107 protein-coding genes, 1 tRNA gene and 2 pseudogenes (2 of these 110 running past the window's edge) are annotated in these 113,769 nt (G+C 63.6%); 60 read left to right on the top strand and 50 right to left on the bottom strand.

Annotated elements, in window-relative coordinates:
• Positions 1-545, top strand: partial view of an ABC transporter substrate-binding protein gene (locus EN818_RS04300; protein WP_095809083.1) — the end only. 1,105 nt of this gene lie to the left of the window's left edge; the window shows 545 of its 1,650 coding nt (coding positions 1,106-1,650); its start codon lies off the left edge, out of view; it ends in the stop codon at positions 543-545.
• Between the two features lie 114 nt (positions 546-659).
• A pseudogene (locus EN818_RS33500) lies at positions 660-728 on the top strand (cobalamin-binding protein); the annotation flags it as partial.
• Between the two features lie 220 nt (positions 729-948).
• Here EN818_RS33500 and EN818_RS04290 read toward each other — a convergent pair.
• Positions 949-1,578: a TetR/AcrR family transcriptional regulator gene (locus EN818_RS04290; protein WP_095809082.1), complete on the bottom strand. Its 630-nt coding sequence runs from the start codon at positions 1,576-1,578 to the stop codon at positions 949-951.
• 149 nt (positions 1,579-1,727) lie between these two features.
• Here EN818_RS04290 and EN818_RS04285 point away from each other — a divergent pair, with 149 nt between their 5' ends.
• The 4 genes from EN818_RS04285 (at position 1,728) to EN818_RS04270 (ending at position 5,851) form a co-directional block, all read left to right on the top strand.
• A complete protein-coding gene (locus EN818_RS04285; protein ID WP_095809081.1) occupies positions 1,728-3,764 on the top strand; it encodes an NADH:flavin oxidoreductase in 2,037 nt (678 codons plus the stop codon).
• Positions 3,765-3,869: 105 nt separating this feature from the next.
• Positions 3,870-4,349: a DUF3828 domain-containing protein gene (locus EN818_RS04280; protein WP_095809080.1), complete on the top strand. Its 480-nt coding sequence runs from the start codon at positions 3,870-3,872 to the stop codon at positions 4,347-4,349.
• 5 nt (positions 4,350-4,354) lie between these two features.
• Positions 4,355-4,945: a hypothetical protein gene (locus EN818_RS04275; RefSeq protein WP_135904071.1), complete on the top strand. Its 591-nt coding sequence runs from the start codon at positions 4,355-4,357 to the stop codon at positions 4,943-4,945.
• A gap of 165 nt (positions 4,946-5,110) precedes the next feature.
• Positions 5,111-5,851 (top strand): alpha/beta fold hydrolase, encoded by a 741-nt coding sequence (locus EN818_RS04270; RefSeq protein ID WP_165349847.1) that lies wholly within the window; start codon positions 5,111-5,113, stop codon positions 5,849-5,851.
• A 15-nt stretch (positions 5,852-5,866) separates the two neighbouring features.
• On the opposite strand, the gene queF is transcribed toward EN818_RS04270, so the two are convergent.
• Both queF and EN818_RS04260 read right to left on the bottom strand, forming a co-directional pair.
• Complete coding sequence (gene queF / locus EN818_RS04265; RefSeq protein WP_095809138.1) at positions 5,867-6,328, bottom strand: preQ(1) synthase; 462 nt, start codon at positions 6,326-6,328, stop codon at positions 5,867-5,869.
• A 378-nt stretch (positions 6,329-6,706) separates the two neighbouring features.
• Positions 6,707-8,776 (bottom strand): EAL domain-containing protein, encoded by a 2,070-nt coding sequence (locus EN818_RS04260; protein WP_095809078.1) that lies wholly within the window; start codon positions 8,774-8,776, stop codon positions 6,707-6,709.
• Between the two features lie 302 nt (positions 8,777-9,078).
• Between EN818_RS04260 and EN818_RS04255 the strand changes: the two genes are divergently transcribed.
• Both EN818_RS04255 and tdh read left to right on the top strand, forming a co-directional pair.
• On the top strand, positions 9,079-10,266 hold the full coding sequence (locus EN818_RS04255) for a glycine C-acetyltransferase (protein ID WP_095809137.1): 1,188 nt from the start codon (positions 9,079-9,081) through the stop codon (positions 10,264-10,266).
• A 218-nt stretch (positions 10,267-10,484) separates the two neighbouring features.
• On the top strand, positions 10,485-11,519 hold the full coding sequence (tdh, locus tag EN818_RS04250; RefSeq protein ID WP_095809077.1) for an L-threonine 3-dehydrogenase: 1,035 nt from the start codon (positions 10,485-10,487) through the stop codon (positions 11,517-11,519).
• 192 nt (positions 11,520-11,711) lie between these two features.
• Here the strand turns inward: tdh and EN818_RS04240 are convergent, their stop codons facing one another.
• Complete coding sequence (locus EN818_RS04240; RefSeq protein WP_095809076.1) at positions 11,712-12,155, bottom strand: MarR family transcriptional regulator; 444 nt, start codon at positions 12,153-12,155, stop codon at positions 11,712-11,714.
• A gap of 126 nt (positions 12,156-12,281) precedes the next feature.
• Between EN818_RS04240 and hmgA the strand changes: the two genes are divergently transcribed.
• The 4 genes from hmgA to EN818_RS04220 are packed head-to-tail and all read left to right on the top strand — an operon-like array spanning position 12,282 to position 16,051.
• The gene (hmgA, locus tag EN818_RS04235) at positions 12,282-13,595 is read left to right on the top strand and encodes a homogentisate 1,2-dioxygenase (protein ID WP_095809135.1); all 1,314 of its coding nucleotides are present in this window, start codon (positions 12,282-12,284) and stop codon (positions 13,593-13,595) included.
• A complete protein-coding gene (locus EN818_RS04230; protein WP_245420663.1) occupies positions 13,592-14,488 on the top strand; it encodes an MBL fold metallo-hydrolase in 897 nt (298 codons plus the stop codon). Before hmgA ends, EN818_RS04230 begins: the two co-directional genes overlap by 4 nt.
• Positions 14,485-15,498 carry a fumarylacetoacetate hydrolase family protein gene (locus EN818_RS04225; RefSeq protein WP_095809075.1) on the top strand — a complete coding sequence of 338 codons (1,014 nt, stop codon included), beginning with the start codon at positions 14,485-14,487 and terminating at the stop codon, positions 15,496-15,498. The genes EN818_RS04230 and EN818_RS04225 overlap by 4 nt, the downstream gene beginning before the upstream one ends.
• A gap of 16 nt (positions 15,499-15,514) precedes the next feature.
• On the top strand, positions 15,515-16,051 hold the full coding sequence (locus tag EN818_RS04220; protein WP_095809074.1) for a DinB family protein: 537 nt from the start codon (positions 15,515-15,517) through the stop codon (positions 16,049-16,051).
• A 22-nt stretch (positions 16,052-16,073) separates the two neighbouring features.
• On the opposite strand, the gene hppD is transcribed toward EN818_RS04220, so the two are convergent.
• Positions 16,074-17,189 carry a 4-hydroxyphenylpyruvate dioxygenase gene (hppD, locus tag EN818_RS04215; RefSeq protein ID WP_095809134.1) on the bottom strand — a complete coding sequence of 372 codons (1,116 nt, stop codon included), beginning with the start codon at positions 17,187-17,189 and terminating at the stop codon, positions 16,074-16,076.
• Positions 17,190-17,326: 137 nt separating this feature from the next.
• On the opposite strand from hppD, the gene EN818_RS04210 reads away from it, so the two are divergent.
• Positions 17,327-17,794: an Lrp/AsnC family transcriptional regulator gene (locus tag EN818_RS04210; RefSeq protein WP_095809133.1), complete on the top strand. Its 468-nt coding sequence runs from the start codon at positions 17,327-17,329 to the stop codon at positions 17,792-17,794.
• 251 nt (positions 17,795-18,045) lie between these two features.
• Here EN818_RS04210 and EN818_RS04205 read toward each other — a convergent pair whose 3' ends face one another.
• The 4 genes from EN818_RS04205 to aztA all read right to left on the bottom strand — a co-directional run bounded on the left by EN818_RS04205 (position 18,046) and on the right by aztA (position 21,204).
• On the bottom strand, positions 18,046-18,384 hold the full coding sequence (locus tag EN818_RS04205; RefSeq protein WP_095808400.1) for a TIGR01244 family sulfur transferase: 339 nt from the start codon (positions 18,382-18,384) through the stop codon (positions 18,046-18,048).
• 148 nt (positions 18,385-18,532) lie between these two features.
• A complete protein-coding gene (gene aztC, locus EN818_RS04200) occupies positions 18,533-19,474 on the bottom strand; it encodes a zinc ABC transporter substrate-binding protein AztC (RefSeq protein WP_135904069.1) in 942 nt (313 codons plus the stop codon).
• A 30-nt stretch (positions 19,475-19,504) separates the two neighbouring features.
• Complete coding sequence (gene aztB / locus EN818_RS04195; protein ID WP_095808398.1) at positions 19,505-20,380, bottom strand: zinc ABC transporter permease AztB; 876 nt, start codon at positions 20,378-20,380, stop codon at positions 19,505-19,507.
• On the bottom strand, positions 20,380-21,204 hold the full coding sequence (gene aztA, locus EN818_RS04190; protein ID WP_095808397.1) for a zinc ABC transporter ATP-binding protein AztA: 825 nt from the start codon (positions 21,202-21,204) through the stop codon (positions 20,380-20,382). The genes aztB and aztA overlap by 1 nt, the downstream gene beginning before the upstream one ends.
• Before the next feature lie 232 nt (positions 21,205-21,436).
• Here aztA and EN818_RS04185 point away from each other — a divergent pair, with 232 nt between their 5' ends.
• Positions 21,437-21,781: a RidA family protein gene (locus tag EN818_RS04185; RefSeq protein WP_095808396.1), complete on the top strand. Its 345-nt coding sequence runs from the start codon at positions 21,437-21,439 to the stop codon at positions 21,779-21,781.
• 44 nt (positions 21,782-21,825) lie between these two features.
• Here EN818_RS04185 and hutC read toward each other — a convergent pair whose 3' ends face one another.
• Positions 21,826-22,572, bottom strand: a complete 747-nt coding sequence (gene hutC, locus EN818_RS04180; RefSeq protein WP_165350043.1) for a histidine utilization repressor — start codon at positions 22,570-22,572, stop codon at positions 21,826-21,828.
• 5 nt (positions 22,573-22,577) lie between these two features.
• On the bottom strand, positions 22,578-23,933 hold the full coding sequence (locus EN818_RS04175) for a formimidoylglutamate deiminase (RefSeq protein WP_095808421.1): 1,356 nt from the start codon (positions 23,931-23,933) through the stop codon (positions 22,578-22,580).
• 96 nt (positions 23,934-24,029) lie between these two features.
• Between EN818_RS04175 and hutI the strand changes: the two genes are divergently transcribed.
• The 8 genes from hutI (at position 24,030) to EN818_RS04130 (ending at position 42,086) form a co-directional block, all read left to right on the top strand.
• Positions 24,030-25,259, top strand: coding sequence for an imidazolonepropionase (gene hutI, locus EN818_RS04170; protein ID WP_165350042.1), 1,230 nt, complete (start codon positions 24,030-24,032; stop codon positions 25,257-25,259).
• The gene (hutH, locus tag EN818_RS04165; RefSeq protein WP_095808395.1) at positions 25,256-26,791 is read left to right on the top strand and encodes a histidine ammonia-lyase; all 1,536 of its coding nucleotides are present in this window, start codon (positions 25,256-25,258) and stop codon (positions 26,789-26,791) included. The genes hutI and hutH overlap by 4 nt, the downstream gene beginning before the upstream one ends.
• 220 nt (positions 26,792-27,011) lie before the next feature.
• Complete coding sequence (gene hutG / locus EN818_RS04155) at positions 27,012-27,827, top strand: N-formylglutamate deformylase (protein WP_095808394.1); 816 nt, start codon at positions 27,012-27,014, stop codon at positions 27,825-27,827.
• 34 nt (positions 27,828-27,861) lie between these two features.
• Positions 27,862-29,532, top strand: a complete 1,671-nt coding sequence (gene hutU, locus EN818_RS04150; RefSeq protein WP_095808393.1) for a urocanate hydratase — start codon at positions 27,862-27,864, stop codon at positions 29,530-29,532.
• Between the two features lie 3 nt (positions 29,533-29,535).
• Positions 29,536-30,117 carry a HutD family protein gene (locus tag EN818_RS04145; RefSeq protein WP_135904067.1) on the top strand — a complete coding sequence of 194 codons (582 nt, stop codon included), beginning with the start codon at positions 29,536-29,538 and terminating at the stop codon, positions 30,115-30,117.
• A gap of 269 nt (positions 30,118-30,386) precedes the next feature.
• Positions 30,387-38,969 carry a glucoamylase family protein gene (locus EN818_RS04140; protein ID WP_135904066.1) on the top strand — a complete coding sequence of 2,861 codons (8,583 nt, stop codon included), beginning with the start codon at positions 30,387-30,389 and terminating at the stop codon, positions 38,967-38,969.
• A gap of 356 nt (positions 38,970-39,325) precedes the next feature.
• Positions 39,326-41,095, top strand: coding sequence for a glucan ABC transporter ATP-binding protein/ permease (locus EN818_RS04135; RefSeq protein ID WP_095808390.1), 1,770 nt, complete (start codon positions 39,326-39,328; stop codon positions 41,093-41,095).
• A gap of 232 nt (positions 41,096-41,327) precedes the next feature.
• Positions 41,328-42,086, top strand: a complete 759-nt coding sequence (locus EN818_RS04130; protein WP_095808389.1) for a heme ABC transporter permease — start codon at positions 41,328-41,330, stop codon at positions 42,084-42,086.
• Positions 42,087-42,089: 3 nt separating this feature from the next.
• Here the strand turns inward: EN818_RS04130 and EN818_RS04125 are convergent, their stop codons facing one another.
• The gene (locus EN818_RS04125; RefSeq protein WP_095808388.1) at positions 42,090-43,148 is read right to left on the bottom strand and encodes a D-TA family PLP-dependent enzyme; all 1,059 of its coding nucleotides are present in this window, start codon (positions 43,146-43,148) and stop codon (positions 42,090-42,092) included.
• 205 nt (positions 43,149-43,353) lie between these two features.
• On the opposite strand from EN818_RS04125, the gene EN818_RS04120 reads away from it, so the two are divergent.
• Entirely contained in the window at positions 43,354-44,040 is a 687-nt protein-coding gene (locus tag EN818_RS04120; protein ID WP_095808387.1) for a D-lyxose/D-mannose family sugar isomerase, read from the top strand.
• Between the two features lie 376 nt (positions 44,041-44,416).
• On the opposite strand, the gene EN818_RS04115 is transcribed toward EN818_RS04120, so the two are convergent.
• From EN818_RS04115 to EN818_RS04090, 6 genes are read right to left on the bottom strand one after another with little or no spacing between them, the layout of a single operon-like run.
• Positions 44,417-45,280, bottom strand: a complete 864-nt coding sequence (locus EN818_RS04115; protein WP_095808386.1) for an RDD family protein — start codon at positions 45,278-45,280, stop codon at positions 44,417-44,419.
• Positions 45,267-46,283, bottom strand: a complete 1,017-nt coding sequence (locus EN818_RS04110) for a stage II sporulation protein M (RefSeq protein WP_095808385.1) — start codon at positions 46,281-46,283, stop codon at positions 45,267-45,269. The genes EN818_RS04115 and EN818_RS04110 overlap by 14 nt, the downstream gene beginning before the upstream one ends.
• Positions 46,280-47,584, bottom strand: coding sequence for a DUF58 domain-containing protein (locus tag EN818_RS04105; RefSeq protein WP_095808384.1), 1,305 nt, complete (start codon positions 47,582-47,584; stop codon positions 46,280-46,282). Before EN818_RS04105 ends, EN818_RS04110 begins: the two co-directional genes overlap by 4 nt.
• Positions 47,581-48,537 carry a MoxR family ATPase gene (locus EN818_RS04100; protein ID WP_095808383.1) on the bottom strand — a complete coding sequence of 319 codons (957 nt, stop codon included), beginning with the start codon at positions 48,535-48,537 and terminating at the stop codon, positions 47,581-47,583. Before EN818_RS04100 ends, EN818_RS04105 begins: the two co-directional genes overlap by 4 nt.
• Complete coding sequence (locus EN818_RS04095) at positions 48,524-49,726, bottom strand: DUF4350 domain-containing protein (protein ID WP_245420550.1); 1,203 nt, start codon at positions 49,724-49,726, stop codon at positions 48,524-48,526. The genes EN818_RS04100 and EN818_RS04095 overlap by 14 nt, the downstream gene beginning before the upstream one ends.
• An 8-nt stretch (positions 49,727-49,734) precedes the next feature.
• Entirely contained in the window at positions 49,735-50,367 is a 633-nt protein-coding gene (locus EN818_RS04090; RefSeq protein WP_095808381.1) for a DUF4129 domain-containing protein, read from the bottom strand.
• Positions 50,368-50,517: 150 nt separating this feature from the next.
• Here EN818_RS04090 and EN818_RS04085 point away from each other — a divergent pair, with 150 nt between their 5' ends.
• The 3 genes from EN818_RS04085 (at position 50,518) to EN818_RS04075 (ending at position 53,074) form a co-directional block, all read left to right on the top strand.
• Complete coding sequence (locus EN818_RS04085) at positions 50,518-51,303, top strand: hypothetical protein (protein WP_095808380.1); 786 nt, start codon at positions 50,518-50,520, stop codon at positions 51,301-51,303.
• Between the two features lie 128 nt (positions 51,304-51,431).
• Complete coding sequence (locus EN818_RS04080; protein ID WP_095808379.1) at positions 51,432-52,193, top strand: glycerophosphoryl diester phosphodiesterase membrane domain-containing protein; 762 nt, start codon at positions 51,432-51,434, stop codon at positions 52,191-52,193.
• A gap of 266 nt (positions 52,194-52,459) precedes the next feature.
• Positions 52,460-53,074 carry a hypothetical protein gene (locus EN818_RS04075; protein ID WP_129552789.1) on the top strand — a complete coding sequence of 205 codons (615 nt, stop codon included), beginning with the start codon at positions 52,460-52,462 and terminating at the stop codon, positions 53,072-53,074.
• 66 nt (positions 53,075-53,140) lie between these two features.
• Here EN818_RS04075 and EN818_RS04070 read toward each other — a convergent pair.
• Positions 53,141-53,817 (bottom strand): annotated as a pseudogene (locus tag EN818_RS04070) (isochorismatase family protein).
• Between the two features lie 166 nt (positions 53,818-53,983).
• Between EN818_RS04070 and EN818_RS04065 the strand changes: the two are divergent.
• From EN818_RS04065 to EN818_RS04015, 11 genes are all read left to right on the top strand, one after another.
• Positions 53,984-54,481, top strand: a complete 498-nt coding sequence (locus EN818_RS04065; RefSeq protein ID WP_095808419.1) for a GAF domain-containing protein — start codon at positions 53,984-53,986, stop codon at positions 54,479-54,481.
• A gap of 423 nt (positions 54,482-54,904) precedes the next feature.
• Positions 54,905-56,338: an aldehyde dehydrogenase family protein gene (locus EN818_RS04055; RefSeq protein WP_095808376.1), complete on the top strand. Its 1,434-nt coding sequence runs from the start codon at positions 54,905-54,907 to the stop codon at positions 56,336-56,338.
• A 332-nt stretch (positions 56,339-56,670) separates the two neighbouring features.
• A complete protein-coding gene (locus tag EN818_RS04050) occupies positions 56,671-58,644 on the top strand; it encodes an AAA family ATPase (RefSeq protein WP_135904064.1) in 1,974 nt (657 codons plus the stop codon).
• 30 nt (positions 58,645-58,674) lie between these two features.
• Positions 58,675-59,499, top strand: a complete 825-nt coding sequence (locus EN818_RS04045) for a hypothetical protein (protein WP_095808374.1) — start codon at positions 58,675-58,677, stop codon at positions 59,497-59,499.
• A gap of 195 nt (positions 59,500-59,694) precedes the next feature.
• Positions 59,695-60,297 (top strand): ANTAR domain-containing response regulator, encoded by a 603-nt coding sequence (locus EN818_RS04040; protein ID WP_095808373.1) that lies wholly within the window; start codon positions 59,695-59,697, stop codon positions 60,295-60,297.
• Position 60,298: 1 nt separating this feature from the next.
• Positions 60,299-61,525 (top strand): CmpA/NrtA family ABC transporter substrate-binding protein, encoded by a 1,227-nt coding sequence (locus EN818_RS04035; protein ID WP_095808372.1) that lies wholly within the window; start codon positions 60,299-60,301, stop codon positions 61,523-61,525.
• Positions 61,526-62,267: 742 nt separating this feature from the next.
• Positions 62,268-62,441, top strand: coding sequence for a hypothetical protein (locus EN818_RS32560; RefSeq protein ID WP_189523764.1), 174 nt, complete (start codon positions 62,268-62,270; stop codon positions 62,439-62,441).
• A 62-nt stretch (positions 62,442-62,503) separates the two neighbouring features.
• Entirely contained in the window at positions 62,504-63,799 is a 1,296-nt protein-coding gene (locus EN818_RS04030; protein WP_095808371.1) for a nitrate/nitrite transporter, read from the top strand.
• Between the two features lie 20 nt (positions 63,800-63,819).
• Positions 63,820-66,270 (top strand): nitrite reductase large subunit NirB, encoded by a 2,451-nt coding sequence (gene nirB / locus EN818_RS04025; RefSeq protein ID WP_095808418.1) that lies wholly within the window; start codon positions 63,820-63,822, stop codon positions 66,268-66,270.
• A 220-nt stretch (positions 66,271-66,490) separates the two neighbouring features.
• On the top strand, positions 66,491-66,820 hold the full coding sequence (nirD, locus tag EN818_RS04020; protein ID WP_095808370.1) for a nitrite reductase small subunit NirD: 330 nt from the start codon (positions 66,491-66,493) through the stop codon (positions 66,818-66,820).
• A gap of 4 nt (positions 66,821-66,824) precedes the next feature.
• Positions 66,825-69,713 (top strand): nitrate reductase, encoded by a 2,889-nt coding sequence (locus EN818_RS04015; protein ID WP_095808417.1) that lies wholly within the window; start codon positions 66,825-66,827, stop codon positions 69,711-69,713.
• Positions 69,714-69,779: 66 nt separating this feature from the next.
• Here EN818_RS04015 and EN818_RS04010 read toward each other — a convergent pair whose 3' ends face one another.
• On the bottom strand, positions 69,780-70,013 hold the full coding sequence (locus EN818_RS04010) for a hypothetical protein (protein ID WP_095808369.1): 234 nt from the start codon (positions 70,011-70,013) through the stop codon (positions 69,780-69,782).
• Between the two features lie 247 nt (positions 70,014-70,260).
• Between EN818_RS04010 and EN818_RS04005 the strand changes: the two genes are divergently transcribed.
• The 4 genes from EN818_RS04005 to EN818_RS03990 all read left to right on the top strand — a co-directional run bounded on the left by EN818_RS04005 (position 70,261) and on the right by EN818_RS03990 (position 74,116).
• Positions 70,261-70,980 carry a LuxR family transcriptional regulator gene (locus EN818_RS04005; protein WP_095808368.1) on the top strand — a complete coding sequence of 240 codons (720 nt, stop codon included), beginning with the start codon at positions 70,261-70,263 and terminating at the stop codon, positions 70,978-70,980.
• 83 nt (positions 70,981-71,063) lie between these two features.
• Positions 71,064-71,729 (top strand): acyl-homoserine-lactone synthase, encoded by a 666-nt coding sequence (locus EN818_RS04000; protein ID WP_095808367.1) that lies wholly within the window; start codon positions 71,064-71,066, stop codon positions 71,727-71,729.
• A 305-nt stretch (positions 71,730-72,034) separates the two neighbouring features.
• A complete protein-coding gene (locus EN818_RS03995) occupies positions 72,035-73,297 on the top strand; it encodes an Nramp family divalent metal transporter (RefSeq protein ID WP_245518794.1) in 1,263 nt (420 codons plus the stop codon).
• Between the two features lie 252 nt (positions 73,298-73,549).
• On the top strand, positions 73,550-74,116 hold the full coding sequence (locus EN818_RS03990) for a sigma-70 family RNA polymerase sigma factor (protein WP_280952470.1): 567 nt from the start codon (positions 73,550-73,552) through the stop codon (positions 74,114-74,116).
• A 21-nt stretch (positions 74,117-74,137) separates the two neighbouring features.
• Here the strand turns inward: EN818_RS03990 and EN818_RS32555 are convergent, their stop codons facing one another.
• The 11 genes from EN818_RS32555 to EN818_RS03940 all read right to left on the bottom strand — a co-directional run bounded on the left by EN818_RS32555 (position 74,138) and on the right by EN818_RS03940 (position 83,100).
• Positions 74,138-74,314 (bottom strand): hypothetical protein, encoded by a 177-nt coding sequence (locus EN818_RS32555; RefSeq protein WP_095808365.1) that lies wholly within the window; start codon positions 74,312-74,314, stop codon positions 74,138-74,140.
• A gap of 201 nt (positions 74,315-74,515) precedes the next feature.
• Positions 74,516-74,734: a hypothetical protein gene (locus EN818_RS03985; RefSeq protein ID WP_095808364.1), complete on the bottom strand. Its 219-nt coding sequence runs from the start codon at positions 74,732-74,734 to the stop codon at positions 74,516-74,518.
• Between the two features lie 65 nt (positions 74,735-74,799).
• Positions 74,800-75,714 carry a class I SAM-dependent methyltransferase gene (locus EN818_RS03980; RefSeq protein ID WP_165349845.1) on the bottom strand — a complete coding sequence of 305 codons (915 nt, stop codon included), beginning with the start codon at positions 75,712-75,714 and terminating at the stop codon, positions 74,800-74,802.
• Positions 75,711-76,706 carry a GNAT family N-acetyltransferase gene (locus EN818_RS03975; RefSeq protein ID WP_095808363.1) on the bottom strand — a complete coding sequence of 332 codons (996 nt, stop codon included), beginning with the start codon at positions 76,704-76,706 and terminating at the stop codon, positions 75,711-75,713. The genes EN818_RS03980 and EN818_RS03975 overlap by 4 nt, the downstream gene beginning before the upstream one ends.
• A complete protein-coding gene (locus EN818_RS03970) occupies positions 76,703-77,767 on the bottom strand; it encodes a glycosyltransferase (RefSeq protein ID WP_095808362.1) in 1,065 nt (354 codons plus the stop codon). The genes EN818_RS03975 and EN818_RS03970 overlap by 4 nt, the downstream gene beginning before the upstream one ends.
• 31 nt (positions 77,768-77,798) lie before the next feature.
• Entirely contained in the window at positions 77,799-78,731 is a 933-nt protein-coding gene (locus tag EN818_RS03965) for a beta-xylosidase (RefSeq protein WP_095808361.1), read from the bottom strand.
• Entirely contained in the window at positions 78,724-79,485 is a 762-nt protein-coding gene (locus EN818_RS03960) for a TIGR04290 family methyltransferase (RefSeq protein WP_129552787.1), read from the bottom strand. Before EN818_RS03960 ends, EN818_RS03965 begins: the two co-directional genes overlap by 8 nt.
• Before the next feature lie 2 nt (positions 79,486-79,487).
• Positions 79,488-80,291: a sugar phosphate nucleotidyltransferase gene (locus EN818_RS03955; RefSeq protein ID WP_095808359.1), complete on the bottom strand. Its 804-nt coding sequence runs from the start codon at positions 80,289-80,291 to the stop codon at positions 79,488-79,490.
• Entirely contained in the window at positions 80,291-81,391 is a 1,101-nt protein-coding gene (locus EN818_RS03950; protein WP_095808358.1) for a glycosyltransferase, read from the bottom strand. The genes EN818_RS03955 and EN818_RS03950 overlap by 1 nt, the downstream gene beginning before the upstream one ends.
• 12 nt (positions 81,392-81,403) lie before the next feature.
• Positions 81,404-82,000, bottom strand: a complete 597-nt coding sequence (locus EN818_RS03945) for a histidine phosphatase family protein (protein ID WP_095808357.1) — start codon at positions 81,998-82,000, stop codon at positions 81,404-81,406.
• Complete coding sequence (locus EN818_RS03940; protein ID WP_095808414.1) at positions 81,997-83,100, bottom strand: inositol-3-phosphate synthase; 1,104 nt, start codon at positions 83,098-83,100, stop codon at positions 81,997-81,999. Before EN818_RS03940 ends, EN818_RS03945 begins: the two co-directional genes overlap by 4 nt.
• A gap of 107 nt (positions 83,101-83,207) precedes the next feature.
• Here EN818_RS03940 and EN818_RS03935 point away from each other — a divergent pair, with 107 nt between their 5' ends.
• Positions 83,208-84,995, top strand: coding sequence for a hypothetical protein (locus EN818_RS03935; protein WP_245454791.1), 1,788 nt, complete (start codon positions 83,208-83,210; stop codon positions 84,993-84,995).
• Between the two features lie 15 nt (positions 84,996-85,010).
• Here the strand turns inward: EN818_RS03935 and EN818_RS03930 are convergent, their stop codons facing one another.
• The 9 genes from EN818_RS03930 to EN818_RS03890 are packed head-to-tail and all read right to left on the bottom strand — an operon-like array spanning position 85,011 to position 94,228.
• Complete coding sequence (locus EN818_RS03930; RefSeq protein WP_245420543.1) at positions 85,011-85,229, bottom strand: hypothetical protein; 219 nt, start codon at positions 85,227-85,229, stop codon at positions 85,011-85,013.
• Between the two features lie 60 nt (positions 85,230-85,289).
• Positions 85,290-86,324 carry a UDP-glucuronic acid decarboxylase family protein gene (locus tag EN818_RS03925; RefSeq protein ID WP_095808412.1) on the bottom strand — a complete coding sequence of 345 codons (1,035 nt, stop codon included), beginning with the start codon at positions 86,322-86,324 and terminating at the stop codon, positions 85,290-85,292.
• A 23-nt stretch (positions 86,325-86,347) separates the two neighbouring features.
• A complete protein-coding gene (locus EN818_RS03920) occupies positions 86,348-87,457 on the bottom strand; it encodes a glycosyltransferase (protein ID WP_095808355.1) in 1,110 nt (369 codons plus the stop codon).
• Entirely contained in the window at positions 87,454-88,548 is a 1,095-nt protein-coding gene (locus EN818_RS03915) for a glycosyltransferase (protein WP_095808354.1), read from the bottom strand. The genes EN818_RS03920 and EN818_RS03915 overlap by 4 nt, the downstream gene beginning before the upstream one ends.
• Positions 88,545-89,675 (bottom strand): glycosyltransferase, encoded by a 1,131-nt coding sequence (locus EN818_RS03910; protein ID WP_095808353.1) that lies wholly within the window; start codon positions 89,673-89,675, stop codon positions 88,545-88,547. The genes EN818_RS03915 and EN818_RS03910 overlap by 4 nt, the downstream gene beginning before the upstream one ends.
• Before the next feature lie 2 nt (positions 89,676-89,677).
• Positions 89,678-90,778, bottom strand: a complete 1,101-nt coding sequence (locus EN818_RS03905) for a glycosyltransferase family 4 protein (protein WP_135904060.1) — start codon at positions 90,776-90,778, stop codon at positions 89,678-89,680.
• Complete coding sequence (locus EN818_RS03900; RefSeq protein WP_095808351.1) at positions 90,763-92,055, bottom strand: TIGR04295 family B12-binding domain-containing radical SAM protein; 1,293 nt, start codon at positions 92,053-92,055, stop codon at positions 90,763-90,765. Before EN818_RS03900 ends, EN818_RS03905 begins: the two co-directional genes overlap by 16 nt.
• Positions 92,052-93,125 (bottom strand): NAD-dependent epimerase/dehydratase family protein, encoded by a 1,074-nt coding sequence (locus tag EN818_RS03895; protein ID WP_095808350.1) that lies wholly within the window; start codon positions 93,123-93,125, stop codon positions 92,052-92,054. The genes EN818_RS03900 and EN818_RS03895 overlap by 4 nt, the downstream gene beginning before the upstream one ends.
• Positions 93,122-94,228, bottom strand: coding sequence for an SDR family NAD(P)-dependent oxidoreductase (locus EN818_RS03890; protein ID WP_095808349.1), 1,107 nt, complete (start codon positions 94,226-94,228; stop codon positions 93,122-93,124). The genes EN818_RS03895 and EN818_RS03890 overlap by 4 nt, the downstream gene beginning before the upstream one ends.
• A gap of 184 nt (positions 94,229-94,412) precedes the next feature.
• Between EN818_RS03890 and EN818_RS03885 the strand changes: the two genes are divergently transcribed.
• A complete protein-coding gene (locus tag EN818_RS03885; protein ID WP_095808348.1) occupies positions 94,413-94,685 on the top strand; it encodes a hypothetical protein in 273 nt (90 codons plus the stop codon).
• Between the two features lie 44 nt (positions 94,686-94,729).
• On the opposite strand, the gene EN818_RS03880 is transcribed toward EN818_RS03885, so the two are convergent.
• Positions 94,730-95,908 carry a zinc-dependent alcohol dehydrogenase gene (locus EN818_RS03880; protein WP_129552785.1) on the bottom strand — a complete coding sequence of 393 codons (1,179 nt, stop codon included), beginning with the start codon at positions 95,906-95,908 and terminating at the stop codon, positions 94,730-94,732.
• A gap of 170 nt (positions 95,909-96,078) precedes the next feature.
• Between EN818_RS03880 and EN818_RS03875 the strand changes: the two genes are divergently transcribed.
• Together EN818_RS03875 and EN818_RS03870 are read left to right on the top strand one after the other, a co-directional pair.
• Entirely contained in the window at positions 96,079-96,318 is a 240-nt protein-coding gene (locus tag EN818_RS03875) for a hypothetical protein (RefSeq protein ID WP_095808346.1), read from the top strand.
• Between the two features lie 13 nt (positions 96,319-96,331).
• On the top strand, positions 96,332-96,739 hold the full coding sequence (locus EN818_RS03870; protein ID WP_095808411.1) for a VOC family protein: 408 nt from the start codon (positions 96,332-96,334) through the stop codon (positions 96,737-96,739).
• Here EN818_RS03870 and EN818_RS03865 read toward each other — a convergent pair.
• From EN818_RS03865 to EN818_RS03845, 5 genes are all read right to left on the bottom strand, one after another.
• Positions 96,732-96,962: a hypothetical protein gene (locus tag EN818_RS03865; RefSeq protein WP_129552784.1), complete on the bottom strand. Its 231-nt coding sequence runs from the start codon at positions 96,960-96,962 to the stop codon at positions 96,732-96,734. The genes EN818_RS03870 and EN818_RS03865 overlap by 8 nt on opposite strands.
• Before the next feature lie 37 nt (positions 96,963-96,999).
• On the bottom strand, positions 97,000-97,443 hold the full coding sequence (locus EN818_RS03860; RefSeq protein ID WP_095808410.1) for a DUF983 domain-containing protein: 444 nt from the start codon (positions 97,441-97,443) through the stop codon (positions 97,000-97,002).
• A 254-nt stretch (positions 97,444-97,697) separates the two neighbouring features.
• A complete protein-coding gene (locus EN818_RS03855; protein WP_095808344.1) occupies positions 97,698-98,018 on the bottom strand; it encodes a hypothetical protein in 321 nt (106 codons plus the stop codon).
• A 208-nt stretch (positions 98,019-98,226) separates the two neighbouring features.
• Positions 98,227-99,369: a site-specific integrase gene (locus EN818_RS03850; protein ID WP_135904058.1), complete on the bottom strand. Its 1,143-nt coding sequence runs from the start codon at positions 99,367-99,369 to the stop codon at positions 98,227-98,229.
• Positions 99,362-100,021 (bottom strand): hypothetical protein, encoded by a 660-nt coding sequence (locus EN818_RS03845; RefSeq protein WP_135904056.1) that lies wholly within the window; start codon positions 100,019-100,021, stop codon positions 99,362-99,364. The genes EN818_RS03850 and EN818_RS03845 overlap by 8 nt, the downstream gene beginning before the upstream one ends.
• A gap of 134 nt (positions 100,022-100,155) precedes the next feature.
• On the opposite strand from EN818_RS03845, the gene EN818_RS03840 reads away from it, so the two are divergent.
• The 12 genes from EN818_RS03840 to EN818_RS03785 all read left to right on the top strand — a co-directional run bounded on the left by EN818_RS03840 (position 100,156) and on the right by EN818_RS03785 (position 109,585).
• On the top strand, positions 100,156-100,338 hold the full coding sequence (locus EN818_RS03840; RefSeq protein WP_135904054.1) for a DNA-binding protein: 183 nt from the start codon (positions 100,156-100,158) through the stop codon (positions 100,336-100,338).
• A gap of 1 nt (position 100,339) precedes the next feature.
• Positions 100,340-100,531, top strand: coding sequence for a hypothetical protein (locus tag EN818_RS03835; protein WP_135904052.1), 192 nt, complete (start codon positions 100,340-100,342; stop codon positions 100,529-100,531).
• The gene (locus EN818_RS03830; RefSeq protein ID WP_135904050.1) at positions 100,531-100,869 is read left to right on the top strand and encodes a hypothetical protein; all 339 of its coding nucleotides are present in this window, start codon (positions 100,531-100,533) and stop codon (positions 100,867-100,869) included. The genes EN818_RS03835 and EN818_RS03830 overlap by 1 nt, the downstream gene beginning before the upstream one ends.
• The gene (locus EN818_RS03825) at positions 100,866-101,741 is read left to right on the top strand and encodes a hypothetical protein (protein WP_135904048.1); all 876 of its coding nucleotides are present in this window, start codon (positions 100,866-100,868) and stop codon (positions 101,739-101,741) included. The genes EN818_RS03830 and EN818_RS03825 overlap by 4 nt, the downstream gene beginning before the upstream one ends.
• Positions 101,738-102,397, top strand: coding sequence for a hypothetical protein (locus EN818_RS03820; protein WP_135904046.1), 660 nt, complete (start codon positions 101,738-101,740; stop codon positions 102,395-102,397). Before EN818_RS03825 ends, EN818_RS03820 begins: the two co-directional genes overlap by 4 nt.
• Complete coding sequence (locus EN818_RS03815; protein ID WP_135904044.1) at positions 102,394-102,696, top strand: hypothetical protein; 303 nt, start codon at positions 102,394-102,396, stop codon at positions 102,694-102,696. The genes EN818_RS03820 and EN818_RS03815 overlap by 4 nt, the downstream gene beginning before the upstream one ends.
• Before the next feature lie 93 nt (positions 102,697-102,789).
• Positions 102,790-103,887: a hypothetical protein gene (locus EN818_RS03810; protein WP_135904042.1), complete on the top strand. Its 1,098-nt coding sequence runs from the start codon at positions 102,790-102,792 to the stop codon at positions 103,885-103,887.
• 376 nt (positions 103,888-104,263) lie between these two features.
• Positions 104,264-104,866 (top strand): hypothetical protein, encoded by a 603-nt coding sequence (locus EN818_RS03805; protein ID WP_135904040.1) that lies wholly within the window; start codon positions 104,264-104,266, stop codon positions 104,864-104,866.
• Complete coding sequence (locus tag EN818_RS03800; RefSeq protein ID WP_135904038.1) at positions 104,863-105,057, top strand: hypothetical protein; 195 nt, start codon at positions 104,863-104,865, stop codon at positions 105,055-105,057. Before EN818_RS03805 ends, EN818_RS03800 begins: the two co-directional genes overlap by 4 nt.
• 5 nt (positions 105,058-105,062) lie before the next feature.
• Complete coding sequence (locus tag EN818_RS03795) at positions 105,063-107,855, top strand: phage tail tape measure protein (RefSeq protein WP_135904036.1); 2,793 nt, start codon at positions 105,063-105,065, stop codon at positions 107,853-107,855.
• Positions 107,856-107,866: 11 nt separating this feature from the next.
• Positions 107,867-108,163 (top strand): hypothetical protein, encoded by a 297-nt coding sequence (locus EN818_RS03790; RefSeq protein WP_135906513.1) that lies wholly within the window; start codon positions 107,867-107,869, stop codon positions 108,161-108,163.
• A gap of 75 nt (positions 108,164-108,238) precedes the next feature.
• Entirely contained in the window at positions 108,239-109,585 is a 1,347-nt protein-coding gene (locus EN818_RS03785) for a LamG domain-containing protein (RefSeq protein ID WP_135904028.1), read from the top strand.
• Here the strand turns inward: EN818_RS03785 and EN818_RS03780 are convergent.
• Together EN818_RS03780 and EN818_RS03775 are read right to left on the bottom strand one after the other, a co-directional pair.
• Positions 109,582-109,842: a hypothetical protein gene (locus tag EN818_RS03780; protein WP_135904026.1), complete on the bottom strand. Its 261-nt coding sequence runs from the start codon at positions 109,840-109,842 to the stop codon at positions 109,582-109,584. The two genes, EN818_RS03785 and EN818_RS03780, sit on opposite strands and share 4 nt — an antisense overlap.
• Before the next feature lie 261 nt (positions 109,843-110,103).
• A complete protein-coding gene (locus EN818_RS03775) occupies positions 110,104-110,337 on the bottom strand; it encodes a helix-turn-helix transcriptional regulator (RefSeq protein WP_245518793.1) in 234 nt (77 codons plus the stop codon).
• A 332-nt stretch (positions 110,338-110,669) separates the two neighbouring features.
• Here EN818_RS03775 and EN818_RS03770 point away from each other — a divergent pair, with 332 nt between their 5' ends.
• Together EN818_RS03770 and EN818_RS03765 are read left to right on the top strand one after the other, a co-directional pair.
• On the top strand, positions 110,670-110,996 hold the full coding sequence (locus tag EN818_RS03770) for a hypothetical protein (RefSeq protein ID WP_135904024.1): 327 nt from the start codon (positions 110,670-110,672) through the stop codon (positions 110,994-110,996).
• Entirely contained in the window at positions 110,993-111,196 is a 204-nt protein-coding gene (locus EN818_RS03765; RefSeq protein WP_135904022.1) for a hypothetical protein, read from the top strand. The genes EN818_RS03770 and EN818_RS03765 overlap by 4 nt, the downstream gene beginning before the upstream one ends.
• 350 nt (positions 111,197-111,546) lie before the next feature.
• Here EN818_RS03765 and EN818_RS03760 read toward each other — a convergent pair.
• Positions 111,547-111,620 (bottom strand) — tRNA-Gln (locus EN818_RS03760).
• A gap of 130 nt (positions 111,621-111,750) precedes the next feature.
• Positions 111,751-112,686, bottom strand: coding sequence for a lysylphosphatidylglycerol synthase domain-containing protein (locus EN818_RS03755; protein WP_095808343.1), 936 nt, complete (start codon positions 112,684-112,686; stop codon positions 111,751-111,753).
• 247 nt (positions 112,687-112,933) lie between these two features.
• Between EN818_RS03755 and EN818_RS03750 the strand changes: the two genes are divergently transcribed.
• Positions 112,934-113,769 carry the 5' portion of a Ppx/GppA phosphatase family protein gene (locus EN818_RS03750; protein ID WP_095808342.1) on the top strand. Its footprint extends 475 nt past the window's final position, so 836 of the gene's 1,311 nt are visible here — the first part of the coding sequence; its start codon is at positions 112,934-112,936; its stop codon lies off the right edge, out of view.

Below are 113,769 nucleotides of genomic sequence, written 5' to 3'. Positions count from 1 at the left end.
CCGAATACTACCCTCTGCCCAAGAAGACGCGGGACGCTGCCGCCGCCAAGAAGCTGATGGCGGATGCCGGACAGGCCGACTTCGAGCATGAACTTATCACGGTCGAGGACGAATGGCAGAAGAACACCGGCGATGCGATCGCCGGCCAATTGCGCGAGGCCGGTATCAAGGTGAAGCGTACCGTGCTTCCGGGCTCGACCTTCTGGAACGATTGGACGAAATATCCTTATTCGATGACGATCTGGTACATGCGTCCGCTCGGCGTTCAGGTGCTTGCGCTCGGCTATCGCTCGGGAGAGGCCTGGAACGAGACGGCCTTTGCCAATCCGGATTTCGACGCCAAGCTCAAGCAAGCACTTTCGCTCGCCGATCCCGACAAGCGCAAGGAAGTCATGAAGGACGTCGAGCAGATCCTGCAGGATTCCGGCGTCATCATCCAGCCGTTCTGGCAGAAGCTCTACTGCCACATGAACAAGAAGGTGAAGAACTACGGAATGCACCAGACCTACGAAATGGACTTTCAGAACGTCTGGCTGGATGCCTGAGCCCACTCCCAGGGCTGATCTGGGCCGGCACCTGTTCGTTCAGATGCCGGCCGACTTTTCGATATCGAACCTACAGCAAGGTCAGAGCTTTCCGACGAGGAACTTGTGCAGCGGATGCATGACTGCCTCTATGACGGACTGAAGGAAGAAATCGAGCAAGGCACCCACATTCTTCTCTACAGGCGAAAACAGACGCGGAAAGAGTTTTGACATCTCAGGTTCACCTGCAAATTGGTTGGCTGAACATGCAGAATTCGCTTACCTGCCTCAACCGAGGCGCCTGTTTCGGGCTGTGAAGGCCATCGCAAATATCGGCGTCGAGAGCGGCTGCGCGCATCCCGGCTTGGCAAATGCGCGGGCTCGGCGCTCGACCGGGTCCGCAATTGCAATTCTCGACGTTGCTTCAATTCCCCGAATAGCTATGCCTGGCGAAGAAACGGTCCAGTTCGCGCTGCTGGGGAGACTTCCCGGTGAAGATCTCCACATATTTGGGAATTCGCTTCATGCGGGCCGCGAGATCTTCCTTGGTCTGCATTGAGATGTAGCCGATCTGCACGAGGTAGACGGTGCGCGCTCGGGCGTCGGCTGAGCTCTGCTCGTAGCCGAAGCGGATGAACATTTGGCTCATCGCGTCGAGCCGCATCTGGTCGGCTTTCTGCACCTCCGCCAGAATGTCGGGAGACTGAAGCGCCCAGCTTCTGACCGCGAACTCGAACGGAGAATCGAACAAGGACTTGTCGAGCCAGCAGTCGAAGACGTTCAGCATCGCTTCGGCGACCGTCTCGGCATATGCCTCGGCCTGCTTGACGAGGTTGCCGGTGTTCTTGTCCCGCCAACGGGTCACCAGCGCTGCAAGCAGTTCTTCCCGATCCTTGAAGAACCAATAGAAGCTGGTGCGCGACAGGCCCAGCGTCTTGGCAAGGGGCGAAATTCTGACGGTATCGACTCCGGATTCGAGAAGCAGGTCGTAGGCGGCTTCGAGCCACCCCTCCGCAGATCCGCGCCATCGGCTATCGTTCGAAATTTGCTCCATGAGCTTGCTTCCTAACAAAATGTCGAAGTCAGAACCAGCAAAATGTACGCCTACGTCGATTAAGCTGACATCTTAGAACATGAACTTGACACAGATGTACATTTTCGAATAGCGTTCACGCTTGCCTGTCTCAGCCCGGAGTCCGTCGGATGTCGAACGATCCCCTTCTGCAGCCTTACAAGCTCAAGCATTTGACCCTGCGCAATCGCATCATCGTGACGTCGCACGAGCCGGCCTATCCGGAGGATGGGATGCCGAAGGAGCGTTATCGTGCTTACACGCTGGAAAGGGCCAAGGGCGGTGTGGCGATGACGATGACAGCCGGGTCTGCGGCGGTTTCGAAGGACAGCCCTCCTGTTTTCAACAACCTGCTCGCCTACAAGGACGAGATCGTGCCGTGGATCAAGCAGATGACCGATGCGGTCCACGAAGAGGGCGCCGCCATCATGATCCAGCTCACCCATCTCGGGCGGCGCACACGCTGGGACAAGGGCGATTGGCTTCCGGTCGTGGCTCCGTCCCATCACCGTGAGGCCTCACATCGCGCGTTTCCCAAGAAGATCGAAGATTGGGATATCGAGCGCATCATCAAAGACTTCGCAGACGCCGCCGAGCGAATGAAGGCGGGCGGGATGGATGGCGTCGAACTCGAGGCCTACGGCCACCTGCTCGATCAGTTCACGTCACCGCTCACCAACGAGCTTGACGGTCCCTATGGCGGATCCCTCGACAATCGCCTGCGCTTCTGCCTGGATGTCTTGAAGGCGATCCGGTCACGGGTGGGCGAGGACTTCATCCTGGGCCTGCGATACACTGCGGATGAATGTCTCCCCGGCGGCACCGGCAAGTCGGAGGGCCTTGAAATCTCCAAGCGCCTCAAGGAAAGCGGACTTGTCGACTACCTCAACGTGATCCGCGGCCACATCGACACCGATGCGGGCTTGACGGACGTTATTCCCATCCAGGGAATGACCAACTCGCCGCACCTCGATTTTGCGGGCGAGATTCGCGCTGCGACGAACTTCCCAACCTTCCATGCAGCGAAGATACCGGACGTGGCGACTGCGCGCCACGCGATCGCGTCGGGCAAGGTGGACATGATCGGCATGACGCGCGCTCACATGACCGATCCGCACATCGTGCGCAAGATCATCGAGAAGCGCGAAGAGGAAATCAGGCCCTGTGTGGGCGCCAACTATTGCCTTGACCGTATCTACCAGGGTGGAGCGGCATACTGCATCCACAATGCCGCGACAGGTCGCGAGCTGACCATGCCGCACGTCGTCGCCAAGGCCGAGACCCGCAAGAAAGTTGTCGTCGTGGGTGCCGGTCCGGCAGGCCTGGAGGCGGCCCGCGTGGCGGGTGAGCGCGGACATGAGGTGGTGGTCTTCGAGGCCGCAAGCCATCCCGGAGGGCAGATACGCCTGACGGCGCAGAGCCCGCGTCGCAGGGAGATGATGAGCATCATCGATTGGCGCATGGCCCAGTGCGAAAAGCACGGAGTGTCCATCCAGTTCAACACCTGGGCGGAAGCCGAAACCATCGAGGCCGAGAATCCGGACGTCGTCATCATTGCCACGGGCGGGGTGGCGCACACCGAGGTGCTTTCCAAGGGCAACGAGTTGGTGGTGTCCTCATGGGATATCATCTCGGGAGACGTGAAGCCGGGGACCAATGTTCTCATCTTCGACGACGCCGGTGACCACGCAGCGCTGCAAGCTGCCGAATTCATCGCGGGTGCCGGCGGAAAGGTCGAGATCATGACACCGGACCGGTCCTTCTCACCCGAGGTCATGGCCATGAATCTCGTGCCCTATATGAGATCTCTTCAGAAGCTCGATGTGACCTTCACGGTGACCTATCGGCTCGAGTTTGTCGAAAAGAGCGGCAACCAGCTCATTGCACATGTCGGCAGCGACTACGGCGGCGTGTCCAAGCAGCGTGTCGTGGACCAGATTGTCGTCAATCACGGCACCATACCGCTCGACGACATCTATTTCGAACTGAAACCCAAATCGACCAACCAAGGCGAGATCTCGCACGATGAGCTCATCGCCGGGCAACCGCAATCGGTCGCACGCAATCCGCAGGGCCGATTTCAGCTCTTCCGCATCGGAGACGCTGTCTCGGCTCGCAACACCCACGCCGCGATCTACGATGCGTTGCGTCTGGCGAAGGATATCTGATGGCCGGCAGCGGGCTCCGCTCACCCACAACACAGGTTCAGCCCTAACCAGCCCCAGGATTCGTGGTATTGAATGGTTCCCGCCACGAAGCCTGGAGCTTATCGGATGAGACTGACTGTGCTTGCCGCCGCCCTCTCGATCGCAGCGCCTGCGGCCGCCCTGGCCGGGCCGGCATCCAATGCGGTGAAGTTCTTCTACAGGCCCGAAGTCAAATTCGAGGCCGACCTGAGATACCGCGATCGTTTCACCGAGCCGGTGACCAAGCTTTTCGAGCTCAATGATCAGGTGCAGAAGAACAAGCCGGACGAGGTGCCGTGCATCGACTTCGCCCCCGGTCTCGACGCTCAGGACTATGACGAGAAGACCGTCGCCAAGACGCTGAAGCTTTCGGAACAGGTGGACGGCGATAGCGCCAGCGTCACCGTGACCTTCAATCTCTTTCCGGAAGGCGATGATTCCAAACGCGAAATGATCTGGTCTCTGAAGAAGATCGACGGCAAATGGAAGATCGCCGATATCGCTTCCAAATCCAGCGGCTGGACGCTGAGCGCTCTCGAATGCATGTCTGGTTCGACGGCGGAGTGATTCAGTTGCTTCGTCGCCTTGTCCTGGCGTTTCCAATGGTCTCGATGCTGACTGCTGGGCTGAGCGACGCCGCCTCGGCGCAAGGCCTGTTCGGCACGCCGCCGCAAAAGCCGCCATCCGACTCCAGCAATGCGCCTGCGGACGATACGTTGCCCGCCAATCCGCCGGCCGCATCGCCGCCTGCGGAAAACGCCCCGGTCGCACCCGTCCTGCCGGGCTCGCCGACGGCGCTGGTCAAGCCCTTCTACGAGCATCTCGGGTTGGAGCTCGATCCAACTGAGCGTAAGAACTTCATCGATCCGGCCAAGACCGTGCTCGACAAAAGCGATGCGCTTCGGCAATCGGGGCAGGGCGAATGTCTCGATCCCAACATGGCGCTCGACAATGCCAATTATGACAAAGCGGCCATAGACGGCAGCCTGAAGACCATCGAGGCGGTCAAGGGCGACGAAGCCAAGGTCGTCGTCGCCTTCGTCGTCGCCGGCAACCAGCACCGCCTCGAGTGGAAGTTGAAGAAGATTGGCGGCGACTGGAAGATATCCGACCTTCTGTCGGTCACCGGAGAATGGGCGCTGAGCCACTACCAGTGCGAGTGAGCCGCCGATGAAATCGCCGCCAGGCAATCGCCGATGAGATTTCGTGCTCTTCTCATGACTGCCGGCGTCGGACTGTGCGTCGCCGCTTGTGTCGATTGGGCTGTCGGAACGACGCTGATCGCCCGCAAGCCACGCGAGAGCCTGACAGCGGCAAGCGATCTGCCTGTGGATCGCGTCGAACTCGAGCAGGCTGGCGCGCCAGAACTCGCCGGCTGGGTGGCGCAGCGAGAAGGCAGTTGCGGCGCCATCGTCCTTTTGCATGGGCGCGGCGCCAATAGGCTTGCCATGGTGCAAAGAGCAAAACTGCTGTTCGACGCCGGCTACTCCGTCGTACTGTTCGATCTGTCGGGACATGGCGAGAGCGGTGGCACGGTTCAGGGCTTTGGCTACAGCGAAGGAAAGGACGCGGCTCGCATCCTAGCCTATGCGAGACAGCGCTTTACCGGCCAGAAGCTTGGCGCTGTCGGCTCATCGCTGGGTGCTGCATCACTTGTCTTTGCCGCGCCAGAGGCCCGAGCCGACGCTTATGTACTGGAGCAACTCTACGCGAGCCTGAGGGAGACGACAGCTTGGCGCATGCCCTTTCACGTCGCGCGACGCTTCCAGGTGGATGTCCTTTTGGCCCAAATGCCGCTGCGTCTCGGTTTCGGCGCCGATGATGTCAGGCCCGTCGATCGTCTCGGCAAGCTCGGCAAACCGCTCATGCTGCTTGCCGGCGGCATCGATCCCTTCATCGATCAAGGGCAGGTCATGGCCTTGCAAAACGCCGCGCGCGGATCAGAGTTGGTCTGGTTCGACCGGGCTGGCCACGTTGATCTGCTGCGCCACGACGAGCAGCGCTACAGCGACGCGGTTCTGCCGTTCCTTTCAAAAAACCTCTGCCGACCCGGTGTCAATCCTCCCTGACGGGTGTCCAGCGGCTCAACCTCTCCCGCGATAGGGCGCGACGCCCGTGTCGGGCAGCCACGCACCTTCCGGCGGTGCGCCCGTCTGCCAGAACACGTCGATCGGGATTCCGCCGCGCGGGAACCAGTAGCCGCCGACACGCAGCCAGAGCGGCTTGGTCGCCTCGACGATGCGTCGGCCGATCATGACTGTGCATTCCTCATGGAAGGCGCCGTGATTGCGGAACGAAGTCATGAACAGCTTCAACGATTTCGATTCCACCAGCGTCTTGTCCGGTGCGTAGTCGATGACGATGTGGGCGAAGTCTGGCTGGCCGGTGACCGGGCACAGCGAGGTGAACTCCGGGCAGGTAAAACGCACGATCGCCGGCGGCCCATCACCGCGCGAGAATGGCACGGTTTCCAGAACCGCCTGTTCTGGACGCGGTGGCGTCTCGACGTGCTTGCCGAGTTGGGTGAGGTTCTTTGCATCGGTCATGGGCGGCTCCTTGCTGCCGCCTGAAAACGTCGACGGCGGCAGCCGCAATCAAAGCTGGAAAATGCGCCGCGATCCGATGGGAGCGGCGCGATTGGGCGCTCATTTAGCACCTGAGTGAAAGGGGCGCAGCGGTTTTCATATGAATGCGATGCGTGAAATGGAAGCGGGAGCAGCAGGATTCTGGCGCGCGAATTAAACGGCAGGAACACGACAACCAGCGACGACCGCGCTGGCGGGCTGGACTTGGTCTGCCAGTTTTGCAATTTTCTGGCGCCGATCCGAGGCTTGCACAACCTCTGCATTGGCGCCACGCCGCGCGATTGTTGGAGCTAGAACAGGAGACAGGATCAGTAGCGGCTAACCAGTTGCTCGGCCGGCCTAAGCGAGGTTGCCCTGCAGCACCTTCAGCTTCGCTCTCTTCGGGCTGCGCGCCAGCAGCCATTCGCGCGCCTTGTCCTGCGGCATCGGGAAGGCGATGGAATAGCCCTGCACCTGGTCGCAGCCGATGGCCATCAGCGAGTCCAGTTCGGCTTCGGTCTCGGCGCCCTCGGCGACGATCGAGATGCCGAGCCCGCGGGCAAGCTCGGTGATGGCGCGCACGATCTTGGTGTTGTCGCCATTCTCGTTGATGTTCTGGACGAAGCGGCGGTCGATCTTGAGCCGGTCGATCTCGTTCGGATTGACATGGCTGAGCGAAGCATAGCCGGTGCCGAAATCGTCGAGCTCGAGATGCACGCCGGCGGCGCGGATATGCCTGAGCTTGGCGGCGATGCCCGTCTTCTCGTCGTCGAGGATGACGGATTCGACGATTTCCAGCGACAGCTTCTGCGGCGCTAGTCCGGCCCGTTCCAGGGTCCCGAACAGGAAGGTGTCGAAATCCGGTTCGCGCAGCTCGGTGCCCGAGACGTTGACGGCGATGCGTCCGAAATCGATGCCGGCGCGGTCCCATTCGGCCGCTTCGTTGATGGCTTTGGTGATGACGATGCGGCCGATATCCGGCATGAAGCCGCATTTTTCCGCGACCGGGATGAACTCGCCCGGCGAGATCATGCCGCGCGACGCATGCTTCCAGCGCACCAGCGCCTCGATGCCGCTGATCTTGCCGCTGGTGAGCGATACCTGCGGCTGGAAATAGACCTCGAAAGTCTTTTCCGCGATGGCGGTGCGAATGTCCTGCTCGAGTTGCTTGCGGTAGTCGAGCTCGCGCCGCAGCTCCTCGGAGAAGAAGGAGAAGCTGCCGCCGCCCATCTTCTTGGCGGAATAGAGCGCGAGATCGGCATGGACGAGCAGGTCCTGGGCGTTTTCGGCATCGACCGGGTAGACCGCAATGCCGGCGCTGGCACCGGGCAGGATGGTCGTGCCCTGGAAGGTGATCGGTTCGTTGATCTGGCCGATGATCCGCTTGGCCAGCATATGGATGTCCTCGGTGGTGCCGGCACCGTTGAGGATCATCACGAATTCGTCGCCGCCGAGCCGCACGCACAGATCCGATGCGCGGCAGGAATCGCGCATGCGCTGGGCGGTGACGACAAGAACATAGTCGCCCGCCGCGTGCCCCAGAGAATCGTTGATCTGCTTGAAGCGGTCGAGGTCGAGCTGGATCACTGCCAGGCGCTCGCGGCGGCGGTGCGCGCCCTTGATCAGCGTGTCGAAATGGTCAGTGAGGAAGGTGCGGTTGTGCAGGCCGGTCAGCCCGTCATGCACGGCGATGAAGGCCATCGAATTGCGCGCGTCGACCAGCTCGTGCGTCTTGCGCAGGATGGCCTTGGACATCGGCCGGAAGATGAACAGCGCAACCAGCAAGATGACGCCAAGGGTGGCGAAGAACAAGGTCCGATGCAGATCCAGCAACTGGCTGGAGCGCTCTTGGCCAAACGCGCTGATGCGCTGGCCGAGTGCTGCATAGCCGGCCAGCGTCGCATTCGCCACTGAAGCGTCGAGATCGACGCGCTCGGCACCTCCCTTGTAACCGTCGCTGCCAGTCGCAAGCCGGGATTCGAACGATGAGATCAGGCGTTTGCCGTTGGCGATCAGGCCGACGGAGAAATAGTCGAGATGGAACGGCTTGCCGAACAGCACATTCTCGATCGACTTGGGATCGAAACGCGCCCGCGAGATCGGATCGGCGCCGGTCTTGTCCAGCAGCAGATCGTAATTCGTTTCGAATTCCTGCGTGGCCTGCTTCAGCGCGGCGACCAGGGCCGGCTGCTTGTCCTGCCCGGCAGCGCCCGTTGCGCCGGAGAGAAAGACGATCCGTTGCGAAAGCGCCTTTTGCGTGCTGACGATGTTGAGCAGCGCGTCGTTGTGCTGCTGCGCCGCCATCATCTGCTGCAGCAGGATGAAAGCGGCCATCACCATGGCGGCGATGATCGTCAGGGCCAGCCAGTAGCCGCTCTTGATCAGCAGAACCAGCTTGCGCGAAACGCTGTGCACTGGCTGCTGCGACATAGCTGGTTGATCCCTCCCGCCCTTCAGAATCCTGGCCATGGCTTCGATGGCGGGAAGACCTTTGACCTGAAAGGGTTAATAGCTAGGCATACAGGCTGCGCGCTCATCGCGGCTGCAGAACAAAGCTGCCGGAATGGTTATTATGGCGTTTCCCGGCCCGCGCATTTTGAATGCATCTCCCATCGCGCTGGCACGATGAACTGCGGCCCGGCTTTCGCGAAGTCGCCGAAGCGGTCGCTTTTGCGATGGATTTTTCTCATCCACGGCGCGACAGTCCGCCTCGAAGCGAACAGGGCCGGATCATGAGCGCAGCCTTCCTATCCCACATCGACAAAGAACTCGCAGGGCTGAGATCGGCGGGGCTCTATAAATCCGAACGGGTCATATCCTCCATGCAATCGGCCGAAATCGAGGTCGGTGGCCAGAGGGTGCTGAATTTCTGCGCCAACAACTATCTCGGCCTCGCCGACAGCCCTGACCTGCGCGAGGCGGCCAAACAGGCGCTCGACCGCTACGGCTACGGCATGGCGTCGGTGCGCTTCATCTGCGGCACGCAGGAGGAGCACAAGGCGCTCGAAGCCACCATCTCGTCCTTTCTCGGCATGGAGGACACGATCCTCTACGGCTCCTGCTTCGACGCCAATGGCGGCCTGTTCGAGACCCTGCTCGGCGAGGACGATGCCGTCATCTCGGATGCGCTGAACCACGCCTCGATCATCGACGGCGTCAGGCTCTGCAAGGCCAAGCGCTTCCGCTACGCCAATAATGACATGACCGATCTGGAGGCCCGGCTGAAGGAGGCGAAGGACTGCCGCTTCCGGCTGATCGCCACCGATGGCGTGTTCTCGATGGACGGCATCATAGCCAACCTGCAAGGGGTCTGCGATCTGGCGGAAAAATACGATGCCATGGTGATGGTCGACGACAGCCATGCGGTCGGCTTCGTCGGCAGGAACGGCCGCGGCTCGGCCGAGCATTGCGGTGTCGAGGGCAGGGTGGACATCATCACCGGCACGCTCGGCAAGGCCCTGGGCGGCGCGTCCGGCGGCTATACGTCGGGCAAACGCCAGGTGGTCGACTGGCTGCGCCAGCGCTCGCGGCCCTATCTCTTCTCCAACACGCTGATGCCGGCGATCGCCGGTGCCTCGCTGAAAGTGTTCGAACTGATCCGCAACGGCGATGCGCTGCGCCAGCGCCTCTATGCCAACGCGCAACATTTCCGGTCTCAGATGGGCAAGCTCGGCTTTACGCTGGCGGGCGCCGAGCACCCGATCATTCCGGTGATGCTTGGCGATGCGGCTTTGGCGCAGGAGATGGCGCAGCGTATGCTGAAGCGCGGCATCTATGTCATCGGCTTCTCATTCCCGGTGGTGCCGAAGGGCCAGGCGCGTATCCGCACCCAGATGTCGGCCGCCCATTCCAGCGCCGATATCGACCGCGCGGTCGAGGCCTTTGGCGAAGTCGGCAAGGAACTCGGAATAGTCGGATAATAGCGAATGCTTGCTTTCTACGGCGTCCCCCTCTGTCCTGCCGGACATCTCCCCCACGAGGGGGGAGATCGGCAGCTTTGGCGCCAGCGCCTTTCTTCCACGTTTGAGATTGGCGAAGGTCTTCGTGACATCCAATCTCCCCCCAAGTGGGAGAGATGTCCGGCAGGACAGAGGGGGGCGCGAGGGAACGCGAGCGTTTGCAGCCTTTGGAGAGTCTCATGTCCAACATGATGAAGGCGCTGGTGAAGGCCAAGGCCGAGCCGGGCATCTGGATGGAAGAGGTGCCGGTGCCGGAGATCGGCCCCAACGACGTTCTCATCAAGGTCAAGAAGACGGCGATCTGCGGCACCGATGTCCACATCTACAATTGGGACCAGTGGGCACAGAAGACGGTGCCGGTACCGATGGTGACGGGTCATGAGTTTGTCGGCACCGTTGCCGACTACGGCGCGGAGGTCACCGAATACAAGGTCGGCCAGCGCGTCTCCGGCGAGGGACATATCGTCTGCGGCCATTGCCGCAACTGCCGCGCGGGCAGGGGGCATCTGTGCCGTAATACGCTGGGCGTCGGCGTCAACCGCCCCGGCGCCTTCGGCGAGTACCTGGTGATCCCGCAGCACAATGTCGTGCCGATCCCCGATGACGTGCCGGATGAGATCGCCGCCATTTTCGATCCGCTGGGCAATGCGGTTCATACGGCCCTGTCCTTCGATCTGGTCGGCGAGGACGTGCTGGTCACCGGCGCTGGGCCTATCGGCATCATGGGCGCGCTGGTGGCGCAATGCGTCGGCGCCCGGAAAGTCGTCATCACCGACATCAATCCGGTGCGGCTGGAGCTGGCGAGGAAGCTCGGCGTCCAGCATGTCGTCGATGCCTCGAAAGAGAAGCTGCGCGACGTCATGCCGGCGCTCGGCATGACCGAAGGTTTTGACGTCGGGCTGGAGATGTCGGGCGCCGCCCCTGCCTTCCGCGACATGATCGACACCATGAACAATGGCGGCAAGATCGCCATCCTCGGCATCGCGCCGACCGGCTTCGAGATCGACTGGAACAAGGTCATCTTCAAGATGCTGCATCTCAAAGGCATCTACGGCCGCGAGATGTTCGAGACCTGGTACAAGATGATTGCCCTGGTGCAGGGTCCGCTTGATGTTTCCGGGTTGATCACGCACCGCATCGGCATCGACGATTTTCAGGTCGGGTTCGATGCGATGCGGAGCGGCAGTTCGGGCAAGGTGGTGATGGATTGGTAGCTCATTAGAAACGCCGGCGGGACAGCACCCCCCTCTGGCCTGCCGGCCATCTCCCCCGCAAGGAGGGAGATCAACTGTCGCGCGGCTTTCGCCAATCTCCGACGTTGCAGGAGCGGCGCTGTCAGGGAAGCTGCCAATCTCCCCCCGTGCGGGGGAGATGTCCGGCAGGACAGAGGGGGGTGTGAAGGATCGCTACGAAGCAGACAAAGCCCTCTCCAGCGCCGCCACCCCACTTATAATCGCCGCCCGCTCTTCCGCGCTCACCCTCGCCAGCAACTCCCTTTCAAACGCTTTCGCCAGCGGCACCATCTCGCGATAGACGGCGAGCCCTGCTTTGGTCAGCGTCAGATGCTCGACGCGTCGGTCGGTCTCGTCAGGTGTGCGCGTCAGCCACCGCCGCCGCTCCAACTCCGCCACTGCCCGCGAAACCTTGGTCTTGTGCATGGCCGATTGCTCGCCGAGTTCCGTCGCCGTCATCGTGCCGCGCTGGCCCAACCCTGATAGCGTGCGCCATTCCGGCCGAGTCAGCCCGTGGCGCTCCTTATAGATGCGCGAGAACTCGCGGCTGACGGCATCGGCGAGTCGGTAGAGCCTGTAGGGCAGGAAGCTTTCGAGTTCGAGGATTTCCGGTTCCATCAAAACCACCGAGGGCGGCGTTCGCCGTTGATAGTTACATTTTCAATGGTTACAAATGAAACCAGTTTGGTCAACGTCCCGGAAGGCCACGCTGGAAAGCGGCAGTCCGGGATCAGGGAGGATCGGATGGGCTTTTCCTACATGCCGGGCTTCGGCAACGATTTCGAGACCGAGACGCTGCCCGGCTCGCTGCCGCAGGGGCGCAACTCGCCGCAGCGGCCGGCCTACGGCCTCTATGCCGAGCAGCTTTCCGGCTCGCCCTTCACCGCGCCGCGCGGCACCAACGAGCGCTCCTGGCTTTACCGCATTCGGCCGAGCGTCAGGCACACCGGCCGCTTCAAGGCGGCGAACTATCCTCTATGGAAGACCGCGCCGAATGTCGGCGACCACGAGCTCGCGCTCGGTCAGTACCGCTGGAGCCCGGCGCCGATGCCCAGCGAGCCGACCGACTTCGTTTCCGGCATGCGCACCATGACCACCGCCGGCGACGCGCTCGGCCAATCCGGCATGGCGGCACATGTCTACGTCGCCAACCGCTCGATGGTCGATGATCATTTCTTCAACGCCGACGGCGAACTGATGGTCGTGCCGCAAGTGGGGGCGCTGCGCTTCGTCACCGAGATGGGCATCATCGAGCTAAGGCCCGGCGAGATCGCCGTGCTGCCGCGCGGCCTGGTCTTCAAGGTCGAGCTCACCGACCAGGAGGCGCGCGGCTATGTCTGCGAGAACTATGGCGCGAAGTTCACCATGCCGGACCGCGGCCCGATCGGCGCCAACTGCCTCGCCAACCCGCGCGACTTCAAGACGCCCTGCGCCTGGTTTGAGGAGAAGGAGACGCCGTGCCGGCTGATCGTCAAATGGTGCGGCCAGTTCCATGTCACCGAGATCGGCCATTCGCCGCTGGATGTCGTCGCGTGGCATGGCAACTACGCACCGTTTAAGTATGATCTTGCTACATTTTCGCCGGTCGGCGCCATTCTGTTCGACCATCCGGACCCGTCGATTTTCACGGTCCTGACGGCGCCGAGCGGCGAGGAGGGCACGGCCAATGTCGACTTCGTCATTTTCCCGCCGCGCTGGCTGGTGGCGGAAAACACCTTCCGCCCGCCTTGGTACCACCGCAACATCATGAGCGAGTTCATGGGCCTGATCCACGGCCAGTACGATGCCAAGGAGGAAGGTTTTATCCCTGGCGGTATCAGCCTGCACAATCTGATGCTGGCGCACGGGCCGGATGCGCCAGGTTTCGAGAAAGCCAGCCGAGCGGACTTGAAACCGGTCAAGCTCGACAACACCATGGCCTTCATGTTCGAGACCCGATTCCCGCAGATGCTGACCCGCTATGCCGCCGAGCTCGATACGCGGCAGGACAATTACATCGACTGCTGGGCCGAACTGAAGAAGCGCTTCAACGGCACGCCCGAGGGCGACTGGTCTTGAGCGAGACGGCGGAGCGCCTCGTCCTTCTCGGCTGCAAGGGCGGGCCGGCGGTTCGTCCTGGCGGCCCTTGGCCGAGTTCGTCGCTGCTGGAGATCGGCGGGCGCGTGATCGTCCTCGATTGCGGGTTGGGTGTCACGCGCACCCTGACCGATGCCGGGGTGAGCCTCAAGGCGCTCGACCTGATCTTCATCACGCATCTCCATTCCGACCATGTGCTGGAACTCGGCCCATTGATCCACACCGCCTGGACGGCGGGTCTGGCGACCCCGGTGACCGTCTACGGGCCGCCGGGCACCGGACATTGCTGGCAGCACTTCTGCCAGGCGATGGAATTCGACATCGAAATCCGCATCGTCGACGAGGGCCGGCCGGATATCCGCGGACTGGTTTCGGTCGAGGAGTTCGGCGAAGGCACGGTGCTTGAGGAGCGCGGCCTCACGGTAGCGGCGCTGCGCGTCGACCATCCGCCGGTGACCGACTGCTTCGCGCTGCGCTTCGATCATGGCGGCAGGAGCGTGGTATTCTCCGCCGACACCGCATTCTTCCCGCCCCTGGGCGATTTTGCCCGCGGCGCCGACATTCTCGTCCACGAAGCCATGCTGGAAGCGGGCGTCGAACGGCTGGTCGCCAGGACCGGCAACGGCGCGCGGCTACGCGAGCATCTCTTCGCCAGCCATAGCCTGGCCGAAGAAGCAGGCCGCGTCGCCAGCGATGCCGGCGTGAAGCGGCTGGTGCTCAATCACCTCATTCCGGCCGACGATCCCGCGATCGGCGAGGCCGACTGGATCGCCGCCGTCAGGAAAACATGGCCGGGCGACTTGACGATCGCCCGCGACGGCCTTGTTGTACGATTAAGCGGCGACCAGGCCGCGTCAGGAGAGGAAACCGCATGAAGCTTGCCACATTGAAGAACGGGACGCGCGACGGGAAGCTGGTCGTGGTCTCGCGCGATCTGACGCGGTTCACCGACGCCTCCTTCCTGGTGCCGACGCTGCAGGCCGCGCTCGATGATTGGCGGCGGATCTCGCCGCATCTGGCGGCCATGGCGGAATCGCTCGAGGCCAACGCCGTGCCTTCGGCGCGTTTCCACGAGCATGACGCGCATTCGCCGCTGCCGCGCGCTTATCAATGGGCGGACGGCTCGGCCTATGTGAACCATGTCGAGCTGGTGCGGAAGGCGCGCGGCGTCGAGATGCCGGCGAGCTTCTGGACCGACCCGCTGATCTATCAGGGCGGCTCGGACTCCTTCATTCCGCCACGCGATCCGATCCGCATGGCCGACGAGGCCTTCGGCATCGACATGGAGGCCGAGGTCGCCGTCATTGTCGACGACGTGCCGATGGGCGCCGGGCAGGACGAGGCAAGGGATGCGATTCGCCTGATCATGCTGGTCAACGACGTGACGCTGCGCGCCGTCACCGGGCCGGAACTGGCAAAAGGCTTCGGCTTTTTCCAGTCGAAACCCTCATCCGCCTTCTCGCCCGTCGCGGTGACGCCGGACGAGCTGGGCGACGCCTGGGATGGCGGCAAGGTCAACCTGCCGCTGCTTGCCGACCTCAACGGCAAGCCTTTCGGCCGCGCCAATGCCGGCATCGACATGACCTTCGATTTTCCGGCACTGATCGTGCATGCCGCCAAGACCCGGCCGCTCACCGCCGGCACCATCATCGGTTCCGGCACCGTCTCCAACAAGCTCGACGGCGGACCCGGCAAGCCGGTCTCGGCCGGCGACGCCGGCTATTCTTGCATCGCCGAACTGCGCATGATCGAGACCATCGAGAGCGGCGAACCGAAGACGCCCTTCCTGCGCTTCGGCGACACGGTGCGCATCGAGATGAAGGACAAGGCCGGCCATTCGATCTTCGGCGCCATCGAGCAGAAGGTCGAGAAATACGAGAGGTGAGGGAGAGTCCGGGCGGATGACCCTGCTCGACCACCTGCGCCGCATGGCGCGCAACAATCTCTGGTCGAACGACCGGCTCTACCGTGCCGTCCTGGCGCTTCGACCGGGCGAGTTCGAGGCCAAGCGCACCAGCTTCTTTCCCTCGATCAGGGAAACGCTCAACCACATTCTGGCGGTCGATCATCTCTATCTCGATTTCCTGACGGGTGGCGGGCTCGGCGCCGCGGCCTACGACGACTTCGTGCCCTTCGACGAAGCGGCAAGCCTGGCGGCGGCACAGGTCGATTTCGACCGCAGGCTTGTCGCCTTCTGCGACGGACTGTTGGAGGCGGATCTCGACCGCCGCGTCATCACCGACCGCCGCGAGGACGGCATGATCCCCGAACGGATCGGCGATATCCTCGCTCACGTCTTCCTGCACGACATCCATCATCGCGGCCAAGTCCACGCGATGCTCTCCGGCACCTCGGTTGCGCCGCCGCAATTGGATGAGTTTTTGCTCGATTACGATCTGAAACTCAGGAAGGACGAGGTCGAGCGGCTGGGGTTGTGAGCCGCTCGACGTCTTGCGGGACCTACGCTGCCTTGCCGTCCACCTTCAGCACGCCGCGCTTGATCTGGTCCTGTTCGATCGACTCGAACAGTGCGCGGAAATTGCCCTCGCCAAAGCCTTCGTCGCCCTTCCGCTGGATGAACTCGAAGAAGATCGGACCGATCACGGTCTTGGAGAAGATCTGCAGCAGGATCTTGGTCGTGCCGCCGTCGACGACGCCTTCGCCGTCGATCAGGATGCCGTGCTTCTTCATCCGCTCGATCGGCTCGTCATGGTCGTGCACGCGGGTGTGCGACATCTCATAGTAGGTGTCGGGCGGACCGGGCATGAACTTCAGCCCGTTGGCGGCGAGCTTGTCGGTGGCGTCGTAGATCGCGTCGGTGCCGACGGCGATGTGCTGGATGCCCTCGCCATTGTACTTCTTCAGATACTCGGCGATCTGGCTGGTCTCGTCCTTGGACTCGTTCAGCGGAATGCGGATCTTGCCGCAGGGCGAGGTGATGGCGCGACTGACCAGACCGGTGATCCTGCCGTCTATGTCGAAGAAATGGATCTGCTTGAAGCCGAACAGGTCGCGATAAAAGTCCCACCACTTGTCCATGCTGCCGCGATAGACATTGTGGGTGAGGTGGTCGAGGTAGTAGAAGCCGACCCCTTCGGGCTTGGGATTGCGCTCGCCCAGCCACTCGAACTCGGCGTCATAGGCCGAGCCCTTCTCGCCATAGGTCTCGATGAAATAGAGCAGCGAGCCGCCAATGCCGACGATCGCCGGCACGTCGAGCGCCTTGTCCTTGCCTTCATAGGGGGTAGCGCCCTTCGATACGGCATGGTCGAAAGCATGCTTGGCGTCGACCACGCGCCAGGCCATCGATGCGGCACAGGGGCCGTGCTTGTCGACGAACTTCATGGCATGCGAGCCGGGTTCGGCGTTGACGACATAGTTGATGTCGCCCTGGCGCCAGACGGTGATGTCCTTACTGCGGTGCTTCGCCACCGCGACATAGCCCATGCGCGTGAAGAGATCGGCGAGTTTCGCCGGCTCCGGATGCGCGAACTCGACGAACTCGAAGCCATCGGTGCCGGCGGGATTCGCCTTGCTGATCCTGGCGGGCGGGGCGTCGTGCGGGAAGGGGCCCATGGCAGTCCTCCAATGCTGTTGCGGCCGATCGAGGCCATCTTCGCCTATGATAGCGCCGCAGGGCCGCACGGTGCTTGCATTCAGCTGCTTGAAATGCTGCAGATATGCGCGAAACATGCATGGATGGAGGAAAATCCGTGGATGATGCGCGACTTGACCAATTCGATCGCAAGATACTGGCGCTGTTGCAAGGCGATGCGCGGCTCACCAACAACGATCTCTCGGAACGTGTGAACCTCTCGGCCTCGCAATGCTCGCGCCGCCGCCAACGGCTGGAGGAAGACGGCTACATCAAAGGCTATCGCGCCGTGCTCGACCGCGATCGGCTCGGCTTTTCGCTGGTCAATGTCATCTCGGTGACCTTGGCCACCCACAACCGTGACAATGCCCGCCGCTTCGGCGAACTGGTGGCGCGCCTGCCCGAGGTGCAGGAAGCGCACGCGCTGACCGGCGAGATGGACTATATCCTTAAGGTGGTGACGCTCGATCTCAAATCACTGTCGGAGTTCGTCAACGGGGTGCTTTTGCCGCATGAGTCTGTGCAGCATGTGAAGACGGCGATCGTGCTCGAAACGCTGAAGGAAACCGGCGCGCTGCCGATTTAGTTTGCGGAGATCTTTGTTGGATGTGACGGCGGGACAGCGCCCCCCTCTGTCCTGCCGGACATCTCCCCGTGAACGGACCCACGAGGGGGGAGATCGAAGTCACGCCGGCTTTCGCCAATCGCCAACGTCAGGGAATGGCGCCGTCGCCAACGCTGCCAATCTCTCCACCCGTGGGGGAGATGTCCGACAGGACAGAGGGGGCGCGAAGGATCGCCAACTGCGGAATTGGCTCTCGCCAATGCGCCAAGCTTTCACCCCCGCTGCTGCTGGATCAGCCCATAAAGATTGGTGCAGCGCGCCCCCGAGCGGCAGTAGGCGAAGACCGGCCCTTCGAGCTCCTCGAGCGCGGCGGCCTGGTCCTCGACATTCTCCATGGTGAGCTGGCCGCTGATCACCGGGATAAAGCGGAACGCCAGCCCCGCGGCCTCGGCTGCGGCCTTGACGCTGCCGGCCGACGGCTGGCCCGGCTGCTCGTTGTCCGGCCGGTTGCAGATCACGCTCTTGAAGCCGGCGTCCTTGATGGCGGCGATGTCGTCGGGCTGGATCTGCCCGGCGACCGAGTAATCCTCGCTGATCTGGCGGTATTCCATGATAATCGTCCTCGCGATCTCTTTGGCGGCAGTTTTGCCACTCCCGGGCAGGGGCGGCAATGCATGCCGGAAGATTTCTCTGCCAAATAGCGATCCCGGACCCGAAAATCCAACCGGGCCAACATGGGCCCGGTTGACGCGATGCCGCTCAGCTGCCGAGGATCGCGCCTTTAATCTGCGTAATGTTGTTGTGCATCATGTCGATATAGGTCGAGGCCGGGCCGTCGGGTCCGGACAGCGCATCCGAATAGAGCGTGCCGCCGACCTTGATGCCGGTCTCGCCGGCGATCTGCTCGATCAGCCGCGGATTGGTGATGTTCTCGATGAAGATCGCCGCGGCCTTGTCCTGTTTGACCTGCTCGACCAGCTTGGCGACGTCGGCGGCAGACGGCTCGGAATCGGTCGAGATGCCTTGCGGTGCCAGGAAGGTCAGCCCGTATTCGTGCTCGAAATAGCCGAAGGCGTCGTGCGAGGTGATGACCACGCGCTTCGCTTCAGGGATCGACTGGATCGCCGCCTTCACTTCGCCTTCCAGCGCATCGAGCTTGGTGGCGTAGGTGGCGGCGTTGGCCTTGTAGCTGTCGCAGCCCTCGCTGTCGGCGGCGCAGAAGGCGTCGGCTATATTCTTCACATAGATCCTGGCGTTTGCGATCGACTGGAAGGCGTGCGGATCTGTGACGGTCTTGCCCCTGCTGGTGCCGGCACCTTCGGCAGCATCCGCATCGGCGAATTCCGGCTTGAAGTCGATCGGCGTGACGCCCTTGGTCAGGGTGACGATCACGGCTTTGGTGGCGCTGGCGTCGACCAGGCGCTGCAGAAAGCCTTCGAAATGCAGGCCGTTGACCAGCACAACGTCGGCGCCCGCCATCGCCACTGCGTCCGCCGGGCTCGGCTGATAGACATGCGCGTCACCATCCGGGCCGACGATGGTGGTGATGTTGACGCGATCACCGCCGACATTTTTCGCCAAGTCTGCAATCACCGTGAAACTCGCCACCACCTTGAGCGGCGCTGCGACGGCCGAGGAGGCTGCGAAAGCGCTTAATGTTATAACGCTCACCGCCAGCGCGGCACGGATGGATTTCAGCATTGGTAAGTCTCCTTGCTTGGGTAGGCGGGATCAGGCGGTCCGGTGGCGGTGATGCACAATGCGGGCGCGCAGCGCGCCGCGCGAGCCGAACAGGATCGAGAAGAAATAGACGACGCCGGCCGACAGGATGATCGCCGGGCCGGACGGCAGTGACGCATGATAGGACAAAAGCAGCCCGGCGATGCAGGAGGCAAAGCCGATCAGCACCGCCAGCACGCACATCGGCTCGACCCGCACCGTCCAGAAGCGGGCAGAAGCCGCCGGCAGCATCATCAGCCCGACCGACAGCAGCGTGCCGAGCGCCTGGAAACCGCCGACCAGATTGAGCACGACCAGCCCGAGGAAGATGAAATGCACCGGGCTGCCCATGCGGCTCACCGAACGCAGGAACAGCGGATCGAGGCATTCGGCCACCAGCGCCCGCCAGAAGACGGCGAGGCTGGCGAGCGTCACCGCCACGATGCCGCCGATCAGCGCCAGCGCCTCATTGTTGAGCGCCAGCACCGTGCCGAACAGCACATGCATGAGGTCGACGCTTGAGCCGCGGATCGATACCATCAGCACGCCGACGGCGAGCGAGATGAGATAGAAGGCGGCCATCGAGGCGTCCTCGCGCTGGATGGTGAAGCGCGAAACGGCACCGGCGCCGAGCGCCACGATAATGCCGGCGATCAGTCCGCCGATGGTCATCGGCAGGATTTCAAGGCCGTAGAGCAGGAAGCCGGCTGCGGCCCCGGGCAGGATGGCGTGCGCCATGGCGTCGCCCGACAGGCTCATGCGCCGCAGCATCAGAAAGACGCCGACGGGGCAGGCGCCGAGCGACAGCATCAGCGAGCCGAACAACGCCCGCTGCATGAAGGCGAAGTCGGCAAAAGGCGCGATGAACAGGCCGTAGAGGAATTCCATTACGCCGCCCTCGGTCCCGAGCCATGGCCGTGATGATGATTATGCGTGTGCACGTGGTCATGATGTTCGTGGTCATGGCCATGATCGTGCTCGCTGGGCTCGCACCAGGGAGCGTTCTCTTCCCAGGCCTCGTGGAAGCGTCGTGCCTTGAGCAGGTTCTCCGGCCGCAGTGTCTCTTTCGTCTCGCCCCAGGCAACGGGCTGACGGGCAAGCAGCAAGGTCTCGGGAAAATTCTGCCGCACCAGATCGAGGTCGTGGACGACGACCATGATGGTGCGTTCCTCGCCATGCCAGTGCTTGATAAGCTGGATGAGGTCGCCGACGGTCTTGGCGTCGACCGCGTTGAAGGGTTCGTCGAGCAGGATGAGGTCCGCGTCCTGCAGAAGCACGCGGGCAAACAGCGTGCGCTGCAGCTGGCCCCCGGATAGCGTGTCGATCGGGCGCGTTTCGAAGCCGCCGAGACCGACCGCCATCAGCGCCTTTCCGACGGATTCCCGATCCTCTTTGGTGTAGCGTCCGAGCATGCCGCGCTTCGGCCACAGGCCAAGCGAAACCAGGTCGACGACCCGCGCCGGGAAGCTGCGGTCGAGCTCCGATTGCTGCGGCAGATAGGCCGTGCGCACGCCGGGCGCGCGTACGACCGCGCCTTCCATCGGCTTGAGCACGCCGACGATGCCTTTCATCAGCGTCGACTTGCCCGAACCATTGGCGCCGACCACGGCGGTCAGCGAGCCTTTGCGGACAATGCCGTTGAGGTGATGGATGGCTGGATGGCTGTTGTAGCCCAGCGTCAGGTCGCGGAAGGTCAGGCAGGCATTGGTCATCAGACGATCCGTGGCGGCGATCCGCGAAACAGTGCGGTCGAGTCGATATGTGATGTTATTACATAAGTCAACATGCCCAACTGGCGGAATTGCGGCGCGCCCGGTCAACTCGCCGTGTACGCGGTCCGGTCGAGGCCGGACAATTGGCTCAACTGGTTTCATCCCGGCCGGCCTTGCCGGAAGCGCACCTCGACTCTAAAGAGGCGCCATCCACAACAGGAAGGAACGCCCAATGAGCATTCGTCGCATCGATGTTGGCCCGCGCATGAGCCAGATCGTCATCCATGGCAACACCGTCTATCTGGCCGGTCAGGTCGGCGAGCCCGGCGGCAACGTCGCCTCGCAGACCCGCGACATCCTGAAGACCGTCGACGAGTTGCTGGCACAGGCCGGCACCGACAAGACCAAGATCCTGCAGGCGATCGTGTGGCTGGCCGACATGAGCACCTTCGCCGAGATGAACTCGGAATGGGACAAATGGGTGCCGCAGGGCCACACGCCGGCCCGCGCGACCGGCGAAGCCAAGCTGGCCGGTCCGGAGTATCTGGTCGAGATGATTATCACCGCGGCGATCTAAGCGCTGCCTGCCTTCTCCCCTTGTCAAGGGGAGAAGGCGAAGTGCTACCCCTGCGACGGGGTGAACCTTGCCACGAGCGTGTGGCTTTCCGCCGGATAGATGAAGCGCACATGGGTGACCGGGTGCTCGGCGCTCCAGGTGCGGCGCTCGACCACCAGGCAGGGCGCGCCGGGATCGATGTCGAGCGCGTCGGCGATATTGTCGTCCGCCGCCATGGCGCGGATGCGGTGCTCGGCCTCGCTCCACGGCACGCGCCCGATCAGCCACGGCCCGGGGGCAATGGCGAGAAACTCTTCCTCGGTCGCCTCGGAAACCGCCGAGAGATTGATCAGGCGCTGCTCCAGCGCAAACGGCCTTTCGCCGGCAAAATGCAGGTTTTCCAACCATAGCACCGGACCCGGGGTGGAGAGCCCAAGCAAGGCGCGGTCCTCGGCGCTGCTGCGCCGCTTCACCCGCTCAAGCCGCTCATAGCGATAGGGCAGGCCAAGCGCTTCCACCTCGATCCTGATGTCATGGATTTCCAGCACCGCGGCTTGGGATTGCGGCTGGCGGACAAAGCTTCCCGAACGCCGTCGCCGCTCGATCAGTCCCGACTTGGCGAGTTGCGACAGCGCCTTGTTCACCGTCATGCGCGAGCATTTGTATTCAGCCGTCAGCTCGTGCTCGAACGGAATGCGGTGGCCAGGCGCCCAGGCGCCGGAGACGATCTTTTCGCGTATGTCGGAGAGGATGCGCTGGTGCAGCGAGATGCTCTCGCCATCCTCCATCTCCGTCACTTCGACCAAGCTCATCGACATCAGCCCTCCGAAAGCGCCGTCATCGTCCGGCGGAACCGCTCGGCCACGGCCTCACGCTTGGCATGCCGACCGCCGCTGACCTGCTTTCGACCATGCACCCAGACGCAATCGACGCTGCTGCCATTGGCGAAGATCCAGGCATCGAGGATCGCATCGCCGCTCTTGCCCGCCAGCGAGGGATCGCCGGCATCGAGCGAAACAAGGTCGGCGGGAGCACCCACCGCGATATGCGACGGTCCGGCCCCGAGCGCCTGGGCGCCGCCATCGGCTGCGGCATCGAACAGCGCGCGCCCCGTGGAACCGCCGGCGCGCGCCAGCACGTTGCGCGCGCGGTGGGCGAGGCGCTGCGAATATTCGAGCTGCCTGAGCTCGTCCGGCAGGCCGATCAGCACATTGGAATCGGAGCCGACGCCGAAGCGGCCGCCATGCTCGACGAACAGCGGCGCGGCAAAAGTGCCGTCGCCGAGATTGGCCTCGGTGATCGGGCACAGTCCGGCGATCGCGCCGCTCCTGGCCATGGCGATGGTTTCGGCCTCGGTCATATGCGTGGCATGGATCAGGCACCAGCGCTCGTCCACCGAGGCGTTGCCGAGCAGGAATTCGACCGGCCGCGCGCCCGACCAGGCAACGCAATCCTGCACTTCCTTCATCTGCTCGGCGATATGGATGTGGACTGGGCCATGCGGCGCCATCGCCGCGACAGCGTTGAGTTCGTCCGGCGTTGCGGCGCGCAGGCTGTGCGGTGCGACGCCGACGACTGCCTGCTCAAGGAGGCGAACGCTTTCACGACATTTTTCAAGCAAGCGCCCGAAGCTGTCGATATCATTGATGAATCGCCGCTGGCCCTCGGTGGGCGCGCTGCCGCCGAAGGTGGAGTGGGCGTAGAAGACCGGCAGCAACGTCAGTCCGATGCCCGCCTCCGCGGCGGCGGCCGCGATCCGCTCCGCCATCTCGGCGATGTTGGCATAGGGTCGCCCGTCACGGTCGTGATGCAGATAATGGAACTCCCCGACACGCGAGAAGCCGGCCTCCAGCATCTCGACATAAAGCTGCGCCGCGACCGCCTCGACCTGGTCCGGCGTCATCGACAGCGCGAAGCGGTACATCACCTCGCGCCAGCTCCAGAAACTGTCGGCCGAGGGGCCGCGCAACTCGGCCAAACCCGCCATGCCGCGCTGGAAGGCGTGGCTGTGAAGATTGGGCATGCCGGGCAACAGAATGGCATGGCGTTCGTCGTCGGCCTGCGGTGAGGCGCCGGCCTCGACGGCACCAATGCGGCCGCTGTCGAAAACGATCCGCACATTGGCTTGCCAACCTTCTGCCAGCAGCGCCTGTTCCGCAAAGATCGCCGTCACGTCCATCTCCGAATCTGAGCTTTGAGCGACGATATCACTTGCGTCGCGCTTCAATATGTATATACATAATTGCCATCCTTTCAAATGGAAAAGATGATGGGTGGAGATAACGGGAAGAGCGGCTTTCGTCTCTGGCGCAATGCGCGCCTGGCCACGATGGCAGAGGGTGCTGCCGGCCTGGGCATTGTCGAAAGGGGTGCTATTGCCGCGCGCGATGGGCTTATTGTCTATGCCGGCGCGGAAGCCGACATGCCGGGCTCATTCGGGCAGGGTGCCGAGACCATCGATTGCCAAGGCCGCTGGATCACGCCCGGTCTGATCGACTGCCACACGCACCTTGTCTATGCCGGCAACCGCGCCAACGAATTCGAGATGAGGCTGTCCGGGGCCACTTATGAAGAAGTCGCCCGCGCCGGGGGCGGCATCGTCTCCTCCGTCAAATCGCTACGTGCAGCCGGCGAAGACGCGCTCGTCGCCGAGACGCTGCCGCGCCTCGACGCGCTGCTGGCCGAAGGGGTCACGAGTGTGGAGATCAAGTCCGGCTACGGCCTCGATCTCGATAATGAGAAGAAGTCGCTGCGCGCCGCCCGTCGGCTGGAGAGCGAGCGGAAGGTGACAATCCGCACGACCTGTCTCGCCGCGCACGCGCTGCCGCCGGAAGCCAATGGCGACAAGGACGCTTTCATCGATCTGGTTGCCGCCACGATCCTCCCCGCGGTCGCCGCCGAAAAGCTTGCCGATGCCGTCGACGGATTCTGCGAGGGTATCGCCTTCTCGCCGGAGCAGATTTCGCGCGTCTTCGACAAGACGAAGGCACTCGGGCTGCCGGTAAAGCTCCATGCCGACCAACTCTCCAATCTGCATGGGGCAGCGCTAGCCGCGCGCTACGGCGCACTTTCGGCCGACCATCTCGAATACACCGACGAGGCGGGCGCTGCGGCGATGGCCAAGGCTGGCACCGTGGCGACCATCCTGCCCGGCGCCTATTACTTCATCCGCGAGACGAAAAAGCCGCCGATCGACCTTTTCCGCCGGCATGGCGTAAAGATGGCGGTCGCCACCGACAGCAATCCCGGCACCTCGCCGCTCACGTCGTTGCTGCTCACCATGAACATGGCCGCGACGCTCTTCGGCCTGACCGTCGAGGAATGCCTTGGCGGCGTCACCCGCGAGGCCGCGCGGGCGCTGGGGCTGCTCGACGAGACCGGCACGCTGGAAGCCGGCAAGTCGGCCGATCTCGCCATCTGGAACATCGAGCGCCCGGCCGAGCTCGTCTACCGCATGGGCTTCAACCCGCTCCATGCCCGCATCTGGAGAGGACAATGACCGAACTGATCCTGAAGCCCGGCAGCGCCACACTTGGCGATTGGCGCGCCATCTATCGCGGCGCCGTGCCGAAACTTCACGCCGCCTGCCGGCCGAAGATCAAGGCCAGCGCCGAAGCGGTCGGCCGCATCGTCGCCAAGGGTGAGCCGGTCTACGGCATCAACACCGGTTTCGGCAAGCTGGCCAGCGTCCGCATACCGGCAAACGATCTCGAAACGCTTCAGCGCAACATCGTGCTCTCACACGCCGCCGGCGTCGGCGAGCCGATGCCTGCCGCGGTGGTGCGGCTGATGATGGCGCTGAAGCTTGCCAGCCTCGCCCAGGGTGCTTCCGGTGTTCGCGCCGAGACCATCGACCTGCTTCAAGGTATGCTCGCCAACGACGTCATCCCGGTGGTGCCGGCGCAGGGCTCGGTCGGTGCTTCGGGCGACCTCGCGCCGCTTGCTCACATGACTGCCGTCATGATCGGTGTCGGTGAATGTTTTACCCCGCACGGCCGCTTTCCGGCCAAGGTCGCTTTCGTCTCGCACGGACTTGAGCCGGTGACGCTCGGTGCCAAGGAAGGCCTGGCGTTGCTCAACGGTACGCAGTTCTCGACCGCTTTCGCACTTGCCGGCCTGTTCGAGGCCGAGACGCTCTATCAGTCGGCGCTGGTTGCCGGTGCGCTGTCGACCGATGCCGCGCGCGGCTCCGATGCCCCCTTCGATCCACGCATCCATTTGCTGCGCAAGCATCGCGGCCAGATCGAGTCGGCGGAGGCGCTTCGTAATTTGATGGCCGGCAGCGCCATCCGTGAATCGCACCGCCTCGGCGACGAGCGCGTGCAGGATCCCTACTGCCTGCGCTGCCAGCCGCAGGTGATGGGCGCCGCCCTCGACGTGCTGCGCAAGTCGGCTGACACGCTGGAGACTGAGGCGAACGGCGTCACCGACAATCCGCTGATCTTCGCCGAGGACGACACCGCGCTTTCGGGCGGCAATTTCCACGCCGAGCCGGTGGCCTTCGCCGCCGACATGATCGCGCTTGCCGTCTGCGAGATCGGCTCCCTGTCGGAGCGGCGCATCGCCATGCTGGTCGATCCGGCGCTCTCCGGTATGCCGGCTTTCCTTACGCCGAAGCCGGGCCTGAATTCCGGCTTCATGATCCCGCAAGTGACGGCGGCGGCGCTGGTTTCGGAAAACAAGCAGAAGGCCTACCCGGCGAGCGTCGATTCGATCCCGACCTCGGCCAACCAGGAAGATCACGTCTCCATGGCCGCCCACGGCGCGCGGCGGCTGCTCGGCATGATCGAGAATGCCACCGCCGTCATCGGCATCGAATTGCTGGCGGCCGCGCAGGGCTGCGATTTCCACGCCCCGCTGGCATCGAGCGAGGCGTTGGAAGCCGTGCGCAGGCTGGTCCGGGCCGAGGTGCCGCATCTCGACAACGACCGGCATTTCCACCCCGACATGGAAAAGGCGATCGCCCTGGTGCGCAGCGGCGCCGCGGTGAATGCGGCCGGTGTGGTCGCGCTGCCGGGGATTGCGTCGTGAGATTGAACGCTCTGATAGGTCGCGTTCCTTCGCGCCCCCCTCTGTCCTGCCGGACATCTCCCCCACAAGGGGGGAGATCAGCCGTCGCGTCGGCTTTCGCCAATCTCCAGCGGCGCAGGATCGAGCGATGCGCTGCAGCCGCCAATCTCCCCCCAAGTGGGGGAGATGTCCGGCAGGACAGAGGGGGGCGCCGTAGAACGCCGGCGCATGGAGTTCTCCAATGACCACGCCCTGGCTCACCGTCACACGCGGTACGGCGCCGCTGCTGGTCTCGATCCCGCACACCGGCATTGATCTTGCCGGCCTCGACAGCCGGCTGGTCTCGACCTGGCTCGGCCGCCGCGACTGCGACTGGTGGATCGACAAGCTCTATGATTTTGCCACCGACCTCGGCGCCACCGTCGTTCACACCGCCATCTCGCGTACCGTCATCGACGTCAATCGCGACCCTTCCGGTGTTTCGCTCTATCCTGGCCAGGCGACGACCACCCTGTGCCCCACCGACACATTTGACGGCGATCCGCTCTACCGCATCGGAGAGGAGCCGACGCCGTCCGAGATCGACCGGCGCCGCGAGACCTATTTCGCCCCGTATCACGCCGCCCTGCAGGACGAGATCGACCGGCTGCGCGGCATGCACGAGAACATTGTGCTCTATGACTGCCATTCTATTCGCTCGGTGCTGCCGCGCCTGTTCGAGGGCACGCTGCCGGTCTTCAACCTCGGCACCAATGACGGCAAGAGCACCGATCCTTCGCTGCAGGAGAAGGTCGCCGCCATTCTCGCCGCAACCGGCGAAAGCTGGGTGGTGAACGGCCGCTTCAAAGGCGGCTGGATCACCCGCCATTTCGGGCGGCCGCAGAGCGGAGTCCATGCGCTGCAGATGGAGCTCTCCAACCGCGGCTACATGCGCGAACCCGCCGAGAAGGGCACGCCGGCAAACTGGCCCGTGCCTTACGACCCGACCTACGCCGCGCCGATCCGCGCCACGCTGAAGACCATTCTCGAAACCGCCATTGCCTGGGCTGCGCGCTGACGCGCCCGCATCGCATCGAAAGGGAAGCGACCACATGACCGATCCCCGCCACAACATCCGCGAAGTACGCAGCCCCCGTGGCGACAAGCTCAATGCCCGCTACTGGACGACGGAAGCGCCGCTGCGCATGCTGATGAACAATCTCGACCCGGACGTCGCCGAGAACCCGAACGAGCTCGTCGTCTATGGCGGCATCGGCCGGGCGGCGCGCACCTGGAACGATTTCGACCGCATCGCCGCCTCGCTGAAGACACTTGGCGAGGACGAGACGCTGCTGGTGCAGTCCGGCAAGCCGGTTGGCGTCTTCCGCACGCACAAGGACGCGCCGCGCGTGCTCATCGCCAACTCCAACATCGTTCCGCACTGGGCGAACTGGGAGAAGTTCAACGAGCTCGATAAGAAGGGCCTGATGATGTACGGCCAGATGACGGCCGGCTCCTGGATCTACATCGGCACGCAAGGCATCGTGCAGGGCACCTACGAGACCTTCGTCGAAGCCGGCCGCCAGCATTATGGCGGCAACCTGAAGGGTAAGTGGATCCTGACCGGCGGTCTCGGCGGCATGGGGGGCGCCCAGCCTCTGGCAGCGGTGATGGCCGGCGCCTGCTGCCTCGCCATCGAATGCAATCCGGATTCGATCGATTTCCGCCTGCGCACTCGCTATCTCGACGAGAAGGCCGAGACGCTCGACGAGGCGATGGCCATGATCGAGCGATGGACCAAGGCCGGGAAGGCGAAATCAGTCGGCCTGCTCGGCAATACGGCCGAGATCGTGCCGGAAATGTTCAGGCGCGGCATCCGCCCCGACATCGTCACCGACCAGACCTCGGCGCACGACCCCATCAACGGCTACCTGCCGAAGGGCTGGACCATGGCCGAATGGCGCGAAAGGCGCGTCTCCGATCCAAAGGCCGTGGAGAAGGCGGCGCGCGCGTCGATGCGCGAGCATGTCGAGGCGATGGTGGCGTTCTGGAACGCCGGCGTGCCGACGCTCGACTATGGCAACAACATCCGCCAGGTCGCCAAGGAAGAAGGCTTCGAGAACGCCTTTGCCTTCCCTGGCTTCGTGCCGGCCTATATCCGTCCGCTGTTCTGCCGCGGGGTCGGTCCGTTCCGCTGGGCAGCACTCTCCGGCGATCCGGAGGACATCTACAAGACCGACGCCAAGGTGCGCGAGCTCACCCCCGGCAACACCCATCTGCACAACTGGCTCGACATGGCGCGCAAGCGGATCTCGTTCCAGGGGCTGCCGGCGCGCATCTGCTGGGTCGGTCTCGGCGACCGGCACAGGCTGGGGCTCGCCTTCAACGAGATGGTCGCCAAGGGCGAGCTCAAAGCGCCGGTCGTCATCGGCCGAGACCATCTCGATTCCGGCTCGGTCGCCTCGCCGAATCGCGAGACCGAGGCGATGAAGGACGGCTCCGACGCCGTTTCCGACTGGCCGCTGCTCAACGCGCTGCTCAACACCGCCTCCGGCGCCACCTGGGTGTCGCTGCATCACGGCGGCGGCGTCGGCATGGGTTTCTCGCAGCATGCCGGCATGGTCATTGTTGCCGACGGCACACCGGAAGCGGGCAAGCGCCTGGAGCGCGTGCTGTGGAACGATCCGGCGACCGGCGTGATGCGCCACGCCGATGCCGGTTACGACATCGCCGTCCAGTGCGCGAAGGAGCACCAGCTCAACCTCCCGGGCATATTGAGCTGAGCCATGCGCATTCTTCGTGCCGCCGAATACCGGGTCATGCCGTGGAAGAACGGCGGCGGCACGACGACCGAGATCGCCGTTTCGCCCGATGGCGCCGGCCTCGACGATTTCGACTGGCGCATTTCGATGGCCCGCGTCGAAACCGGCGGACCATTCTCCAGCTTTTCCGGCATTGACCGCACGCTGTCGGTGCTGGAAGGCGAGGGCATCGTTCTCGATATCGCCGGCCGTCCGCCACAGCGTTTGACAGGGGCGTCCGCGCCGCTTTCGTTTCCTGGCGACGTGCCGACGAGCGCTGCACTGATTTCGGGCCCGATCACTGATCTCAACATCATGACCCGCCGGAGCCGGATGAACCATGCGGTCGAGCGGCTGTCGCTTGCGGGCGCTACCGAAATCGAGCCGGCAGGCGAGGTGACGCTCGTCCTTGCCAGCGGTGGCGGCGTCAAAGATTTCACAAACACCGCAGCAACACTGGCTCCGCTCGACACCTTGATCGTCGATCGGAACGCTCCGAAACTGCGCCTGGAGCCGGAAGGCCAAGGGATGCTGTTCGTCATCCGGCTCTTCGGCACCTACCGTTAACGGCTGTTGCCAAACATGATCGAGGTGTCGGCGAAATATCGCCGGCCCACTTGCATGTATCACGAAAAAGCCTGAATCCTTTCCCTCATCGAACCTGGGGATGGGGTGCGAGGGGCGCTCGTCCAGAGCTTGTCTAAAGGACGCTCCTGGTGCGCTGCGCAACGCAAACTTTCGGCCGAACTTGTCATGCAACCAATTGCAATCGAGCCGGTTTTAGGTGCATTGCCGTGGCGGTGAAGCCGCATTGCGCCCACCGTACGGAATTTTGAATGAATATTCAGACGAATCCCACCAAGATCGAAGCTACGAGCGCGACCTTTCCGGCCATTACGGAAGCGCCGATCCGCTCCAATTTCCTGCCCGAGGACCGCCTGCGTGAAGTGGGTGTCGGGCTCGCCAGGGGAGACGTCAAGGACCTGTTCGGTCTGGCGCCGTTCGAGTTCCAGGCCCGCATCCGCGACAGCGCCAGAAAAATCCTCGAGGTCTATCGCTCGACCAATGCCGCCCAAGCCAAGGGCGAGACGATCACGCCGGCGGCGCAATGGCTGCTGGACAACAATTACCTGGTCGAGGAGACCATCTTTCAGGTCAAGCGCGACCTGCCGCGCCGATTCTATCGGCAGCTGCCGACCCTGAAGCTTGCCGACGGCACCGTCATGCCGCGCGCTTTTGCCGTCGCCTGGAGCTATGTCGAGCATTCCGACAGCTCGGTCTCGGCGACCATGTTCAAGGCGATCGTCGAAGGTTTCCAGTCGGTCGAGCCGCTGAAGATCGGCGAGCTCTGGGCGCTGCCCTCGCTGCTGCGCTTCGTCTTGATCGAAAATCTCCGCCGGATCGCGGTGCGCGTCAGCCGCACCAGGCAGATGCGCCAGATCGCCAACGAGGTCGCCGACCGGGTGCTGGCGACCGACGACAACGCCGATCGAACCAGGATCCTGTCGCACTACGCCGCGCATGCGCAGGACACCACTTTCGCCACCCAGCTGCTCTACCGTCTGCGTGACGGCTCGCAGAATGCCGGCCGGGCGCTGGAATGGCTGGAAGGCGAGCTCGAGAAGACCGGCTCCGACGCCGAGGAAATCATCATCGGCGAGCATCAGACGCTGTCCAGCGGCAACGTCACCACCGGCAACATCATCCGCGGCCTGCGCCTCATCAACGACGTCGACTGGACGGTCTGGTTCGAGGACGTCAGCCGCATCGATACGCTGCTGCGTGAGAGGACCGACTTCGCCGCGCTCGACTTCTTCTCGCGCGACCAGTACCGCACCGCCATCGAGCAGCTGGCGCGCCGCTCGCAGCTTTCCGAATTCCGCGTCGCCGAGAAGGCGATCGAGCTCGCCGGTCATGCCCCGGGCGTCACCGATGCATCCGGCGTGCCGGATGCGGTCGCCGAACCAGCCGCGCATACCGATGTCGGCTTCTTCCTTGTCGGCCCGCGCCGGCAGGAGCTGGAGAAGGCGATCGGCTACCGGGCTCCCTTCTATGTGACCTTCAAGCGGGCCTTCACCGCAACCGGCTGGCTCGGCATCGTCGTGCCCGTCTTCCTGCTGACGGTGTTGTTGCTGGTGCTTTCCGGCAACGCGCTCGCCCATCTCGGCCTTTCGGCGGGATCGATCACGCTGATGCTGGCGCTGTTCGCGGTGCCGGCGAGCGAAGGCGCGCTCGCCTTCTTCAACACGGTCGTCGCGCTTTTCCTGAGGCCGACCCGGCTCGTCGGCTACGACTACAAGCACGGCATACCGGCAGAGGCGCGCACGCTGGTCGTGGTGCCTTCCCTGATCGGCTCGCGCGACGACGTCGAGGAGAACATCCGCAACATCGAGGTGCATCACCTCGCCAACACGGCGGAAGAAATCCATTTCGCGCTGCTGTCCGATTGGCCCGATTCCAAGGCCGAGATCGACGCAGCCGATATCGAGATCCTGCAATATGCGCGCGACGAAATCGCCAGGCTGAATGCCCGCTACCCCTCCGCGGGCGCGCCGCGCTTCTATCTCCTGCATCGCCGCCGGCTCTACAACCAGGCGCAGGGCTGCTGGATGGGCTGGGAGCGCAAGCGCGGCAAGCTGCACGAGCTGAACCTTTTGCTGCGCGGCGACAGCGACACCACCTTCCTGCCGCTCGACGTCGCGCTGCCGGAAAAGGTCGTCTATGTGATGACGCTCGATGCCGACACGCGCACGACGCGCGACGCGGTCTCGACCCTGGTCGGCAAGCTTGCCCATCCGCTCAACCGCCCGCGTTTCGATCCGGCAAAGCGCGTCGTCAGCGCCGGCTACACCATCCTGCAGCCGCGCATCACCGCCTCGCTCACCAGCGGCGACGACGCTTCGTTCTTCCAGCGCGTGTTCTCGGCCAATCGCGGCCTCGACCCTTACGTCTTCGCCGTGTCCGACGTCTATCAAGACGTCTTCGGCGACGGCTCCTTCACCGGCAAGGGCCTCTACCATGTCGACGCCTTCGAGGCGGCGCTGAAGGACCGCATCGAGGAAAACACCATCCTCAGCCACGACCTGCTGGAAGGCGCCATGGCGCGCGCCGCCCTGGTCACCGATGTCGAGCTGGTCGAGGACTATCCGACCCGCTATTCGGTCGACGCCTCGCGCCATCATCGCTGGGCGCGCGGCGACTGGCAGTTGCTCGGCTTCATCTTCGACCCGCGTTCCGGCGTGCCGGCGCTGTCGCGGTGGAAGATGGTGGACAATCTGCGCCGTTCGCTGACTCCGATCTTCTGGGTCATGGCCTGTATCGCCGGCTGGACCCTGCTGCCCTTCACGCAAGCGGCGCAGTGGCAGGCGCTGCTGATCCTCAGCCTGTTCATGGCGCCCACCTTCGACATCGTCAACGGCATCCTGCCGAAGAGCGGCGACCAGACCCCTCGCGGCCATTTCTCGGCGCTGGCAAGGGACACGGTGTTCGGAACCGCCTTGGTGGCCCTGAAGGTGCTGCTCATGGCGCATTTCGCCTGGATGATGGGCGACGCCATTGTCCGCACCCTCTACCGGCTCTTCGTCAGCCGCCACAACCTTCTGGAGTGGCGCACCGCCTCGCAGGCGCACAAGAGCGGCGGCAGCGACATCGGCGCCTATTACAGCATGATGTACGGCGCGGTGATCATCGGCGTCGTCGGCCTCGCCGTTCCGGTTCTGGCCGACTCGACCGGCGCCTTCGTCGCCTTCTTCTTTGCCATCTTCTGGATCGGCTCGCCGGCAGTGGCCTGCTGGATCAGCCGCTCGGCAGAGACCGAGGACCGGCTGCGCATTTCGGCTGCCGATGTCCACACGCTTCGCACCGTGGCACGCCGGACCTGGCACTATTTCGAGACCTTCGTGACGGCCGAGCACCATCACCTGCCGCCGGACAATTTCCAGGAAAGCCCGGCGCCGGTGGTGGCGCCGCGCACATCGCCGACCAATATCGGCGTCTACCTGTTGTCGGTCGTATCGGCGCGCGACTTCGGCTGGATCAGCCTGTCCGACGCCATCACCCGCATCGACGCCACGATGACGACGATCGAGAACATGCCGCGCGACCGCGGGCATCTCTACAACTGGTACGATACGACGACGCTGAAGCCGCTCTATCCGCTCTACATTTCGGCGGTGGACAGCGGCAATCTCGCCGGCCATCTGGTCGCGGTGGCCGCGGCCTGCGCCGAATGGGCGGAAGCGCCTTCCGTCCACCTGCAGGGCGATTTCGAGGGCATCCTCGACACCGTCACCATTCTCGACGAGAGCCTGGAAGATCTGCCCGACGACCGCCGGCAGCTGCGGCCGCTGCGCCAGCGTCTCGCCGATCGCCTCGACGGCATGCGCCGCGCGGTGATGACCATCAAGGCGCAGCCCGAGATGGCGTCGATCCGCACCATCAATCTGGCCGTGCTCGCCGGCGAGATCCGCAAGCTCGCCACCGCCATCCATGTCGAGGCGGCGTCGCCGAAGAGCGACATCATCGCCGACTGGGCGGCAAGGCTGGAGGCGACCTGCGAGGCGCATGTCCACGATTCGCACAATGACGAAAGTGCCGTCGGCGCCCTGCGCGCCAAGCTGCTTGCGCTGCGCGAGCGCTGCCGCCGCTACGCCTTCGAAATGGATTTCTCCTTCCTGATGCGGCAGGAGCGCAAGCTCCTGTCGATCGGCTACCGGGTCGAGGAGCACCAGCTCGACGAGAGCTGCTACGACTTGCTCGCTTCCGAGGCGCGGCTGACCAGCCTGTTCGCCATCGCCAAGGGCGACCTGCCGACGGAGCACTGGTTCCGGCTCGGCCGGCCGATCGTCGAGATCGGCTTCCAGGGCGCGCTGATGTCGTGGTCGGGCTCGATGTTCGAGTACCTGATGCCGCCGCTGGTGATGAAGGAGCCGCATGGCTCGATCCTCAACCAGACCAGCAAGCTCATCATCCGGCGCCAGATCCAGTACGCGCGCTCCAAGAACGTGCCGTGGGGCATATCGGAAGCCGCCTACAATGCCCGCGACCGGGAACTGACCTATCAATACACGAACTTCGGCGTGCCTGGCCTCGGGCTGAAGCGCGGTCTCGGCCAGAACACGGTGATCGCGCCTTACGCGACCATCCTGGCGGCCCAGTTCAGCCCTCGCGAGGCGGTGCAGAACCTGATGCGGCTGCGCTCGATCGGCGCGATGGGCCGGCACGGCTACTACGACGCGGTCGACTTCACGCCGCAGCGCGTGCCGGAAGGCGGCGATCATGCCGTCGTCCACAACTACATGGCCCACCATTCCGGCATGTCGATCGCTGCCGTGGCGGATGCCATCTTCGAGGGCCGGCTGCGCGACCGCTTCCACAGCGATCCGGTCATCGAGTCGGCGGAACTTCTCCTGCAGGAAAGGGCGCCGCGCGACATCCCGACGGCCACGGTCCGGACCGAAGCGGACGAGCGCGCCAAGGACGAGACCGAGACCGAAAGCCCGGACAGCCGCATCATCCTCGATCCGATCAAGGCCCTGCGCGCAACCAGCGTCATGTCCAACGGCCGCTACTCGGTCATGGTCACCGCCACCGGGTCGGGCTACAGCCGCTTCGGCGAGCTTGCCGTCACCCGCTGGCAGCCGGATCCGAGCGAGGACCGGCTCGGCTCCTATATCTTCCTGCGCGACGCAGCGACCGGCGACTGGTGGTCGGCGACCGCCGAGCCGAAGCGCGCGGATAGCGAGCGCGTCCAGACCCTGTTCGCCGACGACAAGGCGAGCTTCGTCAAGTCGGTCGGATCGCTGCGCTCGGAAGTCGAATGCATCGTGATTTCCGAAGGCAATGGCGAAGGCCGCCGCATCACGCTCTACAATGATGGCGCGACCGACCGGCATATCGAGGTGACCTCTTTCGCCGAGCTGGTGCTGGGCAACGAAGCTTCCGACAATGCCCATCCGGCATTCTCCAAGATGTTCGTCGAGACTGAGATCACGGGCAACAATGGCGCGATCTTCGCCACCAGGCGCAAGCGCGACAAGAACGAGCCGGACCTGACCATGGTGCATTTCGTCACCGATCCATCGGGTCCCTCGCGCGACGCTGAGGCCGAAACCGACCGGCGCGCCTTCATTGGCCGCGGCCGCACCATTGCCGATGCCGCCGCCTTCGATCCCGGCGCCAGGCTTTCCGGCCATCAGGGCTTCACGCTCGATCCCGTGGCGGCGCTCCGCCGCCAGGTCCGGGTGCCCGCCAACAAGAAGATCTCGCTGACGTTCTGGACCATCGTGGGAGCCAACCGCGGCGAACTCGACGAGGCGATCGCCCGGCTCGATCATCAGGAGAGCTTCGCCCGCCAGGCGATGCTTGCCTGGACCCGCAGCCAGGTGCAGACGCGTCATCTCGGCCTCAGCCTGACCGATGCCGCCAATGTGCAGAAGCTGGCGCGCTACCTGATCTATCCGGATCCGTTCCTGCGCTTGCCGGCGGACTCCATCGCCTCCGGTCTCGGCCGGCAGTCGAGCCTGTGGCCGACCAGCATCTCCGGCGATTTCCCCATCTTCCTGGTTCGCATCGGCGACGTCGCCGACCTCGAGATCGTGGCCCAGGCGCTGCGGTTCCAGGAATACATGCGCGCCCGCGGCATGATGATCGACTTCGTCGTCGTCAACGAGCAGGCCTCATCCTATGTCCAGGACCTGCAGCGCGCGGTCGAGACGCTGTGCGAGAACAGCCGCCTGCGTGGCCGCGAGCTCGGACCGCGCCAGCATATCTTCGCCGTGCGCCGCGACCTGATGGACGAGGCGACCTACAAGACTCTGCTCTCGGTCGCGCGCGTCGTGCTGCACACGCGCAACGGGACCATCTTCGATCAGCTCGAACGCGCCGAAACCGCCGCATTGCAGGCTCGCGACGCCTTGCAGCAGGCGGAAGGCGGCGCGCCCCGCGCGCCGTCCCAGCCGTTGCCCCTGCCGGTGCCCGCGAGCCAGGGAGCGGCCGACATCGCCGCCGACGGCAGCGGCCTCGGCCTGTGGAACGGCTTTGGCGGCTTCGACGGTGACGGACGCCACTATGTGACGCGCCTGACCGGGCGCCGCACCACGCCGCAGCCCTGGATCAACGTCATCTCCAACGCCTCGTTCGGCTTCCATATCTCGGCCGAGGGCGCCGGCTTCACCTGGAGCCGCAACAGCCGCGACTATCAGCTGACGCCGTGGTCGAATGACCCGGTGTCGAACCGGCCGGGCGAAGGCATCTATATCTTCGATCACGTGAGCGGCAAGGCGTTCTCGCCGATGGCCGCCGTGGTCCGCGACGCCTCGATGACCTACGAGACCTGGCACGGCCAGGGCTTCTCGACCTTCCGCTCGAAGCGCGGGTCGTTGTCGATGGACCTGACGCAGGTGGTCGATCCGACCGACCCCGTCAAGATCACGCGGCTGCGTATCCAGAATGCCGGTTCGGTGCCGGCAAGGCTGCGTGTCTATGCCTATGCCGAATGGGTGCTCGGCGGCCATCGCTCGCGCACGGCTGCGACCATCGTGCCCTCGCGCGATGCCGCGACCGGCGCAATGCTGGCGCAGAACCCCTATGGGCTCGATTTCGGCGAGAGGGTGGCGTTCCTCGCCGCCACGGCGCCGGTGCATTCGGTGACCGCCGATCGCGGCGAGTTCATCGGCAGGCACGGCACAAGCGAGTATCCGCAGGCCGTGCTGGGGGGCTCGGGTCTTTCCGGCCGCGTCGAGGCCGGCGATGACCCATGCGCCGCGATTGCCAGCGATATCGACATCCCGGCCGGCGGCGACGTGACCTTGTTCTGGCTGCTCGGCGACGCGGCGACGCCCGCGGAGGCGAGCGCGCTGGTGCAGACCCACCGGAGCAAGGACTTCGACCAGCGGCTGGCCGACAATGAGCGCGTGTGGCGCGGCTTCCTCGACACCATTCAAGTCGAGACGCCCGACAAGGCGCTCAACGCCATGGTCAATCACTGGCTGCCTTACCAGAGCCTGGCCTGCCGGATCCGCGCGCGCTCGGCCTTCTACCAGGCGAGCGGCGCCTTTGGCTTCCGCGACCAGCTGCAGGACACGCTGGCTTTGCTCGCGCATGACCCGAAGCTGGCGCGCGACCAGATCCTCAACGCCGCGCGCCGGCAGTTCCCGGAGGGCGATGTCCAGCACTGGTGGCTGCCGCGCACCGATGCCGGCGTGCGCACCATGATCTCGGATGACGTGGTGTGGCTGGCGCATGCTACCGCCCGCTACATCGAGGTGACAGGCGACGCGGCGATCCTGAAGGAACAATTGCCCTTCATTGACGGGCAGCAGCTCGGCGAGGGCGAGCACGATGCCTTCTTCACACCCGAGATCACCAAGACCACCGCCTCGCTCTACGACCACTGTGCGCGGGCGCTCGATCTGGCGATCAAGCGCAGCAGCCCGGCCGGGCTGCCGCTGATCCTCGGCGGCGACTGGAACGACGGCATGAACCGCGTCGGCGAGGGCGGCAAGGGCGAGAGCGTGTGGCTGGGCTGGTTCCTGTTGAAGACGCTGGGCGACTTCGCCCCCGTCGCCAAGGGACAGGGCGACACCAAGCGCGCCAATGCATGGAGCAAGCACGCCGACGCGCTGAAGCGGGCGCTGGAAAGCACGGCCTGGGACGGGCAGTGGTACCGGCGCGGCAGCTTCGATGACGGCACGCCGCTCGGCTCTCACAACTCGGATGAGTGCAAGATCGACTCCATCGCCCAGTCGTGGAGCGTTCTCTCGGGCGAAGGCGACCCGGCGCGCTCGACCACCGCCATGCAGCAGGCGACCAGGATGCTCGTCGATGACGATCACAAGATCGTCAAGCTGTTCACGCCGCCCTTCTCCAGGAGCGAGAAGGATCCCGGCTACATCAAGAGCTATCCGCCGGGCGTTCGCGAGAATGGCGGCCAGTACACCCACGCCGCCACCTGGTTCGTGATCGCACTGGCCGAGATGGGCCTCACGGACGAAGCCTATCGCTGCTTCTCGATGCTGAACCCGGTCAACCACGCTTCGGACGAGAAGGCTGCCGAACACTACCGCGTCGAACCCTATGTCGTGGCGGCCGACATCTACGCCGGCGAAGGCAAGGGCGGCCGCGGCGGCTGGACCTGGTACACGGGTTCTGCCGGCTGGCTCTACCGCGCCGCCGTAGAAGGCATCCTCGGCATCGAGCGGCGCGGCAAGCAGATCACGTTTAGACCGAAGCTGCCCAGCCACTGGGACGGCTATGCCGCCACGCTGAAGATGTTCGACGGCGAGGCCAGGGTGCGCGTGATCCGCGACAAAAAGACCAAGTCGATCTCGCTGGAAGTCAATGGTTCGAAGACAAAGACGGCGTCTTTCGAGCCGACGGCCGGCGAGGTGACGGAAGTTGTCGTCAAGATCCCCGCGTGAATTCAAAGCCTTGGCTCATGAGCCGCGTGTTCGTTGCAATAGGCGGCTGAAAACGAGCGTTTACTTGGGCGATGACTCGCGCCGACGATCGCCATCGTTCATTAGGGGGCGCTAACGCAGTCCCGGCTGACTAAAAATGTGGCAGCGCCGGGCACCTGCCATTATTTCGCCGCAAGGCTGACATTTCACCTTTTATCTCAAACCGTTAGGTGATCACGCCAGATTTCGCACCGTCGTCATCTTTTGTTCGCTAAATGGGAACGGAAGGGATAGACGGGCATTGTTTTGCGACGCGCCAACCGGTACGTGTCATGGAATGGTGCACTGCACAATAAATGTTTGGCGGAGTAGCTGAAGTGTCACTTCTGCAAATCTACTGGCGAGCACTGGGTTATCTGGCGGCCGACAAGAAGCGCGTTGCGCTGATCTGCGGCGCCAACGTTGCGCTTGCCATGGTCGCCATCCTCGAGCCGATCCTGTTCGGCCGGGTGATCGATGCCATCTCCGAACACGGTTCGGTGTTTTCCACCCTCGCTGTTTGGGCTGCCCTCGGCGCCTTCAACATCGTCGCCTTCGTGCTGGTGGCGCGCGGCGCCGACCGCTTCGCGCATGCCCGCCGCTCGGAAGTGCTGTGCCAGTCCTTCGAGCGCGTGATCACCATGCCGCTCGCCTGGCATCACCAGCGCGGCACCTCCAATTCACTCCACACGCTGCTGCGCGCTGTCGAGACGCTGTTCAGCCTGTGGCTGGAATTCATGCGCCAGCATCTGTCGACGGCGGTTGCGCTTGCGCTGCTCGTTCCGACCGCGCTTTCCATGGACGTCCGCATGTCGATGGTGCTGCTCGGCCTCGGCGCGCTTTATCTCGGCATCGGCCGGCTCGTCATGCGCCGCACCAAGTCCGGCCAGGCGGCGGTGGAGCGCCACTACCATACCGTCTTTGCCCATGTGACCGATTCCGTGAGCAACGTCGCCGTGCTGCAGAGCTACAATCGCATCGGCCATGAGACCGAGACGCTGAAGCGTTACGTCAAGAACCTGCTCGACGCGCAGAACCCTGTGCTCGACTGGTGGGCGATCGCCAACGCACTGCATCGGCTCTCCTCGACCATCTCGATGATGATCGTGCTGCTGATCGGCGCATACCTCGTCACCCATGGCCAGCTTCGCGTCGGCGACGTGATCGCCTTCACCGGCTTTGCCACGCTGCTGATCGCCCGCCTCGACCAGATGTCGGCTTTCGCCAATCAGATCTCCGAGGCGCGCGCCAAGCTCGAGGATTTTTATCGCCTCGAGGACTCGGCCGCCGACGCCGCAGAGCCGGACGGCCTGCGCGAGCTCACCAACGTCACCGGTCATGTCCGTTTCGAGAATGTCAGCTTCGAGTTCGCCAATTCGGGGCAGGGCGCCGACAACGTGTCGTTCGAGGTGCCGGCCGGCAAGACGGTTGCCATCGTCGGTCCGACCGGCGCCGGCAAGACGACGCTCATCAACCTGCTGCAGCGCGTCTTCGCGCCGTCCAGCGGCCGCATCCTGATCGACGGCATCGACACCCGCACGGTGACCCGCAAGTCGCTACGCCATTCGATCGCCACCGTCTTCCAGGACGCCGGCCTGCTCAACCGCTCGATCGAGGACAATATCCGCGTCGGCCGCGCCGATGCCACCTATGACGAGATCCACGCCGCCGCCAACGCCGCCGCCGCGCAGGACTTCATCCTGTCGAAGAGCAACGGCTACGACACGGTCGTCGGCGAGCGCGGCGGCCAGCTTTCGGGCGGCGAGCGCCAGCGCATCGCCATTGCACGCGCAGTGCTGAAGGACGCGCCGATCCTGGTGCTCGACGAGGCAACCAGCGCGCTTGACGTCGAGACCGAGGATCGCGTCAAGGAAGCCATCGACGAACTGCGCCGCGACCGCACCACCTTCATCATTGCGCACCGCCTGACCACGGTCCGCGATGCCGACCTGGTCGTCTTCATGGATAAGGGCAGGGTGGTCGAGTACGGCGGCTTCACCGAGCTGTCGCTGCGCAACGGCCGCTTCGCTGCCCTGCTGCGCGCCGGCGGCCTGCTCAACGACGAAGAGGTTCGCCGCCTCAGCCGCCCGGTCAACGAAGCGGCGTGAGATCAACGCTCCCCTTCTCCCTTGTGGGAGAAGGTGGTCGCGAAGCGGCCGGATGAGGGGTGCTCCAGCTTGGCAATTTTCGACGAATTGCCCACGCCTCATTTCTTCCAACACCCCTCATCCGTCTCGGCGCTGCGCGCCGATCCACTTTCTCCCACAACAAGAGGAGAAGGGAAGGGCTGCGACACTCCTCCGATTGCCGCCGGCACATTGCCGGTCTATCTAGGTCGGCATGAGCGAAACCACCTCACGTCCGAGCGGCTGGGCCGATCTCGCCAACCCGACGCGTTTTGTCGGGCTGGCCGGCAAGGTAATCCCGTGGCTGGCTTCCATTGCCGCTATCCTGCTCGTCGTCGGTCTCTACATGAGTTTCACCGCGCCCGAGGATTTCCAGCAGGGCATCACGGTGCGCATCATGTACATCCACGTGCCTTTCGCCTGGCTCGCCATGATGTGCTACTCGATCATGGCGCTCTCGGCCTTGGGCACGCTGGTCTGGCGCCATCCGCTGGCCGATGTGGCGCTGAAATCGGCGGCCCCGATCGGTGCCACCTTCACCGCATTGGCGCTGATCACCGGCTCCATCTGGGGCAAACCAATGTGGGGCACCTGGTGGGTGTGGGACGCGCGGCTGACCTCGGTCTTCGTGCTCTTCCTGATGTATCTCGGCATCATCGCGCTGACCCGCGCGTTGGATGACGCCAGCCGCGCCGCCTGGGCAGCCGCCATCATCACGCTGGTCGGCTTCATCAACATTCCGATCATCAAGTTCTCGGTCGACTGGTGGAATACGCTGCACCAGCCGGCTTCGGTCTTCCGGCTCGGTGGGCCTACCATCGATCCGTCGATGCTGTGGCCGCTGGCCGTCATGGCGCTCGGCTTCACGGTGCTGTTCTTCGCGCTGCACCTGATGGCGATCCGCACCGAGATCTTGCGGCGTCGGGTGATCGCGATGCGCAGGGTTGCCGCCAGGCAGGCCGAGCGCCAGTAGACGTCACCCCATCCGCCCGCGCGCCGCAACCGGCAGCGTCTCCAGCACCTTGTCGCCGTCGACCAGATGCACCTGGTCGAAGAGGTTCGTTACCACGCAGCAATGGTCGGGAACCACACGCACGCGCTCGCCGATGCGAAGCCTGGCCCCGCCCGAAAGCGTGACGTTGCCATGTTCTTCGCTCAGGGCGGTGATGCGGGCTCCGGGCACGCCGACCAGTTCGCCGAAATCGGGCAGCCCCAGCGTATCGGAGGACAGCGCCTTGCTGCCGCTATCGAGAATGGCGCGGGTTGGTGTCGGATGGCTGACCACCGTGGCGAGCACCTTCAGCGCGCAGTCGTCGAGCGTGCCGACGCCTTTGGCGACCTGGTAGCGGTCGAGATAGATGTAGGTGCCGGGCCGATATTCGGTAACCACGCTGTCCTGGCCCGAGCGCCACATATCCGGCGTGCCGCCGCTCGAGATGCGCCGGCACTCGAGCCCGTCCACTGCGAGCGTGTTGCGCGTATTCCTCAGCCATGCCTCCGCCTCGGCAGCGCGGCCCGCCGCAGGATAGGTCATCAAGCCACCGAAGCTGAGGCCTTTGGCTCTGTTGATTGCCTTAGCCAGCACCACCGCTTCAGCGGGGCTCTGCACGCCGCAGCGGCCCATGCCGGTGTCGCACTCGACCAGCACGGATAGCGGATGCCCTCCATCGGTGAAGGTCGCGGCAAGGCCTTGCAGCGTCTCATGGCTGTCTGCCGTCACCGACAGCGTCACGTGGCCATGCAGCGCCTTCAGCCGCTCCAGCTTGGCGCGGCCGAGAATGTTGTAGGGCAGAAAAATGTCGGTCAGCCCGGCATCGGCCATCACCTCGGCCTCGCCGATCTTCTGGCAGGTGATGCCGACGGCGCCCGCCGCCACCTGCTTCTTTGCCCAATACGGCAGCTTGTGCGTCTTGATATGCGGCCGAAGCTTGAGGCCATGGCGATCGGCATGCGCCTGCGCCTTTGTGATGTTGGCTTCGGCGCGAGCCGCATCGATCAGGATCGACGGCGTGTCGAGGTCGTCTATGCTTGGCATGAAAATCACCGTTCAACAGCACGTCTCCCGAAAGTGGGCCGATTTCGGGACCAGGACATGCGCAAGATCAAAGGACGGTTGAGGTTATGGCCCTGTTCCCGTCCGATGTCACGGGCCAGCGCTGCCGGTTTGCGTCGACAGCGGACGGGCGTTCAGCTATGCCGGAGGAGACATCTCAGCAGGCCCGGTCGAAGGAAGAGAACTCATGAAACGCTCCACCATCAACGACATCATCCGCGACGCCGACGCCTTCATCCGCTCGTTCGGCTACATTATGCCGCCCTTCGCCTACTGGAGCCCGGAAGAGATGAAGGCGCGCAAGAGGGATTCCTCAGCCATTTTCACCTCGCGCCTCGGCTGGGACATCACCGATTACGGCCAGGAGAAATTCGACGAGCTCGGCCTGTTCCTGTTCACCGTGCGCAACGGTCGCTACGAGGACATGAAGCTCGGCATGGGCATGCTCTATGCTGAGAAGATCATGATCTCGCGCAAGGATCAGCTGTCGCCGATGCACCGCCACAACATCAAGGCCGAGGACATCATCAACCGCGGCGGCGGCAAGCTGGTGCTGGAATTGTTCATGCATGACCGCGACGGCGGCATCGATCCGAAGGCCGAAGTCTCGGTGCCGGTCGACGGAACCATCCACCGCTTGCCGGCCGGCGGGCTCCTGAAGCTCGATCCGGGCCAAAGCGTCACGCTCCTGCCGGGCGTCTGGCACGCCTTCTGGGCCGAGGGCAAGGACGTGCTGATCGGCGAGGTCTCGACCGTCAACGACGATCTCACCGACAACGTGTTCCGCGACCCGATCGGCCGCTTCTCCAACATCGACGAGGACGTGGCGCCGGTCCATCTGCTGGTGTCCGACTATGAGAAGTGGGTGGGGTAGGCGAGGCTTCGCCGGGCCACCTGTTCCCCACTTTGTGGGACGACGAACCCAGCTGATCTGTCGGTGCTTTTGTCTGCACCGTCGCACTTCTTTTGAGGTAACGGCATGCATCCTCGGGTCTGCGCTGTGTCGCTCCGCGCCTTGCTCCGCCCCTGGATGACGACAGGCGGAACGTTCCAGCCAATTTCCAACGTCGGCGATCGGCTGCAGGCTGCGTTGCATTCGTCATCCAGGGGCGGAGCGGGAGCGAAGCGGACGCGCAGACCCGAGGATCCATGCCGTGACCGAGAAACGGAACATAGCGCTGCAGAATCAGGGCGATCCTTCGCGCCCCTGCTGGACAGCGCTGCGCACGTCTCCCGAATAGAGCCAAGTTTTACCGCGCATACTTATCCGCCTTGCGGTTTCCGAGCAGCAGCTTGCGTTCCAGATGCGCGCGCAACTCGCCGTAATAGGCGGTGAGGAAGGCCTTTGAATCGATCGGCTCGATCCTGGCGCCGATCTTGCGGCCGATCGTTTCCGCCACCGCTTTCATCGCGAAATAATCGTCGCGGCGCAGCACTTCTTCCAGCTTGTGCAGCTCCGCAATGCCATAGGCATCGAGCTGTGCAGCGCTGAACTGGAAGCGGGTCGCGACCGGCTCCTTGCGCAGCGAAAGATCCTCGACCAGCGCCACTTTCGGCGCTTCGACCACCCAGGTGCCGGCGAGCAGGTCGCCGATCCTCAGCCGGTCGCGGTTGAAGAGCGGAAACAGCGAGAACAGCAGCGCCCATACCAGGCCGAAGATCGTCGACAGCGTGTCGGCGACGCCGGCGCCTCCACGCGCGGCCATGATCGACAGCGGCAGGAAAACCTCGATCTCGCGCATCAGATTGCGCGCGATGACCTGGTCCAGCGTAAGACCCGCGCCGCTGCGCGAGGCGACACGGATGCCGATCATCCGTTTTCCGGGCGTCGCCGCCCGCCGGCCCGCCTCGAAGGCGATGAAATAGACGTTGCGCAACAGGAAGATGAAGATCAGCCAGACGATGAAGAGTGGTTCTGCTTGCTGCGCGCCGAGCCCGCCCAGGCCGAAGATCGCGACGAGGCTGACGACCACCGCGGCGACGACGATGATCATGACATCGAGCAGGAACGCGGAAGCCCGCGTGCCGGCATCCGCCAATTTGACCCGCAAGTCGACGCCCTCCGGCGTGACCAGCGGGCGCACGAGCGCGGCAGGGTTCCTAGCCGTTGCCATGCCGCACCATCCGGAACAGGTAGAAATAACAGATCCAGAGCGACAGCATGCCGCCGCCGATCGAGTACCGGGCGACGTCGCTGGTGATGGTCTGCCGGCCGATGCCTTCGAGCAAGCCGGCGAACAACAGCATGATCATTACGCCGACCATAGCGGTCGCAGCAACGCGTCCGGCCCGCGCGGCGGCGGCCATGCGCGTCAACTCGCCCGGGAAGGCGATGCTGGTGCCGATGCGCATGCCGGCCGCCCCGGCGATCGCGATCGCGAACAGCTCCGTCGTGCCGTGGATCGACAGCCAGCCGCCGAGCTCCAAGCCAAGTCCCTTGGCAGCATAGACCTGGAACAGCGCGCCCAGCATGCAGCCATTCATCAGGATGATGAGCACGCTGGGCACGGCAAAGGCGAAGCCGAGCGAGAAGGCCAGGATCGCCACCTGCGTGTTGTGCGTGAAGAGATAGGCAGCAAAGCCCGAGAGGAAGTGGTCGCCGCCGCCATAGAGCACGTTGCGCAGCATCTCGGCCGAGGAATCCGGGTTGCGCCCGCCGGCCAGGCTCGGCGCGATGATGGCGTCGTACCAGCGCTTGTCGGAAGCGACCAGCCAGTAACCGGCAATCGCGCCAATGACTGTGAGCGCGACCGACACCCACACTTCGCGCCACAGGTCGCGGATCGCCGCCGGCCAGTCGCGCAGGAAGAAGTCGCCGACGCGTGCCCGCAAAGTCCGCCGCGCGCCGTAGAGATAGAAATAGCCGCGCAGGCACAGCGCCTCGAGATAGGAAATCAGCGCGCTGTCGAGCGAGGTCGCGCGCGCCACCGAAAGCGAGGACAGCGCCGAGCGGTAGAGCAGGGGCAGCGACAGCAGCTCGTCTTCCGACAATGCGCGCGGCGCTCGCTTCTCGACCCGCGCAAGCAGCGCCTCGAAGGCCTTCCAGTCGGCCTCGCGCTCCTGGCGGAAGCTCGCCAGCGACTGGCGCACGGCATCGGTGCCGGCCGGCAGCGTCATAGGAGGTTCTCTTCCTTGAGCTGGATATAGCGTTCGACCAGCGCCGGACCAAGCCGCTGATGGTCGGCCTCGATGACATGCGCGCCGAGCAGCCGCAGCCGGCCGATCACCACCTGCCGCTGCCTGAGCAGGTCGCCGGCGGTGACCGCGCGCGCCACATCCTCGGGCGACGCCGGCGCCATGTCGGCCAGCGTCTCCAACTCGACATCCTTCATCAGCATGAACAGCACCAGATGCCGCTCGGTCAGCCGCCCCACGGTGCGCAGCATCAGCTCGGCGCTGATCGGGTCGACGAAATCGGTGAAGATGATGACCAGCGAGCGCCGGTCGAGCTTGGCCGCGAGCGTCGTCAGCGCCAGCGTGAAATTGGTCTCCTCGGTCGAATAGTCGATCTCGGCCGCGCGCTTCTGGATCATGGTGAAGCTCGGCGAGCCGCGCACCGCACCGCTGGAGACGCGCGGCCTGGCGTCGAAGGAGAACAGGCTGACGAGATCGCCGCCCTTCAGCGCAATAAAGGCGGAGAGAAGGGCGGCGGTAACGGCGCGATCGACCTTCGGCACGCCGTCGACCGGCTCGCACATCAGGCGGCCGCAGTCGATGGCCAAAACGATGTTGTTGTTCTCCTCGATCCGGAACTCGCGCGCGAGCAGCTTGCCGTGGCGGGCGCTGCGCTTCCAGTCGATCATGCGCCGGCCCATGCCGGGCTGGTAGTCCTTCAGCGCCTCGAACTCGCGCCCCTGTCCGGCACGCTTCTGCGCGTGGCCGTCGGCAAGCGCCGAGCGCTGCAGCAGCGTGATCGCCTCGTCGCGCGCCCGGCTGACATCGGGCAGCACCACTATCTTGCGATCCATCGGCAGCACGACCTGGTTCCAGACGAGGCCGAACGGTCCTTGCCAGCGCAGCCACAGCCGATCGAAGCTCGCCATGCCGCGCCGGATGGCGTCGAATTCGAGATCGAGCGTGCCGCCATGCGCCGGCAGCGCGCCGCCGGTACCGTTGACCGGCGCCAGCCGCTGGTCATGCCCGACGCGCGCCTGCAGGCGGCGCAGGCGTGCGCCGAGGCCGGCCGTGACGTGGAGCGTGAAGCGCCCGCCGACGCCGACCTGCGGCGGCGCCGTGAGCGTGGCGCTCAGCGAGGCGCGTCCGCGCCCGGCCGCCGCGTCCACCGCTAGAAAGGCGAGCAGGGCGCAGATCCACAACAGGCCGAGATACCAGACCTGCGGCAGCACGAGCGCGATCAGGAAGGCGGGAATCGCCCCCGCCGCCGCTGCCCACACCGCTCGTCCGCTCGGATAGATCAACGCGGCGCTTCCGTCTGATCGACGAGGTCGGACACGATCTGCTCCACCAGCCGTCCGTCGATCTGCGCCGCCGGCGAGAGGATGACGCGGTGCCGCAGCGCCGGCACGGCTAAAGCCTTGACGTCGTCGGGGATGACGTAGTTGCGGCCGTCGAGCGCGGCGCGGGCTCTTGCCGCGCGCGCCAGCATCGCGCCCGCGCGCGGGCTGGCGCCGACCTCGAGGTCCGGGCTCTCGCGCGTGCCGCGCACCAGCGCCGCGATATAGCCGACGACATCGTCGACGAGGGTCACGCCGCCGACCGTGGCCAACGCCGCTTCGAGCGTCTTGCGGTCGGTCTGCGCGGTGATGCCGTACTGTTTGATGTCGTGCGAGGCGGAGCCACCGCCGTGATGGACGATGATGGCGCGTTCCTCCTGCGCATCCGGATAGCTCACCCGATGCTTGAACAGGAAGCGGTCGAGCTGCGCTTCGGGCAGCGGATAGACGCCCTGGTGCTCGATCGGGTTCTGCGTTGCCACCACCATGAAGTTCTGGCCGAGCGAATGGGTGGTGCCGTCGAAGGTGACGGCGTGTTCCTGCATGGCTTCCAGCAGTGCCGCCTGCGTCTTTGGCGGGGTGCGGTTGATCTCGTCGGCAAGCAGCAGATCGCAGAAGATCGGTCCGTGCGTGAGCGTGAATTGCCCGGTCTGGAAATTGTAGATGTTGGAGCCGACGATGTCGCCGGGCATCAGGTCCGGCGTGAACTGGATGCGCCCATAGGCGACGCCGAGCGCCTGCGCAAAGCAGCGTGCGGTCATAGTCTTGGCTGTGCCCGGAGGTCCTTCGAGCAATATGTGGCCGCCGGCGAACAGCGCCGTCAGCATCAAATCGACGGTGTCGCGCTGCCCAGTGATTGCTTTGGCCACCTCATCCCTGATCGCGCTCGCCAGGGTCTTCACTTCATCGACGTTCACCAAGCCTCCTTGCCGTCCAGTCATGCAGCTTTTCCGCTGCTTCATGCATTCCGGTCAAACTGTTGGAATCGTTCGCGGCCTTGAAGCGCGAGCTGAAGCCCTGCGTTTCTTGCCTGTCGCGGGAATCGAGCCAGCGGTCGAGGGCATCGCCCTGCAATCCATATGGCGCGCCGAGAAGCGCAGCCGCGCGCTGCCGCATCAGCGACGCATAGCGGTCGCCCAAACCCTGCAGCCGCCCGGCACGCTTCAGCAGCATTGCCGTTGTGTCGACCAGCGCCCGCTTGCCGAATGCAATGGCGCGCCCCTCGGCGCGCGGCGGTCCGAACCGGCCGAGTCCATGCAGGAAGGCAAGGGCGGCGGCCACCAGCACCGACAGCGTCAGCGCCAGGAAGGGCGGCTCGACCAGGAGCTTGGCGAGATCGTAGGTCTGGCCAATGCCATGCAGCGTCAGGTCGAACATGACAGCGCCCCTGGCGGGTTCCAGCATGCCGATCATGTCGAGCGCTGCCGCCGCCTTCCGCTCATCCTTCAGTGCCGCGTTGTTGATCAGATCCGGATCGGTGAGAATGTAAAAGGGCTCCTCGTCGAGCTCGGTAAGGATGGCCTTACCATCGCCCGCCGCAATCAGAGGATGATCGTCGGCTACCCATTGCAGCTCGTCGGGCACAGCGATCTTGCGGCCTTCGATATCGATCTGCCCGGCTATCGGCTTGCCTTCGCCGAGCTTTGCCTTGGCGATGCGGCCGAGCCAGTCGTTGACCATGGTGGTCGGCAGCCGTTCGATCTTCATCTCCCAGCCTTCGTCGCCCTGCAGCGGCATGGTCTGCCATTTGGGCAGCACGAACAGCGTGTCCTTGCCCGAGCGGAGTTTCAGGATGCGCTGCAGCGCTGCCGGGTCGCTGTCCGGCGCGATGGTGACGACAAGCAGGAAGGTGGATGCCAGGGGCGACTCCAAATCCTTCTCGCCGCGCGCCATGGGTGGCGCTTGTCCGTTGGTGAGCTTGAGCCATTCGACCAGCCCGGCATAACCGGTGCCGCCCTTGGAAAGCGGGGTGGCGCCGCCCGCGGGTTGGCGGAAGTCGGGAGCATAGGTCGACAGCAGGAAGAAGCCGGCCGCCGCCAGCAGGCTGGCGAAGATGCCCCAGAACAGCGTCCTGCGGCTGAACGGCTCCTGCGCTGTGTCAGTCACCTCCGCGCTCATGCCCAGGCATCCCGGAAGGCGAAGCGCTCATAGGCACCGCGTGCATGCTGCCAACCCTCCATGCCCACCGGGCGGCGCGCGAACAGCGCGGCCTCGACGATGCGCGCGATGTCGCTGAAGGCGGCGCGGGGGCGGGTCGGGATCGAGCTCGCGGCCGCGATGTCGCGCGCCGTCAGCGACGGGCGCAGGAAGTCGGGCAGGCGGGTGGCGATATCGGCGACGCTGCGGCGAAGCAAAAGGTGCACCGCCTCGTCATAGTCGCCGCGCGCGGCAAGCGCGTCGGCTTCGGAGAGCAGGATCTGGGCCGCACCGGCATCAGGACGCCATTCCTCCTGCGCCTCGACCTCCGCTCGCTTCCGCCGCCACGGCAGCCGCCAGGCGACACCCTTCGCTTCGAGGACGATCAGGAAAACAATGACCACCACGCCGATGATCACCGCGCCCCAGAACAGATAGATCATGTAGGGCCCGATCTTGCCCAGGGCCTGCAGCAGCGGCTTCAGCCATTCCGGCGGTTTCACCTGCACCAGCGACGGCAGGTCGAACTGGATCGAATCGTCCGCCAGCAATTGCTTGTGCAGCTTGGCCAGCCATTCGGCGTCGGCCGTGCCCGGCTGTGCGACAGTCACCCGCTCCTTCCCCCTGCAACCTGCGGTTCGGCGCCGACACTGGCAACATGTCCAAACAATTGCAAGTGCACTGGACGCGGCCCTTCAAACTTGGCAAATTTACTTGTGTGTCACCCAAACGGATGCAGCGGTGACTCGGGGGAAAATATCATGACCACTGCGACATTGGGACGGCCCGGCAGATTTGAGATCGGCAGGGTGTTCAACAGCACTTTCGGGGTGATTACCCGCAATCTAGGGCTTTGCATTGGGCTTGCGCTGTTGTTTTCAGGGCTTCCGACATTCCTGTTTCAACTCTGGAATGAAGCCCACGTAGCCAATCTGGCGTCCGGCGATCCCAATCTCGCATTGAACGATCCAAACGTGGTGATCCGTGATTCGCTGTTCACCCTCGTGTTCGTCCTTGTCTACTTCCTCATGTCCTTGATGTTGCAGTCGGCCCTGGTCAGGGCCACGATCGAGGACCTGAACGGCAAGAAGCCTGAGTTTGGCGACAGCGTTCAGATCGCCCTTCGGTGCCTGCTGCCGACGATCGGCATCGGGATCCTGGTCGCGCTCGGCGCGGGGCTTGCCTCCCTGGCGCTGCTGGTCCCCGGCATCATCCTGTGGCTTGGCTGGTGCGTCTCTGTGCCGGTCCTGGTGCAGGAGCGTCTCGGCGTTTTCGGCTCGATGTCTCGCAGCCGCGCGCTGACCAAGGGCAACCGGTGGTCGCTGTTCGGGCTGTTCGTCATCATCACCATCCTGGCCATTGTTATCCAGGCGGTTCTCGGCACGGTCGTCTATCTCTTCGGCGGCATCATCGGCACCGTCCTCAGCGCCGTTGTTTCGGCGGTGATGTCGACGATCATGTCGACAGCCACCGCGGTCACCTATGTCGAGTTGCGCCAGGTCAAGGAAGGCACCAGCATCGACGAGTTGGCGGAGATCTTTTCTTAAACGCGTCGCGCTGAACGGATTCAGGCGAAGCGCTTTAAGTCTTTGTTCTTACGCATGTCATTGCCCCAGAACCGCTGCACACTTCTGGGCGGCATGCATCAAGAAGACCGTCACCCAAGAGGATCGCCATGGTGTCGACCGCTCTCAGTGCGCCCGATCGGTTCCGGATCGGGCGGGTGTTTCATGACAGCTTTGCGGTGATTGGCCGCAACCCGGTCCTGTGTGTTGGCCTCGGGGTGGCGTTCTACGCCCTGCCGAGGTTCGCCGCATGGCTTTGGTACGTGAATAGTGGTGCCGCCCGGTTGCCAGCGCAGGAATTATTTTCCCAGCACGCGATCCTCGTTGTGCTGGGCGTGCCTGTCTATTTCGTCGTCACCGCCATTCTACAGGCGTCTCTTATGCGTGCCACCATCGTGGACCTGCGCGGCGAGAAGCCAATCTTTTCGGATTGCTTCGGTATCGCGCTTGCGCTGTTGTTTCCGATTCTCGGCCTCTCGCTGCTGGCGACGCTTGGGATTATGGTCGGCCTGGTACTGCTGATCGTGCCCGGCATACTTCTCGTGCTTCGCTGGGCGGTCGCGATGCCGGTCCTTATCCAGGAAGGATGCGGCATTCTCGACAGCATGGCGCGCAGCCGCGACCTGACCAAGGGAAGTCGTTGGCGGCTGCTGGGGCTGTGGCTGATCCTCACTGTGGCGAGTGCGTTGGCGAGCCTGGTGGTCAACCGCTTCGCGATTCCTTTGAACGTCACGTTCGGACTGCTGGCAGAGGCCACCGTGAGGACGGCGGTTCTGGTGCTTTCGTCCGTTGCCAGCGCGGTTAGCTATGTCGAGCTGCGGCGGGTCAAGGAGGGCGCCAGCGTCGACGAGTTGGCGCAGATATTCTCGTAACGATTGGCGACATCCGCCGTGGTGGGGTCGGCTCTGGGACGGTCAGAAAAATTGCGACTGGGAAAGGTAATCAGCACGACTGTTGCTTTCGTCGGGCAGAATTTGGTCCTTTCATTAGTCGTCGGTGCGCTTTTTTTCGTTCTTCCTCTGACTTTGTTGGTCTATGGAGTTTCTGGTATTGGCCGCGTTTGGCGTATGTGGCTGGCGCATACGGCAACAGCCCTTGGGCGACCGCGGCCAACGTAGGCTCCGTCCAAGGTGCCGGGGTGCTGTGCCTGGCGGCGCATTTCGTGGGTCACGCAGCGCTGTCCAGGGCAACAATCGACGACATCAACGGTAATCAACCAACGACCACGAGCTGTGTTCGAACGGGTCTGCACCATCTTGGTCCGGTCCTGGGGATAGGGTTCGCGATCTATCTCGTCAAATCTTTCATTGGGTACATGAGACTTGGCGCCGGACTACTTTTTCCTCCTTATGGAAGCGGTGTCGTGTTCGTTCTTTTGACCGTACCTGCTATCATATGGGCGATGGGAATCTCGGTTGCTGTACCCGTGGCGATCCGGGAAGAGCTTGGGCCGATCGCTTCTATGTCACGCAGCCGCGCCCTGACCAGAGGATATCGCTGGCCGATTTTCGGCCTGTTTTCGATAACCCTGGGGCTGACGCTCCTGATGCGTGTGGCCTTGATTTCTGGAATTGGATATGCCGCGACCGCTATTCCTACGGCCTCTGCATTGATCATCGGCACAATCCCCTTTGCCATTGTCTCGGCGATCGTTTGGACAGTTTCGTCCGTTGGTGTGACGGCCGCCTACATCGAGCTGCGGCGAGTAAAGGAAGGTGGCGGCGTCGACGAACTGGCGGAGATATTCTCGTAAAGACTCCGCAGCGTCGTTCTCGGCATTGCGTATCCGTCTGACCGGGCCGGTGGCCGGGCGTCGCTGTCAGAGCTCGGCGTAGAGCCGCGCCGCGTTCTCGAAGGTGAAGCGCAGCGGCACCGCGCCTTCGACCTGCCAGGCACTTACCGTATCGCCGGCCATTAGCCGGCAGGCGTCGAGCGTGTTGGTGACGGCGCCACCATACAGACGGTTGGCGAGGTTGAGGATGCCGGTCTGGTGCATGGCGCTGCTGCCGCTGCCGCAGGCATCTTTGACCAGCAGCACACGGAATCCGCGCGCCACCGCGTCCTTCACCGTGGCGTCGACGCAGGCCTCCGTCCACACGCCGGCAACGACCAGCCATTCGATGCCGGCTGCCTTGAGCCTGTCGGCGAAGTCGTTCCTGGCGAAGGCGCTCGCTTCCTGCTTGACCAGCAGGGCTTCGCCGTCCTGCGGCGCCACCTCATGGCAGGTCGCCGTCAGCGGATCGTCCTTGTCGGAGAAGGCCGACTTGCCGCTTTCGTCCACCGGATGGAACGGCCGCGCCTCGGCAAGATCGACGACATAAGCCCAGTGGTAGAGCGGCACGAAATTGCGCCGCGCAGCATGCTGCAGGCGCTGGACGTTGGCGAGGATCTCGGCGAAGCCCTCGACCAGATAGCGCCTGTCCTGCGGTGTTCCTCCTGCAGATCCACGAACACCGCCGCCACCGTGCCGGGCCGGAGTGAAAGGGGAGCCTTCATGGGAAGGCCTGCACTTCGTCGCACAGGGAACGCCCCGGTGGGACAAGAGGCGTGCGGCAGGACTGGACAGTGTTCACGATAGTTCTATTTCCCAGAGCCTTCATTGCTGGCAGAGAGTGGAACGGTAGCGGGCGTTCCGGCCGGCTTGCAACGCGGAGGCGACATGATGTTTGCGGCAACCGCCATCGATACCGGCGACAAGCCCGCCTTCTACGACGAACTGGCCGTGCAATTGAAAGCGCTGCTCGAAGGCGAGCGCGATTCGATCGCCAACGCCGCCAACACCGCGGCGCTGATTTTTCAGATGGTCCCCGACCTCAACTGGGCCGGCTTCTATTTCCTGCAATCGGACGAAGAGCTGGTGCTCGGCCCGTTCCAGGGCAAGCCAGCCTGCGTGCGCATCGCCGTTGGCAAGGGTGTCTGCGGCACGGCGGTCGATCTCGGCATGTCGATGCTGATCAAGGACGTGCACGACTTCCCCGGCCACATCGCCTGCGATGCCGACTCGCGTTCGGAACTGGTCGTGCTGCTGCGGGACGCCGACGGCGTTTTCGGCGTGCTGGACCTCGACAGTCCGCTGCCCGCCCGCTTCGACAAGGAGGACCAAGCCGGCATCGAGAAGCTGGCCGCCATCTATGTCGCGGCGAGCTCGTTTGAGGGCTAAGGTTTCGCCCGGCCGTTTGGGCCAGCGACTGGTTGACAGGCTCCTGCCTCCCAGGCGGTCGAGGCAGGCCGCCCGGAGCTTCGCCTGCTGACCAACGGCGCCTTCGAGGCCAATATCGCGCTCTACAGGAAACACGGCTACGCGCTCGATCGCGAAGAGCCTTTCATGAACGGGGCAACCGTCTATATGGGCAAGAGGCTGGAGCCTTGAAGCGCGTCGCGATGGACCGCATTGGGCGGCGCGCTTTCGGTCTTTTGTGTCGCTCTCCCAAAACCGCGGTACACTTTTCGGCGATACGCACGAAGGCATCTGAACGCGACGCGCTGGATCAGCTGTCCCTCGCGTTTGACACCATCACTGCCGCGCCGTTACCTCTGGCGGTATACGACGATCAAGCAGCGGCGGCCGACAGGAGCGAGAACCATGTCACACAATCTGCAGTTCTACATTGACGGCGCCTGGGTCGATCCGGTGGTGCCAAACAATTTCGATGTCATCGATCCCTCCAATGAGGACGCCTTCGCGCAGATCTCGCTCGGCAGCAAGGCCGATGTCGACAAGGCGGTGGCCGCCGCCAGGCGCGCCTTCAACAGCTTCGGCTTCAGCGAAGTCGCCGAGCGGCTCGATATCCTCAACCGCGTCATCGAGGTCTACAAGAAGCGCAGCGGCGATCTTGCGCTCGCCGTCTCACGCGAGATGGGCGCGCCGCGCCAGTTCGCGCTGGACAACCAGGTCGCCTCCGGCCGGGCGCATCTGCAGAAGATGGCCGAGGTGCTGAAGACCTTCCAGTTTCGCCATGTGAAGGGCTCCTCGCTCGTCGTCAAGGAACCGATCGGCGTCGTCGGCCTGATCACGCCGTGGAACTGGCCGCTCAACCAGATCGCCTGCAAGGTCGGCCCGGCGCTCGCGGCCGGCTGCACCATGGTGCTGAAGCCGTCCGAGATCGCGCCGCTCGACGCCATCATCTTCGCCGAGATCATGGACGAGGCCGGCGTGCCGAAGGGCGTCTTCAACCTCGTCAACGGCGACGGCCCGACCGTCGGCCACGCGCTGGCCAGCCACCCGGACGTCGACATGATGTCCTTCACCGGCTCGACACGGGCCGGCATCCTGGTCGCCAAGGCGGCTGCCGACACCGTCAAGCGCGTGCACCAGGAGCTTGGCGGCAAATCGGCCAACATCCTGTTCCCCGATGTCGACCTCGAAAGGGCCGTCACCAAGGGCGTCGCCGGCTGCTTCGGCAACAGCGGCCAGTCCTGCAACGCGCCGACCCGCATGTTCGTGCCGCGCGACCGCCACGACGAGGCGGCCGCCTACGCCAAGACCGCCGCCGAGAAATTCACCGTCGGCCCGGCTGACGCGCCGGGAACAAAACTCGGCCCGGTGGTCAGCCAGCTCCAGTTCGACAAGATCCAGGCTTTGATCCAGGCCGGCATCGATGAAGGCGCGACGCTGGTCGCCGGCGGCCCCGGCCGCCCGGCCGAGCTCAACCGCGGGTATTATGTCCGCCCGACCGTGTTTGCCAACGTCACCCACGACATGAGCATCGCCACCGAGGAAATTTTCGGGCCGGTGCTGTCGATCATGCCCTACGACACGGTCGAGCAGGCGGTCGAGCAGGCCAACGACACCGTCTTCGGCCTTGCCTCCTACATCCAGGCCAAGGACATCGAGAAGGCACGCCAGGTCGCCGCCCGCATGCGCTCGGGCTGCGTCTACATCAACTACCCGACCTGGGACGCCGGCCTGCCCTTCGGCGGCTACAAGCAATCCGGCAACGGCCGGGAGTATGCCGAGTATGGGCTGGAGGATTTTCTGGAGATCAAGGGCATCGCGGGGTACGAGGCGGCGGAGTAGGGTTCTGTTTGTTCGGGGTCGCCTGCATGCATCGACAGCGACAATAGAGAGGGCGCGGTCTCAACCAAGCCCTCTCGTTGTAGTCAGTCAGGTGTTCGCCTAAAGAACTGCGTCCCTCTTGTCTTGCAGTTCTTCGTAGTCAATCGCCACCTTAACGAGGTCACTCAGTTTCCGTTTGAATGCGCGAGCAGGGGGCCTTTGCCTTTTGCCCATGTCTGACAGGGTCAGACTCTGCCTTATTGTTAGCATACTATCAGTGAATTTCCGCGTCGGAGTACTCGACTCTACTCTTACCCAATGCTTTCATGAAAGTTGGGAGAAGGGGGAAAGTGATGCGGCTTATATCAGCACATGTAACCAATTTTCGTTCCGCCGAGGATGGCGGCCAGTTTGACGTAGATCAGGTCACGTGTCTGGTCGGGAAGAATGAGGCAGGAAAGAGCGCCGTGTTGCTCGCTCTTGCTGCGCTGAATCCACATGCTGCAACGCCCGCAACTTTCGACAAGGAAAGAGACTATCCTCGCCGATTGTTAACGCAATACGCCGAGCGTCATTCGAAAGAGGACGCCATCGCGATTTCAACGATTTGGAAGCTCGATGAGAAGGAGTTGGCCAGGATTGCCGACGCCGTGGGCCCCGATGTTTTTACGTCTGACGTAATAACGGCAATTCGGCGGTATGGGCGGGACTTTGAATTTCCGAACTTACCGCTCAATTTCAAGAAGGCACTAGATTTCCTATATGCGAAATTCAAGCTGGATGACGCAGAACGTGCAGTCCTTTCAGCCGTCACGACCACAAGCAATTTGATAGCGGAAATCCCGAAAATTTCGTCCCCCACGGACAAGCATAAGGAACTGCAAAAATACCTTGCAGAGCGCGGAACCGCGAAGGGGCAAACCGAAAAAATACTGCAAGGGATGCTCCCAAAGTTTATGTATTTCTCGTCCTACGATCGCATGGATGGCGCAATTCAGATTGAGTTGACTCGGCAAATGATCTCTGACGGAAGCATAATGCTCGATCAGAATCGTGGTGTCAGATTGTTCACCGATTTTCTGGATTATGCAGGTGTTTCGATCGATGAAATATCAAATGAAACGACATACGAAACATTTAACGCAAAACTTGGTGCAGCATCGAATAATATCACCGATCAAATCCTTGAGTACTGGACGCAAAATCCTGATTTGAGTGTAGAGGTTCGAGTTGACCCAGCTAGGCCGGGAGATCCATCGCCGTTCAATAGCGGCACGATAGCGAGAGCACGCATTCAGAATAGCTTACATCGTGTCGACACTCCTTTCTCGGAAAGAAGCGCCGGCTTCGTTTGGTTCTTCTCGTTCCTGGTCAAATTTGCTCGAGTGAAGAATGACCCTTCACCAGTCGTGCTGTTACTCGACGAACCGGGATTGACGCTTCACGGAAAGGCTCAGGCCGATCTGCTCAGGTTTTTCAGGGAAAAGTTGGCTTCGCACCATCAGATAATTTATTCAACACATTCCCCATTTATGGTTCCCGCCAACGAACTGGCTGCCGTCCGTGTTGTGCAGGATCAAATCGAAATGAAGGGGGCAAGGCGTGTCCCCATTGGCACGAAGGTCAAAGACGACGTTCTCAGCCTAGATCCTGACACGCTGTTTCCGCTCCAAGCCGCGCTCGGATACGACATCAGTCAATCGCTTTTTGTTGGGAAAAATACCCTCTTGGTAGAGGGGCCCGGCGATATCCTCTATATGCAAGCGCTTTCAGAAGTTCTTAGGCAACGAGGTCGAATTAGCCTTGATGCGAGATGGGTCGTTTGCCCGGCCGGCGGGATCGACAAAGTACGGTCCTTTGTCTCGCTATTCGCTGGTAATGGATTGAATGTGGCGGTGCTGTCGGATCAGGCCAGCGGAGATCGGAAGAAGATCGAAGAAATGAAGCGATCGGCTGTACTCAAGGCGGGCCAATTCTACACGATGGCCGATTTCCTTGAGCGACCTGAAGCCGATATCGAAGATATCTTCGAGCCAGAGGTTTTCGCCAACATTCTAAATGCTTGCTACGATTTGAAGGACTCTCAAACACTGACCGCTGACAAGCTCCGAGATGCTGACAAGGAAACTAGCCGTCTGATCAAGCAGGCCGAAGCAGCCTTTAGGGTTTTCCCGGAGACTATTCCTATGCTCGATCACTTCTCTCCAGCAGCATACCTGATCCGACATCAAAAATTGCTCGACGGAAAAAGCGCGCCGATAAACAAAACCCTGGATCGGGCGGAATCGATTTTCTCAACTTTCAACAAGCTGCTGCAAAGCCTGTAACCAGCAGATTTGGATGGATAGCTGGAACAAATGGCCGACGGCGTATGCAAGCTGACAGGGAGCCGGGGCAGATTCGTGGATTCCCATCTTCTGCCAAAAGCGCTCACCAAAGCTGGTGGCCTAGGTAAGCCTCTTATGCAGGGCGGGAAAGGGCGTCCGCCAACGACTCGGCACAGCAGTTGGTATGACAATCGACTGGTAACTCGCGCAGGGGAAGACATTCTGGCGAAGCTCGACGATTGGGCAATCAAAGAGTTGCGGAAGGCGAAGCTGGTATGGTCGGGGTGGGGTCCGATGACCAGGTTACCAGATATTCGCCAAATCCCCGCAACTGGCTGGGGTATTAGGGAACTGAGCGGAGTCGATTGGCGTCTGCTGCGGGTCTTCATGCTCAGCTTGCTGTGGAGGGCAGGGGCAACAGAGCGCGAAGAATTCGGTGATATTGAGATTCCCTCAGACGATTTGAACACGCTTCGGCGGATGGTACTAGAGCGAACTCCTGACCCGATCGAGTTCTACCAGACGGAATTGACGCAACTGTCTACGATGGGCTTCGAACATAACCATACGCCTATCGCCATGACTAAGACGATTCCTGGTCTGGATGGGGAACCTGAATACGAGGTGCCGCATTTTCGGTTCTACTTTGATGGGCTTATCGTGCATTTCGACCGGCGGCCAATAGACGAAATTATCCACCGACCGCTCGGTGAGCTTGTGTTGGGCTACAGTGATACGTTGATCGTCACCACGGTAACCTACCAGGAATCTTTCCAGCGACAGAACCTGGAGCTAATCCAGGCCGAGGCCGACTCTTGGATGAGCAATCGAGCAAATACGAAGAAATCAGATTGAATACTTCGCAACGTTGCTGGTTGATTAGACGAGCGATTTCGTTCGCACTGCGACGCGCCGAGTTATCACCTTTGCTCCCTGTCGTGGTTGACCAATTGCCTAGCGGGCTAATCGGCAACGCCGTGGGCGTGTATTGGAACGCGGCCCCCTCCCATCCCGCATTGCACAATCCCCCCGCTTCGACATATTGAACCCATGGTCCATTCCTCGCTCGCCGTTCTTGTGATCGACGAAAACCGCATCCGTGCCTCGATCATCGAGGCCGGACTGCGCGAGGCCGGGCATGAGCGGGTAACGGTTATCCATGACGTCGCCGGCATTGCGCGGCGCATTGCCGAGATCGAGCCGGACGTCATCGTCATCGATCTCGAAAACCCCAACCGAGACATGCTGGAAAATATGTTCCAGCTGTCGCGCGCGGTGAAGCGGCCGATCGCAATGTTCGTCGACCGCTCCGATCAGGCCTCGATCGAGGCGGCGGTGGAGGCGGGCGTCTCGGCCTATGTCGTCGACGGGCTGAGGCAGGAGCGCGTGAAGCCGATCCTCGACATGGCGGTGAGCCGCTTCAACGCCTTTTCGCGCATGGCGCGCGAGTTGGAGGAGGCGCGCAGCGAGCTCGAGAACCGCAAGGTCATCGACCGCGCCAAGGGCATTTTGATGAAGTCGCGCGGGCTCTCCGAGGAGGCGGCCTACACGCTGCTGCGCAAGACGGCGATGAACCAGAACCGCAAGATCAGCGAGATCGCCCAGAGCTTGGTGACCGCCGCCGGGCTGCTCGGACCGCTGGAGGGCGAATAGCATGACGGCTGCGCACCAGATCACCGCCGGCTTCATGCCGCTCTTCGACAGCGCCGTGCTGGTCGCGGCCGGCGAGATGGGCTTCGCCGCGCGCGAGGGCGTCGAACTCAAGCTGCAGCGTGAGACCTCCTGGGCCAATATCCGCGACCGCATCGCCATCGGCCATTTCGACGTCGCCCATATGCTGGGGCCGATGCCGCTCGCCTGCAGCCTCGGCCTGACCCCGATCGCCTCCGAGACCATCGTGCCGTTCTCGCTTGGGCTTGGCGGCAATTGCATCACCGTTTCCAACACGGTGTGGGATGGCATGGCGGCTCACGGCGCGGAACCGGACCTCGACCCGGCGCGCGCGGGGGCCGCACTGGGTGCGCTAATCCGCGAGCGGGTCGGGGCGGCCCGCGAGCCGCTGCGTTTTGCCGTCGTGCATCCGCATTCCGGGCATAATTACGAGCTGCGCTACTGGCTCGCCGCCTGCGGCATCGATCCCGACCGGGACATCGAGATCGTCATTGTGCCTCCGCCTTTCATGGCCGATGCGCTGGCCGCCGGCCGCATCGACGGATATTGCGTCGGCGAGCCCTGGAACAGTGCGGCTGTCGCCGCCGGCACCGGCCACATCGTGACCGTCAAGGCGCTGCTGTGGCGCAACAGCCCGGAGAAGGTGATCGGCGTGCGCAAAGTGTGGGCTGAGCAGAACCCGCAGGCGCTGGCGGCACTTTTGCGGGCGCTGCATCACTCGGCCCGCTGGTGCCAGGATCCGACGAACCGCACCGAGCTGGCAGAACTGATGGCCGACGCCCGTTTCCTCGGCCAGAAGCCGGCGGTCCAGATGCCGGTGCTGAGCGGACATCTTGCGCTCGGCGGCGGCGCGGAACGGGCTATCGAGGATTTCTTCGTGCCCTTCGACAAGGCGGCGAATTTCCCCTGGAAGAGCCATGCGCTGTGGTTCTACACGCAGATGGTGCGCTGGGGGCAACTGCCGCACACGCCGCAGAACCTGGCCATCGCGCGCGATTGCTACCGCCCCGACCTCTACCGCTCGGCGCTGAAGCCGCTCGGCGTGGCGCTGCCCGGCGCCAATGCCAAGGTCGAAGGCGCGCTGAAGGCGGCGACGCCGGTCGGCTCGGCAGGAGCGAGTCTCGTGCTCGGTCCCGACGGATTCTTCGACGGCCAGATCTTCGATCCCGACCAGATCGAGGCCTATATCGCCGGACAGAAACACGCCTGATCCCTGACGCGGAGTTTTTGGCAGGTCGGGAGTGGGTAGCGGATCTCACCCATGAGATTGCCGAAGCCATCCGTCACTTCGTCATCCACGGGCGAAGCAAGGAGCGAAGCGACGCGGCGCAGACCCGAGGATCCATTCCGTGATTTCCGAGCGATGCTACGGTGCAGAATTCTGCTCCGCTGCATTCTTCGGTTGAGGTCACGGAATGGATCCCAGGGTCTCCGCGACGGAGCTGCGCTCCTGCTTCGCCCAGGGATGACGACGTTGGGGGCCAACCCCGACCGTTCGCGATAATCTCTCCCAAAACGCGGTGAAATTCCTAGCCGCTACTAAGTGTCCGACCTGTCGACAATCCCGTGCCGAGAAACTGGTTCGCAGACCTGTTCATTTGCACGCCATTCTTGTGCATTGCACAAAATTTATGCGGCACCTCAGCGCCATTGACCAATGTTTGACCTGCCGCATCAGGGGCGTTGCCAACGCGCGGACGGTGCAGTGCGTTGAATTTACTTCATAATCCAGCTCATGCCGAAACTGGCACGGTTCCTGCTTTGACGTAACCGAGCCCCTCGCGGGCAACGAGACAGGCGTCCAATGGCGGGCGCTACAGGCAAAGCTGCCGCTCAGGTCGACGCGCGATCCCGGATGGACGGACGCGAGAGGCCTGGCCGGCAGCTTTTTTGTTTGGACCCGAAACGCAATCGACGGTGCCGATCCCAAGCGGCGCCAGGCGGAGACGACGATGACGAAACGGATCGGAACGACCCTCAAGGATTTCAGGCGGCGCGACTTTGTCGGCAGCAGCCTGCTGACGGCGGTGCTGTTCACAGCCGCGCTGCTGCTGTTTCCCGCCAGCCTCAAGACCGAGGGCAAGAGCCCTGAAGTGACCGCGCCGCACGAGGTCTCCACGCGCTGACCGATGCCGCCCCTGATCCACACAATTCGCGGTGCCTCCCACACCGCAACCCGGAGCCCAAGATGACAGCAATCCTCCCAGCCGCGCCAAGCCAGGACTCCCGGCAGGCGCTCGCAATGTCCACCATCGCCTTCACCGTCTGCTTCGCGGTGTGGACGATCTTTTCCATCATCGGCGTGCGCATCAAGCAGGAGCTTGGGCTGAACGAGACCGAGTTCGGCCTGCTCGTCGGCACGCCGATCCTCACCGGCTCGCTCGTGCGCATGGTGCTCGGCATCTGGACCGACCGCTTTGGCGGACGGCTGGTCTATACCGCGACGATGCTGGCGGCGGCGGTCGCGACCTTCCTGCTCGCTTTCGCGCACACGTATGAGCAGATGCTGGTCGCGGCGCTCGGCGTCGGGCTCGCCGGCGGCTCCTTCGCCGTCGGCGTCGCCTATGTCTCGCGCTTCTTCCCCGCCGGCCGGCAAGGCACGGCGCTCGGCATCTTCGGCGTCGGCAATGTCGGCGCCGCGGTCACCAAGTTCCTGGCGCCGTTCGTGCTCCTCGCCTGGGGCTGGCAGGCGGTCGCGCAGATCTGGGCGGGCGCACTTGTCGTCATGGCGATCGTGTTCTGGTTCACCACCGGTGACGACCCCGTGATCCGTGAGCGCCGTGCCGGCAAGGCGGCAGCGCCGAGAAGCTTCTGGCAGGAATTCGCGCCGCTGAAGAACCTGCAGGTCTGGCGCTTCGCCTTCTACTACTTCTTCGCCTTCGGCGCTTTCGTGGCGCTGTCGCTGTGGCTGCCGCGCTACCTGATCGGCGTCTACGGCTTCGGCATCGCCACCGCCGGCATGATCGGCGCGGCCTATTCGATCCCCGCCAGCATCTTCCGCGCCTATGGCGGCGTGCTTTCCGACCGCATCGGCGCGCGCACCGTGCTCTACTGGACCTTCGCGGTCAGTGCCGTCGCGACGCTGGTTCTGTCCCTCCCCTCGGCAGACTACGTGGTGCGCGGCATCAGCGGGCCGATCGCCTTCCATTTCGAGATCGGTCCGCTCGCCTTCATCGCCGTCGCCTGCGTGCTCGGCTTCTTCATGAGCCTCGGCAAGGCCGCCGTCTACAAGCACATCCCCGTCTACTATCCGCAGAGTGTCGGCGCGGTTGGCGGCGTGGTCGGCATGATCGGCGGCCTCGGCGGCTTCCTCCTGCCGATCGCTTTCGGCGCGCTGAACGACCTCACCGGCGTCTGGTCGAGCTGCTTCATGCTGCTCTTCATGATCGTCGTCACGTGCTTTGCCTGGATGCATTTTTCCATCCGGCGCATGGACCGCGCGGCCGCCGCCGAAGACTCGACGCTTTCCTACGCGGCCAAGTGAGACCGGAGCGGATCAGCGACATGACAGAAAAACTCGTCATCATCGGCAACGGCATGGCCCCCGGGCGCATGCTGGAGCATCTGCTGGAAAAGGCGCCCGGGCGCTACCAGGTCACCATCTTCAACGCCGAGCCGCGCGTGAACTACGACCGCATCATGCTGTCGCCGGTTCTGTCGGGCGAGAAGGACTATGAAGAGATCATCATTCATGGCGACGGCTGGTACATCAAGCACGGCATCACGCTCTATAAGGGCCACAAGATCGTCGCCATCGACCGTGCGGCGAAGACCGTCACCTCCGACCACGGCGTGACCGAAGCCTACGACAAGCTGGTCATCGCCACCGGCTCGGTGCCGTTCATCATTCCCGTCCCCGGCAACAATCTGCCGGGCGTGCTGACCTATCGCGACCTCGACGACGTCCGGGCAATGATGCTGGCCGCCCAGTCGCGCGCCAAGGCTGTCGTCATCGGCGGCGGCCTGCTCGGGCTCGAGGCCGCTGCCGGCCTCAAGGCGCAGGGCATGGACGTCACCGTGCTGCATGTCATGCCGACGCTGATGGAGCGCCAGCTCGATCCGGCGGCCGGCTATCTCCTGCAGCGCGCCGTCGAGGAGCGCGGCATCAAGGTTCTCACCAAGGCCAACACCCAGGCCATCATCGGCAACGGCAAGGTCGAGCAGGTCGAGCTTGCCGACGGCACGATCATCCCGGCGACGCTGGTGGTGATGGCGGTCGGCATCCGGCCCAACGCCGCGCTCGCCAAGGAGGCCGGCATTGCAGTCAACCGCGGTATCGTCGTCGATGCCGGCATGCGCAGCAACGATCCCGACATCTTCGCGCTCGGCGAATGCGCCGAGGTCAACGGCATGGTCTACGGCCTGGTGGCGCCGCTCTATGAGATGGCGCGCGTTGCGGCCTCGCAGCTTGCCGGCGACGAGACGGCGGCGTTCGTGCATTCCGACACGCCGACCAAGCTCAAGGTCACCGGCATCGAGCTCTTCTCGCTGGGCGATTTCGCAGATGGCGACGACCGCCAGGAAATCGTGCTGCGCGACGCCTCGGCCGGCGTCTACAAGCGCCTTGTGCTGAAGGACGATCGCATTATCGGCACCGTGCTCTATGGCGAGACCGCCGACGGCGCCTGGTTCAACGACCTCAAGAAGAAGCAGACCGACATTTCCGGGATGCGCGACACATTGATCTTCGGCCAGTCCTACCAGGGGGGTGCCCCCCTGGACCCTATGGCGGCCGTTGCAGCCTTACCGGATGATGCGGAAATCTGCGGCTGCAACGGCGTCTGCAAGAGCAAGATCACCGGTGCCATCACCAGCAAGGGCCTGACCTCGCTGGACGACGTGCGCGCTCACACGAAGGCGTCCGCCTCCTGCGGCTCCTGCACCGGGCTGGTCGAGAAGCTGATGGTGCTTACCCTCGGCGACACTTACAACCCGGCCGCCGTGCAGCCCATGTGCTCCTGCACTGCGCTCGGCCATGACGAGGTGCGCCGGCTGATCAAGGCCAAGGGATTGAAGACCATTCCGGCCGTGATGCAGGAGCTGGAATGGAAGACCTCCTGCGGCTGCGCCAAATGCCGGCCGGCGCTCAACTATTACCTCGTCTGCGACTGGCCGGACGAATACGCCGACGACTACCAGTCGCGCTTCATCAACGAGCGTGTGCACGCCAACATCCAGAAGGACGGCACCTATTCGGTGGTGCCGCGCATGTGGGGTGGCGTCACCAGCGCCGCGGAACTCCGCGCCATCGCCGATGTCGTCGACAAGTTCGAGATCCCGATGGTCAAGGTGACCGGCGGCCAGCGCATCGATATGCTGGGCATCCGCAAGGAGGACCTGCCGGCGGTGTGGGCCGATCTCGGCCAGGCAGGCTTCGTCTCCGGCCACGCCTATGCCAAGGGCCTGCGCACGGTGAAGACCTGCGTCGGTTCCGACTGGTGCCGCTTCGGCACCCAGGACTCGACCGGGCTGGGCGTGCGCATCGAGAAGTTCATGTGGGGCTCGTGGACGCCGGCCAAGGTCAAGATGGCGGTGTCGGGCTGTCCGAGAAACTGCGCCGAGGCGACCTGCAAGGATGTCGGCGTGATCTGTGTCGATTCCGGCTACGAGATCCACTTCGCGGGTGCTGCCGGCCTCGACATCAAGGGCACCGAGGTGCTCGGGCTGGTGAAGACCGAGGACGAGGCGCTGGAGCATATCGTGGCGCTGACGCAGATGTACCGCGAGCAGGCCCGCTATCTCGAGCGCATCTACAAATGGGCCAAGCGCGTCGGCATCGACGAGATCAGGCGCCAGATCATGGAGGACGGCGAGAAGCGCACGGCCTATTACGAGCGCTTCGTCTTCAGCCAAAAATTCGCCCAGGTCGACCCGTGGTCGGAGCGCGTCTCCGGCAAGGACAAGCACGAATTCCGGCCGCTGGCTTCGGTCGGGTTCGCCGAGGCGGCGGAGTAGGGCCGATGGAAGCGTTCCTTCACACCCCCCTCTGGCCTGCCGGCCATCTCCCCCGCAAGGGGGGAGATCGGATGCCACAAGGGCCTTCGCCAATCGCCAACGTTGAAAGAAAGGCGCCGTCACCGAAGCTGCCAATCTCCCCCCTTGCGGGTGAGATGTCCGGCAGGACAGAGGGGGGTGCCTGGGCGATTTCCTCTCAAGCGAAGGCGGGAGCCATCCAATGACCTGGATCGCGATCGGCACCATCACCGACATTCCGCGCCGTGGCGCCCGCTGCGTCGCGACACCGCAAGGCAAGATCGCCGTCTTCCGCACCGCGGAGGACCAGGTCTTCGCCATCGAGGATCATTGTCCGCACAAGGGTGGGCCGCTCAGCCAGGGCATTGTCCATGGCGCGGCGGTGACCTGTCCGCTGCACAATTGGGTGATCTCGCTGGAGACGGGCAAGGCGCTTGGCGCCGATGAAGGCGCGGTGCGCACCATTCCGGTGAAGCGGGAAGGCGAGCGGTTGTTCATCGCGCTCGAAGCGCTGGCCAGCCGTGCTGCCTGAAATCATGAACGAAGCGCGCGAGGTGAGGACCACCTGCCCCTATTGCGGGGTGGGTTGCGGCGTGCTGGCCAAGGTCGCAGCGGACGGCGAGGTGAGCGTCCGCGGCGATCCCGACCATCCGGCGAATTTCGGCCGGCTCTGCTCCAAGGGCTCGGCGCTCGCTGAGACGATCGGGCTCGACGGCCGGCTGCTCTATCCCGAAATCGAAGGGCACCGCGTCGGTTGGGATGAGGCGCTCGACCGCGTCGCCTCCACCTTCTCGCGCACCATTGCCGAGCACGGGCCGGACGCGGTCGCCTTCTACGTCTCGGGCCAATTGCTGACGGAAGACTATTACCTCGCCAACAAGCTGATGAAAGGCTTCGTCGGCTCAGCCAACATCGACACCAATTCGCGGCTCTGCATGGCCTCCTCGGTCGCCGGCCATCGCCGCGCCTTCGGTTCCGATACGGTGCCCGGCTGCTATGAGGACCTGGAGCTTGCCGATCTCATCGTCCTGGTCGGCTCCAATCTGGCCTGGTGCCATCCCGTGCTCTATCAGCGCATCGCCGCGGCGCGCGAGAAGCGCCCGGACATGAAGATCGTGCTGGTCGATCCGCGCCGCACCATGACCGCCGACATCGCCGACCTTCACCTGGCGATCGCGCCCGATGGTGACACTGCCCTGTTCTCGGGCCTGCTGGCTTATCTCGCCAGGAACGATGCGCTCGATCGCGCCTACATCGCCACGCATACTTCGGGTTTCCGCGAAACCCTGGCAGCGGCAGAAACGCTCGATCTTGCCTGCATCGCCGCTGCGACGGGCCTTGGCGAAGACGAGCTTCTGCAGTTTTACGAACTGTTCGCAGCGACGCAAAAGACCGTCACCGTCTACAGCCAGGGCGTCAACCAGTCGTCGCAGGGCACCGACAAGGTCAACGCCATCATCAATTGCCATCTTGCCACCGGCCGCATCGGCAAACCGGGGGCAGGGCCGTTCTCGGTCACCGGACAGCCCAACGCCATGGGCGGCCGCGAGGTCGGAGGCCTGGCCAACATGCTCGCCGCCCATATGGAGATCGAGAACCCGGCGCATCGAGCGCGCGTGCGCCGCTTCTGGAATTCGCCGACGGTTCCCGAGCGGCCCGGCCTGAAGGCGGTCGACATGTTCAAGGCTGTCGCCGACGGGCGCATCAAGGCCCTGTGGATCATGGCCACCAACCCGGTTGATTCGATGCCGGATGCAGACACTGTGCAAGCCGCGATCAAGGCCTGCCCTTTCGTCGTCGTGTCCGACGTTCTGGAACATACCGACACCGTTCGCCACGCCAATGTCCGTCTGCCGGCCACCGCCTGGGGCGAGAAGGACGGCACCGTCACCAACTCCGAGCGCCGCATCTCGCGCCAGCGGCCGTTCCTGGCCTCGCCGGGTGAGGCGCGGCACGATTGGTGGATCATCGCCGAAGTGGCGCGGCGGATGGGCTTTGGCGAGGCATTTGGGCATGAGACGCCGGGCGCGATCTTCGCCGAGCACGCCACGCTTTCGGGATTCGAGAACGATGGCGCGCGGGATTTCGACATTGGTGGTTATGGCGGTGTCGATGCCCAAGCCTATGAGACCCTTGCACCGTTCCAGTGGCCAGCGCCGAGCCGAGGCGCCCCCCTCTGGCCTGCCGGCCATCTCCCCCTCAAGGGGGGAGATCAGCTGTCGCCGCGGCCTTCGCCAATCTCAAACGCAGCAGGACCGGCGCCAAGGGCGAAGCTGCCAATCTCCCCCCTTGAGGGGGAGATGTCCGGCAGGACAGAGGGGGGTGTTCAAGCGCGAGTTCAGCCCGAAGGGGGTATTCAAGCTCGACCTCAGCCGGAGCGGCGCGGGGCGAGAGGACACCAATCCATCCGCTTCTTCGCCGACGGCCACTTCTACACGCCCGACCGCAAAGCCCGCTTCATCCCCACCCGCGTCGCGACCGAAACCCGCACCAGCCCCGAATTCCCGCTCATCCTCAACACCGGGCGCATCCGCGACCATTGGCACACGATGACGCGCACCGGCAAAAGCCCGCGCCTGTCGCAGCACATCGCCGAACCCTTTGTCGAAATCCATCCCGACGATGCTCGGGTCCACGGCATCGGCGACGCCGACATCGTGCGCCTGTCGAGCGCGCGCGGCGAGGTGCTGGTGCGCGCCCTGGTCACGACACGCCAGCGCCGCGGCAGCGTCTTCGCGCCGATGCATTGGACCGATCAGTTCGCCGCCAGGGGCAGGCTTGACACGCTGACCGCGCCACTGACGGACCCCATCTCCGGCCAGCCGGCGCTGAAACATGTCGCTGTGCGCATCGAGAAATTCGCGGCCAAGGCTTTTGGCTTTGCCGTGCTGCGGCAGCGCCCGGAGCAGATCGCCGCCGACTATTGGGTCGTCGCCCGTTGCCAGGGCGGCTGGCGGGTCGAACTGGCTTTTGCCGAAGACAACACCGACTGGGCGGCCTTTGCCAGGTCGCTGTTCGGAAGCCTGCCGCATGCCGAGACGCTCGCCTATCACGACCGCGATGCCGGCCAGCACCGCATAGCTGTCTTCGAGGGCGAGCATCTAGCCGGCGCGCTGTTCGTCGCACCCGGTCCGGTCGCGGTGTCGCGCGGCTGGGCGGCCGATCAACTCGGCATTGCGCATGCCGGCCAGCGTCAGCGCTTCCGCATCGTTGCCGGTCGCGCCGGCGCCGACAGGCCTGATCCCGGCGCCACCGTCTGCTCCTGCTTCGGCATCGGCGCCAACCAGATGGCGGCCGCTGTGAGGGCGGGCTGCGGAACCGTGGAAGCCATCGGCGAGACGCTCAAGGCCGGCACCAATTGCGGCTCCTGCCGCGCCGAAATCCGCGCGATCATCGCGGCAAACAGGGTGCAGGCTGCGGAGTGAGTGGCATCGCCGGACTTGCGCGGCCCGCTGCGACTGGCCAACCGTCACTCAGATGCGACCGGCCTCTTACCCGCGGCCTGCCTCGATGATCCCCACCATTGCGCGGGTGAATTCAACCATGCTGTTTGCCGTCAGGGCTGCCTTATCCGGGCTTTGCCCGATCTGCTCGGCAGCACCGCAGCACGACAGGCGAATGCGGTCGTAGTGCGGATCTCTCTCGTCGTCCGGCAAGGTCGCCAAGTTCAGCGCGCGGCTATGCATCATGCGCAGCAACTGCGCCAGTGCTGTTTCGACACTCATGCGTTTTGCTCCGCATCGGTCGGACGTCGCGGCACTTCTGGGCCGGATCGTCGATCGGGATCGGTTCCCGATCAGCAAGGCTGCATCACACATATTAACACATCGTTTATTGCTAATATGATGGTTTGACAGGCGGCTTCGGAAATACTGCCTGGCTGCGCATTGCGCTCATATGACCCGGGCTTTTTCATATTGGACTTGTCTAAAATGAGTTATAAACGGCCGTGCGGGAGTTGGGGTCTCTGGCATGATCGATTCAGACGTATTCGACTTCGTTGAGCGATGCAGGAAGCACACGGCTACAGGGCCGCTCTTGAGCGATCTGCTCGAGACAGTAAGAAATCTTGGATTCGAACATCTCATCTTGAGCGGCGTCCCTCTGGGCGGGCAGAAGCTCGCCCCGATGGTGGAATTGAATGGCTGGCCCGCAGGCTGGTTCGAACGTTATGTTGAGGCCGAGCACGCCGCCGTGGATGGCGTGTGTATCTATTCGGCAAAGACGCTGAAGCCGTTCCTCTGGTCGGAAGTTCCGGGTAAGTGGTCCGACACGGAAGCCTCGCGGCGGGTTGCGGGCGAGGCGACCGAGTTCGGCATCTGGAGCGGCTTTGCCGTGCCGATGCTGAGCGTCCATCACTGGCAATCGGTGCTGTCGTTCGCCTCTTCAGCCAAGTCCTGCAAGCTGTCGCAGCGCGAGCAGGGGCAGTTGGTGACGATGGCAGTATATGCCGGCATGACCATCCAGGCTCTTTCCCATGACGAAGATGGCGAGAGCCCGCTCACCGATCGGGAAAGAGAGGTGCTGCTGTGGGCTGCCGCCGGCAAGACCTCGTCCGAGACCTCGCAAATCCTCGGCCTCACCGAGCGCACGGTCAAATGGCACGCAGCGCGGGCCCGCGAGGCTTTCGGCGTCGCCACCACTACGCAGGCGGTCGTCGAGGCCGTGCGCCGGCGCCTGATTCACCCCTGAATACGTCAACTGTCCGATCGGACAGGTGACCGATTTTAGCATCGCTGCAATCATCCCCCAAAGATCGATCGGGGGATCGTGCGATGATTGCGGCTCATGTCGTCAATGCGCATAACAAGCATCTCTACGAAAAGGAATTCGACGAGTTTTTGCGCCGCCGGCACGATTTTTTCGTGCATCAGAAACATTGGCGCCCTCCGAGCCCAGATGGTCGTGAACTAGACCAATTCGATACGGATGCAGCAACCTATTTGCTCGGTATCGAAGACGGGCGCGTCGTGACCTCGGCTCGACTAATCCCAACGAGCGAGCCGCACATGGTCTCGGAGGTTTTTCCTCATATGTGTGAGAAGTCGGGCGTCCCGCGGCGCCCCGACTGGGCCGAATGGACCCGCACCTTCGTCGTTCCCGACAAGCGCGCGACCGGGCTGCGTGGCACGCTGACACAGCTCTGCTGCGCGGTGATGGAATACGCGCTCGACGAGGGCCTGGGCGCCGTCGGCGGCGTCCAGGAAACCTACTTCATGCCCCACCACAGCGCGCTCAAATGGCACGCCGAACCGCTGGGCATGGCCAGGGAAGAAAACGGCGAATGGTACATCGTCGCCTACATCGAGGTGAACGAAGCGGCGCTGGCGAGCGTGCGCAAGATACTCGGGATCGGTCACTCGCTGCTTGTGAAGCGGGGTAGGCAGGTGCCGTTCATTCGCGATCGGGTCGTTCCGCAGTTGAAAGTCTCGGCAGCCTGAGCCGTCTGGTCTGGCATCCCATGTCTCATCGCCCGGAGCGGCTCTGACGATTGGCGTGAATAGCTTCGCAAGCCGCGGTCGCGCGGACCCGCCTATGCTCACGTGCCGTCAAGTGCCACCGCCAACGTCTGCCAACTTGTGACCTGACGATGCAGCTTCGACGCTGGTCGAAGCCGAACAAACTTCACGGAACAATCCGCTCGCCGCGCTGTTCGGCCTTGCATTGGCAGGCGGGCTCACCGCCCATCGAGCATCGGTCGACCCGTGTCTCTGCTGCCGGCAGGCTTGTTGTTATGGACGGCAGCGTGGACAAGCGAGAGGGCAGGAGTATCGGTCGGTCCGTCGGTCTGGCGTTGATCGCAGGCGCCGCCGACGACGATTGCTCGGCAATCGGAACCTATGCCAGCGCCGGAGCGAGGTTCGGGCCCGAATTGCTGTGGACCGCGCCCGTCACGCTGCCGATGATGTACACCGTCGTCTACCTGTCGTCGAAGCTCGGTCAGGTTTCGGGACGTGGTCTGTTCCAGGTGATCGCCGATTTCTATCCGCGGTGGCTGCTGTGGTCGGTTCTGGTCGGCGTCCTGATCGGCAACACGATCGAGGCGGCCGCGGATCTCGGAGCCATGTCGGCGGCGATCAACCTCTTTGTGCCTTTGCCGGCGTCGCTGATTGTCGTCTTCGTCGCCGCCTTCATCTTCGCGATGCAGGTTTTCGGCTCCTACGAGCTTCTGAGGAACGTATCCAGGGTGCTGGCGCTGGCGCTGCTGGCCTATGTGGTCTCGGCCGTTCTTGCCAAGCCGGAGCTGATGCCCGTTCTGCTCGGCACCTTTCTGCCGAAGATCGAGTTCAGCCGCGAATACCTGTCGATCCTCGTTGCCATCATCGGCACGACCCTGTCCGCCTATCTCTACACCTGGCAATCCAACCAGGAGGTGGAAGAGGAGATCGCGAAAGGAAGAACCACTCTTCAACAACGCCAGGGCGCGACCCATGCGGAATTGCGGCGCTCGCGCCATGACATCCTGATCGGAATGACGTTCTCCAACCTCATCATGTATTTCATCATCCTGTCGACAGGCTCGACGCTGCACCAAGCCGGCCATACCGAGATCGACACCGCTGCGCAGGCGGCCGAGGCGCTGCGCCCCCTTGCGGGCGAGGCCGCCGGCATCGTCTTTGCCGCGGGCGTGATCGGCGTGGGCTTCCTGGCGGTGCCGGTCATGACGACCGGCGCAGCCTTCGATCTCGCGCAGGCCCTGGGCTGGAAGCACGGCATGAGCGCCAAACCGCGCGAAGCGCCGGGTTTCTACCTGGCGACCGCAGCCTTCACACTCATTGCGGTCGGACTCAACTTTCTCGGCTTCAATCCCATGCGAGCCCTGGTCTGGTCCGGAATCGTGCAGGGCTTTTCCACCCCGCCGCTGCTGCTCTTGATCCTGCTGATGACCAACAACCGCAGGATCATGGGCGACAAGACCAACAGCCGCGTCACCAATCTCCTCGGCGGCGTGACAACGGCTGCGATCTTTGCAGCCTCAATCGGCCTTGTGGCAACCTGGTTCATCTGACGCATGCCGCCCAGCAGTGTTGGTGCGCGAGAACGACATCGAAACAAGGATTTAAACCGTGTCTCGTGGCTCCGTCCGAGCGCGAGGCGATTTCAGGAATTTCTGAGTTCCTGGAGCCGTTTTGTTGCGGCCGATCACAAGTTCGATCGAGGTGCAATCAGACAGGAACGATCCTTATCCTCACGCATTCTGCCTAATCTGCGATTATCAACCACCATTCCTGGGGCCAGAACATTGATACCCGGAGATCATGTGACGCGGAGCCGCGAGGCAGAGGGAATATCCATCGTCGATCTCATCCCTGCGTTACGAGCTTTCGCGCGGACCTTTTGCCGGATGCCGGACGATGCCGATGACCTGGTTCAGGAAACGCTGACCAAGGGGCTTGCTAATCTGGACAAGTTCGAGCCGGGAACGCGCATGAAGTCATGGCTTTTCACCATCATGCGCAACACCCATTATACACGTATCAAGGCAGCGGCCAGGGAGGCGCCCGGCCTGCTCGACTGCGCTTCCAGCCGGCCGATTTCGGAAGCGTCCCAAGATTGGTCGGTACAGAGCAGGGAAGTCCACCGGGCCATCCAGAAGCTTCCCTCGCACCAGCGCGAAGTGCTGATGCTGATCGGCGTCCTGGGCGTCAGTTATGAGGAAACGGCGGAGATTTGCGGCTGCGCGGTCGGCACTGTGAAAAGCCGGCTCAACCGCGCGCGTGCGGGTGTTCTGGAATTCCTCGGCGAGAGCTCGCCGCAAACCTTGGTCGAAAGGCGCCAATATCTATCGGAGGATCATTGGGATTTGGAGGCTGCCAGGCGACGTTGACAAGTGACGTTTTGTCGGGGGTCAGTTTGTCGTCTCGCGCCTGCGCTTTTCGATCAACGCGTTCTGCAATTGGATCGCGAGCTTGGTGAGGCGATCAGGAACCTTTTCCTGCTCAATGGCGGACAACAGTGAGGCAATCTCCTGGTCCATGCCCAGGCTCGCCTGAGGGCCGAGATCGCCGTGGCTCGCGCGAGACATCGCTTTCTCTTAACAAATGAGGTCTCTTCAAATTCACTGAGACCATAGACGGACGCAGTTTGCAAGGCGGTTCCAGCCGCAGGGCCGATCCGATTTCGGCTCTGCACAGGATTGTTCTCCAGTGCCAATTCCGCTGCCCGAAGCTCCCGGTTTGCGAGATCCGTCGCGCGCAAGCGCCGAGGCTCGATCAGCCGACCGAGCCTACTCCTCGGGCAACCGGTTGGCTGCATGATCCTGATACTGATCGGACTTGGTCCGGTTGCCGTCGAGGCCGCGTTGCTCGGAGTGCTGCTTCTTGTCCCGGTTCGACAGGACGTCGTTTTCACCAACCATGTCCTTGGGAAGGTTGGTCTTCGCTCCGCTGCCGGAACCCTTGCCTTGGCTGCCGCGCCCCATGTGCTTCTTGCCGCCGGACGCCATCGCCTTCTCCTGTGGTTCGCTTTCGCCGCTAACCTGGTCCTGGGGTCCGAACTTCTCTTCCTCCGTTATGTTCCGCAGCCCCGACGCACAAGAAAGGCGGCGCCGTCCCAAAGGCTGAACGGCTTCTCGCCGGCGATGAGGACGTCCAGGCGGTGCGCATCGGCCAAGGAGCGAACATCGCAGCGGTCTCGGGCGCCTGCTTCCCGATAGGAATAGTTGAGGATTGCGGCCATTCCGCCTCGCCGCAGCACCCGCGCGATCTCGCCGAAATGCCGCTCGGCTACACCGGCGAGCACCAGATAGGGGAAGCTGTCGACCGCCAGCACGCCATCGAAGCTTTCGTCGGCGAAATCGTCGAGGCCGAAGCCGGAGGCCCGGCGAAGCTCCACAGTGGCAAGGCCGGCGCATCGCTGTCGCGCGATGGCGATCATGTTGGAGGAAATGTCGGTGCCGACAATGTGCCCCACCTTGGCGTGAAGCGCGGCTTCGAACCGGCCGATCCCGCAACCGATGTCCAGAATTGCCTTGCCTGTGCCGCCGAAGCCTTGCTGTTCCAGCCAGGAGCAGATCTCGGCTGTAGCCGCGCAGAGTTTTTCCTCATCGCCAAGCGACGACAGTTGCACGCTGGCGGGCGCAGAGATGGCGGCCGCCCGGTCGAAGCCGCTGGCCAGCCGTTCGATGGTCATGGCAGCCGTCTCGCCATCCGGGCGCTCATGGCATACCGAGGCCGCCGTCGCGCGGAGTTGGTCGAAGACATCGGGCTTGGTCGCGAGCAACGCCGCGATGTCCTCGAGCCAGTTCCTCCACCCGAACTGGCTTGAGCGCAGCTCCATCGCGATCTTCGCCAGTTCTGCCGCCCCGATCTCCGGCTCGACGCAGGCTGCCAGCCTGGCGAGTGCAACTTCGGCGCAGACGCCATCTGACATGCATTCCTCGAGGACGCGCCTTGCGGCCTTCGGCTCTTGCGTTGCTGCGCTCACGACGGTGCGCTCCGGGTCCAGACCCGTTGCTGCGTCCAGCGGTCGACGGCACCCCAGCCATATTTGTAGCTCTCTCGCCCGCGCAGGAAATCGAACTCACGAGCGCCCTCGTGAACGGCTTCTGCAATTGCCTCGCCGATCAGGATAGCGCCGGGGCTTTCCTCCGCGTAGCCGGGATCGAACCCGCCGAGATAGGCATAGGCGCGGCCGCGATGATGGAAGCCATAATAGGCGCCGACGACAGCCTCGCCGATTTCCATCAGCCAGCAGCGCGCTAGGCCATTGGCGGCGAGTCGAGGAAGGGCAGTCCGATGGAACTTCACCGCACAAGGGTCCGCCAGCACGCCGCCGCCTTGTCCGGCCCAGCGGGAGCCGTGCAGACGGATCAGATGATCGAGGAATGTCTCCGGATCGGTCTCGCAGCGTCTGATGATTACTGATCCTCTTCGTTGCGCGGCTCTCCATGCGCGACGCAACTGGCGCCTGCGCCGCGCCGGGACCAGGCTTGCAAGCGTCTCGTCACACGTAAGCGGGAGCACCGGACACGCGGCGTGGCTTGCGGATAGGCTCTCCACGGCATCCGGCAGCGCAAGGCTCGAGCAAGCGGCTTCTGGCGGAAGGTCCGGCAGGATCCATGACGACCATTCGAGCCGGAGCACTGCGCCGGCGATGGCAGCGTTCACCGCCGCCGCTTGTCCGGGCATGCACAGGATGTCGAGATAGTCGCTCAGCGAGATTCCGATCGGCAGCAGGCGCGACCCCGAGGCGTGTCGCTCGAGGTAGAGCGGCGCCAACCCGACAAGGTCCGTTCCGCTCCACACCGCAACAACCGCGAGATCGCCCGGCATAAAGGCCTGCCACCAGGGCAGCAGCCAGGCTGGAGATTGGAAAGGCGTCGCGGAGATGCATTGCGACCACAGCCGCCACCAAGGCGCTTCAAGGCCTTCGAGCGCATCTTGTTCGCGAATGATCTCGGCACAAAGCCCGCTCACCGGGCGGCTCCCTGCCACGTATGATGGGCGCCGAGCTGCGCCAGTTTGCGATAGGCATCCATATAGGCCGAAACCATGCGTTCGAGCGAGAAGCGGCGGCGCGCCTCGGCCCGGCATGTGTCATGGTCCAGCTCCGCGCAAGCAACCATGGCTTTCGCCATCTGATCGACGTCGTCGACGAGAAAGCCGGTCTTGCCGTGTTCGACGACGTCGGGCAGCGCGCCATTGGGAAAGGCGACGACCGGCGTGCCGCAGGCCAGCGCTTCCATGGCGACCAGCGAGCTGGTTTCCGCCGCGAGGCTTGGGATCACCAGGCAGCGCGCGGCATTGAGCAGGCGTCGCTTGGCAGACAAACCGAGGGGCCCGAGGAAGCGGCGTCGCCTGCCGAGGCAAGGCCTGATCTCGTCGGTGAAATACCGGACATGTGTCTCATAAGCGTAGAGCTGACCGCCGATCGCCAAAGGCATCGCGGCAAGCCTGGCGGCATCGAGCGCCAGATGGATGCCTTTCTCGGGACAGATGCGGCTCAGAACGAGCGCGAAATTGCGCCGCGAGCGCGGGTGGCTCAGGGCCTCGATGTCGACGCCATTGGGAATGGGCTTTATCAGCCTGGACCCGGGCGGCGCGGTCCTCTGCTGCGCCTCGGAGACTGCGTGCAGCCATAGATCGTCGCGCGACCGCGCCAGCACCTCAGGCGGATACCAGCCAAGCGGCAGGTGCAGCGTCACCAGTGTCGGGCCGTCGTCCGGCAGATAGGTATCGAAGTCGATGCCGTGCAGGTGCACCACGTCGATCGGCCACTGCGAGCGAGCGGCGGCGATGGCCGCGCGATGCGCTTGCTGTGCCCGCTTCTTTGCCGCCTCGTCGAGCGCCCCCGCTTCGGCGCGTGTTTCCACCAAAATGCCGGCAGCCCGGGACCCTTCGCAGGCGACCACGATCGACCGATGGCCTTGCTGCACCAGTGCGCGGTCCAGCATCGACAGCACCTGCTCGGCGCCGCCGACCGCATCGGGCCCGACGGGCGCGAGAGGGTAGGCGACGTTGAGCACCGTGAGGGTCATGGGCGGTCGAGCCTAAACTCCTCTTGGAACCTCATGCCGCCGAGATCTGCCGCACCGGCATCGCGGCAGCATTTATGCTCGGCGCGTAGCGACGGATCATGGCCGCACAGAACTCGGCAAACTCCTCGGGAACTTGTGGCGGACTGGTGTGATGCGGCTGAACGCCTCGATGCTCGGGCGTGAAGCAGAAGGTGACGGTAACGTCGAAATCGGCGAGCGCCTCCATCTGTCGGTCGAACCAATCGAGCGCGTTCGGCCGGAAGCTGTCGGCCCAGGAAAGCCCGGTGCGCAGGTTGGTGACCCCCAGCCGCTTCATCCAGGCGACGGCATCGTCCAGGCGGTGATCCTCGAAATGGAACCACTGGACCAGCCCCATCTCCGGGGCATGGCGGGCGAATTCCTCGAGAGCGGGCTTGGGCGTGCCGTCCTCACGCAGCAGGCCCATGTAGAAGTGCCGGTAGTAGGAGGAACCTTCCGCCTCGCGATGGCGCGTCGTCGCCTCCCAGGCGCTGGGCAGGTCATAAAGGCTGTACCATTGCACGCGCGGTGCAATGGCAAGCAGCAGCTCGGCTGTCCGGCGCAGGCCCCAGGCCTGGATCTCCTCGGCGCCGAAGGTCGAGACCCCGACTTCACTGACCCAGATCGGCAGCTCGGTCACACTCGCGATCTCGCCAAGCTTCTGCGGCCATTCGTGGATCTGCCAGAGGTTCCAGTCGAGCGGGAAGCCGTGCACCGCCACGGCATCGACATGGTCGAGCACGCCGAACTCCCTCATTCGCGTGATGAATCCGGCATCGATCGGCGAGATGCCGCCGAGCACTTTTGTGATTGCCGGGTTCTCCAAGCTGATCGCCTCGGCCGCCAGGGTCGCCATCCGGGCGAAGCGGCTCCAGTCGGGATCGAGCTCGGGGTCCCAATGGGACTTGTTGTTCGGTTCGTTCCAGATCATCGCCGCTTCAATCATCTGACGGTCCTTTCGATGGATATGCCGCGCCGCCCCCTTGAGGCTCGCCCGCCGCGCGGCAGAAATAGACCTCGTCTTCGGGGTGAAGCAGGATCTCGAAGCCGGCGCTGCGCAACATCGCCTCGGTGCAGGCACGATTGGGGATCCACCAGTTGGTCGGATCGTCTGCGTAGCGATGCTCGATGAAATGCAGCCGGGGGAACTCGGGCCGGTCGAACAGCTCCCGCATCCAGAAATGATAGTCCTGTTCGAGCGCGAGGACGTCGCCGCTGCCGCGCTGCATCGATTGAAAGACCATCAGGTCCCGCGCGACGTGCTCGCGGACCAGGTCCAGCGCCAGCAGCGGATGCCGCAGGTGGTAGAGCACGCCCATGAACAGCACGATATCGAAGCTCTCGCCGAGCGCGCCGACGTCATAGACCGACAGCTGCCGGAATTCGATCTGGCATTCCGCGATCTCGGCGGCGAAACGCGCCTGCGCCAGATAGCCCTCGTCGAAGTCGATGCCGAGCACGCGATCGGCGCCGCGCTTCTTCATCTCGATCGAGTAGAAGCCGGCATTGCACCCGATATCCAGCACGGACTTGCCCGACAGATCGGCCGGAATGGCATCCGCGAATTTGCGCCATTTGATCAGCGGATAATTGCCGAGGAAATGGTCGGGAGCGGTCTCAACGCCGGCCAGTTCCATGTTGTGGAACCACGGCCCGAGCGCGTCGATGCGGCGGCGTATTTCGGCATTGGAATGCAGCATGGCTAGCCTCCCTCGCCAGGAAAGGATGGTACCCGAGAGCGGCCCTGAGGCATGATGGCCGGTGTGCCTTCCACTTCGGCCGCTTCGTTGTTTTCCAGCAGCCGGAGCGCGGTCCGATAGCCGTTGAAGGTGCCGACGTCGACATAGGCGGTGCCTGCCTTCACGCCCCAGGCTTCACCGCCGGCAGCCAGATAGGCATTGACCAGCGTGCCGAAATACTCGTCGCGGCCCTCCCGCTCGCGCCACAGGGCGGCGAGCTCGTGAAAGATGCCGCCCGGCATCTTGAATGCGCCCCAGACCCAGTCCGTCGCCGCGTCGCGCTGCTTGACCTGGATCTGCTCGACACGGCTGTCATCATCGACCACCACGGCATCGAAAAGCTCCGGGCGGTCGACCGGAAACATGAGGAAGGACAGCCGGTCGTCGGCCAGGTGGCAAAAGCCGTCCTCGGGAAACCAGATCGTGTCCGGGAGGCCGATGAGGACCGTTTCGTCCGGCGCGACGAGCGGCGCAGCGCGGAAGATCGCGTCGCAAAGGCCGACCGGAGAGGGCTGCGCGACGAAGATCGCGGCGGCGCCGTCATAGCCGGCCGCGTAGTATTCGAGGATGTCCGATTTGCCTGATCCGATGATGAAGCAGATCCTGTCGACGCCGTTGCGCACCATTCGCCGCACCAGATATTCGCTGACCGCGCAGGGGCGCTCCGTCTGCCCGTCCATCCGGCTGCCCACCGGCAGCAATTCCTTGGAAAAGCCGAGCGGTTGGATGCGGCTGCCGCGCCCCGCCGCAGGCACAATACCCAGCATCAGACGGCTTCCTTCATGACTTCGCCCGCCGGCGTCCTGGCGGCATCGGCCAGGATCCGATCCAGTTCTGACGCGCGCCGGGCCGATGTATGTTCGTCGAGGACGCGTTCGCGGGCATGGCGGCGCAGCGCGCCCAGCTCCCCGTCCGACAGGCCGAGCGCCGCGATAACGTCGTCGGTTGAATGCGCCAGAAGGATTTCCCTGCCCGGATCGAAGAAGCTGTCCAGGCCCGGCCAGTCGTCGGAGATGATCGCCGCGCCGCAGGCCGCCGCCTCGAACAGCCGGCCTGAGGGGCACCAGCCCTTTCTCGCCATCGCCTCGCGCGTGACATTCAGCGTCAGGCGTGACGAGCAGAAAAAGGCGGAATGGTCAGCGGGCGGCAGATGCCTGACGAAGAAGATGTTGTCGCCCCACGGAAATTCCTGCGGATATTGCGCGCCGCCAATGATGAAGCGGCGATCAGGCATCCGTGCTGCGGGCGCGACCAGCAGTTTTTCGACAGCGGCCTGCCGATCCGCCGCATAGGTCCCCAGGTACGACAGGTCGCCGGCAAATTCCTGCCTGGGCGGTGCCGGCCGGTGGCGGTCAGGGTCGACATGGCCGTAAAGCGGCACGACGTGGCACGCGCCCAGCATGGACTTCAGCGCATCCAGCGCCGGACCACCGGTGAAGCTCAGCACCAGATCGAAGTCGCGAAGGCCTTCCGGACCGAAATAGTCCGGGTGTTCGCCCTGCTCGATCCTCGTCAGCGTCACCGGTGTATCGAGATCGTAGAACACCTTCAGCCCGCGGCAGCTCTCCTGGGCAAGCCGCGATGCTTCGACGGCGTCCGGGCAGTAGGAGGTGATGATGACCACATCCGCCTGCCGGATTGCGACGGCCGCGGCGCGGCGTATCTCTTCCCAGTCCGGATAGAGCACCAGGTCGCCGCCATCGAGCCGGTCGAGATCCCTGGCGCCGGCGTAGTAAGGCGTGTCGCGTTCGAAGAAGCTGATCGACCAGCCCAGCGGCGCCAGCGCCCGGATCAGCCCGCGCCAGAGCGTGGCATGCCCGTTTCCCCATGACGACGTGACGGTGAGACCGAAAATGACCATGCGCATCGGCAGCGTCCGTCAGGCGACTTCGTTCAGGCGGATGAGCTTCGAGCCCCAATCGCCGCTGACGATGGTGGTGAGCGAGGCCGGCTCTATGTCGAAGCGGAAGCAGTCGCCCAGCTGCAGCCCGAGAACCTTGCATACCGCCGCCTTGATGACGTCGGCATGGCTGACAAGCGCAACGACCTGGTTCTGCGCGTCTTGGCGTGTCTCGTCCATCAGGCCGACAACCCGTTCCTGCACGGCCAGCATCGTCTCGCCGCTCGGCGTGCGTGCGCTTTGGCGCTGGTCGTTCCACAAGCGCCAGCGGGCGTCTCCGTTCAGCTCTTCGAATGTCTTCCCGGACCAGGCGCCGAAGTCGATTTCGTCCAGTTCCTGGCAGATCCCGATCTTCTCGATGTCGCAGGCTGTGGCGATCGGCTTTGCGGTTTCCAAGGTCCGCTCACGCGGACTGCTCAGGATGGCAGAGATCGGTTCCCGCGCCATGCGGCGGGCAAGACGCAGAGCCTGCGCCTGCCCGGCCTGGCCGAGTCTGATGCCTTGCAGGCGCCCTGCCAGATAGCTCCCGACATTGTCGTGCGCCGCATGGCGGATGAGAAGGAAGGTCGTGGTCATTCCGCGGCATCCAGCATCGGCTCGTCCCTGCCGGCGATGAAGGCTAGCGTGCGCAGACGCGCTTCGGCGTCGGTGAACTGCTCCGGCGGCGACTTCATGAAGTAGCTGCAAGGTCCCGTCAGCGCCCCGGCGATGCCCCGGTCGAGAGCGAGCTTGGCGCAGCGCACCGCATCGATCACGACGCCGGCCGAATTAGGCGAATCCCAGACCTCCAGCTTGAGCTCGGCATTCAGCGGCACGCCGCCGAATGTCGTGCCTTCGACACGTATATAGGCCCATTTGCGATCGGTCAGCCAAGGCACGTGATCGCTGGGGCCGACATGGATGTTGCCGGCTTCGAGCGGAACGTCGATCTGGCTGGTGACGGACTGCGTCTTGGAAATCTTCTTCGATTCCAGCCGCTCCCGCTCCAGCATGTTGAGGAAGTCGGTGTTGCCCCCGAAATTGAGCTGGTAGGTGCGGTCGATGCGCACGCCGCGCTCCCGGAACAAATTGGCAAGCAGCCGGTGCACGATGGTGGCGCCGACCTGGCTCTTGATGTCGTCGCCAATAAGGGGAAGCCCACGCTCCTCGAAACGCCGGCGCCATTCCGCCCGTGAAGCGATGAAGACCGGTATGCAGTTGACGAATGCGCATCCGGCCTGAAGCGCGCATTCGGCATAGAAGTGTGTGGCCGCTTCCGAGCCGACGGGCAGGTAGGACACCAGCACCTCGGCTCCGCTGTCGCGAAGACGCTCGGTCACGTCGACGACCGGCTCGTCCGCTTCTTCGATCTCGTCGCGCAGATATTTGCCGATGCCGTCGAGCGTCGGGCCGCGCTCCACGCGAGCTCCGGTGGGGGCAGCATCGGCAAAGCGGAAGGTGTTGTTGGGCGCGCTGTAGATCGCTTCGGCCACATCGCGCCCAACCTTGCTCTTCGCGACATCGAAGGCACAGACCACTTCGATGGCATCGACATGATAGCCACCGAGGTCGGCATGCATCAGCCCGGGGATAGGCTCGTTGCTTTTCGCGTTGCGGTAGAAGGAGAGACCTTGCACAAGGGAGGATGCGCAATTGCCGACGCCAACGATGCCGATACGAACCTTCTTCGATGTCACGAAGCCGCCTCTGCTGTTGGGGGTAAGTTCCTCGTCGCCGAACCGCAAGCAGCCCGGAATGTTCCTTGGAAGGCGGAAAAATTACGGTGCCCGATCGTGGATCAAAGATGCTGCGCTTTGCGTTGGCGGCCAGACAGCCAGGCAGGAGCGGCATGATCGTCTTTGCCGACCACAAACAGGCGCACGACGCGCGGCGGCTCAGGCAAGCAGCCTGCGAGGCGCTCGAAAAGATTGGTCGCATGCACCCCGGCATCGAACGGCATGCGGCGCTGGTGGAGCTGTTCATCGCCGTCTCGGAGTTGATCCAGGGTCTCGCGGATGCCCAATTCCAGGCCAGCGGCATCGACATCAATTCACCCGACCAGCAGCGCGGTGCAGTGATCCTGGTCGCGCTGGCCAAGGAAGTGATGCGATCCTGGCAGGGCGGCTTTGCCGTTCGCGAAGCGCTCGACCCCGACCTGACAAAAAGGCTGGCCGGTCTCGACTGCGTGGGCGAGATCGCGACCGGCGCGGCCGAAGGCTACGCGCTCTATGCACTCTACCCGGAAACCTATCTCGTCGCAGCACAGCAGTCCGGCCTCAATGCGGACACATGCGTCATTGGCATCCGCAGCATTGGTCTCGGACTTGGCGCCCTGGTCGCCGCCGCACTTGGCGCGCCGCCGCCCGTCAGCCTGCGCCCCATCGGGCACCCCTTCGACCGATGCGTGTCTGCCAGTCCCGACCTCATAGCCGGCTGGCGGGACAACTCGGTAGCCAAATTCGCGATCGTCGACGAAGGCCCGGGCCTTTCCGGCAGCTCCTTCCGTGCAGTCGTCCAATGGTTGGCGGGGCAGGGTGTCGATCTTGATCGCATCCATCTGTTCCCGAGCCATCGCGGTGGTCCGGGCGCAGAAGCTTCGCCAGAGATCCGCAATATCTGGTCGCGTTGCCGATGCCACGTCGCGGATTTCGAGCACGCCTTCGACGGGCAGGCAGCACCCTCGCTGCGGCAATGGACAGCAGGTCTGCTCGGCAGGCCCGATATCCAACTTCGCGAAATCTCCGGTGGCGAATGGCGCAAGCATCTTCCTCAGCCAATCGAGCAGTGGCCGCCGTCCTTCGCCCGCTTCGAGCGGCGCAAGTTCATCACATCGGCGGGTGGCGAGCGCTGGTTGGTCAAGTTCGCTGGCCTCGGCGAGACGGGGCGGCGCAAGCTGCGCACGGCCGGAGCGCTCCATGAAGCGGGCTTCGGGCCGCCGATTGCCGGTCTCTGCCACGGCTTCCTGGTAGAACGCTGGATCGACGCGGCCAGATTGGATCAGGCCGATGTGAGCCGGGACAGGCTGGTCGAGTGGCTTGGTCGCTATCTCGGCTGGCGCTGTGCCAATCTCAGATCCGAAGAGGTCGGCGCGTCGGCATCTGGGCTGGCAAGGATGGCGCTGCACAACTGCGCCGAGGCATTGGGGGGCGGTCCGGCGAGCGCTTTGCGGGACTGGTTCGCCAACCGGCCGACGCCGGAGTCAAAGCGAAGGGTCGAGATCGACGGACGGCTGCATCCTTGGGAATTTCTGGTCTGTTCAGACGGCACTCTTTTGAAGACGGACACGGTCGACCACTGCCGCGCGCACGACCTTGTCGGCTGCCAGGACATCGCCTGGGACATTGCCGGCGCCCGAGTGGAATACCAGCTGTCTCAAAGCGAATTCATGCGGCTGGTCCGAGGCGTCGAGGCAGAAGCATCGTGCCCCGTCGACCCCGGCTTGGTCGACTACCTGGAGCCATGCTACATCGCATTCCAGCTGGGGCTGTGGACGATGGCGGAAGGGTCTGCGGCGGACGAGGAAAAGACCCGGCTGACCGCCCTCGTCAAGCGCTATGAAGCGGAGCTTCTTCGCTTCCTGGAGCGACTTTGACTGAGGCGAGGGTGCTCAGTCCAGCTTGCGCAGCATATCGGCTTCCTGTTCCAAAATCGCGGCCACTTCCTCGCGCTGGAGATGAGTCATCATGAGGCTGACGCAGCATTCGAGATAGGTGATGGAGGCTCGTCTCAGGAAGGCGGCGGTCTCCATGGCTGCCATCTGCTCGACGTCCTTGGCTGATCGCTTCGGCTGCACGGCTGCATCCTCCATGCCGGTTGTGAAGCCCAACCAGAATCTCGGTTGGTTGTTCCGCCGGGACGGAAAGAACGCATGGCGCGTCCAGTGTTCTCAAAGCGGGAGATTCTGCACTTTGCCCGCACCCACTTTGTTGATCGCCGCGATGGGCTCCATCGCACCGTCGTCGCGTTCTGCGAAATAGGCGATCGTGCGCAGCAATCCTTGCCTGAGCGGTACCTGGGGCGACCAGCCAAGCAGCGCCTTGGCGCGGGCTATGTCGGGTCGGCGCCGGCGCGGATCGTCCTGCGGCAGCGGCAGAAACTTCACCGCCGATCTCGTGCCGGTCAGTTCGCGCACCAGGCTGGCCAGTTCGAGGATCGTGAACTCTCCGGGATTGCCAAGATTGACCGGCTGGCGAGGATTGGGTTCGACATCCATCAGGCGCAGCAATCCATCCACCAGGTCGGTGACATAGCAGAAGGAGCGGGTCTGCCGGCCGTCGCCGAAAATCGTCAGCGGCAGCTTCTCCAGCGCCTGCATGACGAGATTGGAAACGATGCGGCCGTCGGCCGGATCCATCTTCGGACCATAGGTGTTGAAGATGCGGGCGACGCGGACGTCTGCCATGCGCGCCCTGAGATAGTCGAAGCAAAGCGTTTCAGCGGTCCGCTTGCCCTCATCGTAGCAGGCGCGCGGACCAGTGCAGTTGACATGGCCGACATAGTCTTCGCGCTGCGGATGCCGGTCCGGATCGCCGTAGACTTCGCTCGTCGAGGCCTGCAGGAAACGGGCGCCGTTGCTCGCGGCGAGCTCGAGCAGGTTCAGCGTTCCGATGACGCAGGTGCGCGTCGTGTGAACCGGGTCGGCCTGGTAGCGCGGCGGCGAGGCCGCGCAGGCCAGGTTGAAGACACGTTCGACGGGCTCGCCGAGTTCCAGCGGGGCGCAAATGTCCTGCTCGATGAGCCGAAAGCGCGGCTGGCTGACGAGTGAAGCTATGTTCTCCATTCGGCCGGTGAGAAAATTGTCGACGCAGGTCACACGATAGCCTTCACCAAGCAGCGCCTCGCACAGGTGCGAACCCAGGAAGCCGGCGCCGCCGGCGACCAGCGCCGTGCGTGCCTGTCGAGCCTTTCTTGACCGCTGCATCTCTATGTTCTCCTGTCTGCCAGTCATGCTGCGCTTTCGATATCCAGATCGAACGCTTGATGTGTCTGGTTAGGCCGCGTCAGCGCCGAGATGAATTCGCGCGACCGCGCGGCCCCGGTATGTCTTGCGAGCACCAGTTCGCGGGCGCGCCGGGCCATGCCGAGCCTGGCCCGCTCGGATTGCCCGACCAGCGCCTGGACCACGTGTTCCGCACTGGCGGCGGTCTGGATCGCCGAGGCCGGGAAGAAGCTGTCGAGTCCCGCCCAGCGATCGCTGATGATCGGCGTGCCGCAGGCCGCGGCCTCGAAGAGACGTACGCTCGGCGACCAGCCCGCAGCGATCATCGACGCGCGCGTGAGGTTCAGCGTGTAGCGCTGCCGGCTGTAGAAGGCGGCGTGATCGGCGGGCGGCAGGTGTTCGACGCGTTCGACATTGTCCGGCCAGGCGAGATCGGCAGGATATTGCGAACCGGCCACGACAAAGCGTCGCTCGGGCAGCCGTCGCGCCGGCTCGAGCAGCAGCGCTTCCAGCGCCGGTTGCCTGTCCGAGCTGTAGGTTCCGAGATAGCCGAGATCCCATTGGATCCGGCTTCCGATCCGGTGATGGCGTTCCGGATCGACCGAACAGTAGAGCGGCTCGGCCCGTTGCGCGCCGAACTCCGATCTCAGGCGGTCCAGCGTCGGCCCGCCGCTGAAGGAGAAGTAGACGTCGAAATAGGGAATCTGCCGTCGGGCCAGATAGTCGCAATCATCCTCGGCGATCCTGGCCAGGGTGACCGGCGTGTCGATGTCGTAGAAACAGAAGTGGCCCGTGCACAGCGAGGCGAGCTCGTCGATGATCACCTTGCCTTCGGGCACGAAGGAGCCGACGACCACCACGTCGGCGCGCTGCAGCTCTCGATGATGGTTGCGGCGAAGCTCGTCGACGGTCTCGTAGTAGCGCAAGGTACAGAAATCGGGATCGCGCAGGTCGCGGTGATGCGCATACCAGGGCACGTCGCGTTCGAGAAATGTGATGCGGTGACCGAGTTCATGCAGGCCTCTCAGCAGTCCGCGAAAGGTCGTCGCGTGCCCGTTGCCCCAGGAGGAGGACAGCGAAAGACCGAGGAAAACGATGTCGAGTGCCTTCGTCATTCCGCAGCCTCCACGGTCGGGCGTTCGAAATGCGACTTGAAGATGACGTCCACCAGCTCGGCTCTCAGCGTGTAGGTGTGATCGGCAAGAACGCGCCGGAGCGCCGCAGCGCCGATCGCCTTCGCCCGCTGCGGCGAAAGGGTGCGCATGATCTCGACGACATCCGTGCCGTCCCGGGCGATCAGGATCTCCTCGCCGGGGGTCAGGAACAGCTCGACGCCGAGCCAGGCATCGGTGATGAGGCAGGCGCCTGCGCCCGCCGCCTCGAAGACCCGCGTCGCCGGCGAGAAGCCATTGGCGGCCATGCTGTCGCGGCTGATGTTCAGCACCGCCTTTGGCGTGACGTTGAAGGCGTTGTGGTCCCTCGTGCCGACATGTCCAAGCCATGAGACATTGGCCGGCAGCGGCTTGTCTCCCCAGCCGGAGCCGCCGAGCAGGAAGCGCTGGTCGGCCGAGGCGCGGGCGGGCTCCAGGAAGAAGGCTTCGACCCGCGCCTCCCGGTCCGGCAAGCGGTTGCCGAGGAAGGCAAGGTCGCAGGCAAAGCGCGGATTCGTGGCGACCGGGTGATGCGTCTCGGGATCGAGCGCATTGTAGATCGGCACGCATTCGGCCGCGCCCAGGGCCCGATACTCCCATACGACGGGATCGCCACCGCCATAGGTCAGCACAAGCCCGATCCGTTTCAGCGCGTCGTGCAATGGGTGGTCGGCGTCGTTTCGCAACTCGCCCAGCGTTGCGGGCGCATCGACGTCCCAGAACACGGTGAGCGCGTCGCTGCGGGCATTGTCGAGCACGGCGCGCAACAGCGCCTCGTCCTCGAAACCGACGCCGCTCGCCTTAACCACGATATCGGCCTGCGCGGCCCGCGACGCGACCTGCATCAGCGCATGCGGCGTCGCCTCGTAGACGACGACCGTGCACCAGTCCGGCGCCTCGATGTCGCGATGCCGCTGTCGGTCGAAAGCGTCGGGCTCGAAGAACACGATATCGTAGCCGCGCCGCGCAAGCGCTTTCAACAGGCCTCGATAATAGGTGGCGGCGCCGTTCCAGTACGAGGACAGCAGGCTTGATCCGTAGAATGCGATTTTCATGCCGCGGCCTCCCTTGCCGGTGCGCGATCAAGTGCCTGGCGATTGCCGCATGCGGCGAGAATGTCGAACAGTTCGTCCGCGCGGTGCCGGCAGGTATGCCTTGCGAGCACGGTTTCGAGGCCGCAGGCGGCCAGCGTCTCGGCAAGCTCTGGGTCGTGCAGCAGGTCGCGAAGATGGCGACGCATTTCGGCGCCGTCGCGCGCGAACAGGAAATCCTGTCCCGCGCGGAACAGTCCTTCGACGTCCGACCAGGGCGCGGAGACGAGGGGAATGCCGCAGGCCAGTGCCTCGAACATGCGGATGGTGGGAATGCCGGGCAGGCTTTCGCGGTATGGCCGGCGCGGAATGTGCACCGTTACGCGATGCCGCGCGAACGCTTGCGGGACGTCGGCATTGGCGATCCAGCCCTCGTAGCGCAGGCCGGCTTTGGCGAGAGCGGCAAGCGCCTCGGGCGGGTAGCGTACGCCGTGAACGGTTCCGGACAGGCCGGGTTCGCTTGCCGGCCCGATCAGGAACTCGCTGATTTCGGCGCTGCGCTCGTCGTCGCCCCAATTGCCGATCCAGACCAGGTCGGAGGCGCGATCGGTATCGGGTGAAGGCACGAACAGCCGGTGGTCCGCCGCCTCGTGCCAGGTGAAGGCCCGCTTGCCCCAGCCGGCCCGGAGATAGCTCTCCCGCAAAGCCTCGCCGAAGACCAGGACGCCGTCGTAATGGTCGAGGTTCAGCGCCGAGATCGATTGCGTTGCGGAGACGGCACGGTGATGCGTGTCGTGGAACAGAAGCGTGAAATTGCCTCCACTGGCTCGCGCCCGGCCGATGCGCGCGACAAGCTCCGGATCGGTCCATTCGTGCACGATCACGACGTCGGCCTTGGCAAGCCAGGCCTCATGTTCGAACGCGCCGTCATAGGTCACTGGCATCAGCTCGGGAAAATCCTTGCGGAAGCGCTCGACGGCGAAGGATCCCTTCTCGGCCAGCAGGTTGGAACGGCTCCACCCGTCGGCCGGCTCCAGCGCGAACGCATGATGTCCGCGCGCGATGAGCTCACGCATGATCCCCCGCTGGAAATGCGCGTTGCCATGGTTCCAGTCGGAAACGACGGAGTGGGTATAGAATAGGAAATGCATGGTCAGCGTCCTGCGACGGCCAGTGCCGCCTGATCGTAGATCTCGCGCATCGTTGCCGCCTGGGCCCGCAGCGAGAGCTTGCCTGCCCGTCGCGCGGCACGCCGGCCGAACCGGCGGCGCATGCCCTCGTCTCCGGCGAGGCTGGCGATGCATCCGGCAAGCGCATGCGCATCGCGCTTGTCGTAGAACACGGCCGCGCCGTCCCAGATCTCGCGGTAGGTCGCGATATCGGCAAGCACCAGCGGCGTCCCCGACGAAGCAGCCTCCAAAGCGGCGAGCCCGAAAGGCTCATAAAGCGACGGCGACACGAAAATGCCCGCCCGGCCCATCAGCCGGCGCACTTCGGCATGACCGATCGAGCCGAGCGAAAGGCAATTGTCGAGATGCGCACGCTGACCATCAGGGCCTTTGAGCGGACCGGCGGCAAAAACCGGCCAGTCGCAGTGGGCGGCCGCCGCGTCGAGCACCAAAGCGTTCTTGCCTTCGTCCCACCAGCGGGCCGCGGCAAAGACGAAGGGCTCGCGGTGCCCGGCCGTCGGGCCGGGCAAGCCGCCGTTGTGGACGACGCTCAGCCGCGCAATCGGTCCATAGCAGGCCTGCAGCATGTCGGCGTGGCTTCGGCTGGGAGCGACCACGGCGTCGGCGCGATCGAAGCCCGCTCTGTTGCGGCGCTTCTGCCAGCCCCAGTCGCCGGTCGCGGCTTTGCCGCGCACCGCATGAAGCCAGGTCACCACGCAGGAATGCGAGACCGCGATGACTGGGCAGGGCAGATCGAGCCCAGCGGCCTGCGCCGGAGCGTTGAGATGGACCAGATCGGCGGCGTAGGCGCTCGCAAGCGGCCCCAATTCGTCAGGCAACCGGTCGAGATCGTCCTCGCGATGTGTCATCCAGTCCGGCGGGGTCTTCAGCCATGCAAGCGTGGTGAAGGACTGCGCCTCGCGGGCCTGCTCCTCGCACGGTTCCGGCCCCAGGCCGGCAAGCACGATGCTGATGCCTTGGCTCGCCAGCTCACGCGCCAGGTCGAGTGAATAGCGCCAGATCCCGCCCACGGCATCGGTGGTCATCAGGATGCGTTTGGGACGATCGATCAATGGCTGCAGCATGAAGACTCCAACTCGGCAAGCGCATGCGGGCGCTGGTCCTGGATGTCGCTGAAGGTCCGAAACGAGGCGAGATAGTGCTCGTGCGCACGCTCCCAGGCGAAGTCGTCCGGCTCGCCCCATAATTCGCGATAGCTCGGAGAGCTCGGATAGGGATAGAGCGGCACCGGCTCGTTAGCCCAGACACCGTGATCGATCAGGTGCTTGCGCCAATAGTCCACCAGCGCCGGATCGTCCTCGACCACGCCGATCAGATTGGCCTGGACGAAAGGAACATGGCGGCGAGCGTCGACCAGCAGCGCGGCCAGTTCCTCTGTACCGAGGCGACAGCGCTTGGCCAGCATTTCGCGACCCTCGACGGTCAGGCTCTCCAGGCCTGCTTCGATCGACACGCAGCCGGCCGCGCCCAGCAACTCCAGCAGCTCCGGTTTCCACAGATCGATGCGCGTCTGGACGCCGAACTGCACCTCGCGCTCGATCAGCGCTTCAAGCAGGGCCTTCTGCGGCAGGAAGATCTCGTCGATGAAATAGATGTAGCCGACGCCCTGCGCGATCAGGCCGTCGATCTCGGCGACCACGGCCTCGTGGTTCCTGCGCCGGTAGGCGTCGCGAAAATCGATCTTGGCGCAGAAGCTGCAATTGTAGGGGCAGCCGCGCGACGCCTCCACTTCCGCTCCGGCTCCCCGCTGGTTGGAATCGAAACGGTGGTGATGATGCGCATGACCGGAGATCCAGTCGGACGGCCAGTGGACTGCCGGGTGGTCGACAAAGCGGCTGGCATGCACCCCGCCAGTCGCTATCAGCTCGCCGTCTAGGAGCCGCGCGGTATGAGCAACGGCGCTCCAGTCGCTCTGCCCGGCAAGCTCGGCGACCACCTCCTCGCATTCGCCGCGCACGACGACATCGACTCCAAGCTTGCGCAAGGCGGGCGCCGGCGTGGCCGAGGCGTGCGGCCCGACCGCGACGGTGCGGCCGCCGCGTCCGGCTAGACTTTCCAGGAACTCCGCCGGCACGCGCAGTTCGGGCGGGGCGCAGCGCCAGAAAAGGTAAGTCGGCGCCGTGGTCACGACGGTCATGTCCGGGCCAAACGCCGCCGCACGCTCGGCAAGCGTTGCGTTGTCGAGGTCCTGCAACTGCCCGTCCAGCATCAGCACGTCGTGCCCGGCTGCTTCCAGCAAGGCCTTGGCATAGCCCAGCTCCAGCGGCAGATGCGGCTGGCGGCAGCCGAAATAGATGCTGTGCTCGTAGGTCCAGTGGGGATTGACCAGGGCCACTCTCATGCGACGTACCTCGCGGCTTCAGGGCGTGGCTTCAGCCGGTGCCGCAGCAGCCAGCCGGCGAGATCGACGACACCCTTGCGCCACGGCACCTGCGCCTTCCAGCCGAGCGCGGCCTCGATCTTGCGGGTATCGGCAACGAAGAAGGGCTGGTCGCCGGTGCGCTCCGGTTCATGGCGGAGCGTGACGTCGCAATCGGTGACGGTTGCAATCTCGGCCAGCAACCCGCGCAGGCTGACTGCGTTACGCGGTCCGCCTCCCAGATTGAACGCCTGGCCCTTGAGGTCTTCGATCCCGGCCAGCACGGCGCGATAGGCGGCAACCGCATCGGAGACATGCAGGATGTCGCGCACCTGCTTGCCGTCGCCATAGACGGTGATGGGCCGGCCGCTGAGCGCGCTGAGCAGGAAATGCGCCACCCAGCCCTGGTCCTCGGTGCCGAACTGGTGCGGCCCGTATATGCAGCTCATGCGCAGCACCGCCGTCGGCAGGCCGTAGGACTTGGCGTAGTCGAGCACATACTGATCCGCCGCGCCCTTGGAACAGCCATAGGGGGTGCAGAAGTCGAGGCCGATCGTCTCGTCCACGCCATTGAGGCGGATGGCCTCGTCGCGAGGTTCGTAGCGATCGTCGGCTTCCCGCACCGCGATCTGCGGCAAGCTGCCATAGACCTTGTTGGTGCTGGCGAAGACGACGGGAACACCAATGCGGCGCGCAGCTTCGAGCACGTTGAACGTGCCTTTGAGATTGATGTCGAGGTCTTCCGCTGGGTCGACCAGGCTCGTGGTCACCGCCGTTTGCGCGGCCAGATGGAAGACGGCCTTCGCGGGCGCCAGTGCCGTGACCAGCGCGCCCGGCTCGCGTATGTCGACGGTTTCGACGCTGACGAGGCTGCCATGTGTTTGCGCCAGCCATTCCAGGTTCTGTTCGACGCCCGGGCGGCTGAGATTGTCGATGACCAGCACCGGCTCGCCATCCGACAGCAGGCTGTCGGCGAGGTTCGAGCCGATGAAGCCGCTGCCGCCGACGATCGCCACCGGGCCCCTGCCAAGCTCGCGGTTTTGCTGGTTCATGACACCAGACCCCGCTCTTCCAGTTCCCGCCGCATGTCGGCGCCGCGATCGATGGCGACGGTGTTGCGAACCCAGGCCACGAACTCGTCGAGCGAGTTCTCCAGCCGATGGTTGGGCTCGAAGCCGAGCAGTTCGCGCGCCTTGGCAATGTCTGCGAAACAGTTGCGGATATCGCCGGAACGAGCCTTGGCGAGAATTTCGGGCGGCCGTTTCGGGACGCCCATCGCTTCCGCAAGCAGCCGCGCGACCTCGCTGATCGTGTAGGAGCGTCCGCTGCCGATGTTGATGGCGTGGCCGGCTGCATGGCGCTGCTCCAGGGCCAGCCGGAAGGCGCGCGCGACGTCGCGCACATGGACGAAGTCGCGCTTTTGCCTGCCATCTTCGAAGATCGTCGGCGGCTTGCCGTTGGCCAGGCGTGAGGCGAAATTCGCAAGCACGCCGGTATAGGGATTGGCGAGCGCCTGACCGGCGCCGAAGACATTGAACAGCCGCAACGCCACCGCGTCGACGCCATACGCCTGGCCGAAGATCAGAACGGCACGCTCCTGCGCATATTTCGTGAGCGCATAGATGGAAGCGAGGTCGGCCCGCTTCTCCTCGTCGGTCGGGATCGGCGACAGCGTTTCGCCCGCATCCGACAAAAGATCCCAGCGGCCGTTCTTGATATCGGCCGGTCTGCGGCGCGCATCGTCGATGCGCCGCCCGTCCGGCGTCTGGTAGAGACCTTCGCCGTAGATGCTCATCGACGAGGCGACGACAATCCGTTCGACCGGCTTCTTGATCAGAGCCTCAAGAAGCGTCGCGGTGCCGAGATCATTGGTGGCGACATAGCGGGCGATCTCGTACATGGACTGGCCGACGCCGACTTCCGCCGCCAGATGGATGACGGCGTCGGCATCCGAAACAACCTCGGCCATAGCGGAGCGATCGCGCACGTCGCCCTTGATCAGTTCCGTTCCGGCCGGCATGGTGACGGCATCGGCGCCATGCACCTGTTCCAGCAGCGCGTCCAGGATGCGCACTGCATAGCCATGTTCGACGAGTTCCTGGGCGACATGGCGGCCAATGAAGCCGCAGCCTCCCGTAACCAATACGCGTTTCACGAGAACTCCCTTGCGGAATTGGCATAGGCGCCCCGAACTGCGGGGCAAAAGCTTTGTTCCCTACCTTCAATGAAGTTCCTGAAGGTCCCGAAAGAGAGGGCTTCGGCCTGGACCTGCTTCGGGAACATTGCCCTTTGCCCGCTGTTAGGGCCGCTCATCGGCCAGTGGCGAGAAAGGGAAATTCATGTCGGAGGCGAAGACGACCACCAATCACGACGAAATCCGCAAATGGGTGGAGGAAAGGGATGGCCACCCCGCGGTCGTTCGCACCAAAGGCGAGGGCGGTATCCTGCGCATAGACTTCGGCGAGCCTGAAGAGGCGCTCGACCCCATCGAGTGGGACGAGTTCTTCCGGATCTTCGACGAAAACGATCTCGCCTTCCTTCACCAGGACGAGGCAGGCCGCGGTGGGAAAAGCCGCTTCAACAAGTTCGTCGAGCGCAGCCGGAACGGCTGAGACCGTCAGCAGCGCCAGGCGAGTTCCAGCCGGGGCGCCGAACCTCAACTGTTTGGCCGCATCACCACCTTGATGCAGCCGTCCTTTTTGTCGCGGAACTTCTTGTAGAGTTCGGGACCGGCTTCGAGGCCGGCGCGGTGAGTGATCACGAATGACGGATCGATATCGCCGCTCTGCACCTTGTGCAGCAGCGGTTCGAGATAGCGCTGCGTATGGGTCTGTCCCATGCGGAAGGTCAGCCCCTTGTTCATCGCGGCGCCGAACGGGATGTGATCGATAAGGCCGATATAGACGCCGGGCACCGAGATGGTGCCGCCCTTGCGGCAGCAGTAGATCGCTTGACGCAGGACATGAGGCCTGTCGGTGCCGAGATAGACGGTCGCCTTCGCCTTATCCAGCATGGAATCGAAACTCGCGCCGGCGTCGGCTTCGGTGCCGACGCAGTCGATGCAGCTGTCCGGCCCACGCCCGTTGGTCATGGCCATCAGATCGTCATAGATGTCCGAGCTGCTGAAATCGAGCGTCTCGGCCCTGCCGTGGTCGCGCGCCATGGCAAGCCGCTCAGGCACCTTGTCGATGGCGATGACGCGACCGGCGCCCAGCATCCACGCGCTCTGGATCGCGAACTGCCCGACCGGGCCGCAGCCCCAGATGGCAACGGTGTCGCCATCGCGGATGTTGGCGTTCTCGGCCGCCATGTAACCGGTCGGGAAGATGTCGGACAGGAACAGCACCTGCTCGTCGTCGATGCCGCCGGGCACCTTGATCGGACCGACGTCGGCGAAGGGCACGCGCAGATACTCTGCCTGTCCGCCCCAATAGCCGCCAGTCAGATGCGAGTAACCGAACAGTCCGGCCGGCGACTGGCCCATGACCTTGGCGGCCTGCTCGGAATTGGGATTGGACCGGTCGCAAAGCGAGAACAGGCCGTTCTGGCAGAACCAGCATTCGCCGCAGGAGATGTTGAATGGAACGACGACGCGATCGCCTTTTCTGAACTTGCTGTGGGCGCGGCCCACCTCGACCACTTCGCCCATGGTCTCATGTCCCAGCACGTCGCCGGACATCATCGTCGGCATATAGCCGTCCATGAGATGCAGGTCGGAGCCGCAGATGGCGCAGCAGGTGACCTTGATGATGATGTCGCGGTCGTCCTCTATCGCCGGGTCGGCGACCTCCTCGCAGCGTATGTCGCCTTTGCCGTGCCATGTCAGCGCTTTCATCGGGCTGTTTCCTACGGATTGAAGTTGATGCGCAGGTGCGGGCCCGAACATGCGGCAGACCCGAATGTTCCGTTCAGGAAAATTCGGGAACGCCTGCCCTGGATGGCGAATGCATCGCGGGAACCATTTCCCGGTCCGGCGGTTCCGGCGTCAGCATGGAGTGACGCGCCATGGGACTCTTTTCCGACCTCAACAAGAAGCTGACCGAGAATATCTATGCGCATGGCAGCTACTTGACCGACCCGAGCGCCGATCTGCCGCGACGGGTGGAGGAGACCGTCGATCTTCTCATGCCGTTCATCCAGCCGGAAGCGCGCGAGACGGTGAGATTGCAGATCCTCGGGATCGTCCACGAACACATCTATGACGAGCCCGGGACTGAACCGGGACATGCTCCCGTCGAAGAATGAAAGCTCCGCCATGATGATCGATCACATCTCTCTGGCGGTGGCCGATCTGATACGCTCGAAGCGGTTCTACGACGCCTGCCTCGAGCCGCTCGGCATCGCTCCCGACGAGGTGAGCGAGGACAGTTGCAGCTACGAGAGCGGAGGCGGCGTCGATTTCAGCATCCATCAGGTGGGTGGGCGCCCGATGATCCTGCCGCCCCCGGAAAGCCACTACGCCTTCGTCGCGCCGACCCGCGAGGCGGTCGACCGCTTCTTCGAAGCTGCGCTTTCGGCTGGCGGGCGTGACGACGGCCCTCCCGGCCTGCGGCCGGAATACCATAGCGACTACTATGCCGCCTTCGTCGTCGATCCCGATGGCCACCGCATCGAGGCGGTCTGCCACCTGCCGGACGGGTATCCCGGCTCGGGCCATATCAGGTGATGTCGGAGGTCTTCTGCTTGCCGCTTATCTTTGCCGCTGGGCTGGCGGGCGCTTCCGCCGGCGGCCGGGCGGCAAGGCGCTGTTCGCGCAGCCGTGCCGTCTTTGCCTCGCGAGCCTGGCGTTCCGCCTCGAGCAGTTCGCGCGCCACAAGCGAAGTCCGCTCGTGCCTGTCCTTGTCGATCTGCCGCGTCGCCACTTTCCAGCTCTTCGATGGGAACCGCATCAACTTCCGGACCGCCGGTGGTTCCCAGGCCGGTCGGCTAGATGTTCTCTTGCCTTGGTCCGCCAGCCTTGCGCGCCTGCGCCGTGTGCCACTCGGTGTCTATCGAGCCTTCCTCGGCCTTGTGGAAATATTGCGAGCACACCAGCCATCCCTTCAGCGGCCGAAGGAGAGCGACGCAGCAAAGTACCGTGAGCGGAAGGGTCGTGACCGCATGGACCCACAGAGGCAGGCCGAACGTCGTCTGGAACCAGACGCCGAACGCCAGGGCGGGTACCGCAGCAATCGTCATCGCGAAAAATGCCGGTCCGTCGGCTGGATCGGCGAAGGAATAGTCGAGGCCGCAAACCTCGCAGCGCGGCGCCAGCGTAAGATAGCCGCTGAACAGATGGCCTTGCTGGCACCTGGGGCACAGGCCTCGAATGCCGGTCATCATCGGATTGGACGTTGGCGAATAGTCGCTTTCGGCTGGACGATCATTCATCGCGCGATCAACCGCGGAAGTCTCCATCGCCGCGCGACCCATGCTGCTGGTCGGTCTCACGCAACAAGCGCACGATTGCATCGACAGGAGACGGATCAGCCGTCGGTTGTGCTTTCCATTGCCAAAGGTAGCGAATCAGCTTTCTGAATCTCGGCATCGAAACTCACCTCCTGCACTGTCAAACCTGCTTGTCGGAGCGATGTTCCGCGGTCGCGACTGCGTGCTTGCATCAACCGCCAAATGCCCGAGCGGCGTCACCCCAGCGTTGCGGCCAACAGGAACGCGACCGCAGCCACGACGACGAGCGCGGCAATGACCAGCACGGGACCGTTCCTGCCCGGCTGCAGAGTGGGCTCGCTCTCCAGTGGCCGCATCGCGTTGGCAAAGCTTGCCTGGTTGGTGAACTCCGCCCCACGTCGCTCGGCGGGGCGTGCGGGGCTTGCCACATCTGCGGCCTCCGCATCGGTCTCCTGAGGCGCTGCCGCCGGATCGAAGCCCGGCGTCTTGTCCCGGGTTTCTCCGGCCTGGATATCTCCCCGGTCCTCGGAAGGCGTCCGCCCGGTCCGCGCGTTCATCGGAACCTCCTTTGCAACCCAACTTTCGCCAGGGGCTGGGGTTCCAGCCGGCGTCAAACAATCTCGGTTTGGATAGAGGTTCCGGTTGAAAAGTTCTGGCTGGGGAACCTGGATTCGAACCAGGACTAACGGAGTCAGAGACAGTTTCGGACCGTTGTTTCCATTCGCTTTTTAGCCGAAATGTTCCATCCGTGTTCCAGCGGCGAGGCTATTGCAACAGCCTCGCCTCGATCTCCGCCACGGCAGCTTGATCGGCGTCGGCGTCTTCGAACAGGTGGCCGTAGGTGTCGAAAGTCACCGTGATCGAGCTATGTCCCATCAGGGTTTGAACGCGCTTCGGCGATAGCTTCTGCTCGATGAATAGGCTCGCCGCCGCATGGCGCAGGGCGTGGAAGTTGTATTTGGCCACCTTAACCGGATTGCCGTCATCGTCCTGGCGCTCGGAGTCGAGCGTAAAAAGGCCGGCGGCGATCTGCAGCGGGTTCCAGATGCGATTGATGATGTTCTGGTGATTGAGCGGCGTTCCTCCGGTTGAGGGGAATACGAGACCGTCAGGACCGTTAGGCGTGGCAAGGCGATGTTCTTTGAGGGCATTGACCGCCATGGGCGCCAGTGGCACGTCACGCTCGCCAGCGGCCGACTTCGGCGCTCCAACCTCGCCCCAGGCATCCACACGCTCGCGGACCGAGACGACACCTTTCTTCAAGTCGACACACCGCCACCGAAGGCCACGAAGCTCTGACGCGCGCAGGCCAGCGAAGAGGGCGGTCAGGATCAAGGCGCGGTGCTTGCCCGTCGCCGCTCCTATGATGGCGCGCAATTCTGATTTGCTGGGGATCTCCGGCCGCTTCGACTTCCGCCGATCGCCAACCTTGACCCGCGCGTCAGATACTGGATTTGTCGCGACTGATCCGCGGCGCCTCGCCTCGACGAAGATGGCTCCGAGAGAGCGGATGACCCGCTTCACCATAGCGGCCGAGCGACCTTCCTTCACTAAATCGTCAGCGAATGCGTGAACGGCAGGAGTGCCGATCTGTGAGAGTTTCTTGGTGCCGAGGAAGGGGACGATATGCAGGTCGACATGTTGCTTATAAGCATCGCGGGTCGAACGCTCCAAGCCGGCATCCGCGCATCGGCCGAGCCAGAGCGCAGCCGCTTCCTTCACCGTGAGCGAAGCGCTGTCGGCGACATGCGTTCCGAGCTGCACGTCGCGCTTAACCTTCGTAAGCCAATCTTCCGCGATCGATTTCTTGTCGAACTGTTTAAAGCGGCGCTGGCCGGACACGTCGGTGTAGTCGGCTAGCCAAACCGCCTTGCCGCTCGGGAGTGTTCTTTTGCGGACCTTAGCCATGGCGGACCTCTTCTGCACTAGAGTTGCGCTTGCGCATCGCCGCGACGCGGCAGCGGTCTGAACAATATTTTGCGTGTGAGCGACGGCCAGTCAGAGGACCGGTCAGGAAGTGCTTGCCGCAGTGTTCGCAGGTGGTGGCCACGGCCCCGACTTCATGGGCCAAGGCGATTTCCATGACCATATAGCTGGCCAGCGAATCGGGATGCAGGACGAGGCGCAACGCATTGGCGTTGTCGGCCGCCAATTCAAACGATGGCCGAAGCGAGACCCGCTTGGCTGTGACATCGTTCATCAGAGAGTTCGCCTGCGGGTGCAGCGTGTTCGCGGTCTGCGACGACCATTTAAGGCCGACCCTCATGACCTCCTGCAGGTGCTCGATCCAAGGGACAAACCCAAGCCAACCATCGTCGCTTTGGACATGGCCGAATCTGGCGACAAAAGCCGCACGATCCTTGTCGTCTCGGCAGTTGAGGAAATGGGCTACGATCGGGTTTTCGAGGTTCGAAATCTCGTAAGTCACAGGAACCGTTCGATCCGATCTTGCCCGGATTGTACGGCCATCCTTGTCCGAGCGTTTCTTTGCCAATTCCTCATCGTGGATAAGGTCGACGCCGTCGGCGGGTCGCTGCCACTCTAGGCGAACAGGGGTCATCTGTGTGAGGCTCCGTGTTACGGACTTTGCTGAATATTCGTTATATGGAACCATTACCAGTGTTTTCCGTATGGCGCAACATCCTTCTGTTTGTTACGTTCTTATTCGTAAGTTCGTATCAAACGGAGAAACCAATGGAATATCTGAAGCCGCGCCCGGTGTGGGGCGCAAAGGCAATCGGGCAGGAGATCAACCGCAGCGAGCGGCAGACCTACCACATGCTTGAGCAGGGCCTCCTGCCCGCGAAGAAGGTCGGGGATCAGTGGGTGGCGGATGCGAACGCTCTGCACGCGCTGATCAAAGGGGAGGCCGCTTAAGATGGCCGAACTTACCCCTCCTGAGCATATGCATTCCGCTGCATACGATGTCGCCCTTGATTGGTTGCGTCATGAGCAATGGCGACATCAAAGCAGCGTCCCACTCATTACCGAACTGAGGAACAAGTTCGATCTCACCACCGATGAGGCCTGCGCGATAGCGGCGCGCGCCTACAAGATGAGGGCTCGCTGATGGAGATGGCGCAAAAAGAAGCCGGCCCCGCAGAGCCGGCCCCGAAAAGAGTTGAACAAGCCCACAATACACAGAAGCGCCGCAAAAGTCACGCGGACGGAAAGACGCCGCAGGCGCGCTGGGCTGAGAAAAACCCGCTGAAGCGGTGGTGCCACATCGCGACGAACGCGGCCATCAGGAACGGCATCCTGGAGCGGCTTCCGTGTAGCGTCTGCGGTGATTCCAAGACCGACGCACACCACGTCGGATCGTACGAGGAACCTCTGAACTGCGTGTTCCTCTGCCGGCGCCATCATGTCGCAGAGCATCGGCGGCTGAAGTGCGAGGTCGTGTCATGACCGAGCAAATTCAACCGGGATTGAAAAAGGTCCGCGGCATGGCTCAGGCGTCGGTCGCACTGATCGACGCGATGCACGACATCGCCAAGACGGTGCAGCCGATCACAGGCCGCGGCATCGGCTACAAGCTGTTCACCGCCGGGCTGATCCCGTCGATGTCGACCAACGACATGCAGAAGGTCTATCGCCTCCTGCGGATCGCGCGCGAGCAGGACGATATCCCCTGGCACTGGATCGTCGACGAGACGCGCGAACTGGAGCGGGTTTCGGCCTGGGACAATCCTGACCAGTTCGCCCGCACCGTGGCCCGATCATATCGCCGCGACTTCTGGAACCAGCAGCCGTATCGCGTCGAGGTGTGGTCCGAGAAAGGCACCGTCCGCGGCGTCCTTAAGCCGGTGCTCGATCAATTCGCTGTCGGGTTCCGCGTCAACCACGGTTTCGCCGGCGCCACTACGGTGCACGACACCGCCCAGGACGATGACGGGAGGCCTCTGATTGTCCTTTATGTCGGCGACTTCGACCCGAGTGGCATGTACATGTCCGATGTCGATCTGCCGCGGCGCCTCGCCAAGTATGGCGGCCATCACGTCATCTTCCATCGTATTGCTCTGACGGCCGACCAGACGAATGGCCTCCCGTCGTTCCCGGCGGCCGACAAGCGGACTGACAAGCGCTACGACTGGTTCGTCCTAAATCACGGAACACAGTGCTGGGAACTCGACGCAATGGACCCGCGCGACCTGCGCGAGTGCGTCGAGGACGAGATCCGCCATTTGATCGAGCCGGAGGCTTGGGCGCGCTGCGAAAAGGTGAACGTCGCCGAGCAGGAATCGCTGCGGTCGATCTTGTCGGGCTGGAGGTCGGGATGAGAGAGCCTCGCCTCCGCGCCTGGGAAAAATCCCTGGCCGAAATGTCGAAATACGACTGGATGACCGCGGTCAACCACAACCGAAAGCATGGCGGTAGAACGCGCGACCTCAAGGTCGCGTTCGCTCTGATGCAGCTTGCCGACGCGGACACCTGCCTGGCCTGGCCGACGCAAGAATCGCTGGCCGATCTGAGCGGCCTGGCTGACACAAGACAAGTTCGATCGGGTCTCGCGTCGCTTGCCGGGACGGGCGCAATTGAGAAAAAAAAGGTCTCTGAACTTTCTGAGGAAAGCCAAGGCAGGCTAGCCGTCAAGCGCAAGGGACGAGGCGTCGCGTACAAGCTGAAGATGTTCTGGGCCTACGAGGTGTTGGAACTTTCGTTCAGTTCCGCGGGCGTCCGCGCAGAGCCGACCCAACTTGCCGCCAGCGACAAAAAGCGGACTACGATAGTCCGGAACAGCGATGATCTAAACCGGACTACGATAGACCGCCAAAAGCGGACTACGATAGTCCGGTCTCAAGCGGACTATGTTAGTCCGGCTAATACTACAGTGGATACTAAAGACACTGAAGAAGGCTCCGAGGGGAAGGTAACCCTGGCGTCTACACGTGCGAGGGGCTCCAACGGCTATGCAGCGGCGTCGAGGGGCGAATGACGGTCCCCGCCCGCCTCACCGCCGAGCCTGCCGCTCTCGACGACCTCATCTCGCAACTGGAGGGCGCCCTGGCGGTTGCTCGCGCGCTCAAGGCCGAACGCGATGCGATCGAGGCGGCAGAAGCTGAAGGCCAGGAGTTCCCCGACCACGACCTTATCGACGTGTCCACCGCTGCCATCCGGTTCAGGGAGAAGCCCGACACGCTTCGCCATTGGGCCGAGCATGAAGGCCTGGGCATAAAGCGCGGCGGCCGGTGGCTCGTTTCGGCCTCGAGATTGAGGAAACGACAGGGATACTGACCTTTTCCCGTTTATCCCGTTTCGAGGTGTTTGGCTTTCCCGTTTCGGGGCGCACATCTCACAGCAACAAACGAAACCTCGAGGACCGGCAATATGAGCGATTCGCCCAGACACAACTACCTGCAAGCGGCCCGCCGCAGCGCCCGACAGGCGGAGGCCAGGCACGCTGCCAGCGAGGCAGCCGTGCAGGGCTGGAACGCGGCCATCGCGAGCCAGGATGACCCGCCGCTTCGGAACATCATGTTCCAGGTCAACAGGGTCGATGTCGCGGACATGCTGCCTCCAGCGGCGCGGGCCTATTTCGTCGCACTGCGCGAAGAAGCCCAGGATGTCCAAAATGCCTATTGGTCGCTGGGCGACGAATGGAACGAAGCGCGACTCGATGTGCTCAAGGCCGAGACCGAGCTGCAGAGGCACACGGACCCCGACATCGCATTGCGCTCCGGCTTTCCCCGGCCGGTCATTCGAACCGGGGACAACGGCGAAGAGGCAACAATAGTCCTAGAGCTTCGCGCCAGGATTGAGCAGGCCAAAGCCAAATTTGACCGGCTCACCCAGCGGCGAGACGCACTTTCGGCACGGGCGCAACAGGCGAAACGGCTTGTCACTCGCGCTGAGGAATACCTGAAGGGCGCATGGTCGGGCCATCCCTTCGAAGCCTTCACGGGCAAGACCAAGAAATTCTCGTCGATCGACGCCGCCCGGGCTGAGATCGACAGGCTGAAGGCCGAGCGGGATGCTGCCTATATCGCGCCGCATCCATCGTCTTCGGCTAAGGCCAGGGTACGGGCCGAGATTGAAGCACTCGCCAAGCGCGGTATGCCCAACCTTCTCCCCGCCGTGCACCATGGCGAGCCCGTTGGATGGAAGCGCACCAAGCTCGACCTGACCAACCCGCCAGCACAAACGCCAGTCACCGGCCAGGGCATCGACGTTCTCGGCCTGCTGGCCTGGGTGTTCGGATACGAGATCATCGCTGCGCTCGATACAGCGATCGATGAGGTTGCGGACGACACGAATGCGATGACGGACGAGCAGCGCACCGCAGCACTCACCCGCCTTGCCTCTGACATCCTCGATGCAGAGCGAGCAGAGGTGGCCATGGTTGCGGCAGCCGGTGTTGAGCATAGGGCCGATAGCGTCGACATCCGGGCTTTGCTCGGCATCGTCGGGCCGGCTCGGGAAGACTGAGAGTTTCGAGTGGAAGGCATGGGAGCCAACCAAACACCAACGAACCGGGCGGCTGTCACGTCGGCCGGTTCGCATCCATTGCCTCGCCGTTCCTGTCAGTCCGGTGAAGGCATAGGGCCCGGCTTAGCCTGGACAGCGGAAGTCGGGCCCGCACCTATTCGTCACGGTTGCAGCGACGACTGTTGCTCTGACGATGACGGGCGGTCTGGTCGGGGTCACCACCGGCTGGGCCGCCCGGGCATTCGGTTGCGCGTCGTCCATGGCACAACTCTAGGTTCTTTCCAGTCGCTGCAGGTATGCGGGTTGGCGCAGTACATTTCACGTCTAGCGGCAGATTTGAAAACTTCACTGCCGTTTCCCTTTCGAGGCTAAACCCATGAATTTCGCGACTTTGACGGTGACGGCGCGGCAATTGGGCGATGTTCTCGACCTATCCCCCAGGCGCATCCGGCAGCTGGCGGAGGAAGGCGTTTTTCGCCGCGAAGGGCGCGACCAATACCATCTCCGCGACTGTGTGTTGGCCTACATCTCCGTGCAGGCGACCGACGAAAGCGATGAGTTGCGCAAGGAGAAAATCGCCCTGATCCGAGCACAGCGTCGGCGCATCGAACTGGAGAACGCCACCAAGGAAGCTACTGCCGGCGAGATCGCTTACCAGGACGCGGTTATCGCGGTGGTGTGTTCCTGGTTCTATCTACACGTCCGCCCGGTTGCGACATGGATGCACGATGACCTCCAGGCGCGCAACGTGGCCGACGCCAAGGTGATCGCCGGCAACCTCCAGAACTGGCTGATCAGCCTCCGCGCTGAGGGCGAGGAACTGCTTCTGGCCGCCGCCGACAAGGCCCGGCGCTCGGGCATCATCATTTCCAACGACAACGACCTCGCGGCGCTTCTGTCGCGGTCATCCCCAGGCGAAGACGAAGCAGCCGCAGAGCCGGCACCGTCTCGCCGCAGCAAGAAAGGCAAATCCACATGACCATCATCAAAACCACGCAGCGCTTTATTGGCGCCTATGCAGCCGGCAAGGCGGCTCCGACCATCGAGCAGCTGGCGCCGGAGCTTGCCGCGATCGAGGCCGAGATCGCTTCCATGCCGGCCGCCAAAAAGAATCACGGTTGGGACGAGGTCATCGCTCGGGTGAATCGGCAGAACGGTTTCGGGAGCTAACCTCTATGGCCAAAAATACCATCACGACGCGAATTGCGCTCGACGGCGGGAAGGAAATCGAGAGCCAGCTTAAGGCGCTCGGCGAAACCGGCGAGCGCGCTTTTAAGGCGCTTCAGAAGGCAGCGGCCAGCGCCGATTTCCAGAGGTTTGCCGCATCGCTCTCCAAGGCAAAATCCGACCTCGTCGCCTTCGGCCAGAATGTTGCAATTCTCGGCTCGGCCATCGCATCGGCAGCGGCCGGCGCCGGGGCTGCGGTGCTGGAACTGGCATCATCGGCCGGTGAGGCAGCGGACGAGGCAGGCAAGGCAGCGCAGTCGGCCGGCGTAACGACCGAAGCATATACCGCCTTGGCCTTCGCGGCGAAAATGAGCAACCTCGAACAGGCCGACCTCGACGCCGGAATGGCTCGCTTGAACAAGACCTTGGGCGCTGCCGCCAATGGTTCGAAAGCGGCTGTCGAACTGTTCCAGAAACTCGGGGTTTCGATCCGCGACTCGACGGGCAAGCTGCGCTCCCCGGATGCGGTGCTGCTCGACCTCGCCCAGGCCTTTTCCAAGCTTCCCGACGGAGCGGAAAAATCGGCCCTGGCGATCGCGCTGTTCGGCAAGACCGGCGCAAAACTGATCCCGTTCTTGAACGAAGGTAAGAAGGGCCTCATTGACCTGGGCGCCGAGGCCAAGGCGCTCGGCGTCACCTTCACAGACGCGCAAGCCAAGATCGGCGACAATCTCGGCGATGCATTGGATTCGGTAGGCTTCGCGGCGCGGGGCGTTCGGCTGCAGCTCGGGCTGATCTTCGCGCCTGCGATCACAACGGCGGCCAATGCGCTGACGGAGCGGATCAAGCAGCTTCGCCCGGCCATCCAGGGCTTTGCCCAGGACATCGCCAACAAGGCGCTGCCGGTCATGCTGGACTTCGTCAATGCGCTCACAGGCAAAGATGCCGATGTCTCGAACAAATGGGTCTTGGAATGGCGGGACGGCGCCATCCAGTTCGGCCAGTCAATGGGTCAAGCCGCGGGCATTGTCCTGTCGGCCATCGACAAGTTGCGAGCCGGCCTCGACCTCACGGCAAAGGCGCTCAACGGCCTGTTCGGCACCCATCTATCGGGCGATGCCATAGGACTGACGCTCATCGTTGGGCAGATCACAGGCGGCTTCAAGGCGCTATATAGTTCCGTGATCGCCGCGAAGAATGCCGTCATCCTGCTGTTCAATCTGGCCAGGGCAAACCCATGGGTCGCCGCGGTCACCGCCATTGCCGGCGGGCTCCTGCTTTGGGCAACTCGCACTGACGCCGCAACGGCTGCGCTACAGCGGCATGAAGGCTTGGTGGAAGGCGTCAAAAACGCATACGCGCAGGCCGGCAACGCCGTCAAAAACATGACGGACGAGATCAAAAACGGCCTGATCCTCCAGACCCGCGGCGCACTGAAAGACCTGGTTCCGGCATTCGAGGCCGAGATCAAGCGCCTTCGCGATCTGGCAGCGGCACCGGCCAAGGACAATCCATTCTCGTCGGCCTTGCGGGATTTCGCCAACGGCGGCGATTTCAACGCCTACCTCAAGGCGGTCGCCGAGATCGGCGCCTCCAATCCTAAGCTCAACGATGCGGCCCTGGCCTTCCTCAAACTGGCCGAGAATGCGAAGGCGTTGCAGGACCAGATCAAGCCGTCGGCCGATTTCCTCGACCTTCTCACCGGCAAGATCACGGACGCGCAGTTCCAGGCCAGGCAGGCAGGCGCAGGTTTCCAGGCGCTCGGCGCCGACGCCAATGCAGGGCTCAACAGTGCGGGCGCCGCGGCAGATGCAACGAAGGGCAAGGTCGAGGAACTTGGCCGCACCATCACGGTCATTCGCGGCGGCGGCGACAAGCTGACGGCCGAGACGTTCAATGTCGTCAACGGTGTGGCTCAGAAGACCGAGCAGGGTAAGCAGGCGATCGACGGGCTGAAAGGCGCCGTCGACGCGACCAGCGATGCGGTGGGGGGTGTCTCCGACGAGATCACCAACTCTATCTCGCAGATCGCGCCGGCCGCAGCCGAGGCAGCCAGTGGCTTCAACAACTCGCTCGGCAACCTCGACGCTGGTGCTGCGCAGGCGGCAGCCGAAGCCATTATCGCGCCGTTCTCGACGCTGCCGGGCAAGTTCTCGGCAATCTTGAGCGGCATCAGCGCATTGCTGCAAGGCGGCTTCAGCGGCCTGAGTGGGATTGTGTCGAGCCTCGCCAGTCAGATCGAATCCGCAATCTCGCGCATTCTCGCCTCGCTCAGGGCTGCAGCGGAGGCCGCACAGCGTCTTCGGGCGGCTGCGGCGGGTTCTGGCTCGTCCGACAGCGGCGGCTCTCATGGCGGCTTCGCAGGCGGCGGATATCTCGCCTCTGGTCCCGGCACGCCGACGAGCGATTCCATTCCGATATGGGCTTCTGTCCGCGAGTTCATCATGCAGGCCAAGGCCACGGCTTACTACGGGCCCGGCTTCATGCATGCGCTTAATCAGATGAAGATCCCGCGCGAGTTCTTTACCGGGCTGCGCGGCTTCAACATGGGCGGCATTGTCGACGGCTTCAATCGATCGATGTCGGTTCAGCGGTTTGCTGGCGGCGGATCGGTCAAGGCGCCTCTCGCATCAGCATCAGGCTTCACCGGAACTATGAACGTCAAGCTCGATTTCGGTCTCGGCCCGGCGGATGTCTTCGAACTCGTGACCGACCAGTTCACTGCCAACCGGCTGGGCGATTTCGCGAACAAGCAAAGACTTGCGACCGCCGGCCGAACGCCTGGCAGGGGGATTCGCTGATGAACTTCGATATGAACACGATTCCTAAGCCCGGCGACCAGCACGACCCGAGGGTGCGCGCGAACCAGAAGGCGTTTCAGGCGAAATTCGGCGACTTCCAGGCCCGGCACGTCGTCGGCCTCCATCTCGGCCCGGCTCCGAAGGGCGAGTGGGTCGGTTGCATCTTCGACATGGAGGACGGCTCGACGGTCAAGGTCGCGATCCCGTTCAACTACTGGCAAGCCTTCGGGAACGAATACACGCTGGCCATGATGTCGGCGGCCGAGATCGTCCAGACCGCTTACGGGCCGCCGGAAGGGGCCGCATGATGCCGGTGCTCGGCTTCCTGGCCTCGCTCGCTGTCGTGGCTGGCTTTCTGTTTCACTGAGAGGAGGATTTCACCAATGTTTGTGCACATGCTCGGCGGCCGCGGACCCGGTGCCTATGTCGGTCCAGGAAGCGGCAATGGTGACGGCGACGGCTTCGGCGAACAACCCGTTGTCACCACCACGGCCAGCGGCGATACGACGATCAAAGGCAAGGTCAAGTCTGGCTCTTTCGGCAAATTCGTCTATCCCTTGGCTACAGTCGCCGCCGGCCGCCAGTACACGTTCCGCTATACCCCGCACTTCGCCCAGCTCATGCAGCAAGGGAAGTTGGCGATGGTCGGCTTCGGCTTCAAGACCGACAACGATTTCCACCTCGTCGGCCTTCGCGGCGATGGTTCTACGGGCATTCACAAGTACAAGGTCTACGGCACCCCACCGAACGGCTGGAACCAACAGACCGGGCACACGACGGTCGATGGTGGCGCCTCTGTTAACGGCACCCAGGCCGGGCCGAATTGGATCCGGCTTGTGATCTCCGCGGACGGCACGACCTACACCTTCAAGACCAGCCCGGACGGCTCGACCTGGAGCGATGAATACAGCGGGGCAACGCCCTCGCCGTTCTCCAACGTGTCGGGCGTGGATACGTTCGGCGTGGCGCTGTGGTTCTCCAACACCGACGCCGGCATCTTCTCGATCGACATCGATCAATTCGCCGATACGCTGGCGCCAGACCCGTATTTCTCCAATGTCGTGCTGCTGCTCGGCTTTGAGGGGACAGACGGCGCTACGACCACGACCGACGAGAGCCCATCGGCGCATTCCTTCACCTTCAACGGCAACGCGCAGATCGACACCGCGCAGGCCAAGATCGGCTCATCGTCCTGCCTGTTCGATGGTACAGGCGACTATCTATCAACCCCCGACCATGCCGATTGGCTCTTGTCGTCTGCCAATTCGGACCAGTTCACGATCGAATTCTGGATTCGGCCGCACGCCAACCTTTCCAACCAACGCGTTATGGGCCAAGCACCCGCCTCCGGTAATTGGGCGTGGGATATCAATTCGACATTTTCATCTGGCACTGGAACGGTCTCTTTCCGCTATACCAGCGACGGCGGGACTGCGACGATCCTAGGCACCACCGCAGCCGGCATGTCGCTCGATACATGGTATTACATTGCCGTCTCAAAAAACTCATCCGGCAAGATCCGGATTTGGCGAAACGGCAATCTGGACAATAGCACCACGCCGGCGAACAGCGCGATGTTCAACTCCACTGGCGCATTCGAGATAGGACGCAATTTCAACCAGGCCAACCTGAACGGCTGGCTGGACGAAATCCGCATTACCAAGGGCGTCTGCCGCTACGATACCGACGGCTCGATCTCCGTGCCGACGGCGGCGTTCCCAAGGAGTTAGCGTTTCCGCACGGCGTCCCGGCTGACCGTGATGCCCAGATCCCGGCCGCCGACGGTGACGGTGTTTTCGTCGACCCGCGTGACATGGCCGATCAATTCTATCTGTTGGCCGCTGCTGATGTTAGGTGTCGTGTCGACGATGCTGTGAGGCTGGTGGTAGGACGGGATCAGCACGGCGACCCTGTCTTCGGTCACGCGCTTTCGCACTGTCGCGGTGATCACGACCTCGTCACCTATTTTAATGCCTCTCTTGGCCATGCCGTCAGACTTCAGTCGACATTGCGCGCCGCAGCGCATGAGAGCAGAATCAACCTACCCCGACCGCGCCTGTGTCGGGGTAGGCCTGGCCCGCAAATCCTGTGTCACACTACGATAAGCGGGCCGGGCCGCCGATGTTCCGCCGGTAGACCGATCGCGGGGCAGGGAACCGAACCGGGTTCCTAAAAGTTCCATCTGATAGCGGCGACGGAGGTCCGGCTGTGCGAGCCGCGATGGCCGGCCGGGCACTCCTCCGCGAACCTACTTCCGAAGCCGGACGCCTGCGCCGCCCTCGACCATCTCGCCTTCGTCGAGGAAAATCACGCCGGCATCGCGCAGGGCGCGTTCCAGCACTTCGAGAGTTGCCGGACGCGCAGCAGTTGCACCGTTCTCGAATAGCGTCAACGTGGCAATTCCTATCCCGGCAGCATCGGCGAGACGCTGCTGGTTCCACTTCAGAAGCGCGCGCGCGGCGCGGCATTGATCCGGTGTCATTTCCATTCCCCTCAAATATCTTATCCAATTAATTCTTGCTAGACCTATAAAAAATTTATTGACAAGGAATGAACGTCTGGCGCACGCTTCCCTTGCGGCAAATCGGGCCGCGTTCAACCGGGGGTATCCCAATTATGACCGAGAATAACGCCTTTAGGGCGGAGGGCGAAGCTATGCCTGCCGCCAACCTAAGCCGCCGTCTTATCCTCGCAGGGCTTGCGTCTCTGCCGGCCGCGGGAGGCGCAGCAAGCGCTCTTGCCTCGCCTATACCTACAGCGACCGAGCAGCCGCGAACGACCGCCCGAGAGCGGTACAATTTCCATCTGGAGCAAATGAAAAAGGCTGCCCAAGAGATTGACCCGGCCGTTCGCTTCACCAATTCCGACGATTTCCTAGATCGGCGCGAAGACAACCCCCACCTCGCCATCATGATCATAGGTGCATGGGCGAAAGGTCGTTACCAAGGCGATGGCGTCTATGCCGGTGGCAGCGAGTGGCACAAAAAGGACCGGTACAATGTGAAGATGCTCGACACCACGGACGGCGGTGCACGCCAATTTTCGGTTATCCCGGTCGGCGAGATGGACCGCACAAAATGGATGACGCTGCCCGAACCCCGCTTCGAAGCGTTCATGGGCGAGAAAGTAGGTGCATCGTGAACGCGCGCGTCACAAAATACCTGGAGGACGCTGAACGGCTTCGCGACATCATCCCGACTTTCGATCCGGCGAACGGGGATATGATCTTGGTGATCCGGACCGAAGACGCCTACGGCGGCCATTCATTCCGCCTTTCGCCCGAGTTGGGTGCGCAGTTCCGCTCCTATATTTTTCAGGCGATCCGCGAAAAGGCAAACTGAGAGACACGCAACCTCGCGGTTGCATGCCCGGCTGCTCAAGGTGGCCGGGCCTTGTGAATAACGCCATCAGGCGTATGATGTGACCTTCGTTTCAATTCCTTCTCACATTGGCTCTCGGCCCGGCGGCTCGCAACTGCTGGGCCTTTCTTTTTGTCGGCAGTTGTCAGGGGGAACATGCGAGGAACATCAACCCGATTCCGTGTTCCATCCGTGTTCCATGGAGTGAGCGGGAGCATTTTGTAACCCGTGTAAAAACAAGGCGTTAGGTGAAAGCGTGTTGCAGGGCGTCTGCAACACGAACTGGAGCCGGGGTCTTCGCCTAAGCTCTTGTTTTTGCTTGCTTAAATGAGTGGCTGGGGAACCTGGATTCGAACCAGGACTAACGGAGTCAGAGTCCGTGGGTCTACCGTTAACCTATTCCCCAGCAGGCGCGTCTGGCGACACGCGAAGCGGGCGGCTGTACGCCGCGAGCGCTGCCTTGTAGCCGCCGCCCGAAAATAGTCAACCCCGCACTGCGTTTCAATCGCCGCTTTTGATCAATCCGGCCGGGCGGCTCATTGGCCCTCGCCGCGGCTGTATTGCGAATGCTCGAACAGCAGCACCACGCACAGCCCGATCAGGAGCGGGATGATCAGGTAGAACAGGCGGAACACCAGGAGCGCCGCCAGCACGCCGACCGGGTCCATATGCGACAGCCCCGCAAGGAAGACGACCTCGAAGACCCCGAGGCCCCCTGGCGCGTGCGAGATTTGCGCCACCGAGAACGACACCAGAAACACGCCGAGAATGACGAAATATCCGGGATTGCCGGCCGCGGGCAGGGCAAAGAAGATGATCGCAGCTGCCGCAAGCAGCTCGACCGGGCCGATCAGCAATTGCCGCGCCACGATCGGCAGCGCCGGATAGTGCAGTTGGAAGCTTGCCAGCTTCAGCGGCCTGAGATGCAGCCAGCTGCCGAAAATGTAAGCCCCGACCAGAGTCAGCATGCCGACCCCGGCAGCCATCGCCAGGTGGTGGTGCGGCGTGCCCGAAAACCGGTCGATGATCTCGGGTTCGCAGACCAGCACGAGGCCGCCCACGAATATGCTGGATAGCACGAAGGTGAACCAGCAGATCGCCACCAGCACGCCGACCTCCTGGCCGGTAAGCCCCTTGGTGCCATAGGCGCGGTAGCGGATGACGGCGCCGGAAAACACGGAGCCGCCGATATTGTGCGAGAGCGCATAGGTGGTGAAGGAGCACAGTGTCACGAACAGCCACGACACCTTCTTGCCGATGTGCAGCAGCGCGATGTGGTCGTAGCCGGCAAGCGCCGCATAGGCGACGGTCGAGCTCAGCGCGGCCAGAACCCAGCCGCGCGCCGGGATGGCGACGAGGCCGGCCCAGACATCGTCCAGCGAGATGCCGCGCAATTCGTGAATGAGCAGCCACAGCGAGAACGCCACGGCCGCAAGGCCGATGACCGGCCAGAAATAGCGCCTCCAGTTCATGGCGTCGTCGTCATGCGTTACGGCTCAGTGGTTGCTGTTGCCCGATCCCTCATTCGAGACATGCCTGATCGAAGCCGGCTATTCAACTGCGAACCCCTGATCTCCTTTGCAAGAGGGATCGCCGGCAAAATTCGCTTTCACGCTCTTGGTGATCGGCGATGGCGCTGCTAGTCTGGCTGCAACTTGAAACAATGAAAGCGCCAGCTGCGTCCGTTCTTCGGTTCGCGCGGTGCCGGAAGGAACAACAGTGGAAGACCACGACACCGGCGCCAGAGCGCCGGCAGTGGGCATGCCCGGGGCTTCGCCGTCAGAACCGGCAGGCCCGTCCGCGCGGCGATCGGAGCGTCACGCGGCCGAGCATCGGGGTGCAAGGCATGCCGACCGTCCCGGCGAACACCAGAAGGGCAAGACGCGCAAGCGGCGCAAGCGCCGGCGCGGCCGCAAGGTTTTCGCCCGTGATGAAAACGGCGCCGTGGCGCTGTCCCCGGCACCCGCCGTCCTGCCGCCTGAGCCTGCGCCGACGCCGCCTCAGTCGACGCCGGCACAGGGCGCGCCGCGTCCCCCGCAGCAGGAACTGCCGGTCTTCGCCGCGCTCGATCTCGGCACCAACAATTGCCGATTGCTGGTCGCGGTGCCCAGCCGGCACGGCCAGTTTCGCGTCATCGACGCCTTCTCGCGCATCGTCAGGCTGGGCGAGGGACTTGCCGCCAGCGGCCGTCTCGGTCAAGCGGCGATGGACCGAGCCGTCGAGGCGCTCAAGGTCTGTGGCGACAAGCTGCGCAATCGCAAGATCCGCAAGGCGAGGCTGATCGCCACGGAAGCCTGCCGCGCCGCCCAGAACGGCCTCGAGTTCCTGGACAGGGTCGAGCGCGAAGCAGGCTTGAAGCTCGAGATCATCGACCGCCAGACCGAGGCCCGCCTCGCCGTTTCGGGATGCGGCTCGCTGGTCGAGCGCGACACGCAAGGCGTGGTGCTGTTCGACATCGGCGGCGGCTCCTCCGAGATCGCACTGATTGATCTTACCCGCGGCCACCGCTCGCCGCGTCTTGCCAATCACATCGTCTCCTGGACGTCGCTTCCCGT

Origin of the sequence: Mesorhizobium sp. M3A.F.Ca.ET.175.01.1.1 (genome assembly GCF_004791945.1) — a bacterium.
GTDB lineage: Bacteria > Pseudomonadota > Alphaproteobacteria > Rhizobiales > Rhizobiaceae > Mesorhizobium.
Note: the sequence above shows the minus strand (reverse complement) of the source record. Positions and strands in the feature narration are given on the sequence as shown.

What these genes read in the sequence shown, in the direction of transcription:
- EN818_RS04290 (WP_095809082.1), bottom strand. Translation starts at nt 1,578, where the DNA reads ATGGAGCAAATTTCGAACGATAGCCGATGGCGCGGATCTGCGGAGGGG.
- EN818_RS04285 (WP_095809081.1), top strand. Translation starts at nt 1,728, where the DNA reads ATGTCGAACGATCCCCTTCTGCAGCCTTACAAGCTCAAGCATTTGACC.
- EN818_RS04280 (WP_095809080.1), top strand. Translation starts at nt 3,870, where the DNA reads ATGAGACTGACTGTGCTTGCCGCCGCCCTCTCGATCGCAGCGCCTGCG.
- queF (WP_095809138.1), bottom strand. Translation starts at nt 6,328, where the DNA reads ATGACCGATGCAAAGAACCTCACCCAACTCGGCAAGCACGTCGAGACG.
- EN818_RS04260 (WP_095809078.1), bottom strand. Translation starts at nt 8,776, where the DNA reads ATGTCGCAGCAGCCAGTGCACAGCGTTTCGCGCAAGCTGGTTCTGCTG.
- EN818_RS04255 (WP_095809137.1), top strand. Translation starts at nt 9,079, where the DNA reads ATGAGCGCAGCCTTCCTATCCCACATCGACAAAGAACTCGCAGGGCTG.
- tdh (WP_095809077.1), top strand. Translation starts at nt 10,485, where the DNA reads ATGTCCAACATGATGAAGGCGCTGGTGAAGGCCAAGGCCGAGCCGGGC.
- EN818_RS04240 (WP_095809076.1), bottom strand. Translation starts at nt 12,155, where the DNA reads ATGGAACCGGAAATCCTCGAACTCGAAAGCTTCCTGCCCTACAGGCTC.
- hmgA (WP_095809135.1), top strand. Translation starts at nt 12,282, where the DNA reads ATGGGCTTTTCCTACATGCCGGGCTTCGGCAACGATTTCGAGACCGAG.
- EN818_RS04225 (WP_095809075.1), top strand. Translation starts at nt 14,485, where the DNA reads ATGAAGCTTGCCACATTGAAGAACGGGACGCGCGACGGGAAGCTGGTC.
- EN818_RS04220 (WP_095809074.1), top strand. Translation starts at nt 15,515, where the DNA reads ATGACCCTGCTCGACCACCTGCGCCGCATGGCGCGCAACAATCTCTGG.
- hppD (WP_095809134.1), bottom strand. Translation starts at nt 17,189, where the DNA reads ATGGGCCCCTTCCCGCACGACGCCCCGCCCGCCAGGATCAGCAAGGCG.
- EN818_RS04205 (WP_095808400.1), bottom strand. Translation starts at nt 18,384, where the DNA reads ATGGAATACCGCCAGATCAGCGAGGATTACTCGGTCGCCGGGCAGATC.
- aztC (WP_135904069.1), bottom strand. Translation starts at nt 19,474, where the DNA reads ATGCTGAAATCCATCCGTGCCGCGCTGGCGGTGAGCGTTATAACATTA.
- aztB (WP_095808398.1), bottom strand. Translation starts at nt 20,380, where the DNA reads ATGGAATTCCTCTACGGCCTGTTCATCGCGCCTTTTGCCGACTTCGCC.
- aztA (WP_095808397.1), bottom strand. Translation starts at nt 21,204, where the DNA reads ATGACCAATGCCTGCCTGACCTTCCGCGACCTGACGCTGGGCTACAAC.
- EN818_RS04185 (WP_095808396.1), top strand. Translation starts at nt 21,437, where the DNA reads ATGAGCATTCGTCGCATCGATGTTGGCCCGCGCATGAGCCAGATCGTC.
- hutC (WP_165350043.1), bottom strand. Translation starts at nt 22,572, where the DNA reads ATGAGCTTGGTCGAAGTGACGGAGATGGAGGATGGCGAGAGCATCTCG.
- hutI (WP_165350042.1), top strand. Translation starts at nt 24,030, where the DNA reads ATGGGTGGAGATAACGGGAAGAGCGGCTTTCGTCTCTGGCGCAATGCG.
- hutH (WP_095808395.1), top strand. Translation starts at nt 25,256, where the DNA reads ATGACCGAACTGATCCTGAAGCCCGGCAGCGCCACACTTGGCGATTGG.
- hutG (WP_095808394.1), top strand. Translation starts at nt 27,012, where the DNA reads ATGACCACGCCCTGGCTCACCGTCACACGCGGTACGGCGCCGCTGCTG.
- hutU (WP_095808393.1), top strand. Translation starts at nt 27,862, where the DNA reads ATGACCGATCCCCGCCACAACATCCGCGAAGTACGCAGCCCCCGTGGC.
- EN818_RS04145 (WP_135904067.1), top strand. Translation starts at nt 29,536, where the DNA reads ATGCGCATTCTTCGTGCCGCCGAATACCGGGTCATGCCGTGGAAGAAC.
- EN818_RS04140 (WP_135904066.1), top strand. Translation starts at nt 30,387, where the DNA reads ATGAATATTCAGACGAATCCCACCAAGATCGAAGCTACGAGCGCGACC.
- EN818_RS04130 (WP_095808389.1), top strand. Translation starts at nt 41,328, where the DNA reads ATGAGCGAAACCACCTCACGTCCGAGCGGCTGGGCCGATCTCGCCAAC.
- EN818_RS04125 (WP_095808388.1), bottom strand. Translation starts at nt 43,148, where the DNA reads ATGCCAAGCATAGACGACCTCGACACGCCGTCGATCCTGATCGATGCG.
- EN818_RS04120 (WP_095808387.1), top strand. Translation starts at nt 43,354, where the DNA reads ATGAAACGCTCCACCATCAACGACATCATCCGCGACGCCGACGCCTTC.
- EN818_RS04115 (WP_095808386.1), bottom strand. Translation starts at nt 45,280, where the DNA reads ATGGCAACGGCTAGGAACCCTGCCGCGCTCGTGCGCCCGCTGGTCACG.
- EN818_RS04110 (WP_095808385.1), bottom strand. Translation starts at nt 46,283, where the DNA reads ATGACGCTGCCGGCCGGCACCGATGCCGTGCGCCAGTCGCTGGCGAGC.
- EN818_RS04085 (WP_095808380.1), top strand. Translation starts at nt 50,518, where the DNA reads ATGACCACTGCGACATTGGGACGGCCCGGCAGATTTGAGATCGGCAGG.
- EN818_RS04080 (WP_095808379.1), top strand. Translation starts at nt 51,432, where the DNA reads ATGGTGTCGACCGCTCTCAGTGCGCCCGATCGGTTCCGGATCGGGCGG.
- EN818_RS04065 (WP_095808419.1), top strand. Translation starts at nt 53,984, where the DNA reads ATGTTTGCGGCAACCGCCATCGATACCGGCGACAAGCCCGCCTTCTAC.
- EN818_RS04055 (WP_095808376.1), top strand. Translation starts at nt 54,905, where the DNA reads ATGTCACACAATCTGCAGTTCTACATTGACGGCGCCTGGGTCGATCCG.
- EN818_RS04050 (WP_135904064.1), top strand. Translation starts at nt 56,671, where the DNA reads ATGCGGCTTATATCAGCACATGTAACCAATTTTCGTTCCGCCGAGGAT.
- EN818_RS04045 (WP_095808374.1), top strand. Translation starts at nt 58,675, where the DNA reads ATGGCCGACGGCGTATGCAAGCTGACAGGGAGCCGGGGCAGATTCGTG.
- EN818_RS04040 (WP_095808373.1), top strand. Translation starts at nt 59,695, where the DNA reads ATGGTCCATTCCTCGCTCGCCGTTCTTGTGATCGACGAAAACCGCATC.
- EN818_RS04035 (WP_095808372.1), top strand. Translation starts at nt 60,299, where the DNA reads ATGACGGCTGCGCACCAGATCACCGCCGGCTTCATGCCGCTCTTCGAC.
- EN818_RS32560 (WP_189523764.1), top strand. Translation starts at nt 62,268, where the DNA reads ATGACGAAACGGATCGGAACGACCCTCAAGGATTTCAGGCGGCGCGAC.
- EN818_RS04030 (WP_095808371.1), top strand. Translation starts at nt 62,504, where the DNA reads ATGACAGCAATCCTCCCAGCCGCGCCAAGCCAGGACTCCCGGCAGGCG.
- nirB (WP_095808418.1), top strand. Translation starts at nt 63,820, where the DNA reads ATGACAGAAAAACTCGTCATCATCGGCAACGGCATGGCCCCCGGGCGC.
- nirD (WP_095808370.1), top strand. Translation starts at nt 66,491, where the DNA reads ATGACCTGGATCGCGATCGGCACCATCACCGACATTCCGCGCCGTGGC.
- EN818_RS04015 (WP_095808417.1), top strand. Translation starts at nt 66,825, where the DNA reads ATGAACGAAGCGCGCGAGGTGAGGACCACCTGCCCCTATTGCGGGGTG.
- EN818_RS04010 (WP_095808369.1), bottom strand. Translation starts at nt 70,013, where the DNA reads ATGAGTGTCGAAACAGCACTGGCGCAGTTGCTGCGCATGATGCATAGC.
- EN818_RS04005 (WP_095808368.1), top strand. Translation starts at nt 70,261, where the DNA reads ATGATCGATTCAGACGTATTCGACTTCGTTGAGCGATGCAGGAAGCAC.
- EN818_RS04000 (WP_095808367.1), top strand. Translation starts at nt 71,064, where the DNA reads ATGATTGCGGCTCATGTCGTCAATGCGCATAACAAGCATCTCTACGAA.
- EN818_RS32555 (WP_095808365.1), bottom strand. Translation starts at nt 74,314, where the DNA reads ATGTCTCGCGCGAGCCACGGCGATCTCGGCCCTCAGGCGAGCCTGGGC.
- EN818_RS03985 (WP_095808364.1), bottom strand. Translation starts at nt 74,734, where the DNA reads ATGGCGTCCGGCGGCAAGAAGCACATGGGGCGCGGCAGCCAAGGCAAG.
- EN818_RS03970 (WP_095808362.1), bottom strand. Translation starts at nt 77,767, where the DNA reads ATGACCCTCACGGTGCTCAACGTCGCCTACCCTCTCGCGCCCGTCGGG.
- EN818_RS03965 (WP_095808361.1), bottom strand. Translation starts at nt 78,731, where the DNA reads ATGATTGAAGCGGCGATGATCTGGAACGAACCGAACAACAAGTCCCAT.
- EN818_RS03960 (WP_129552787.1), bottom strand. Translation starts at nt 79,485, where the DNA reads ATGCTGCATTCCAATGCCGAAATACGCCGCCGCATCGACGCGCTCGGG.
- EN818_RS03955 (WP_095808359.1), bottom strand. Translation starts at nt 80,291, where the DNA reads ATGCTGGGTATTGTGCCTGCGGCGGGGCGCGGCAGCCGCATCCAACCG.
- EN818_RS03950 (WP_095808358.1), bottom strand. Translation starts at nt 81,391, where the DNA reads ATGCGCATGGTCATTTTCGGTCTCACCGTCACGTCGTCATGGGGAAAC.
- EN818_RS03945 (WP_095808357.1), bottom strand. Translation starts at nt 82,000, where the DNA reads ATGACCACGACCTTCCTTCTCATCCGCCATGCGGCGCACGACAATGTC.
- EN818_RS03935 (WP_245454791.1), top strand. Translation starts at nt 83,208, where the DNA reads ATGCTGCGCTTTGCGTTGGCGGCCAGACAGCCAGGCAGGAGCGGCATG.
- EN818_RS03925 (WP_095808412.1), bottom strand. Translation starts at nt 86,324, where the DNA reads ATGCAGCGGTCAAGAAAGGCTCGACAGGCACGCACGGCGCTGGTCGCC.
- EN818_RS03920 (WP_095808355.1), bottom strand. Translation starts at nt 87,457, where the DNA reads ATGACGAAGGCACTCGACATCGTTTTCCTCGGTCTTTCGCTGTCCTCC.
- EN818_RS03915 (WP_095808354.1), bottom strand. Translation starts at nt 88,548, where the DNA reads ATGAAAATCGCATTCTACGGATCAAGCCTGCTGTCCTCGTACTGGAAC.
- EN818_RS03910 (WP_095808353.1), bottom strand. Translation starts at nt 89,675, where the DNA reads ATGCATTTCCTATTCTATACCCACTCCGTCGTTTCCGACTGGAACCAT.
- EN818_RS03905 (WP_135904060.1), bottom strand. Translation starts at nt 90,778, where the DNA reads ATGCTGCAGCCATTGATCGATCGTCCCAAACGCATCCTGATGACCACC.
- EN818_RS03900 (WP_095808351.1), bottom strand. Translation starts at nt 92,055, where the DNA reads ATGAGAGTGGCCCTGGTCAATCCCCACTGGACCTACGAGCACAGCATC.
- EN818_RS03895 (WP_095808350.1), bottom strand. Translation starts at nt 93,125, where the DNA reads ATGAACCAGCAAAACCGCGAGCTTGGCAGGGGCCCGGTGGCGATCGTC.
- EN818_RS03885 (WP_095808348.1), top strand. Translation starts at nt 94,413, where the DNA reads ATGTCGGAGGCGAAGACGACCACCAATCACGACGAAATCCGCAAATGG.
- EN818_RS03880 (WP_129552785.1), bottom strand. Translation starts at nt 95,908, where the DNA reads ATGAAAGCGCTGACATGGCACGGCAAAGGCGACATACGCTGCGAGGAG.
- EN818_RS03875 (WP_095808346.1), top strand. Translation starts at nt 96,079, where the DNA reads ATGGGACTCTTTTCCGACCTCAACAAGAAGCTGACCGAGAATATCTAT.
- EN818_RS03870 (WP_095808411.1), top strand. Translation starts at nt 96,332, where the DNA reads ATGATCGATCACATCTCTCTGGCGGTGGCCGATCTGATACGCTCGAAG.
- EN818_RS03865 (WP_129552784.1), bottom strand. Translation starts at nt 96,962, where the DNA reads ATGCGGTTCCCATCGAAGAGCTGGAAAGTGGCGACGCGGCAGATCGAC.
- EN818_RS03860 (WP_095808410.1), bottom strand. Translation starts at nt 97,443, where the DNA reads ATGAATGATCGTCCAGCCGAAAGCGACTATTCGCCAACGTCCAATCCG.
- EN818_RS03855 (WP_095808344.1), bottom strand. Translation starts at nt 98,018, where the DNA reads ATGAACGCGCGGACCGGGCGGACGCCTTCCGAGGACCGGGGAGATATC.
- EN818_RS03850 (WP_135904058.1), bottom strand. Translation starts at nt 99,369, where the DNA reads ATGGCTAAGGTCCGCAAAAGAACACTCCCGAGCGGCAAGGCGGTTTGG.
- EN818_RS03845 (WP_135904056.1), bottom strand. Translation starts at nt 100,021, where the DNA reads ATGACCCCTGTTCGCCTAGAGTGGCAGCGACCCGCCGACGGCGTCGAC.
- EN818_RS03840 (WP_135904054.1), top strand. Translation starts at nt 100,156, where the DNA reads ATGGAATATCTGAAGCCGCGCCCGGTGTGGGGCGCAAAGGCAATCGGG.
- EN818_RS03835 (WP_135904052.1), top strand. Translation starts at nt 100,340, where the DNA reads ATGGCCGAACTTACCCCTCCTGAGCATATGCATTCCGCTGCATACGAT.
- EN818_RS03830 (WP_135904050.1), top strand. Translation starts at nt 100,531, where the DNA reads ATGGAGATGGCGCAAAAAGAAGCCGGCCCCGCAGAGCCGGCCCCGAAA.
- EN818_RS03825 (WP_135904048.1), top strand. Translation starts at nt 100,866, where the DNA reads ATGACCGAGCAAATTCAACCGGGATTGAAAAAGGTCCGCGGCATGGCT.
- EN818_RS03820 (WP_135904046.1), top strand. Translation starts at nt 101,738, where the DNA reads ATGAGAGAGCCTCGCCTCCGCGCCTGGGAAAAATCCCTGGCCGAAATG.
- EN818_RS03815 (WP_135904044.1), top strand. Translation starts at nt 102,394, where the DNA reads ATGACGGTCCCCGCCCGCCTCACCGCCGAGCCTGCCGCTCTCGACGAC.
- EN818_RS03810 (WP_135904042.1), top strand. Translation starts at nt 102,790, where the DNA reads ATGAGCGATTCGCCCAGACACAACTACCTGCAAGCGGCCCGCCGCAGC.
- EN818_RS03805 (WP_135904040.1), top strand. Translation starts at nt 104,264, where the DNA reads ATGAATTTCGCGACTTTGACGGTGACGGCGCGGCAATTGGGCGATGTT.
- EN818_RS03800 (WP_135904038.1), top strand. Translation starts at nt 104,863, where the DNA reads ATGACCATCATCAAAACCACGCAGCGCTTTATTGGCGCCTATGCAGCC.
- EN818_RS03795 (WP_135904036.1), top strand. Translation starts at nt 105,063, where the DNA reads ATGGCCAAAAATACCATCACGACGCGAATTGCGCTCGACGGCGGGAAG.
- EN818_RS03790 (WP_135906513.1), top strand. Translation starts at nt 107,867, where the DNA reads ATGAACACGATTCCTAAGCCCGGCGACCAGCACGACCCGAGGGTGCGC.
- EN818_RS03785 (WP_135904028.1), top strand. Translation starts at nt 108,239, where the DNA reads ATGTTTGTGCACATGCTCGGCGGCCGCGGACCCGGTGCCTATGTCGGT.
- EN818_RS03780 (WP_135904026.1), bottom strand. Translation starts at nt 109,842, where the DNA reads ATGGCCAAGAGAGGCATTAAAATAGGTGACGAGGTCGTGATCACCGCG.
- EN818_RS03775 (WP_245518793.1), bottom strand. Translation starts at nt 110,337, where the DNA reads ATGACACCGGATCAATGCCGCGCCGCGCGCGCGCTTCTGAAGTGGAAC.
- EN818_RS03770 (WP_135904024.1), top strand. Translation starts at nt 110,670, where the DNA reads ATGAAAAAGGCTGCCCAAGAGATTGACCCGGCCGTTCGCTTCACCAAT.
- EN818_RS03755 (WP_095808343.1), bottom strand. Translation starts at nt 112,686, where the DNA reads ATGAACTGGAGGCGCTATTTCTGGCCGGTCATCGGCCTTGCGGCCGTG.